We start from the raw sequence: 115,034 nt of genomic DNA, 5'->3' as shown, positions 1-115,034 counted from the left end.
TGCTCGTCGAGGACCTGCTGCTGCTCGCGCGGCTCGACGCGGGACGGCCGTTGCAGTTCGAGCAGACCGACCTCATCCCCCTCGTCGTGGACACCGTCAGCGACGCGCGCGTCGCCGGGCGGAGCCACAGCTGGCGGCTCGACCTGCCGGACATGCCCGCCCTCGTGTCGGCGGACGCGGCGCGGCTGCAGCAGGTGCTCGTCAACCTGCTCGCCAACGCGCGGACCCACACGCCACCCGGGACCACCGTCACCGCCCGTGTGCAGCGGCGTGGGCCGTGGATGTGCGTCGACGTCGAGGACGACGGACAGGGCATCCCGGAGGAGTTGCTGCCGCATGTGTTCGAGCGGTTCGCCCGAGGGGACTCGTCGCGGTCCCGGGCCTCCGGCTCGACCGGACTCGGGCTCGCCATCGTGCAGGCCGTCGCCGACGCGCACGGCGGTGCCGTCACCGTCGACAGCGTGCCCGGCAGGACCGTGTTCACCGTGCATCTGCCGGCCCTCGGCCGGGACGTACCGCCGCTCGACGACGCCGCGAACTGGGAGCTCGACGATGCCCAGTACGACGCGCAGTACGACCCCCGGTACGACCGCGAGCACGAGGGCGCGTACGCCGGCGCGTTCGACGGGAACGGCCTGGTGACCGGCGCGACAGGCCGGCGATCGGACTCACAGCCGCACCACAGTGTGAGCACACGGGCATAACAGAGCGGCTCGCGAATGTGGTTGTCATGCGAACCGACTCTTCTCCCGGCACCCTGCCGGCGCGGGAGCACCTCCCGGCCGGAAACGCCGGTACGCCTGTCCTGGACGTAGTGATCCCCGTCTACAACGAGGAGAAGGACCTCCAGCCGTGCGTGCTCAGACTGCACGAGCACCTTGCGCGCACCTTCCCGTACGCCTTCCGCATCACGATCGCGGACAACGCGTCGACGGACACCACCCCGCAGGTGGCCGTGCGGCTGGCGGCCGAGCTTCCCGAGGTGACGTCCTTCCGGCTGGAGCAGAAGGGGCGGGGGCGGGCCCTCAGGACCGTATGGTCCGCGTCCGACGCGCCGGTCCTCGCCTACATGGACGTGGACCTGTCGACGGACCTCAACGCCCTGCTCCCGCTCGTCGCCCCGCTGATCTCCGGTCACTCGGACCTCGCGATCGGCTCCCGGCTCGCCCGCTCCTCGCGGGTGGTGCGCGGCCCCAAGCGGGAGTTCATCAGCCGCGCGTACAACCTGATCCTGCGCGGCTCGCTGCAGGCCCGGTTCTCCGACGCGCAGTGCGGGTTCAAGGCGATACGCCGGGACGTCGCCCAGGTGCTGCTGCCGCTGGTCGAGGACACCGGGTGGTTCTTCGACACCGAGATGCTGGTGCTCGCGGAGCGGGCCGGGCTCAGGATCCACGAGGTGCCGGTGGACTGGGTCGACGACCCGGACTCGACCGTCCACATCGTGAAGACCGCCACCGACGATCTCAAGGGTGTGTGGCGGGTCGGAAAGGCGTTGGCCACCGGGTCCCTGGCGCTCGATCGGCTCGCACGGCCGTTCGGGGACGACCCCCGGGACCGTGAGATCCAGGACGTCCCGCGCGGCCTCGCCCGCCAGCTCCTCGGGTTCTGCGTCGTGGGCGGCCTCTCCACCCTCTTCTACCTGCTCCTCTACAGCGGCTTCCGGGCCTTCTCCGGGGCGCAGATCGCCAACGCGCTCGCCCTGCTGGTCTCGGCGATCGCCAACACGGCCGCCAACCGGCGCCTGACCTTCGGCGTCCGTGGCCGCAGCGGTGTCGTCAAGCACCAGGCGCAGGGCCTGGTGGTGTTCGGCATCGGACTGGCCCTCACCAGCGGCTCGCTCGCCGCCCTGAACGCGGCGACCTCCGACCCCGGGCACTCCACGGAACTGGCGGTCCTCGTCGCGGCCAACCTCGCGGCGACGGTGCTGCGGTTCCTGCTGTTCAGGGCGTGGGTCTTCCCGGACCGGCGCGACGGCTCCCCCGTCGAGGGCTCCCCCGCCGGGGGCCCGACCGTCGTGGCCGCACACCACCCCACCCCGCAGCACACCTCGTCGCCGGTCCACGCGACCGCCGCGACGGTACGTCCGGGACAGCCGGGGCCGTACGGCCATCAGGACCGGTTCCAGCCGACGTACACCACGAACCCGTTCCGTGCCGGAGACGCCGCGGACCGCACCTGGGGGGAGCCGACCATGCAGATGCGGCCGGTGCGCCCGCACGATCAGGATTCGAGGAACGCACGATGACCACGCAGTACGAGACGACGACCAGCCGGCCGGGGGGTCCCGGCTCAGGCCAGGAGCAGGACACGGCGAGAACAGCCGTGCGGGAACCGGTGGTTCCGGGGGCACCCGCCGAGCCCCCGGCCCTCGGCGCGGGCGAACCAGCACCCGGCACGGGCGAACCGGCCCCCGGCGCGGGCGAGCCACGGCAGCCCTTCGTGAAGCGCCTGTGGCGAGGCCGGCCCGAGGACCACCGCTGGATCCGCCCCTGCTTCCTCCTCACCCTCCTCCTCATCGGCGGCCTCTACACCTGGAACCTCACGGCCTCCGGGTACGCCAACTCCTTCTACTCGGCGGCCGTGCAGGCGGGCAGCCAGTCCTGGAAGGCCTTCTTCTTCGGCTCGCTGGACTCCGCCAACGCCATCACCGTCGACAAGCCCCCGGCCTCCCTCTGGCCGATGGCACTCTCGGTGCGGCTGTTCGGCCTCAACTCCTTCGCGATCCTGTTCCCGCAGGTCCTGATGGCCGTCGCCACCGCGGGGGTGCTGTGGGCGGCCGTACGCCGTCGCTTCAACGCCACGTCCGGCTTCCTCACCATGGCGGTGTTCGCGCTCACGCCCGTCGCCGCGCTGATGTTCCGCTTCAACAACCCGGACGCGGCGCTCGCGCTGCTGATGGCCGCCGCGGTCTACTGCACGCTGCGCGCCATGGAGAAGGCGCAGACGAAATGGCTGGTCTGGGCGGGTGTCGCCATCGGCCTCGCCTTCCTGGTCAAGACGCTGCAGGCGTTCCTGATCCTGCCGGTCCTCGCGCTCGTGTACGTCGTCCTCGCACCGGCCTCGGTGAAGAAGCGGGTCGGGCAGGTGCTGCTCGCCGGGCTGGCGATGGTCGTCTCCGGCGGCTGGTGGGTCGCGATCGTGGAGCTGTGGCCCGCGTCCTCCCGCCCGTACATCGGCGGTTCGCAGAACAACTCCTTCCTCGAACTGACCTTCGGCTACAACGGTCTCGGCCGTCTGAACGGCGAGGAGACCGGCAGCGTCGGCGGTGGTGGCGGAGGCGGCGGTGGCGGCAACTGGGGCGAGACCGGCTGGGACCGGATGTTCAGCTCCTCCATCGGCGGTCAGATCTCCTGGCTGATCCCGGCCGCGCTGATCATGCTGGGCGCCGCGATCTGGGCCACGCGGAAGCTGAAGCGCACGGACACCACCCGCGCGGCCTTCCTCCTCTGGGGCGGCTCGCTGCTGATCACCATGGTGGTCTTCAGCTTCATGCAGGGCATCTTCCACGAGTACTACACCGTGGCCCTCGCCCCCTACATCGCGCCGCTGATCGGTATGGGCGCGGCGCTGCTCCGGGACCAGCGGGACAGGTTCTGGGCGTCGATCACGCTGGCCGCCGCCATGACGGCCACGGCCGTCTGGGGCTACGTCCTCCTCAACCGCTCCTCCGACTACCTGCCCTGGCTGAAGTGGGTCGTGCTCGTCGGCGGTCTGGTGGCCGCGCTCGGCCTGGTCTTCGTGGCCAAGCTGGGGCGGCGACTGGCCCTGGCGGTCGTCGGCCTGAGCTTCGTCACGGCGGTGGCGGGCCCGACGGCGTACACCCTCACCACCCTCAACGAGGGGCACACCGGTTCGATCGTGACGGCCGGCCCGTCGACCCGCGGGGGGATGGGCGGCGGCCCCGGCGGTGGCGGTATGGGCGGCGGCCCCGGTGGCGGCATGCCGGGCCAGAACAACCAGCAGGGGCAGAACAACCAGCAAGGGCAGCCCCCGACCGGCGGCTTCGGTGGCGGTCAGGGCAATCAGCAGCAGGGCCAGGGCCGGCAGAACCAGCAGCCGGGCCAGGGCACCGGCCAGCCCCAGAACGGTGACGGCGGTCGCATGGGTGGCGGCGGCGGTGGCGGCATGGGCGGCCTGATCAACGGCACCTCCGTCAGCGACGAGGCCAAGGCACTGTTGGAGAAGAACGCGGGTGACCACACCTGGGCGGCCGCCGCCATCGGCGCCCAGAACGCGGCGAGCTACCAGCTCTCCACCGGCGAGCCGGTCATGGCGATCGGTGGCTTCAACGGCACCGACCCGTCCCCGACGCTCGCGGAGTTCAAGGAGTACGTGGAGGACGGCAAGATCCACTACTTCATCGCCGGCGGCTCCGGCGGCGGCATGGGCGGCGGCAGCGACGGCACCTCCTCGCAGATCAGCTCCTGGGTCCAGGAGAACTTCGAGTCGGTGACGGTCGACGGCACGACGTTGTACGACCTGACGCAGGCGAAGTAGCGCCGGACGCGTCGTGAGCGGGGCGGTGGCCCAGGGTGCGGACGAAGCCCTGGGTCACCGCCCTTCTCGTACGCCGGTGACATCAGTGTCGTACGGCGGTGACATCAGTGTCGTACGTTGGCGACATCAGTCGCTGTACGCCGTATAGGAACTGTTCTACGGTGTACAGCATGTCGACCCCCGCCGTCCCCGCAGCCCCCTCCACCCAGGGGCATCCGCAGCGTTGGCTGATCCTCGGTGTCATCTGTCTCGCGCAGCTCACGGTGCTGCTGGACAACACCGTGCTGAACGTGGCGATCCCGTCCCTCACCGAGGAGTTGGGGGCGGCCACCTCGGACATCCAGTGGATGATCAACGCGTACTCGCTGGTGCAGTCGGGCCTGCTGCTCAGCGCCGGCAGCGCGGCCGACCGCTACGGCCGCAAGAAGATGCTGATCGCGGGCCTGGTGCTGTTCGGCATCGGCTCGCTGGTGGCCGGACTCGCCCAGTCCACCGGCCAGTTGATCGCCGCGCGGGCCGGGATGGGCGTCGGTGGCGCGCTGCTGCTGACCACGACCCTCGCCGTCGCCATGCAGATCTTCACCCCCGACGAGCAGCCGAAGGCGATCGGTATCTGGGCGGCGGTCAACGCGCTCGGCTTCGCGGCCGGCCCCCTCCTCGGCGGCTTCATGCTCGGTCACTTCTGGTGGGGCGCCATCTTCCTGATCAACCTGCCGGTGGCCGCGCTGGGCGTGGTGGCCGTGATCGCGCTGGTCCCCGAGTCGAAGAATCCGCAGGGCGACCGGCCGGATCTGCTCGGCGCGCTGCTGTCGACCATCGGTATGGCCGCGCTCGTCTACGCGATCATCTCGGGCCCCGAACACGGCTGGACGTCGGGCCGGGTGCTCGTCACGGCCGCCGTCGCCGCGGTCGTCCTCGCGGCCTTCGCGTACTGGGAGAGCCGTATCCCCTACCCCATGCTCGACCTGCACTTCTTCCGTGACCGCCGCTTCACGGGTGCCGTCGCCGGGGCCGTCCTCATCACCTTCGGCATGGGGGGCGCGCTCTTCCTCCTCACCCAGCATCTGCAGTTCGTGCTCGGCTACGACGCGTTGGAGGCGGGGCTGCGGACCGCGCCGCTCGCCCTGGTCGTGGTCGTCCTCAACTTCTCCGGGCTGTCGGCGAAGTGGACGGCGAAGCTCGGGATGCCGGTGTCGATCGCGCTGGGGATGGTGCTGATGTCGGGCGGGCTGGTCGCCATCGCCACGATGGCCTCCGGCGGTTACGCCGGGACACTGCTCGGGCTGGTGCTGATCGGGGTGGGCTGCGCGGTCGCCAACCCCGCGATGGCGCACGCGATCATGAGCGCGATTCCGCCGGCCAAGGCGGGGGTGGGCGCCGGGATCAACGGCACGCTCGCGGAGTTCGGAACGGGGTTGGGGGTGGCCGTGTTGGGGGCCGTGCTCACCTCGCGGTTCGGGGCGCTGGTCCCCGTGGCGGCGGCGTCGTTGCCGGCGGCGTTGGCGGGAGCGGACACGGCTGGGGAGCGGGCCGAGGTGATGTCCGCGTTCTCCTCCGGGGTGGAGACGAGTCTGTTGGTGGGGGCCGTGGCTGTGCTGCTCGGGGGGTTGGTGGCGGCGGGGCTGCTGCGCAGGGCGGAGAAGGGGGAGCGGGGGCGGGAGCTGGTGGGCGCCTCATAGCTCGGGGGTGCTGGCCGTTCGGCGGCTGCGGGTGCGTCGTGGTTGTTCGCGCAGTTCCCCGCGCCTGAACCTCGCGCTGCGCGCGGCACGTTCAGCGGCGTCGGATACGCGTGTCCCTTGCCGCGCATCCAAGCGCCGTCGCAAGTGCGCGCCGTTCGCGGCACTTCCCGGCGGCTTCGCCCGCCTAGCATCGTCACCGGCGGAGGAAAGCGTGTCTCGGAAGGTGGGTCATGGTGAAGGGAGCCGGTCGGTCCGGAGGAGCCGCGCGGGCCAGTGTCTGGCTGGAGGAGAAGGCGCGGGTCGGGCGGGGTGGGCAACCCTCGGGGCTGGACCGGGAGCGGATCACCGTGGCGGCCGTGCGGCTGCTGGACGCCGAGGGGCTGGCCAAGTTCTCGATGCGGCGGCTGGCGGCCGAGCTGAACGTGACGGCGATGTCGGTCTACTGGTACGTGGACACCAAGGACGACCTGCTGGAACTCGCCCTCGACCAGGCGTTCGACGAGATGCGGCTGCCCCCGCCCGACTCCGACGAGGACTGGCGGGACCAACTGCGCACGCTGGCCGGGGAGTACCGGGCGGTCCTGGTCCGCCACCCCTGGGTGTCGCCCCTCGCGGGCACCTTCCTCAACATCGGCCCGCACGCGCTGGACTTCTCGCTCGCCGTGCAGCGCGTGATCCGCCGCACCGGGCTGCCCGCGCGCGGCCAGGCCGGCGCCATCGCGGCGGTCTCCCAGTTCGTGTACGGCTTCGGCACCATCGAGGGGCACTTCGCGCAGCGCTCCGCCGCGGCCGGGATGACCCAGGAGGAGTACTTCCGCAACGCCATGAGCGCGGTGGCCGGCTCCCCCGCACCCCACGAGGTCATCCAGCACTCCGCCGACCTCATGGAGGCCCGCGGCGGCGAGACCGTCGAAGAGATGCGCGAACGCGACTTCGCCTACGCCCTGGACACCCTCGTCGCCGGCATCGAGGTGATGGCGACGAGGGGCTGAACCCCCTGCGGCCCCTCAGCCCCGGCCCCTCAGCCCCGGCGACCTAGCCCTCCTCCACCAGCCGCGCCGGGAAGCCGCCCGTGGCCACCGGTCCCCACTTCACCGGTGTGATCCGGATGATCGACTTGCCCTGCTTGATCATCGCCGCGCGGTACTCGTCCCAGTCCGGGTGCTCGCCCGAGATGTTGCGGAAGTACTCCACCAGGGGCTCGACCGAGTCCGGCGAGTCGATGACCTCGGCCGTGCCGTCGATCTGGACCCAGGGGCCGTCCCAGTCGTCGCTCAGCACGACGACGCTCACGCGCTCGTCCCGCTTGGCGTTGCGGGTCTTGGCCCGCTCGGGGTACGTGGAGACGACGATCCGGCCCGAGTCGTCGACACCGCAGGTCAGCGGGGAGGCCTGGGGGCCGCCGTCGGACCGCCGGGTGAGCAGGAGCGCCCGGTGCCGGGGGCGTACGAAGTCGAGCAGTTCTTCGAGGGAGACCGACGTGTTGGTCGCGATGTTCCGTGCCATGCGCTCAGCGTAGGGCCGGGGGCGCCTCATGGCTCGGGGGGTTCCGCGGTTCGGCGACTGCGGGTGCGTCGTGGTTGTTCGCGCCCACGCGGCGGAGCCGCATATCGGGTACAGCCCCGCGCCCCTTGCGGGAGCGCTACGCGCCCCGCCCCCGCACACCCTGCACAGCCTGCACGTCCAGCTCGACCCTCAGCGTCGTTCCGATCGCCGCGATGCCCGCCTGCACCACCTGGTTGTAGTTCATGGCGAAGTCCTCGCGGCGGAGTTCGGCGGTGGCCCGGAAGGCGGCGCGGGTGCCGCCCCACGGATCCGCGCCGGTGCCCAGATATGCCAGGTCCAGGTCGACCGGCCGTACGACCCCACGCATGCCCAGCTCGCCGTGGACGGTCCAGCGGTCCGGGCCGACGGGCGTGAGGCCGGTCGAGACGTAGGTGATCTCGGGGTGCCGTTCGACGTCGAGGAAGTCCGGGGAGCGCAGGTGCTGGTCCCGGGTCGCGTTGCCCGTGTCGATCGAGGCGGCCCGGATCGCCGCCTCCACCCGGGACTTGGTCCCCTCGTCGGGGGTCGGGGCGATCTCGACGGACGCCGAGAAGTCGGTGAAGCGGCCGTGGACGCTGGAGATCCCCAGGTGCTGGGCCACGGCGGCGACGGAGGAGTGCGCGGGGTCGACGGTCCAGAGCCCGGGCGGGGGCAGTTCCGTACCGCCGAGCCGGGCCAGGGTGACCGTGCCGATCTCCGCCCGCCTGCTCGCCGTCACCAGGGCGCTGGAGGCCACCGGCGTGTAGCCGACCGCTGTGACGATCACCGTGTACGCGCCCGGCGCGAGCGGCGTGGGGTCGTGCACGCCCCCTTCGGCGTCCGCCTCGGCCCGCAGCACCTGCGTACCGGCCATGTCGGTCACCGTGACGACCGCGTGCGACACGGCCCAGCCGTCCCGGGTGCGGACCCGCGCGGTCAGCCCGGCCTGTCCTGCTCGTCCTGCTCGTCCCGTGGGTCCCATGTCCGTCAACTCCTCAGCGTGCGACCGGCCGGTGGAGCGGGGGGAGGCTCCACCGGCCGGTGGTTCAACCAGTCGTCCGCGCGAACTACTCGCCGGGGTGCGCGAGTTCGATGTCGTGGCCGTCGACGCCGGGGCCGCTGACCGTCAGGGCCGTGGCCACGGGCGGGTAGCCGGTCGCGATGACCGTGTACTCGCCGGCGTCCAGGTCGGCGAAGGCGTACGCCCCGTCCGCGCCGGTGGTGGCCGTGCCGACCACGTTGCCCGCCGCGTCGACGAGGGTCACGCGGGCGTCGGCCAGCGCCCCGCCCGGCGCCCGTACGACTCCCTGGAGCCGGGCCCCCGCCTCCAGGTCGATCTCGATCCGGGTGACCCCGGTGCCGCCGACCTCGACGGGCAGGGCGCGCGGACGGAACCCGGCGGCGTTCACCGCGACGGTCACCGCGCCCGGCACCAGCTCCCCGAAGCCGAACTCGCCCTGCTCACCGGTGAGTCCACTGGCCAGTACATCGCCGCGCACATCGGTCACCACGACCATGGCGTCCTGCACGCCCTGCCCGGCCCCGGCGGTCCGCACCACACCGCTCAGCCCGCTCGTCCCGCTGAGCAGGATGTCGTACGCGACCGGCTCGTCGTGCACGACGACCGTGGAGGCCTGCGGCTGGAACCCGTCGGCGGCCGCGATCAGGACGTACGACCCGGCGGCGGGCGCGTCCACCGCGTAGGCCCCGTCGGGGCCCGCGACCGAACGGCCGAGCTGCCGCCCGCCGAGCGAGATCAGGGTGACGGCGGCCCGCGGCACGGGCACGCCCTCGGCGCCGCGCACCTGACCCCGTACGGGAATGCCACCGCCGGGAGCCCGGGCCTCGTCGGGAGCGGCGGCCACCGATGCCGCGACCGGAGCGACCGATGCCGTGACCGGCGCGTGCGACGCGTCCGGCACCGCCGCCTCCATGTCGGTGTCCGTGGCTTGCGACTCCCTCGCTTCGGCCTCCGTGGCCTTGGTCTCCGCGGCCTGGGCGAGCGCCCCGGTGGTCCGCAGCGGGACCTCCTTGATGAAGAAGGAGAAGACGAGCGCGAGGACGGCGAAGGGGGCGGCGTAGAGGAAGACGTCTCCGATGCCGTGGCCGTAGGAGCTCTCGATGACCGTGCGGATCGGTGCGGGCAGCGCGTCCAGGTCCGGGATCTCCCCGTGGCCCATGGAGGAGCCGGAGACCCCGAGCTTGGCGAGGCCCTCCTCGGCGTAGTGGGTGATCCGGTGGCTCAGCACCGCGCCCAGCGCCGAGACGCCGATCGCGCCGCCGAGGGAGCGGAAGAAGGTGACGACCGAGCTGGCGGCGCCGAGGTCGCCGGGGGCGACCTGGTTCTGCGTGCACAGCACCAGGTTCTGCATCATCATGCCGACGCCCAGCCCGAGCAGCGCCATGAAGATCGCCACGTGCCAGTACTCGGTGTCGTAGCGAAGGGTGCCCAGCAGTCCGAGGCCCGAGGTGACCAGCACCCCACCGGCGAGCAGCCAGGCCTTCCAGCGGCCGGTGCGGGTGATGACCTGCCCGGAGACGGTCGACGAGACGAAGAGACCGGCGATCATCGGGATCGTCATGACGCCGGACATGGTCGGCGACTTGTCGCGCGCCAGCTGGAAGTACTGGCTGAAGAAGATGGTGCCCGCGAACATCGCGACACCGACGAAGAGCGAGGCCAGCGAGGCCAGTGCGATCGTCCGGTTGCGGAACAGGCGCAGCGGCATGATCGGCTCGCTCGCCCTGGACTCGACCAGCAGGAACACCGCGAGCAGCGCGACCGTGCCGCCGACCATCGCGTACGTCTGCCACGACACCCAGTCGTACTTGTCACCGGCGAAGGTCACCCAGACCAGCAGCAGGCAGACGGCGGCGGTGATGAGGAACGCGCCGGCCCAGTCGACCTTGACCTTGCGCTTGACGACCGGCAGGTGCAGCGTCCGCTGGAGCACGACCAGGGCGATGACCGCGAAGGGCACGCCGACGTAGAAGCACCAGCGCCAGCCCAGCCAGCTGGTGTCGGTGATGACGCCGCCGACCAGCGGGCCGCCGACCATGGCGGTCGCGAAGGTGGCGCCGAGGTAGCCGTTGTACCGGCCGCGTTCGCGCGGGGAGATCATCGCCGCGAGGCAGATCTGGGCCAGCGCGGAGAGCCCGCCCATGCCGACGCCCTGGACCGCGCGGAACCCGATCAGCATCCCGGCGTTCTGGGAGAGTCCGGCGGCGGCCGACCCGAGCACGAAGATCACGAGGGCGAGCTGGATCAGCAGCTTCTTGGAGAACAGGTCGGCGAGCTTGCCCCACAGCGGGGTGGACGCGGTCATCGCCAGCAGCGACGCGGTCACCACCCAGGTGTACGCGCTCTGCCCGCCGCCCAGGTCCTTGATGATGTCCGGCAGCGCGTTCGACACGATCGTCGACGACAGGATCGCCACGAACATGCCGAGCAGCAGCCCGGTCAGCGCTTCCATGATCTGCCGGTGCGTCATCGGGGCGTGGTCGCCACCGCTGTGGGGGGCACCCTTGGCGGGTCCTCCACCGTGCTTGGCGTGAGCCCGCACACCGGCTGGTGTGGTCGTTGCCATGGGGCTTCCTTTTCCTACGGGTCTTTGCGGGTGTACGGGTTGTGGTGGTGGGCCGTCGGTGGCCCCTGGCGGCCGCTACACGGACGTACGCGTCGGCGGCGTGGGCGTCCGGGGCGGCGCGGGGGTGTCGAAGCTCTCCCGCAATCGGCCCAGGAGCCGGGCCAGTTGTCCGACCTCGTCGTCGGACCAGTCGCTCAGCCGGGCGGCCATCAGCCGGCTGGTGCGCCGGTACAGCTCGGTGACCACGGCCCGGCCCTCGGGGGTCAGGCGCAGGATGCGTGAGCGTTTGTCCGCCGGGTCGGGGAGGCGTTCGATCCAGCCCCGCTCGGCGACGTGCGCGACGTGTCGGCTGGTCACCGACATGTCGACGGAGAGCAGCTCGGCGAGCTTGCTCATCCGCATCTCGCCGTGCCGGCCGAGCAGCGTCAGGACTCCCGCCGATCCGCCGGGGCACTCGTACGGGAGCATCCGCGCGATCTCCCGGTTGACGGCCCCGACGGCACTGAGCTGACGGGCCAGCTCCTCGTAGTGCGCTTGCCCGGCCATGGAGTCCCTCCGTGTTTGTTGCTTAGGGCAACCATAGGTCTGGATGGTTGCTACAGGCAAATGAAATCGGGGGGATACAGCCCAAGTCTTGGCAAAGGAGAACGTTCGGCGTGTCCGGGGCCGACCACCCCGCTTGGGCGCGTCCTGCCGGATTCGCTAAGGTCTCGGGCCATGGCCGACAACCAGAACCCCCAGGGCAACTACGACCCCGCGGGCAGCACGCAGATGTTCCGCGCCTTCGTCGACGAGACGCCGGCGGGGGGCCGACAGGCCGCCCCGACGGGGTCCTCCGGGCCGCGGGTCGGTGTGATCGTCGGTGTGATCGCGGCGGTGGCGGTTGTGGCCGCGGTGGTGTGGCTCGCGCTGGCGTGATCGCGGGGGGTTGCTTCTGAGCGGCGCCTGCTCGACTGCCGGGTCCTGCGGATTGGCGGCTGCGGGTGCGCGGGGCTTCTCGCGCAGTTCCCCGCGCCCCTGAAAAGCAGGGGCTGCGCCCCGTGCTCTTCAGGCCCGCAGGGGCCTGGTCTTTTAGGGGCGCGGGGAACTGCGCGAGAAGCCCCACGCACCCGCACTTCCACCCACGCACCCGCACGCACCCCCACCCGAAACCGCCCACGTACCACCGCCGGGCTGCCCGAACTCGGCAACCCGGCGGTGGTACGTGTCAATGCGAGGCCGATGGCCTCAGTCGGAGATCAGGCCCTCCCGCAGCTGCGCCAGCGTCCGCGTGAGGAGGCGGGAGACGTGCATCTGGGAGATGCCGACCTCTTCGCCGATCTGCGACTGCGTCATGTTCGCGAAGAAGCGGAGCATGATGATCCGGCGCTCGCGCGGCGGCAGCTTCGCCAACAGCGGCTTCAGGGACTCCCGGTACTCCACGCCCTCGAGCGCGGTGTCCTCGTAGCCGAGGCGGTCCGCGAGGGAGCCCTCGCCGCCGTCGTCCTCGGGGGCCGGGGAGTCGAGCGAGGACGCCGTGTACGCGTTGCCGACGGCGAGGCCGTCGACCACGTCCTCCTCCGACACGCCCAGCACCGCGGCGAGTTCGGTGACCGTCGGCGAACGGTCGAGCTTCTGCGACAGCTCGTCACTGGCCTTGGTGAGCGCCAGCCGCAGCTCCTGCAGCCGCCTCGGCACTCGGACCGACCATGACGTGTCGCGGAAGAACCGCTTGATCTCGCCCACGACCGTCGGCATTGCGAACGTCGGGAACTCCACGCCCCGTTCGCAGTCGAAGCGGTCGATCGCCTTGATCAGGCCGATCGTTCCGACCTGGACGATGTCCTCCATCGGCTCGTTGCGCGACCGGAAACGGGCGGCGGCGTAACGCACCAGCGGGAGGTTGAGCTCGATCAGGGTGTCCCGGACGTAGGCGCGCTCGGGGCTGTTCTCGTCCAACGCGGCGAGCCGCAGGAACAGGGAGCGGGACAGGGTGCGGGTGTCGATGTTCGCCGAGGCCGACGAGGCCGGGAACTCAGACGCCGGCGGAGCCTGGGGACCGGGAAGGTCCTCAAGCGCCTGAAGGTCCTGAGGGGCCTGGATAGCGTCGGGCGCGGTCTCGCTCTTGTCGAGCGTGAGCACCTTCGAGCTGCCCTGGTCTGCGGACATGCCACCCCCTTTGGGTCGCGGACGGTCGCGGCGGACGCTCCGTCGTAAGGAACGCAGCCTCCACCTGAATACCGGCGGCGAGGCCACGGCAAACGCGCTGGGGGAAGAATGTCACACGTCGGCAACGCGATGTAGTGACATGTCGACATGGAGAGGGTGAATAGGCCCTGGAATCAGTCGTTCTGATGGGATTTCAGAGGAGATCCATCTAATGGAGCGTCAATGAGGGATTCGCTCTCACCGGTGACATCTCGACAGCGCATTCGGTCACGCCCATGGCCTGCGCACGCGTACCGATGGCCGATTCTGTGCGCCCCGCCTGCCTTCGTGCGCCCCGTGTGCCCCATGGTCCATCCGCGCCTGCGCGGGGGGTTCCCGTTACCGAGGGTCACCCACCTTGCCCCCTCGGGGGCGGTGCTTCGGGCGGAGCGCCTACGCCTCGATCCGGTTGGCCGACCGCAACCGCGCGAAGCTCCGGGCCAGCAGCCGCGACACATGCATCTGGGAGACCCCCAGCTCCGCGCTGATCTGCGACTGCGTGAGATTGCTGTAGTAGCGGAGCAGCAGGATCCGCTGTTCGCGTTCGGGGAGTTGGACGAGGAGGTGCCGTACGAGGTCGCGGTGTTCGACGCCGTCGAGTTCGGGGTCCTCGTAGCCGAGCCGGTCGAGCAGCCCCGGCAGTCCGTCGCCCTCCTGGGCGGCCTCCAGGGAGGTCGCGTGGTACGAGCGGCCCGCCTTGATGCAGGACAGGACCTCCTCCTCGGTGATGCGCAGCCGCTCGGCGATCTCGGCGGTGGAGGGGGTGCGGCCGAAGGCGGTGGTGAGATCCTCGGTCGCGCTGTTCACCTGGACCCACAACTCGTGCAGCCGGCGCGGGACATGGACCGTGCGGACGTTGTCGCGGAAGTACCGCTTGATCTCCCCGACGACGGTCGGCATGGCGAAGGTGGGGAACTGGACGCCACGGTCCGGGTCGAACCGGTCGATGGCGTTGATCAGTCCGATGGTGCCGACCTGGACCACGTCCTCCATGGGCTCGTTGCGGGAGCGGAAGCGGGCGGCCGCGTAGCGCACGAGCGGGAGGTTCGCCTCGATGAGCGCCCCGCGCACGCGGTTGTGCTCCGGAGTGCCCGGCGACAGATGCTTCAGCTCGCCGAACAGCACCTGGGTGAGGGCCCGGGTGTCGGCGCCGCGACGTTTCTCCGGGACGGGGGCGGTGGCCTGGGCGGTGACCTGGGCCGACGAGGGGTCGGGAGCCGGGACGTCTTCCTGGGGAGGCGCAGTACTGGCCGACACGGTCAACGCCACCTCTTCATCCATCAACTCAACCGTCAAAAGCGGTCATAGCATCACAAGACATGTGCACTGTGATCAAGCACCGCATAGCGCCGTGTTGAGCGAGAGTTGACGGCGGGGAGGGCAATCGGGTGCAAAAAGCCCCGCACGGCTCGAGTGCGGGGCGGAGAGGGAGGCGGCGTACGGCTCAGAACTCGTAGTCGGCGATGATCCACGTGGCGAACTCGTGCCACAGCGCCACGCCTGCCTGGTGGTCCGGGTGCTCGACGTACGTCCGCAGCGCCTCGATGTCGTCGAACGCGGAGTTGATCGCGAAGTCGTAGGCGATGGGACGGTCGCTGAGGTTCCACCCCAGCTCCCAGGAGCGGATCTCGCCGATCGTGCCGTCGAGCGCGCGGAACGCGTCCACACCCTTCACGACCTGCGGGTCGTCGCGCTCGACGCCCTCGTTGAGCTTGAAGAGGACCAGGTGGCGGATCATGGGCGCTCCGGGTAGGTCGGACGAGGTGCGGGTCCCTACTCAGCCCCGTCGGCGATCCAGGTGAAGAAGTCGCCGATGGACTGGGCGGCGTTCGAGACGCCCTCGAAGCCTATCTGGACGTAGTCGGCGGCCTTGGCCGGGTCCGTGATGATCACGTAGAGCACGAAGACCACGAGCACGTACAGCGCGATCTTCTTCCCCTGCACCGCCACCGCGGCCTCCCCCGCCTCTGTGCCCTGTGGGCCCCATGGGTCCCTCTTTGTCGGCGGCGAGTGTAACCCGATCATGCGTTCGCAGGAGAGGCACCGGAGCCGGGAGACGCAGGAAGGGCCCCGTCTGACGACGGGGCCCTTCTCCAGCGGTAGCGGAGGGATTTGAACCCTCGGTGACTTGCGCCACACTCGCTTTCGAGGCGAGCTCCTTCGGCCGCTCGGACACGCTACCGAGGGAGACCTTACAGCAAGGTGGGGCGTCGTTTGAAATCGGTATCGGGCGGGGGTGGAGGCCGGTGCCGGCGGGGTGTCAGCGGGTGCGGAAGAAGCCGGTGAGGAGCCGGGCGCAGTCGTCGGCGAGGACGCCCTCGACGACCTCGGGGCGGTGGTTGAGGCGACGGTCGCGTACGACGTCCCAGAGTGAGCCGGCGGCTCCGGCCTTCTCGTCGCGCGCGCCGTAGACGACACGGTCGACCCGGGACTGGACGAGGGCGCCCGCGCACATCGTGCAGGGTTCGAGGGTCACCACCAGCGTGCAGCCGGTCAGCCGCCACTCCCCGAGCGCGGCGGCGGCGCGGCGGACGGCGAGCACCTCCGCGTGGGCGGTGGGGTCGCCGGCCGCCTCGCGTTCGTTGTGTCCGGTGGCCAGTACGGTCGTGCCGTCCGGGGACACGACGACCGCGCCGACCGGAACGTCACCGCCCTCGGCGGCCCGCCCGGCCTCGACCAGGGCGAGCCGCATCGCGGCCCGCCAGCGGTCGCGTACGGGATCGGGTCCGTCCGGTGCGTCTGCGCCGGGGGTGCCGGGGGCACCTGGGGTGCCGGTTGCCTCGGTCACCGGGGGGAGGCCCCCGGCGGCCGAACCAGACCCGACGGAGTCGGTGGATGTGGCGGGGTCAGCGGACCGTCTCCAGGACCTCCGACGCGCCGAGGGCCTCGGCGATCGAGTTGAGGGCGTCGTCGGCGTCGAGAGCGCGCAGCTCCTTCTCGCCCACCCCCAGGTCGTCGAGGATCTCGGTGTCGCCGACCGGGCTGTGCGGCACGGCCTCGGCGCCCGTGTCGTCGTCATCGTCGTCCGGCTCACCGTCCTCCGTGCCGTCCAGGTCGAGGGAGTCCAGGTCGGGGTCGTCGTCGCCGGGCTCCCTTCCGAGCAGTTCGTCGGTGAGCAGGATCTCGCCGTAGCTGCTGCGGGCAGCGGCGGCGGCGTCCGAGACGTAGATACGAGGGTCTTCCTCGCCATCGATGCGGACGACGCCGAACCACGCGTCCTCCTGCTCGATGAGCACCAGCACCGTGTCGTCGTCGGGCGAGGCTTCACGGGCCAGGTCGGCCAGATCCGACAGGGTTTCCACATCGTCGAGCTCTGTGTCGCTCGCTTCCCACCCGTCTTCGGTGCGCGCGAGCAGTGCGGCGAAGTACACCGTGACTCTCCCACTGGTCATAGGTGTGCCGGTCGGGGGTCCCCCCGGCGGAGGTTGCGGGTGGGGAGGCTTGCGGTCCGAGCCCCACCCACTCGGAATCGTGGCAGAAACAGAGCGCACAGGGGACGTCTTCGGCTCCCTGTGTCCGGCTCTTTTGATCGCCGGTGGGTCCGCCGTTCACCTGCGCACCTGTTGCCGCCACCAGCGGATCGTACGCGGAGTTCCTGGCCGCATATGCACGGCCACCCCGTGAACGCCCACACATACCCCACGAACCCGACACATGGGTTCCAGCGGGTGGGTCCGGGTGGGTCAACGGGGTGGCCGGAGACGACGGCGGGGAGCCGACGAGGGAGGGGTGGGGCATGAGGGGGCGGCGTACGAGGGCCGACTGGCCGTATTGGAGCGGCGGCGGCGCCTGCTGGAGGCGGATGTGCTCGCCAGGACCGCGCGGTTGGGGCAGGGCGGCTGGGCGGCGGTGCTGGACGCGATGCGGCCGGGGGTGCGGTGGCTCGGCGAGAACCGGCTCCAGCATCAATCTGCACGAGTACGGAGCCGACGTACGGGGCGTCGTACCGAGGGGGCGACGGCGGGATGGGTCAATTCCTCGCAGCCTCGCAGCCTCGCAGCCTCGCAGCCTCGCAGCCTCGCAGCCTCGCAGCCTCGCAGCTTCGCAGCCTCGCAGCCTCGCAGCCTCGCAGCCTCGCAGCCTCGCAGCTTCGCAGCTTCGCAGCCTCGCAGCCTCGCAGCCCGGCCCCTGGTATGCCCGGCGCCCCCGGCTTACCAGCGAGCCCGGCTCCTTGGCGCTCCGGCCTCCCGGCCCCCAAGGTCCCTGGCGCCCCGGCCGCCCGGTGCCTCGCCGCGCTCTCCAGTGCCCCGCCTTCCCGGCGCCCCGGCCTCCCCACGCTTCCCGGCTTCCCGGCCTCCCCACGCTTCGCGGCTTCCCGGCCTCCCAGCGACCCCGGCTTCCCGGCGTCCCGGCCTCCCCACGCTTCGCGGCTTCCCGGCCTCCCAGCGCCCCGGCTCCCTGGCGCCCCGGCCTCCCAGCGACCCCGGCTCCCCGGCGTCCCGGCTTTCCAGCGACCCCGGCTTCCCGGCGCCCCGGCCCCCCACCCTCAGTTCCCGAAAACCCCGCGGCCCAGGTCCCCCAGGGCCTGGTCCCACCCAAGATTCACCAGCGGAACGTGCGCATGCGCATGGCGTGGCGGAGGCGGGCGGCCTTGGCTCGGCGGGGCTGGACGCGGTCGCGCAGCTCGCGTGCCTCCGTCAGCTCCCGCAGGAACTGCGCCCGCCGTCGCCGACGCGCCGCATCGCTCTCCGATCCGGTCCCGCGCGTTTCCTCGACCGTTCCCGCCACCTCATCAACCTCCTGAGTCGCACGGTTCGCCGCTTGCTCGGGCCGGCCCCTGGTCCTCGCGGTCCCGCCCGCCGTTCGTACTGGCTTGTAGGTCATGTGCCCCCTCTCGGCCGTCGGATGCTGATCGGCGGCGGTTCCGGAGTGGGCGAACGTCAGGCCTCGGCCCGTTCAGGCGCCGCTCTGTTCATCCCACTTTCCCTCCGATGGGGGGTTTGATGCCATCGGGAGGGGCGGACCGTGCGGGGGCGCTCGCGGGTGGCGCCCCGGTTACTGTTGTGGACATGCGTCTCCATGTCGTCGACCACCCCCTGGTCGCTCACAAGCTCACCACGCTGCGCGACCAGCGCACCGACTCCCCGACCTTCCGTCGTCTCGCCGACGAACTGGTCACCCTGCTCGCCTACGAGGCCACGCGGGACGTGCGCACCGAGCTCGTCGACATCACGACGCCGGTCGCCTCGACCACGGGCGTCAAGCTCTCCCACCCGCGCCCGCTCGTCGTGCCGATCCTGCGGGCCGGCCTCGGCATGCTCGACGGCATGGTCCGGCTGCTGCCGACCGCCGAGGTGGGCTTCCTGGGCATGATCCGCAACGAGGAGACACTCGAGGCCTCCACGTACGCCACCCGCATGCCGGAGGACCTCTCCGGGCGTCAGGTGTACGTCCTCGACCCGATGCTCGCGACCGGCGGCACCCTCGTCGCCGCGATCCGTGAGCTGATCGCCCGTGGCGCGGACGACGTGACCGCCGTGGTGCTCCTCGCCGCTCCCGAGGGCGTCGAGGTCATGGAGCGCGAGCTGGCGGGCGCCCCGGTGACGGTCGTGACCGCCGCGGTCGACGAGCGCCTCAACGAGCACGGCTACATCGTGCCGGGCCTGGGGGACGCGGGCGACCGGCTCTACGGCGCCGCAGAGTAGCCGGGGGTCAGGGGCTCCTAAGGGGTCAGCAGGTCTTCGTCGTGGTGGGCGTCGGCTTGGGACTGGTCAGGTCGGCCAGTGCCTTGTCGGCGTCCTTCTGCTTGCTGAGGGCCTTGAAGGCGGTACCGATGATCAGGTCCACCTCAATGGCCTTCGTACGGCCGTCGGTCTTCAGCTGAGCCCCGGTGAGCTGGGTGTTGAGGACCGGCAGCGCCGTGCCCTCGGCGGCCTTCGCGCCGAGCAGTATCGCGGCGCCCTTGACCTTCTTGTCGTACTCCTTGGTCGCGTTGCCCACGTTCCCGATGCGGAAGCCGCGCTTCTTCAGCTCGTCGGCGGTGTCCTTGGCGAGGCCCGCGCGGGGCGTGGCGTTGAGGACGTTGACGGTGATCTTGCCGGGTGCGGGGAAGCCCTTCGCCGGCGTACCGGCCTTGCCGGCCGAGCCGCTCGCCTTCGGGGACGGGCTCACCCGGGTCCCGCAGTCCGCCTTGGGGCCGGCCGCGGCGGCCTGGTCCCCGTCGCCGGTGAAGACGTCGATGAGCTGCAGGGTTCCCCAGCCGATGAGGCCGAGGGCGGTCGCGGACGCGACGACCGCGAGGACGAGCCTGCGACGCCTCTTGGGTCGGCGCAGCCTCGGGTACTTGTCCCCCGTGATCCGGTACTGGCCGCCCATGCCGGGAGGGGTCAGCATGCTCATGGGCGCAGCGTAGTGCCGTTGGACGGCGATGCCTACTAGATGATCATTCACCGCGCTGCGGTCCAACCCGAAAGGGCCAACCGGCGACCGGCCGGGCGCGGGTGGGAACCGCCCGCGGTGAGGGGCTAGTCCAGTTCGAGGACGCGGGCGTGCAGTACCTGGCGCTGTTGGAGGGCGGCGCGGACCGCGCGGTGGAGGCCGTCCTCCAGGTACAGATCGCCCTGCCACTTCACCACGTGCGCGAAGAGGTCGCCGTAGAAGGTGGAGTCCTCGGCGAGGAGGGTCTCCAGGTCCAGCTGGCCCTTGGTCGTCACGAGCTGATCGAGGCGGACCGGGCGCGGCGCGACGTCCGCCCACTGCCGGGTGCTTTCCCGGCCGTGGTCGGGGTACGGCCGGCCGTTTCCGATGCGCTTGAAGATCACACGGAAAGCCTACCGGTCGAGACGTTCCGGGCGCAGCCATGGCGACGGAGTGCGACCCCGGAAAAGGCGCCGTGAAGCGGGGCAAACAGGTCATTCTGTGGGGGTCTGGTGGCGGTCGTGGGTGCTCGGTGGGGCTTTTTCGGGGGCGCGCGGAGGTCGCCGCGAGGTGTCGCCGGGGATTGTCCGGGCTCCGTGGCTCGACCCCTCCTCGGCTTCCACGAGCCTTCGCCGGGATGACGTCCGAACTTCGGCCGAGCTTCCGGCGTGCTTCGCGCCGCACTTTCGAGCGGCTCCTGCGTTCGGCACCCGTTCGGCACCCGCGGGCGGCAGGGGTGAACGCCCTGAAGCTGGTGGGGTCCAGGGCGCTTCACCAGAGGTGAGTCGGTTCGGTCGGGGCGGGTGGATCAGCTGTGGTTCGGGTCTTGACGTGGCTGATCGTCCGCGTCCGGGGTGCGGGAGTGTTCGGAATTGCGTTCGGATTCTGACTTGGGGGCGCTGCGTAGGGCCTCTGCCTGGAGGAGCGCGCGAAGGACCGTGTACGGGTCTGCGGGCATGGGGGTGTCTCCTGTCCTGTGCTGGGGGTGGTCAATGGCTGTGGGTGAGCTGGGGCTCTCTCAGCAGCGCAGGACCACGGAGCGCAGGGCGTGCAGGGCGTACGGGGGCCGGGGCCAGGGTGGGGCCGGGAGGAACCGGTGGCCGTGCGGGGGCGCCGGCGAGGGGCGCGGGGACGCGACCGGCGCGGAGCGCGGTGGGCTGACCGGGCGCGGGGCGAGGCGGGTCGGGGGGCGGGGGGCGTTCTCGAGGAGGTCGTACTCGGTCGCTGGGAATTCGCTCGAGAGCGTGGGCGGGAACGCGGCGGCGGCGTGGGTGGCGGCGTGGGCGGTGGGGACGAGGAGCGCGACGGTCAGTGCGAGCACCCGCAGCCAGGTTCTGCGCCGGGCGTACCGCCTCGCTCGGACACGAGGGGTGTCCGTGGGGCGGGAGCGGGCGATGGGGGGCACGGCGGATGTTTTCCCGATGCGGGGGCGTGCGCATCGGGTGGGGCGCGAGATCCGCCCGGTCGGCGTACGACTCGCCCGGGTGCCTCCCAGGCGTTCGGCGTACGACTTGCCCGGCGCGCGCCCCAGGCGTTCGGCGTTACCTGCCGGCGGCCTTCGCGGCTTTGGCCGCTGCCTTCATCTCCTGTTTGTGGGCGCGGACCTTGGCCAGGGAGTCGGGTCCCTTGATGTCGGCGACGGAGCGGAAGGAGTCGGGGTCGCCGTAGGAGCCGGCCGCCTCGCGCCAGCCGGTGGGGTGGACGCCGAGTTGCTTGCCGAGGAGGGCCAGGAAGATCTGGGCCTTCTGGCGGCCGAAGCCGGGGAGGGATTCGAGGCGGGAGAGGAGTTCCTTGCCGGTCGTCACGTCCTGCCACACCGCGCTCGCGTCACCGTCGTAGTGCTCGACGAGGTACTGGCACAGCTGCTGGATCCGCTTCGCCATGGAGCCCGGGTAGCGGTGGACCGCCGGCTTGGTGGAGAGCAGCGCGGCGAAGGACTCGGGATCGGTCGCCGCGATCTCGTGGGCGTCCAGGTCGGTCGCGCCGAGGCGTTGGGCGATGGTCCAGGGGCCCTTGAACGCCCACTCCATCGGTACTTGCTGGTCCAGCAGCATGCCGACCAGTGCGGCGAGGGGGCTGCGGCCGAGGAGTTCGTCCGCCTCTGGGTCCTGGGCGAGGTGAAGGGTGACGTTCATGCCCCGATGATCACCCTTCGGCCGCCGGGCCGCAGCCCGGCCCCGGGGGTGAAGGGGAGGCGGAGGTGATGGGCGCGGCGCGGGCGTCGTTACGGGCGCCAGTAGCCCAGGGCGTGCATGCGGTGCTTCGGGAGGTTCAGCTCCTTACGGAAGTACGCCGCCAGGGATCGGGTCGTCGCCGTGTCGCAGGCGATCCAGACGTAGGGGTCGGGGGTGTGGGCGAGGAGCGCGGGGGCGTCGGCCTTCACCTGGGTGATCAGGTGGGCGCCGGCGTCCTGGCGGGCGATCGGGCGGAAGTCGTGGTGGGCGGGGTCGAGGCGGAGGGGAAGGCCGCCCGCGCCGGGGACGGGGGTGGGGATGGGGACTGCGGCTCGGTCCCGGACGTCGCCGGACGGGTCTTGCGCACCGGTGGGGACAGGAGACGCGGTGCCGTGTCCGGCGGCCTCCACCGCCGACGTGGCTTCGTCCACCACGACATCGCTCCTCATGGCTACCGGCGTGGCTGCCGGCGGCCCCGCGTCCGACCGTGACGCCACCACGGCCCCCGATGCCTGCAGCTCAGGCGCCGTCCGCGTCGCCCCCGCCGCCTCCGTCGGTGTCTCGAACCAGATCGTCGCCGGGGTCGAGGGGAGGGCCGTGAGGAGGGAGTTGATGGCGGGGAGGGAGGCCGGGTCGCCGATGGCGAGGATGTGGGAGGGGGTCGGGTCGGGGTCGGTGAAGGCGGTGCCCTGGACCGTGGCCTCGATGGTGTCGCCCGGCTGCGCGGTGCGAGCCCAGTCGCTGGCGTGACCGTCGTGCAGGGCGAACTCCAGGCTGAAGGTACCGGCGGCCGGGTCGGGGTCGACCAGTGTGTACGCCCGCTGGTGCGGTTTGCCGGCGGCCTCGAACCAGAGGCGGACCCACATCGTCGGGTGGACGCCCGTCACCGCGAGCATGCCGCCGTCGGTGAGGTGGATCCGGCGGTAGTGCTCGGTGACTTGTTCCGCACCGGTCACCGTGAAGACAAAGTCCTTCCCCCGGAGCAGTTTGAGGACCGCCCCCTCCCAACCGTGCCCCTGGCCCATGGCTTCTGCACCCTTCACGTACGCTTTGATCACAGATTGCTTAGGTGAGGCTAACCTAAACCACAGGCGGGATACAGAGATGCGGGACATCAGCGGTGCGCAGGGACATGCTCGGGGGAACGATTCGAGCCACACGGGCCATGGGATCTTCCGTGACGCCTGGGGCATTCCGCATCTGCGCGCCGCCGACGCCCGCGCCCTCGCCCACGCCCAGGGCCGGGTGACCGCCCTCGACCGGGCCTGGCAGCTGGAGGTCGAACGCCACCGCGTCCAGGGCACCTCGGCGGCCTTCCTCGGCGTGGACTCCCTCGGCTGGGACCGGTTCGCGAGACGGGCTCGTCTGGAGGACACGGCCCGAAGATGCTTTGCCCGGCTGGAGAGCACGGACCCGGAGAGCGCCGACTGGGTCCGCGCGTACGTGGAGGGCGTGAACGACGGGCTCGTCGAGGGCGGTCGGCGCGCCCCCGAATTCGCTCGTGTCGGGCTCGCGCCCGGGCGCTGGGAGGCCTGGCACCCGCTCGGGGTCTGGCTCGCCACGCACATCCTGTTCGCCGGGTTCCCCGCCAAGCTCTGGCGCGAGGAGGCCGTACGGCATCTCGGCGCGGATGCGATCGGGCTCTTCGCCACCGATGGGCCCGCCACGTCCGGCAGCAACGGGTGGCTCGTCGACGGGTCCCGGACGACCACCGGGCAGGCCGTCATCGCCGGTGATCCGCACCGGTTCATCGAGGAGCCCGGGGTCTATCAGCAGATCCACCTCTCCTGCCCCGAGTTCGACGTCGTCGGCCTCGCGGTCCCGGGTGTGCCGGGCATCGCCCACTTCGGCCACACCGGCGAGGTGGCCTGGGCCATCACCAACGCCATGGCCGACTACCAGGACCTGTACCGGGAGCGGCTGCGGTACGCGGACAGGGATGGGGATGGGGATGGTGGCGGTGGTGTCGTCGAGGCGCTCGATCCCGATGGGGTGTGGCGGGCCGTGCACAGGCATGTGGAGGTCATCGAGGTCGCGGGCGGGGAGCCCGTCGAGGTGGAGGTGATCGAGACCGCTCGGGGGCCGGTCGTCATCGGGGGCCTGGACACCGCCGCCCCGGCCGACGCCGCCGACCGGACCGGCGCCGTCGATCCCGTCGGTCCTCTCAGCCTGCGGTATCCGCCCCGGGTCACCGAGGACCTCGGGATCGGGGCGCTGCTGCCGCTCCTCCGGGCCCGTGAAGTCGCCGATGTGGACCGGGCGTTCGACCGGTGGGCCGAGCCGGTGAACGTCGTACAGGCCGCGGACACGCGGGGTGGGGTGCTGCACCGGGTGGCGGGCCGGGTTCCGGTGCGGAGCCGGGACAACCGGACCCGGGTCGTCGCGGCCTGGGAGCCGGGGCACGAGTGGGAGGGGTGGCACGAGACGCCGTACGGCACGTTCGAGGACGGTGTCGCGGTGATGGCCAACCAGCGTGGCCCGGCGACCCTGTTGGGCGTCGAGTTCGCCCCGCCGCACCGGGCGGAACGGATCCGCGCGATGCTGGACGAGAAGCGGGTGTGGTCCCCCGCGGACATGCCCACGATCCACATGGACACCCATCTGGCCTCCGCCGGGCCCCTGTTGGAGATCGTGGCCGCCGTAGCCCTCGCCGACGCCCCCGTGGGTCACTCGGTCGACCGTGAGAGCAGCCACCCGGCCGGCGGCACCGGTGGTGTGGCGGGGGCGGGCCTCACCCCGGCCGCGGTCGCGCTGGGTGAGCGGCTGCTGCGTTGGGATCGGCGGATGGCGGTCGACAGCGTCGTCGCGGCGGAGTACGCGGCGGTGCGAGGGGCCGTCGTACGGCGGCTGGCCGCGGAGCCCGCCTTCGCGGCGCTCGCGGTGCCGCCGGCGTACCCCGAGGTCTTTCGCCCGTGGCTGTCGCTCACCGTACGGATCGGATTCGCGCTCGAACATCTGCTCAGGGCCGAGGAGTTGTACGGGATCGACCGCGTCGCTCTCGTGCGGGAGGCACTGGAGGAGGTCGCCGGTCGTGACATCGGGCGCTGGGGCGACAGCCACAAGCTCGTGCCGTGGCGCGCGCTCCCGGACGACGGCACGGACGAGCGTCCCGACGACGGCACTGACGGCACCGACGGTCGCCCGCGTGTCGTCCCCGAGCCGGGGCTCGCCGGGGACCACGACTGTGTGCTCTGCACCTCCGCGGTCCCCGGCATCACCGACCTCAGCGCTCGTGGGCCCGCCGCCCGGTACGTCTGGGACCTGGCCCGGCGCGAGGACAGCCTCTGGGTGGTGCCGTTCGGGGCGTCCGGCGTCGGCGGCTCGGCCCACCACCGCGATCAACTCCCCCTCTGGCTCAGGGGGGACCTCGTACCGGTCGTCACCGACTGGGACCGGTTCACCGAGGACGAGCACACCGACCACAGCACCGAGGAGATGCGCCATGACCACTGACACTCAGGTGACGCGGGAGCCCGGTGTGCCGTACGCCGACCGTGCGGCCGTACATGAGCAGGTGGTGGACGGGTTCGGGACCATGCGGATCCTGCCGCTGGACGCCGGGGCCGATGCCGCGGTGGTGCACGGCTGGGTGCGGGAACCGAGGGCCGCGTTCTGGGGCATGAACGGGCTCACGGAGGAGCAGGTGCGGGAGGTCTACGCGGGCATGGACGCCTTCGACACGCACCACGCCTACCTCGCGGTGCACGACGGCGAGCCCGTCGGGCTGCTGCAGACGTACGAGCCGGAGGCCGACCGGGTCGGCGAGTGCTACGACGTCGAGCCCGGGGACATCGGCGTCCATGTGCTGCTGGCGCCCGCCGGGGACGGGGGAGCGCGGCCGGGGTGGTCGTCCATGGTGCTGGCGGCCTTCACGGCGTACGTGCTCGTCGGGCTGGACCGGCGGCGGGTCGTCGTCGATCCGGACGAGCGGAACGAGAAGGCGATCGCGCGGTTCACCCGACAGGGGTTCGAGTCCGGGCCGGTCGTCGTCCTGCCGGAGATCGATCTGCCGGAGGTGTATCTGCCCGAGAAGCGGGCCCGGTTGGCGTTCCTGCGGCGGGAGGCCGTATTCGGTCAGTAGTTCGGGTGAGGGGCGTAGCCTCGGGCGGATGACTCCCGAAGACCTCATAGCGCACTACGAGTTGGAGCCCATACCGCGCGAAGGCGGACGTTTCCGTCAGACGTGGGCCGGGCCCGAGCGGGGCGACGGGCGGCCCGAGGGGACCGCGATCGTCGCCCTGCTCACCACCGAACCCGGCGACTACTCCGCCCTGCACCGGCTGCCCGGCGACGAGATCTGGCACTTCCACCTCGGCGATCCGCTCCGGATGCTGCTGCTCGCCCCGGACGGGTCCTCGCGGATCGTCGTCCTCGGGCCGGACGTGCTCGGCGGACAGCACGTGCAGTACGTCGTGCCTGCCGGGACCTGGATGGGGGCGCGAGTTCTGGGCGGTCGTGCGGGCGGTGCGGGCGAGGCCAGCGGTGGTGGTGGCGGAGGCTGGACCTTGTTCGGGTGCACGATGGCGCCGGGGTTCACCTTCGAGGGGTACGAGCACGGGGACGCCGCGGAGCTGGCGCGGCTGTACCCGGACCGGGCTACGGAGATAGGGGAGCTGGGGCGGGCGTAGGGGCGGGGGGCCGGGAGCCCGGCGGGACGGGGCCAGGGGTGGAGGGACAGGGGTGGAGGGACAGGGGCGGATCGCGTTGAACGCGGCGTTCGTGGTGTGCGTACCTGTTCGAGGAGTCCGAGAGCCGGCGACCGTGGATCCGGAGCACTACGTGGACCTAGGCAGGTACAGCGACCCAGTCGACGACAGGACCAGGAGCTGGGACGAAGGCGGAGTTCGAACCCGGGACCGGGTGGAGAGGCGAGACCGGGACAGAGGCGCGCGGACACGCGCCGGAACCGGCGGGCCGGGGCGAGGGGTTCAGCGCCTGGTGCTGCTGGGTGCCGTGCTGGTCCTGTTCCTCCTCGGCGGGGCGGCTACCGCGTCCGCGCACGCCGCTCTCAAGGGAAGCGATCCCGTCGACGGGAGCGTCCTCGACGCCGCTCCCCGGGAAGTCACCCTCCGCTTCACCGAGTCGGTAAGCCTGCTGGAGGACTCCATCCGCGTCGTCGACCCGGAGAACCGGGCGGTCGACACGGGCAAGCCGGGGCGCGCGGGCGACCGGGCCGACACGGCTCGGGTCACCCTCCCCACCGGCCTCGACGACGGCACGTACACGATCGCCTGGCGGGTGATCTCGGCCGACAGCCACCCCATCTCGGGTGCTCTGATCTTCTCCATCGGCGAGCCCTCCGCGACCGCCGCGGTCCTCCCGGACGACCTCGCCGAGGACCCCCTCACCGCCTCCCTCTACGACATCACCCGCTACTTCGCGTACGGCGCCCTCGCCCTGCTCATCGGCGTGACCTTCTTCCTGGCGGTCGTGCTCGGCGGGCCCAGCGAGGTGCTGCGCAAGCTGCTGCTGGCCGGCTGGCTGGCCCTGCTGCTCGCCTCGGCGGCCCTGCTGCTGCTCCGGGGACCGTACGAGCGGGGCAGCGGGATCGGGGCCGCCCTCGACCTCTCCGTCCTGGGCGACACGCTGGTCAGCCGGCCGGGTCTCGCGCTGCTGGCCCGGCTGGGGCTGCTCGCGCTGGCCGCCGTCCTCCTCGTGCGCGTACGCCGCCAGGGGGAGCGGCAGGAGTGGGAGAAGGGCACGCTCGTCTGCGGGGCGCTGCTCTCCGTCGGGCTCGCCGGGACCTGGGCGGCCGCCGAGCACGCCTCCGCCGGTATCCAGGTGCCGGTCGCGATGACCTCGTCCGTGCTGCATCTGCTCGCCATGGCCGTCTGGTTGGGCGGGTTGACTGCGCTGCTGACCGTTCTGTACCGGGCGCCGAGGACCCTGACGGCCTCCGTGGTCGACCGGTTCTCGCGGCTCGCGTTCGCGTCGGTGGTCGTCCTCGTCGTCACCGGCGTCTACCAGTCCTGGCGCGGCCTCGGCTCCTGGTCCGCCTTCACCTCCACGGCGTACGGGGAGGTCCTCGTCGCCAAGCTGGTCGCGGTGCTGATGCTTCTGGTGGCTGCGGCGTTCTCGCGGCGCTGGACGGGACGGCTGGGGGCGGCCGGGCGGGCCGGGGGCGAGGCCGGGGCTGTGGCCGGTGAGCCGACCGCCGAGTCGCGTGGGTCGGTGGGGGCGGCCGTACCGGCGACGGTGACCGTCTCGGCGGCCGTGGCGTCGCCGGTGCGGGTGCCCGAGCGAGTGGGCGCCGCCGAGGCCGACGCATCCTCCGCATCCTCCGCCTCCTCAAGCTCTTCCGGTGCCGCCGATTCCTCCGGCGTCCCAAGCTCCTCCGACGCCCCCGACTCCTCCGGGCCCACCGATGGCTCCGGGCCCACCGACGCCTCCGCCTCACCGGATGACGAGGACGACGCCCCCGGCGACATGCCGCGGCAAGCGCTGCGGCGGTCCGTGCTCGCGGAGTTCACCGTCGCGGTCGTCGTGTTGGTGATCACCACCGTGTTGACGGGGACCCTGCCCGGCCGGGCGGCGGCGGAGATCGCCGAGGAGAGCGCGGGCCAGGCGGCGGGCGGGGTCACGGCCTCCTCGTCGGTGCTCCCGTTCGACGTCGGTACCCCGAACGGTCACGGCAAGGTCCAGATCGACCTCGGCCCGGGCCGGGTGGGCAAGAACTCCGTGCAGGCCGTGGTCTTCGGCCCCGACGACGGCATCGCCACCGTCCCGGAGCTGCGCCTCACGTTCACCCTGAAGGCCCAGAAGATCGGCCCGATCGACGCGAAGCTCACCGACCGCGGCGGCTACTGGGCCACCGACACCCTCCAACTCCCCCTGCCCGGCAAGTGGACGATGAAGCTCACGGTCCGCACGACGGAGATCGACCAGGTCACGGTGGAGAAGTCGGTACGGGTGAGCTAGGCCGTTTCCGGGCGGGGTCACGTCGTGTCGAGTACCCGGCGCATCGTCTCCGCCGCCCTCACGGCCGCGTCGGCGCAGCAGTTGTTGAAGAGGACGTGCAGCTCGTCGACCTGGGCGGCGGCCTTCCGCAACCGGGGAGCCCACGCGGCGAGTTCGGGCTCGGAGTACGCGTACCGGAAGCGGTCCTCCTTGCTGCCGGTGCCCCAGGCGGGGCTGCGGCCGTGGAACCGTACGACGGCGAGCTCGGGGGAGGTGACGGGGGCGAGGGGCGGCAGGGAGGACTCCAGGCCCTGGGCCATGTCGACCCCCACGGCCACGAAGCCGAGCCGGGACAGTAACGCCGCCGTACGGTCGGCCTGTTCGCCCCGCCACCACGCCGGGTGCCGGAACTCGACCGAGACGGGCCAGCCGGCCGTACGCTCCGCGCACTCCTCCAGCGTCCTCTCCGGCGAGTGCCCCTCCGGTCCCTCCGTCCGCCGTCCCGGCGCGAACCACGGTGGGAACTGGAACAGGACCGCTCCCAGCCGACCCGCCGTCCGCAACGGCTCGATGGCGTGGGCGAACCGCTCCCAGACCCGGTCCAGTACGGCGGCGGGGGCCCCGCGGCGCAGGTCGGACCCGAGGGATTCCCGGAGGTCAGGGGGGAGGGACGCCGGGCGGGTCGGGTGGCCGGTGAGGAGGGAGAACGCCTTGACGTCGAAGCGGAATTCGGGGGGCGTCCGCTCGGCCCACAGGAGGCTGTTGCGGCGGCTGGGCAGGGCGTAGTAGCCGGAGTCCACCTCGACGACCGGGAACTGGTCGGCGTAGTAACGGAGTCGGGGCCCGGGGTCGCGCTGGCCGCGCGGGTACCAGCCGCTGGCCAGCAGCGCGCGGTCCGTCCAGGAGCAGGTTCCGACGAGTACATCACCCATGGGGTGCCGGTTACCCGAAATCGAGTCCTGCCCACGCGATGGCCGGGGTCCTGCCCACGCGATGGCCGGGGTCCTGCCCACGCGCCGGCCGGGTCCAGCCGCCGCCCGCGCCCCCGCCGCGGGCTACTCGCTCCGGTCGTGCAGCGGCGCGCCGCAGAGGGACTTGGACGGGGTGCCGTCCACGCCGACCGGTGGGTCACCGGCGACCATGACCCGGTGCATGATGCGCGGGAAGTCCAGGTGGCCGGTGTCGTTGGGGGCGAGGTGGACGGTCGCGCGGTTGTCCCAGAGGGCCACCGACCCCGGCTCCCAACGGAAGCGGACCGTGTACTCGGGGCGCGTGATCTGCTCGACGAACATCTCCAGGAGGAGCCGACTCTCCGCCCTGGTCACGTCGACGATGTTCTCGACGTAGTACGGGTTGACGTACAGGACCCGTTCGCCGGTCTCGGGGTGGACGCGGACGACCGGGTGGACGGACGCGACCTGGTGGTCCTGGAGGTGGCGCAGGTAGGGGTCGGGGCCGGAACGGGCGAGGTACCCGACGCCGAGACGGTGCTCGGCGCGCAGCCCGTCGGCGAACCGGCGCACCGGCTCGGACAGGCCCGCGTAGGCGGTCGCGAGGTTCGCCCAGGTGGTGTCGCCGCCGTACGGGGGCACCCGTTCGGCGCGCAGCAGGGTCAGGGCGGGCGGGTCGATGCGCGCGGTGTGGTCGGCGTGCCAGCCCCGGAGGGTGGAGTGGCGGCGGCGCTCCAGCCACTCGGCCTGGTCCATGCCGTGCTTGCGGCCCAGTTCCTGACGGTCGGCCGTCGTCTCGATCTCCGGGTACCCGGTGGGGGAGACCGAGCCCCGCGACCGTAGCCGGATCGGCTCCCCGAAGCGGCGCGCGAACGCGATCTGCCCGGCGTGGTCCAGCCGCTGCCCCCGGAAGAACACGACTTTCCAGCGGAGCAGCGCCGCCCGGATGCCGGCAACCGTCTCGTCGTCGAGCGGGGCGGCGAGGTCGACGCCGTGGATGTCGGCGCCGATGTACCCGGAGGCCGGGCGTACGTCCAGGCCACCGCCCGCGGGCCCCGTCGAGGACCTGTTCGTGTCGATGCTCACGTGGCCCGGTCTTCCCACGGCACCGCCCGCGCATGCGGCCCGGTCGGGACGTGTCCTGATCTGCCTCTCCGCCATCGGAGTTCGCCCGGTGTCGTGGCCCCCTCCGCCTCTCCCCGAGCTGCGAAACTGCCAACGCACTGTACGCGGCAGGAAGTTGACGTCATGACCGACAAGCTCACCGTGAGTGTCCTGGGTACCGGCATCATGGGGGCCGCGATGGCCCGCAACCTCGTCCGTGCCGGTCACGCCGTACGGGTGTGGAACCGCACCCGCGCGAAGGCCGAGCCGCTCGCCGCCGACGGCGCGCAGGTCGCCGGCAGCCCGGCGGAGGCCGTGCGGGGTGCCGATGTGGTGCTCACCGTGCTCTACGACGGGGCCGCGGCCCGGGACGTGATGCGGGAGGCGGGGCCCGCGCTGAGCCCCGGCACGGCCTGGGTCCAGTCCACCACCGCCGGGCCGGAGGCCGTCGCCGAACTGGCCGCGCTGGCCGACGAGCACGGACTGGTCTTCTACGACGCCCCGGTCCTCGGCACACGGCAGCCCGCGGAGGCGGGGCAGTTGACGGTGCTGGCGGCGGGGCCGGTCGAGGGGCGGGGGACGGTGACACCCGTCTTCGGCGCCGTCGGCGCCCGTACGGTGTGGACCGGTGAGGACGGCGCGGCGGGCACCGCGACCCGGCTCAAGCTGGTGGCCAACAGCTGGGTGCTGGCCGCCACCAATGCGGCCGGGGAGGTCCTGGCCCTGTCCAAGGCCCTCGACGTCGACCCGCGGTCCTTCTTCGAGATCATCGAGGGTGGCCCGCTCGACATGGGCTATCTGCGCGCCAAGTCCGCGCTCATCCTCGACGGCCGGCTCTCCCCGGCCTCCTTCGCCGTCTCCACCGCCGCCAAGGACGCCCGCCTGATCGTCGAGGCCGGGCAGCGGTACGGGGTACGGCTCGACCTGGCCGCCGCCGGCGCCGACCGCCTCACCCGCGCCGCCGCCCAGGGCCACGCAGACGAGGACATGGCGGCCGCGTACTTCGCGAGCTTCGCGGAGGGCGGGAGCGAGGGGGCGGGCGAGGGAGAGCGATAGGGATAAGGAGAGGGGACGGGCGGATTCGCAGGCGGGCGTGGGCGAGGGAGGCGTGGGCGAGGGAGCGGGTACGGGCGGATTCGCAGGTGCGTGTGGGTGACGTGGGCGCTCCCGGCGGCGGTCACCCGGCCGCCCCTCAGGCCCGATCGGCCGCGTTCTCCTCGTCCAGCGCTTCGTGCGCTCGCGCCGCCTGACTGCTCTCAGCCGTCCCGGGCGACGCTCCCGCCGAAGTCACCGACGAAGCGCCTCCCCCACCCGAGCCGGCCGGCGCGGGCCCGCGCAACCGGTGGGTCGTCCACATCGCCACCGGCTCCGTCCACCGGGCGGTCAGCGGGCCGACGATCACCAGGATGAGGACGTACGCCGTGGCCAGCGGGCCGAGGGACGGTTCGATACCGGCGGTGACGGCGAGCCCGGCGATGACGATGGAGAACTCGCCGCGTGCGACGAGCGTGCCGCCCGCCCGCCAGCGCCCCTTGGCGGAGATACCGGCCCGGCGCGCGGCCCAGTACCCGGTGGCGACCTTCGTCAGCGCGGTGACGACGGCGAGGGCGAGCGCGGGCAGCAGCACCGGCGGAATGCTGGCGGGGTCGGTGTGCAGCCCGAAGAAGACGAAGAACACGGCGGCGAACAGGTCCCGGAGCGGCGCCAGCAGACTGTGCGCCCCCTCGGCGACCTCACCCGACAGCGCGATGCCCACCAGGAACGCGCCCACCGCCGCCGACACCTGCAACTGCTGCGCGAGCCCGGCGACGACGAGCGTCACCCCCAGCACGACGAGCAGCAGCTTCTCTGGATCGTCGCTGGAGACGAAGCGCGAGATGTGCCGCCCGTAGCGCACGGCCACCACCAGCACGAGCCCGGCGGTACCGAGCGCGACCGCCAGGGTGACGCTGCCCGCCGCGAGGCCGGCCCCGGCCAGGAGCGCGGTGAGGATCGGCAGGTAGACGGCCATGGAGAGGTCTTCGAGGACCAGGATGCTGAGGATGACGGGGGTTTCGCGGTTGCCGAGCCGGCCGAGGTCGCCGAGGACCTTGGCGATGACGCCGGAGGAGGAGATCCAGGTGACGCCGGCGAGGACGACGGCGGCGACGGGTCCCCAGCCGAGGAGGAGGGCCATGGCGGCGCCGGGCAGGGCGTTGAGGGCGGCGTCGACGAGTCCGGCGGGGTACTGGGTCTTGAGGTTGGAGACGAGGTCGCTGGCCGTGTATTCCAGGCCGAGCATGAGCAGCAGCAGGATCACGCCGATCTCGGCGCCGATCGCGACGAACTCCTCGCTCGTGCCGAGGGGCAGCAACCCGCCCTCCCCGAAGGCGAGTCCGGCCAGCAGGTACAGCGGTATCGGGGACAGTCGGAAGCGCCCGGCGAACCGCCCCAGCAACCCCAGCCCGAGGATGATCGCCCCGAACTCCACCAGGAAGACGGCGGACGAGTGCGTGGCGGCCGACTCGGCGACATACCGGGCGGCGTGCGAGAGGGACGGCTCGGCGAGGTGCCCGACGGAGTGCCCGGCGGCCTCCCCGCCCCCCTGGGCCGCGGCCTGAGCGGAGACGTGCACGATCGCTCACTCCCGCCCGAGTATCGCGGCGGCGGTGTCCACACCCTCCCGGGTCCCGATCACGATGAGCGTGTCACCGCCGGCCAGCCGGAAGTCCGGCGTCGGCGACGGGATCGCCTCGGCGCGCCGCAGCACGGCCACGATCGACGCGCCCGTCTCCGTCCGCATCCGGGTGTCGCCCAGGACCCGCCCGTTCCAGTGCGACGTCGAGGCCAGCTCGATCCGCTCCGCGACGAGCCCCAACTCCGTGGTGGACAGCAGGTTCGGGCTGTGGTGGTCCGGCGCCAGCGCGTCGACGAGGGCGGTCGCCTCACCCGACGTGAGCCGTACCGACAGCGCGCACGCGTCCGGATCGTCCTGCCGGTACGCGCTCAACGTCCGCGCGCCGTCCCGATGAGCGACCACCGAGATCCGCCGCTGCTCCCTGGTCGTGAGGTCGTAGCGGACACCGATCCCCGGCAACGGCGTACTGCTGAGGCGCGGAGCACCCACGGCTGGCCCCCTGTCTGATTCGGCTATGTCATCGGACAACCGTCGGTGCCACCCTAACGAGACCCGGAAAACCGGCCTCCGGACGCCAGGTCGGCCCCCCGATGGAACAATCCCCCTTCAACCCCGGGACCCGGCACACCCACCCGGCACCGAGGGCTGACCGAAAGGAACCACCACCATGACCCCCACGGGTGTCCCCACACCCCGCACAGCGGGCACCCCGACGGCACACGGAATACCTCGGCCTTCCGGGGCGGCGCGCCCTGTCCCGCGAGGCCCCCACACCCATGGAGCGTGCCCGTGATCCAGTGGGTGTCTCTGGGGAGCGGCCCGCGCCCCGTCCCCCAACCCGTGGCCACCCCTTTGGTGTGGGCGACGGCCTTCGGGGGCGCGATGGCGCTGGTGGCCGTCCTGAACGCACTGGTGGGCACGGACCGCCCCGGCCTCGCCCTGGCGGCCCTCTCCCTGCTCTCCGCACTCCTCGGCGTCTACGCCCGCTTCATCGCGGCCCCCGGCACGGCCGCCCTGTGCTGGCTGTTCCTCAACGGCTTCGCCATCCCACCCGCAGGCGTCCTGACCTGGGCCAACCCCCGCGACACCTTCTGGCTGACCTGCCTCCTCACCGCCGCCCTTACCGGCACCGCCCTGGCCCGCCTCCGCCAGGCCCGCGCCGCCTACCGCCGCCTCACCACGGCCCACCCCCCACCCACGCCCGAACCACCGGACTGGCCGCGCCCCCACTGACACCGGCCACGACGGCCCCCACGCCCACCCCTCCTCGTACCCTGACCCCGTGCCCTCGCCGTCGCCGTCGTCCTCCCGTCCGCATCGCGTCGCGGTCCTGGTGCTCGAGGGCGCGAAGCCGCTCGACGTCGGCATCCCGGCCCAGGTGTTCACGACGCGCGCGAGCATGCCGTACGAGGTGCGGGTGTGCGGGGCGACCCCCGGCCTCGTGACCGGCGGCGACGGCCTGTCGTACTACGTCGCCGACGGCCTCGACGCGCTCACGTGGGCCGACATCGTCTTCATCCCCGGCTACCGGTTCCCGGACCGCGACGACCCGCCGCGGGCCGTCGTCGACGCGCTGGTCGAGGCCCACGCCCGGGGCACTCGGCTCGCCGCCATCTCGACGGGCGCCTTCGCGCTCGCCGCGACGGGCCTGCTCGACGGCAGACGCGCCACGACGCACTGGCACTACGCGCGGGCGCTCGCCGCGAAGCATCCGCTCGTCCAGGTCGACGAGAACGTGCTGTTCGTCGACGAGGGCAGCGTGCTGACGTCGGCGGGCGCCGCCTCGGGCATCGACCTGTGCCTGCACATCCTGCGCGGTGACCTCGGCGTGGCCGCGTCGAACCACGCGGCCCGGCGCCTGGTGGCGGCCCCCTACCGCAGCGGCGGCCAGGCCCAGTACGTGCCGCGCAGCGTGCCGGAGCCGCTGGGCGAGCGGTTCGCCGCCACCCGCGAATGGGCGCTGCACCGGCTGGGCGAGCCCCTCACCCTCGAAGTTCTCGCCGGGCACGCGGCGGTCTCGCCGCGCACGTTCTCGCGTCGCTTCGTCGAGGACACGGGGTACACGCCGATGCAGTGGGTCATGCGCGCCCGCATCGACGTGGCCCGTGAGCTGCTGGAGCGTTCGCAGCGGAGCGTCGAGCAGATCGCCGCCGACGTCGGTCTGGGCACCGGCGCGAATCTGCGCACGCACTTCCAGCGCATCCTCGGCACCACGCCGAGCGAGTACCGGCGCACCTTCACGCAGGGCGAGTAGCCCGCCGCGCCGTGGCGCGATCCTTTTGAACCGTGGCGATCACGCCGCTGTCCCGGCTACGTGCCGCACGCGACGCTGGTGGCGAATCGAAGGGACGGGACACCACTCATGACTCGCATCGCGATCAACGGATTCGGCCGCATCGGACGCAACGTGCTCCGCGCACTACTCGAACGCGACAGCGGCAACGGCAGCGGCAGCGGTAGCGGCCGGGACAGTGGCATCGATCTCGACATCGTCGCCGTCAACGACCTCACCGAGCCCGCGACCCTCGCCCGGCTGCTCGCCTACGACAGCACGGCCGGCCGTCTCGGGCGCCCGGTGACCGTCGACGGTGACACCCTCGTCGTCGACGGCCGTCGGATCAAGGTGCTGGCCGAGCGCGATCCCGCGCGGCTGCCGTGGGCCGAACTCGGCGTCGACATCGTCCTGGAAGCCACCGGCCGCTTCACCTCGGCGAAGGCCGCCCGGGCCCACCTCGACGCGGGTGCGAGGAAGGTGCTCGTCAGCGCACCGTCGGACGGCGCCGACGTCACCCTCGCGTTCGGGGTCAACACCGACGCGTACGACCCGGACGTCCACACGATCGTCTCGAACGCCTCGTGCACGACCAACGCGCTCGCGCCGCTGGCCGCGGTGCTCGACGAGCTCGCCGGCATCGAGCACGGCTTCATGACGACGGTGCACGCCTACACGCAGGAGCAGAACCTCCAGGACGGCCCGCACCGCGACGCCCGCCGCGCCCGCGCCGCCGCCGTCAACATCGTGCCGACCACGACGGGCGCCGCCAAGGCGATCGGCCTGGTCCTGCCGAACCTGGACGGCAAGCTGTCCGGCGACTCGATCCGCGTTCCCGTCCCGGTCGGCTCGATCGTCGAACTCAACACGACGGTCGCCCGCGACGTGACGCGCGACGAGGTGCTGGCGGCGTACCGCGCGGCGGCGGAGGGCCCGCTCGCGGGCGTCCTCGAATACTCGGACGACCCGCTCGTCTCCGCCGACATCGTGGGCAACCCGGCCTCGTCGATCTTCGACTCGGCCCTCACCCGCGTCGACGGCCGCCACATCAAGGTGGTCGCCTGGTACGACAACGAGTGGGGCTTCTCGAACCGGGTGATCGACACCCTCACCCTCCTGGCCACCTCCTGACCCACGAACACGAAGGGCCCCACCGCCAACGGTGGGGCCCTTCGTCGTGAGCGGCGACGTCTCAGCGCGGGCACTCACGCGACGTGACCGCACGGTCGCGCTTGTAGAACTTGAACACCGGCTGCCCGTTGCGGAGCACGTCGGAGGTGCCGTCGTAGTAGTAGTTGCGGTCCACGATGTCCCGCTGGGTGCCGTAGATGCCCCACTTGTTGTGGCCCTTCTTCTCGGTCCCGTCGTACCAGTTGTACTCGTCGATCCAGAAGTGCGGGTTGACGCGGACCACGCGCTTGATGGGTGCCGCGGTGAGCCACCCGGTCCGGCCGGGCGGGACGTCGATGCTGACGGAGCGGCTCCAGCCGACGGTCTTGGCGTAGGACCACGAGTACGAGAACTCGGCGCCGAGGCCGACCCCGAACATCTTGCTGATGTTGGGGCTGACGCTGAGGCTGCCGTTCACCGTCTTCGTGGTGGTCGTCGTCGTGCTGTAGGCCTGGTCGACCCGCTCGGTGGCGTTGCCGCCCTTCGAGCAGTTGACCACCTCGTCGGAGTACGCGGTCTGCTTCCCCTCGTACGTCCAGGAGGACGACGCCGGGTAGTAGCAGTGGCCCTTGATCTCACGCCAGCCCGGGTTCATGGCGTAGCGGTTTCCCCCCTTGCCGCCGCCGATGTACCGCCACACCGGCGTCTTCCCCACGCTTCCACGGCTTCTGTCGAGCAGCTGCTTGGTGTCGACGTTGTAGTACCAGAGGCTCTGGCCGCTCCGGTTGGAGCCGTTCTGGCACATGTTCGGGAGCAGCCAGTCGTGTACGCCGTTGACGTCCGTCGACGCGCTCGCGGCGGGGGCGGAGGTGAGGGTCAGGCCGCTGATCGCCATACCGAAGGCGGCGCCTGTCAGAAGGCACTTCTTGATGGTGGGCACGATTTCTACGTCCTTGTGCGTTGAGTGCGGGACCACTCGTGTGCGGCCGGGCGGTCGGTAGCCGTGGAACCGGCTAGGAGCAGTTTTTTGGCGGCGCGAGTTGGTGCCCAACCCCGTACAAGGGAGGAATCAACTCCTCCGGGACCCGGTGGCCCGGCCCGGTTCCCCGGGAATCAACGGCCGCACACCTTGCGGTACGGCGCCTCGGGCACGTACGTGCGCCATTGGGCGGGTGTCAGGTCGGCGTCGCCGGAGCGGGCGCAGATCCGGGTGACGGCCCGAGCGGGGTCGATGGTGTGGCTCTGGAGCGGGACATGGACGCCGGCCGCGAGGACGGTCGTGCTGTCGGGGCTGAAGGCGAGGGACACGACGGCGTCGCCGGGGGTGGTCAGCGGGCCGCCGAGGGGCTGTTGGGTGGCGATGTCCCACAGCTGGAGCGTGCCGGCGTCGCCGCCGACGGCCAGGGTGCGGCCGTCGGGACTGAGGGCGAGGGCGCTGACCGCCTCGGCGGTGTCACCGGGCGCGGTGGGGAAGACGTTGCGCAGGGTGCCCACGCGGTGTCTCAGGTCGCCGTCCCACAGGGTGACCCGTCCGGTCAGGTCGCCCGCCACGAGCCGGGAGCCGTCGGGGGCGAAGGCTAGGGCACCGACCTCGCCGCCCTGGACGAGACTGCGGACGACGGGGGCGGCTCCCCGCGAGGACGTGCCGGGGGACAGGCGCACCGAGCGGTCGCCGGTGACGAGGAGCCGCCCGTCGGGCCGGACGGCCAGCCCGGGGTCGGTCACGTCCGGGTATACGGCGGCCCGCCGGTGCCGTGCGGTGTCCCACACCTCGTCGGCCAGTCCGCCGATGCCGGAGGTGCGCGAGGCGTAGAGGGTGTGGCCGCCGGGGCCCAGGGCGAGTGTGACGACCGCTCCGTCGGACTGCGGCGTCGTCAGATCCAGTGTGGTGCGGACGCGGCCGCGCGCCACGTCCCAGAGGACGAACCGCTGGGACGCGACCGGACGGCCGGACGCGGAGACGCCGTAGGCGAGGGTGCCGCCGTCGGGGCTGAAGGCCATCAGAGCCGTGGTGTCCTGCGGGACGATCGGCTGCTCGGGGTCGCTCGAGACGGGCAGGGACAGCGGCGGCGGCGTCCGCGACACGTGCCCGACGGCGCTCTCCCCGCTCGGGCGAGGCCGGGAGTGGGGGAAAGCGTCGCTCAGCTGGAGACGGAAGCCGGTGTCGCCGGTGCGTTCGGCGGTGGCGAGCGTACGGCCGTCGGGGCTGAGTAGCACCGACGCCAGGGGGCGCTCGCGCCATGCGGAGCTGACGGCGCCCGCGAGGTCCAGCGTGTGAACGGTGCCGCCTTCGAGGTAGCGCAGCAGCGGCCGGTCGGGGTCCCAGGCGAGGCCGCCGTAGAGGCGCTCGTTGTACAGAGGGTGGCGGAAGACCGGGGTGGGGTCCTCCGCGGTGGACGGGGCGGGTTCCTCCGTGGTGGACGACGTGAGGCGCCACGCGCTGATCTCGGTGTCGTCGGCGGTCGCCAGGAACGTCCCGTCCGCGCTGAAGGCGAGAGCGTCCACGCCAGGGGCCGGGAGGTCGGCGATCAGGCGCCCGGAGGCGGCGTCCCAGACGCGGACACCGTCGGCGGAGGCCACGGCGAACCGGTCGGCGGCGTCGCCCGGGCCGCCGAACGCCGGCGTCGAGTAGTCGTCGCAGGGAGCGTCCGAGCTCTCCCAGGCGCCGGGCAGGGTGCGGTGGCGGGCGGTGTCCCACACCTGCGGTGCGCGGCCGGTGGGGCAGAGGGCCATCAGACGGCCGTCGGTGCTCGGCGCGACGTTCGCGAGGCCGGTCACCCGGGTCTCGGACAGCGGTGTGCCGTCGGCGGCCGAGTACAGCCGCACCAGGTCGTCGTCCGGACCGCTCACCGCGTAGCTGCGGCCGTCGGGGCCGAAGTCCACGTCGTCGTCGACAGCGAGGGCCGGCCCGGTCCACCGCCCGGCGGAGCTGTCCCACAGCCGCATGCCGTCGTCCCGGACGATCGCGAGCAGCCGCCCGTCGGGGTCGGCTGCTACGAGCATTCCGTCGGGCAGCCGGCCCGATGTGAGCGGGCGGTGCGTGGTCACGTCCCAGGCGCGCCAGGTGTCGCCGTCCGTGCTGAGCAGCGTGCGGCCGGAGCGGGTGAGGAAGCGGGCGGGATCGCTGCCGGGCGTCGGGTCGGTGAAGACATCCGTCTCGGGCTGGGCGAGGGCGCCGAGCAGGGCGCGGCGGGTCTCCGGCGACTCGGCGACGCGCCAGGCGGCGACGCCGAGCAGCTGGGCGGTGCGCGGGTCGGTGGTGCGCAGGGACTCGGCGACCTCCGCGACACGGCGGGCCGCCGCGTCGGTACGACGCCGCTGGTTGTCGTGGTGCTCCGACCAGGCGGCCAGCCCGGCCACCAGGGCCACGGCCAGGACGGCCGAGAGAGTGGCCAGCAGGGCCCGGGACCGCCGCGCGGCGCGGGCGGCGGCGCGGAACTCCGCCTCACGGCCGTCCAGCCCGGCGGTGAGGAAGGCCCGCTCCGTCGAGGTGAGCATGCCGTCGTCGTCCGCGAACAGCTCCTCCGCGCGCGCCAGCCGGGTGCCCCGGTACAGGGCACCGGAGTCGCGGTCGTGCTCCAGCCAGACGCGGGTGGCCTCGGCGAGGCGGCGGTGGTGGCGCAGCCGTTCGCGGGCCTCCTCGATCCAGCCGTGCAGCCGTGGCCAGCAGGTGATCAGCGCCTCGTGGGCGAGCTGGACGCCGTCCTCGTCGGCGGTCAGCAGCCGGGCCCGGGTCAGCCGGTCCACGACCACCGGCACCTCGGACGCGGCCCACTCCGCCATCTCGGCCCGGGTGAGGGGGCGCCGTGTGTCGGGGGTGCCCTGGCCCGGCTCGACCATCCGCAGCAGCAACTGCCGGGCGGTGCGGGCCTGCTCCGGTGACAGCTGCCCGTACACCTCCTCGGCGGTCGCCGCGATCGCGCCGCGCACCCCGCCCGCCGCCTGGTACCCGGCGAGGGTGAGCATCCGGCTCCGGCGGCGCCGCCATGTCTCCAACAGGACGTGCGAGAGCATCGGCAGGCCGCCGGGCTCGTCGAGCACCTCCTCGACGAGCCGCGCGGTCAGCTCCCGCTCGACGAGGAGGCCGACCGCCTGGGCGGGTTTGACGACCGCCTCGCGCAGCTCCTCCGCCTTCATCGGACCGACCAGCAGGGACGCGCGGCTCAGGGCATCCGCCAGCTCCCGGTGCTCGGCGCAGCGGGCGTAGAAGTCGGCGCGTACGGCGATGACCACCCGCACCCGGCTGCCCGGGTCCCGTGCGGCGAGCAGCAGGTCGATGAACCGGGCGCGCTCCTCCCGGTCCCGGCAGAGGGTGAAGACCTCCTCGAACTGGTCCACCACCACCCAGCTCTCCGGCTCGTCCTCGGCCGGGGCGAGCAGCCGGCCGTACGTGGTGGCGGGCCGTGGGCCGGGGGCGAGGATGCGCAGCACCGCTGGTGCCCCCTGCTCCGCGATCCGCTCCCGCAGCCGGGGTATCAGCCCGGCTCGCAGCAGCGAGGACTTGCCGCTGCCGGACGGCCCGAACACGACCGCGAACCGCCGGCCCCACACCAGCTCCCGCAACTCCTCCACCAGCTGGTCCCGGCCGAAGAACAGGTCCCGGTCGTCCGGCTCGAAACGCGACAGCCCCCGGTACGGCGGCGCCGCGTCCCCGGCATCGTCGAGCGCCTCCCCCGCGGCCTCGGCCTCGGCCTGCTTCCAGCGGACCTCCCACTCGCCGGGGTCGCCCCCGCAGGCGCGCACATACCCCTGGACCGCGGCGAGCGACGGCAGCCGTGTCCCGGACGCCGCCTTGGACAACGCCGCCGCCGAGAACCCCGCCGCCCCGGCCATGGTCCGGTACGACGGGCTGCCGGCGGCCCGGCGCAGCTCCCGCAGCTCATGGGCGAGGCGTGGCACGGGGCCGGCCGCGGGATCCAGCGGTCTCTCGGGACGCGCCACGGTTCCCCTCCCTTCCGTCCGGATACCGCAGAGCGGCGAAAGGCATATGAAGGCATGCGTAAGGCATGCGTAAGGCGGCTAAACATATTTTCCAGGGCGCTCCGGAGTCACCGTTTCCCTCCGAGATGTGGCATTGACGACACCCACGCCGAGCACGAGACCGACCGCCCCACGCGGAGGGAGCGGGAAGCCCCAGCCGTGACCCCGGTTGCGGCTAGCCGGGGTCCTGTCCGTGAACGATCCGGACCTCGCCGCCCAGCCGTTCATCAGAACCCCGAGGCCGCCGAGGCCGGACGCCGTCACCGACGAACGCGCAAGAGCCGAGCCGCGGTGGCGGCTCGGCTCTTCGGTTCGCCTGCGTGGCCGTTCAGACGGCTCGCCCGAACGGCTGCGAACCACGGTGCATGGTCACGCGTGGGCGAAGCCCCGGACAACGACCCGACCGGAGCCCGACCGGAGCCCGACCGGGGCCCGACCGGAGTCCGGTCGGACTCCGTTCAGAACTCCAGCACCTCGCGGTCGAGCGGATACCGCGCACGGTGAAGGCCGTCGTGCGGCGAGGGCGTGATCGGCAGGACGCCGGTCGGCTGCAGGCCCAGGTTGTCGTCCCAGATGCGAGGCTCGACGTGTCCGACGACGCGGAACTGCCGGAAGGTGAACGGCGGGCTGTCGGTCGGGAAGAACTCGGGCGTGGTCATCACCTGGAAGTGCAGGTGCGGCGTGGTCGAGTTGCCGCTGTTGCCGATCAGCCCGAGGACCTGGCCGGCTTCGACCCGGTCGCCCTCCCGGACCTCGAGCGAGCCGGGTGCCAGGTGGGCGTAGAGCAGATAGCGGCCCGGCGCGACTTCCAGGGTGACGTGGTTGCCGACGGTGTCCTCGATCGGCGGTACGGGCGGCGCGACGGGCGGCGTTTGGTCCGGGAGCCCGTCCTGGACCTCCACCACCCTGCCGCCGGCCGAGGCGACGACCGGCTGACGGTAGCTCAGGTAACTGCTGAGCCGTGCGGGGTCGCCCTCCCAGGTCTGCCCCTGCTCGCCGACCCGGTACCAGTCGATCGCGAAGCGCTGCGGCACGTAGAAGCGGCCGTTGATCGGGGCGAGACCGCGCCGGTGGTGGGTGTTGCCGCAGCACGACTCGCTGGAGTACCAGGTGCCGGGACGAACCGGCGCGCCCAGGTTCAACGGCGGCCTGCCGGAGGTCCGGGTGGCCTGCACCGTCTCCTCGAAAGGGGAGGGGCCGGAGGGGGCCAGGACGGCACCCGAGAGATGGTGTTCGAGGACCTTGGGCACCCGCTGACCGCGGTCGAGGATCAGGTCGAGCCAGATGATCCACTGCTGGGAGCCCTGGATGACGGTCGGTGTCGGCCCTGGGGGCGCCGGGGTGTACCCGTCCGCACCCGGCAGGGGGTCACCGACCGGATGGGCGGCGTCGGCCAACGCCTGCCCGCTCAGCGAGCCGACGACCTGGTGCGTGCGGGCGTCGCGGACGTCGACACGGTCGAGCCGCAACGGCGTGCTGCTGGGCAGGGAACTCGTGGTGAGCAGTTCGTACGAGATATGCGTCTTGCCGTCCGTGGCGACGAACGGCGTCGGTTTGGTCAGTACTTCCGCCGTCAACGGCGTGAACTCCGCGCCGGGCGCCGGAGTCGCCGCGCCGGTTCCGTGGCCTTGTCCCGCTGAGAGCACCAGCATGCCGGCCGCGAGCACGGCGGCGGCGAGCCCGCGAAGCAGCGAGCTGCGGCCAGTGCGGTTGCGAGGGTCGCGCTCTGCCATTGCGCCCTTCCGTTCATCGGACCCGACGCCATGAGGCACGCCGGCACGCCCCCCTCAGAGGCGCAGCCCCCATGTAATCCGGCAACACGCCACTCCAAGCGAAGCCCACCGAAGCCACCCCCGAACTGCACCCGTCCAGCCCCACCACCCTCCCGACTCCCCTCACGACACCGCAACCAAGACCAGACCAGTGACCAGAACCGAGACCAGGGTGCTGGTCATACTCGCTTGACGACGATCGATTCCGGAACCAGCTTCTCCACGTCGTCCACGTCGTCCACGTCGTCCACGTCGTCCACGTCGTCCACGTCTGACGTGAAGACGGTGCCCTGTCCTTTCTGCTGGCGACCACCGCGTCGATCGCGTGCTTGTGGCCGTGAAGCCCGGCATCGGACAGGAGCCGACGGGCCTGGTGGGCCCCGTCCTCCTCGACTGCGAAGCGCTGTCCCTCGCAGCGTGCAGCGACCGGAAGATGATCGCCAGGGACTCCCGCTGCCCGTGCTCACTGGCTCGCTCGGTTACGCGGCTCCTCCGGCGTCGTCGTGTCCCCCCGGCGGTCTCGCGACGCCCGTGCTCGGCGTCAAGATCTTGGCCAATCCGTGAGCCCTGCCCCTGGGTGATCGCCGACTCGTACCGCTTCACTCGGCCACCGCGCGCCGTTCACTCTCATCAGCGCATGTCGCGCTCGGGGTCGAGGCAACGAAGGCGAGCGGGCTGGTGAGGGCGGGCTGCTTCCCCTGCCGCGTCACGAAGGAGAAGGGAAGGTACGTAGCTTTTCCCGCCGACGTGTTGGCTGCCATGGGGCTCGATGATCCGATCGTGCGGATCGTCGACCTGCTGGCCGGAGCCGAGTTCGCGAGGCGATGCGACTGAGGTCGGCCGCCCAGGGGCCGAGTGTGACATCGGAGGGCTGGGCCGTGCGATCGGCCCACCCTGCGGGCGCAGATGGACGGTCGGTGACCTGGCCCGGAGTGTGGTCAACCGCGATGCCGACGGCGTGCACTGGCTATACGGCCCGAACATCTACGTCCGTCGTGGGCATTCTGACCAGCCGTGGGCGCGGACTGTCCAGCGGCGTCCGAGCGCCGCTGGACGTAGGTGGATGAGACCAGAACTGAGACCCCGAGGTGACGGGTGGGTGGTCCGCGTCGTGGGGCAGGGGCTGCTCTCCCATCGAATTCCTACTTGTTTGATAATGTCAGTCCCATGAGTGAGATTCCGTACAGCATCGGTGAAGGGCCAGCCACCAGGGTCAGCCTCTCCCTCCCTGAGGGGACGGCGGAGGCGATCCGCCGACGGGTCGGCAAGCGTGAGTTTTCGGCGTTCATCACCGAAGCGGTCGAGCGCGAGCTGCGCGGTCAGATCCTGGACGAGTACCTGGCCGACTACGAACGCCGACAGGGGCCGATCTCCGAGCACGAGCAGGAGCGGGCCCGCCGGGTCTTCGACGAGGTGTTCGCCGAGGAGGGGCAGTGGCCCGCCGCAAGCTGAGCCACGAAGGCACCCTCGTTCTCGACTGCGAGGGTCTGTCGAAGTTCGTCAGTGATCACGAGCCCGTAGTCGCCCTCATCGCCGAAGCCCGCAAGCGGGGTATGGAGGTGGTGATCAGCGCGCTCACCATCATCGAAGCGGTGCATCGCCGGACCGACAAGGCGCGGCTTGCCTGGGTCCTGTCCGGCATGAGGATCGTGCCCATCGGCGACGAGGAGGCCAAGGCCGCTTCAGTCATGCTGATCGACGCTGGGCTGCATGGTCACACATACGCCATCGACGCCGCCGTGGCAGAGGCAGCGCTGCGTCAGCGCCGCCCGGTCGTCATGCTCACCTCTGACATCGACGGCATGACGAAGCTCTGCGGCGACAGGGTGCGTCTCGTCGCCGTGTAGTCGACGCCGAGGACCTGGACGCCGAGGACACCCTCTGTGGACAAAAACCAGGACAACGAGAGCTGAGAACCGTCGAAGGGCCCCACCGCGAACGGTGGGGCCCTTCGACATCGTGCCCGGTGAGGCACTGGCGGAGGATACGAGATTCGAACTCGTGAGGGGTTGCCCCCAACACGCTTTCCAAATGTTCGTCTGGGGGTTCGGGGACGCTCGGGGCCGTTCTGACCTGCGATGGAGCATGTCGATGGGTGCGTAGCGGACCGTGCCGGACGCCGGTGAATGCAACCAGAACTGCAACCAGATGGTCGGCGTCTCGCTGCCCGGGGGGCGCCACAGTGGCGTGGCCATGGCTGCCTCAGATTGTGTATGCGGATTGTCCCCTCGGAGTGTCAGTGGTGCCCGGTAGGTTCTGCTGGGGCACGTCACCACGAACGGGAGACATCTCGATCATGTACGACGCCGAATTAATGGCCGTGGCCACTGGTGCGGCCGGCACGCTCGTTGCGGCCATAGCCACGTCGGGTGCCGAGAAGATGCGCTTGAAGGTCGCGCACTTCTTCCGTCGGGCCACTCCGGATCAACAGAGAGCGGCGGATCAGGCAGTGGATGACACCGCTGCGCAGCTCACCTCGACCTCTCCAGAGGCTCAGGCGCTTGCAGCGACCGCCTGGGCGCAGCTCATCGCCCAATACCTTGCCGAGCACCGCGACGCCATGAGCGAGGTGGACGAACTCACGGTGCCCACCCCGTCGGCCTCGAAGGTCTGGAACCAGCACAACACCGGCACTGGAACGTTCATCGGTGGTGACGTCCACGGTGGCCTGACCTTCAACTACGGCGGGGCGTCAGATGGCCGACGCTGAGCACCGGGAGCAGCACAATCACGGCTCCGGCACGTTCGTTGGCGGCGACGTCCACGGCGGCTTCTGGCAGGTCTTTCTCCCGCCCTATGGGAACAAGACCTCCGGCAATCCGGCGCCGTCGAAGCGACAGCCCGAGCAGGACGACGAGGAGGAGGATGACTACGAGGGAGTCCTGGGGTCTGTGATCGTGACTGCATGGATTTCCGCTTCGGCTGGTCTGGCCGTCGTCTATGCGGTCATGGGCTGGCCTTGGACCGACCGTGAACCGGCTCCTGGCATCGCTGCCCGCATCAGCGGAGGGCTCGTCGCTTTCTACGCCTGCTTGGCTGCGGCGGCCGCCTTCTTCGCGCGTCTCGCTCAGGTCTTCGAGCTCTGGTCGGAACAATGTGCCATCACGGCAGCGCAAAGCCGGGGGAGATTGGTGGCTAGGCCCCCTGCGTCTATGTCCAGGGCTATGGCTGGCTTGACGGCAGCGGCGTCTGTAGCAGCCGAACTGCTTGCGTCTCTGTACGGCTGGTCCTCTTACGGGGGTCAAGTATCGCAACGTGCGCACCTGGCCCGTCTCAACGCAGCCGCCAACGCGAATTCGGCTCGCGCCGCGACGAAGAAGCCCAAGGCATAGCCACGGGCTGGCGGGGGCTCACCTGTAGCTGCTGGCGGATGCCTCCAGCCCGGCCGGAAGCGCGTCGAGGCCCACTGTCTTGACGAATAGCGATACGAGATGAGCTCAGATAGCGGGCCTTGTTCGTGGACCTTTCTCCCTGCCGCCACTCGTAATAACCGGCGAGGGACATCCTCAGGACGGGACCTGCGGTGACGTCGACCGCATTCGTGCAGGTCGAAGACCTCCCATGCGTATGGCGCACGTAAGGCCGGGGTGGAACGCTGCCATCCGGTCAATCCGCCAGCAGCGCGTCACTGAGCACGTCGAAACGAAGGGCTTCCTGCGGAATCGCCTGGCCGGTGACCAGGAGGCCGAATGCCTGATTGCGGACTGCGCCGGGAAGCCATGCGACCAGCTCCCGAGCCTTGGCCTCCGTGGTGGGACGAGTTGGGCGCCGGGGCTGGGTGACGAGCATGGCCCAGAGGCGTGCGGCCGGTCCTGCTGGGATACCGGCACGCTCGGCCGTCGCGCAGGCCGTCGTGGCGATCTGGAGGCCGGCGGCATCCAGATCGCCGAGGTAGTCCAGACGTGTGACCGGGAAGGGCAATGCCGCAAGGGACTCCAGGGGCGCGGTGTTGCGGCCCTGGACCCAGGCGACGGCAGCCCAGGGCGGGACGGCGCGGGTACGCAACACGCGGAGGAGCGTGCGGAAGGTGGCGTGGTTCTCGACGCAGACGACAGCGCCGGATTGGCCGATCTCCGAGGTGACCGGTTCCCAGACGAGAGGAGTCGGCAGCCGCTGGCAGCGCAGCAGCTCGAACGTCAGCCTGTCCGGCGCCCAAAGGGTGCTTCCCCCGCGCGGAGGGTTGGCGTCGAACGCCTTCTCGTCGAGGAGGAGTTCGTAGGCCCGTTCGGCGACGGAGGCGACCGGGACCTTTCCGCCGTCGGTACGCCGGAGCCAGTCATTGACGGCCAGAAGGAGCTGTCGCTGTGTCGCGGAGAGACGAAGCGTGGCTGCCCAGCTGGCCAGTTCACTGCGCAGGGGTACGTCGACAGGCATCAGCTTGTCGGCGGGGCGGGCCGCCCCCAGCAGGGTTACGGCTTTGGGTAGGACCGTTCGTCCCCGGCGTACGGTCGTGGTCCGGCTCGCCGACCACAGTCCTTCCTGCTCCCCGCGCTTGATCGTGTCGTGGACGACTTCGGGCAGCGCGGACGCTTCGATGCCGGGGTTCTGCGCTCCAATAGCGGCGGCAATGTCGTCGGTGTGGCGGCGGCCCCCGCGCCCGCCAGGATCAAGTGCGGCGATCAGCGAGGTCAGATTGACGGAACTCATTCTCCGAGCACCGCCCTGACATCGCGTTGCACGAGGACCAGGTCGGTCAGCTCGCGGGATTGGTCATCGACAACCACGACTTTTTCGCCCGAGGACGGGCGGGAGCGCCGGCCGAGCATGATGGTGCGGTCGAACATCGACAGCGCCCCTTTGTCTTTGGGCGCGGCGGTGAACAGCAGCTGCAGGCCAAGTTGGTCGGCGGCCCGTCGCATCGTCCGGACGAACTGGTCTGCGGATGCCTGCCCGAATGGGTTGTCCAGCCATAGCCAGCCGACCGATGTGGTGTCTGAGAGGGCTCGGACTTTCGTCATCGTGGCGTACAGGAGGACACCCGCGGTAACCCGCTGCCCACCAGAGAAGTTCTTCAGTTCGGCGACGTCGACCCGGTCGAGGGAGAGGTCGATGTGCGGTTTGAGAAGGCGGACCCTGAAGGGCGCGTCGACCAGGGCTCGGGCGGCGGCGAACAGAAGGGACTGAGCGTCCGACCGGCCGGCGCCGGGCGTCAGCAGAGCGTGGACGATGCGGGCCACGCGGTCGATGGCGACGGATTCGTCGGCCGGAGCCTTTTCATGCTCGATGACGACGAAGCGCCGTTCGGACCACTCGCCCAGACCGTCCGGGAGTCGGGACTGGTTCTGGTAGGCGCGAAGTCGGTCGAGTGCACGCGATGCCTGCACGTGCAGCATGACCGCGCAGGTGTGGACGTCGCGGTCATGTCGATCCAGGTCGTCCCGCAGCGAAACAGCTCGCTGTTCGAGCTCTCCCGCGATGCGTTCGGCCTCTGCGGGAAGCTGTTCGTCGCCGCGCAGCCGTGAGATCAGGTCGATGACGCGGGAATCCTCTGCGGCCTCGACCTTGCGCGCCTGCGGGCTGTTGGCGTGTGCGCGGACTGCGCTGGCTTCCCTCTGCCGGGCTTGCTCGCTGTCCGTCAGGTGTTTCCGTGACTCGCGAACGCGCTCGGAGACAGCCGAGATCTGGGTGGTGAGTGCGGCAATGTCGTCCGCGCGGCGGCCGGTCAGTACCGGGTCGGTGAGATAGCGCAGCGCGCCCACGCTTGCCTCGACGAGCTGGGCTGATTGGCGGGCCGCGGTCGCGGCGTTCTCCGCGTTGCGGGCGAGCTGCTCTGCGGAGCGCTGGGTGAGTAGGGACTGGGCCGCGAGTTCGTCGAGTTGGTCGGCGAAGCCATCGGCTTCGTCGGCCTCGGCAACCAGATCGGCCGACGGGAAGCCCTCGATGTCCGGGGAGGAGCGGTCTGCGCGTTCTTCGGCCTGCCTCTGGTGTTCCCGCTTGGCGGTTTCTGCGGCCTGCGATGCTTTCGCGTACTCCTCGCGCGCTTCCGCTTCTCGATGCTCGGCCTGGCGGGTCGCTGTGGCGAGCGCGACAGGATGGCGTGTGTCATCAGTGCCGGCGAACCGTTCGGCCAGATGCCGCAGGTCGATGTCGGCGTCCAATTTCGCGTCCAGGTCTGCGACGAGTTGCCTGGCGTCGGTGGCTCGCTGGCGCAGTTCTGGGTCGACGGTCGCGTCCTCCAGGGCCGATGTGACGCTCTTCAGGCATGCTCGGATGGTGGGCGCGTCATCGGTGGGGATGGTGCCGTCAGTGGTGGCTGACAGCCCTGCGCTGCGTAGTTCGTCGGCCGCGTCGTCCCGGCGGCGTGCGTGGACGCGTACCTGGTCGCGCGCCTGTTCGGCAGTAGCGGTGAGGGCCGGTATCTCCTTGCCGAGCTGGTCGACACGGCGGCGGTGTTCTGCCTCGGCCGTACGCAGACCCGGCAGCTTTTCGCGGACACCGGAGAGGGTGTCCGCAGCACTGGTCACGGGGATAAGGAGTCGTCGCATCTCGGTCGCGCGGTCGATGAGTTCTTGCGCGGCGTCTCGTGCGGCTTGGTGCTCCTGCTTGAGCTGGGTGAGGTCCTGGAGCGCGTCCGCTGCGGTTTGTTCATCGCTTCGAGCTGCTTCTCTCCGTACCTGAGCGGATCGGATCTTCTCCTGGACAGCGGTACGCGGGTCCTCAGGGAGGTCTTTCCAGAACTGAGTCAGGGCCGCGAGGGCGCTACGGGCGTCGGTGGCACGCTGACCTGCTTCATGGAGGCGCAGAGTCGCCGAGGTCAGCGCGTTCTCGGCGGCGGCGATCATGTCACCCGCCGCCTCCCGGTCGTAGATACCAGGGTGCGGGAGCAGGACTCGGGCGAGTGTTCCGTCGGAGTGGTCGCCCGCACTCGGCGATACGGCGGCCTCTGAGTCAAGGACGGCACCGACCCAGACCGCCGTGTCGGTGTCGAGATCGTCGATAGCGTCGAGGGCGCGATGGAAGTGGTCAGGGTGGGAGACCACCACGCCGGACGCGATGTCGGGACGTGCCGATGCGAAGGATTGGGCGGCTTGTGGGGACATCGTGTCCGCCAGCCACCGCCATCCCGGCCAGGCCGGCACATCGGCGTCCTGGCAACGCCGGACGGCTTCTTCGACCAGAGCAGATGCCGGAAGTAGACCGTCGGCACCGACCGCGTCGAGGGTACGCCGGGCCTCACCGACCGCAGTGCGTGCCTCGGCGGCGTCCCTGTCGGCCGTCTCGGCTCGTTGGCTCAATGCGTCTGTGAGTGCCGAGCGGGCGGTCCACAGCTCGATGCCGCTGTCGCCGACGGCGTCCTGTACGCGTGCGTCCTCCTCCAGGGCGCGGACCCTGTCGTTCACCTGTTGGAGCTGACGCTCTCCGTTCTCGACGTCGTGCTGGGCGGCGACGACCGCGTTCTGGGCTTCCGTCATGGTCTTCTGCTGGGCATCAGCCTGTTTGTCGGCGGCTTTGAGCGCTTGGTCAGCAGCCTCGCGGTTCCTCAGTGCCGTAGCTGCTCTCTCAGTCCATCCGGCTTCCACCATTACCGGATCGGCACCTTCGCGAAGCAGACCGGTGGTGACTGCTTCGGAGAGGATCCGTTCGGACTCGGTGATCTGTTCAGCGACGCGCCGAAGCTGCTCTCTAGCTGTCGCGTGGGCCGCCACGGCCTTCCGTTGTTCGCCCTGGGCCGTTGCCAGGGCAGTAACGGCCTGTCCCCGTTGCTCCTTGGCAGCACGGTGGTCGTCGGCGGCACGGTCGCGGTGGTCAGTGAGGAGCCGCGCGAGGGCGTGCAGGTGCCGCTGTTCCTCCTCGCGAAGCTCCGAGGTGTGCTTTTCGGCAGCCTCAAGGCGCGCCTTGAGCCCGGCCAGATGACTTCTGGCCGTGTTGGCGTCGAGTACGTCCTGGACGAGTCGCCAGCCGGCCAGTTCGCGGACCATCCGGTCGCGGTCCGAGCGGCGCTTGTCCGCGAGGGCTGCTGCGACGGTGGCCCTGAGTTCGGCCGCTCTCAGCCGCATACGCAACCGGTGTGCCTGCGCCCTCCGCGCGGTCGCGCCCGCCTCCCGGCGCAGGCGTTCGTGCTCCTCGTGCTTCTCGCTGGCATTGGCCTCCTCGACATCCAGTGCTGTCAGGGTGGCCTCGGAGTCGGCCACAACAGCCGCGGCGTTCACCTCGGCGGTGGCCACCGCCCGTCGGTGAACGGCTACCTGGTCATGGGCGATCGCGAGGCGGAGCAACGGTTCGGTGAGGCTCTCCCACAGGGTGAGTTCGTCGGACCATCGGGGACGGGCGGCGGCGTTCACCCGTAGGACTTCGATGCTCTTGCCGATCTGCTCGACGGTCGTGGTCGGGGTTGTCGCGCCGATGAGCCACCGGACGCAGGCGTCGGAGTCAGGAAAACGCATCACGTGGTCGACGCCGCCTTCGGAGGCGTTCATGTCGGACTGGAACCGCAACTGCTCCACATCGACTCCGGCGGCAGCCAGCCAGTCGCCCCATGCCCGTTGGTGGTCCGACGGGCGATGCGGCGGGAGCGCGCCGCCGTTGGGCAGCATCCCTCGCACTGCCTCCACAAACTGGGCGTGAGTCGCACGTCGACCGACGCTGGTACGGAACGGCAGGTCTTGGATAGTCGGACCTGACCCGTAGGTCACCCATCCGTAGAAGTCGCGCTGCAATCTTCGAGGGTTGTCGACGTCCTGAGTGCCGCCGTCTGCCCAGTCGGCGACCATGCCCATGACGATGCGCTGGAGTTCGCCGTCCACGATTCGGGTGGCCTGCTCGACCACATGACAGACGTCGCCCGAGCGCACCAGCTTCGCCAAAGACCGGTCGGATTCACCGCGGATGAAGTCCCGCGCGTGCGGCAGGTACAACCCGAAACGCAGAGCCGTGATAGTCGTCTTTCCCGTGCCGTTGTCGGCCCACAGCGCGGCATGCCCGGTCGGCTCGAAGGGATCCGACCAGTTGATGCTGAGCCCCTCCAGCCGTGACTCGGGGAAGCCCGCGCCGGTCAGGTAGGTGCGCTCGAGGCGCCAGCCCGTCTGCATCACTCGCCCCTCTCATCGAACGGCTCGCCGTAGTCGGTATGCGGGGACTGACCGCGACTGTCCTTTCGGTGTTCTTCCGGTGCCTGCGAACCGATGATCGTCTGCCACACGAGAGGGCCTCCGGCGGTCGCGACGTGGGCGCGGAAGCGGTCCGTGGAACGCCACACCTTCAGCTCAGCGCGCGGGGGCGGAACCGTCCTATCGACCATGACCAGCCCGAAAGCCGCGAGCATCAGCAACACGTCCTCGCACATCCGCACCGTGCAGTCCCGCTTGAGGCGGCCACTCGCTGTCAGAGCGACCTGTTTGCGGTTGGTGGCGTACTCGCGCCATGCCTCGCCGAGCCCGCCGTCGAGTGTGATCTCTTCCGTTTCGATAGCCGCCGCATGTTCGCGTACGAGGCGGTCGACATCCAACGCGGTGACGCGCCGCGTACCCGGCTCACGCACCGCACGAGCGGTTGGGTAGCACCACGCCGTCGCACCGCCGAGGGCCAGCCCGTACACCAGCCGATCACCCGTTCCCCGGATGCGGAGCCAGTGGCTGGTGTCCGTCACCGCCAGCGGCGACGTGGGTTCGGCGATCAGCACGAGGCCCGCTGAGCGATCGGCTGTCAGCACCCGCAGGCCGAGGCCGTCGGCCGTCTCGTCGAAGGCGGTGCGCAGGTCAGGGTCGGTGTGGAACCGGTCCAGCAGCCGGCTGTAGAGGTCATGGCGGGCTGGGGACATGGCGGGGTCGAGACCGTACCTGAGAAGGAGGCCGACATCCCTAGCGTCGTCACGAGCTGTCATCTTCGTCCTCTTTCCGGCAGACGAGCAGATCGGGAACGTCCAGGTCCGCGAACACCCCTCGTATCCCGTCGTCCAGCGCCCACCACTCGTCCGAAGCGTCGGGCCAGCCGTCGGGCCGCCAGAGCATCATCGCGTCGAGCGCGAGCAGTAGCCGCAGCCTGCGGCGGGCGGTGTCACGTGAACCCCCGACGACGGCGACCAGTCCGTCGACGACGGCGGACGGTCCCTCGGCGGCGAACAGCCGGTCGGCATCGGCCAGCAGGTCGGTCAGACGAGCCTTGGCGCCAGGCATGATCCGATGAGCCCGCAGTACATGGGCCACATCATGGAACTGCTCCGGGAACTGCTCGTACACCCCGTCAGCGTCTTCGAGCGGCTCGTCCACGATGGGCGCAGCATCCGGCTCCGGCACCTGCTTCGGCGGTACGGCAAGTCGGTCCGCGAGCGCCGCGACATCCAACAGCACTCGTGGAGCCGGTGGAGACAACTCAGCACCACGGGGCAACAGTAGGCCGCCCAGCAGCGCCGACAGTACGTCCGCTGTCGGGTCGATCTCGCTCACCGGCACGGCGCTGAAAGCCTGCGCGGCCTGGGCCTCACGCCAGCGCGGAGCGGCCCCGATCACATCGGTCTGCAGCACAGCCAGGGTTTCCACCGCGTCACCAAGCCGCGACGCGGCCACGGACAACTGCCGCACAGCCACAGGTTCCTGCTCCTCGGAGGCGTCGGCCCGTAGGTTCTCCAGGTGCCGCAGCAACGTGCCGTCGACGCTGATGCGCCGCTCCAGATGCGCAGCCGCAGCTACCAGCTCGGGCCGCAGGACCCGCAGGTAGTCGACGCGGGTGACATCCCGCTCGGCCTCGGCGATCATGCGCCGGACATTCGCCGCGTAGGTTCGCGACAGCGTCAGGGCGTCCTCCGCCGAGTCGATCGCCGCATCCAGACGCCCGCTCTCGGCCTGCGCTCGCATGACCGCGATCACCGCCTCGTGCTCGTCCTCCAACGACCGGTTGGTCGCGATGAGCAGCAGAGTCACTGCGGTGTTGTCGGCGTTGACATACAGGGCGCGCCCGTCGGCGGCCAGCGTCTCGTACAGCACGCGTACCTGAAGAGGCACCGGCTGCCAGCTGGAATCCGGATCCGCGTACTCGACATTGAAGTACGGGGTCGGCTCGGCGTGGCGGAGAAGGTGGTCGAGGAGATGCCGGGCAACGTGCGCGTGTTCCTCAGCAGGGCGGTGTGGGGCCATGCTCGCAGAGACACGGGCCATGTCAGCGAGCACCTCGTCACGTGGCGCGCCAAGATTGCCCTCCAGCCCAGAGGACAGAGCGATCATGTCCACGCACGACTGGATCAAGGCGACGAAGTCATACGCCCCCCATTGCACACTCGACGGGTTCCTCGCCCGGTTCAGGTGCACCTCGAAAATTGGCGAGAGGTGCGCAAGTGTTCGACGGCGGCGCGCGGCAGTGCTCGTCAGCGGAGAACCGGTGCTCTTCACGCGCACCTCCTCGGCCGGTTGGACTCAGCCGTCGACTCCCTGATGCAAAAGAGTATGTCCAGCCGCCGAAGCCGCGACCCCTCCGGCGTGCGGGGCTCCCAGCCTGGCAGGTGCAGAGCAAACGAGAAGACCTTTTCCGACTATATGCGGCGCCGTGCGCTTTCCCAGCAAAGACTGGATTTACTCAATTTCCTGGCGAAAGGAAGCATCGTGGTGCCCAATTCGGATCACACAGTCACGGACAGCGCCCGAGTCTGCGAGAAACAGCCTGCTACCGGCGCGCCGCGCTCATCTCCCTCGGTGACAGAGCAAGCACCATCGCCGCTGCGAGCGCACGACGCGTGGGCTCTGCCGGTCGAGGTCCTGGGTGACATCCTGGGTGTGACGTTCTCCGAGAGGGAGCTGATCGACGACCATCAGGCATGGCTCATCGCCCTCCGCGGCCGGATCCTCGTCATCACGGTCCCCGGACTGTCCGAGGAAGCGAAGAAGCACCGAATCCGGCGGCTCTTCGCCGAACATATTGGTCATGGCTGGGCCGCCATCACAGTGGACTCGGAGGAAGAGGTGACCTTCGCCGAGACCTTCCTGGAGGAGGTCGACCCGGAGGACGTTCCAGCAGCCGATCCACCCGAAGTCCGCACGAAGCAGAGCAAGGAAGTGCGCGAGCTCTACGAAGGATCTGCCTACGCGCCACTGCACGGCTGGCGCAGCGACGAGGAGTCGATCGCGGCACTGCGCACGCTGATCACCGACGCACTCGCTGGCACGGCCGAGGACATGCCGGAGGAGGTCTATCCGCTTCCCGACGGCGTGGGGGCTATGGTCGCGATCGGCTACGACGACCAGGGAGTGCTGCACCCCCTGGTCTGGGTCCGCACGGACATCCCCAGCGGGCTGCGAGCGGACCTGTGGGGGTACTGCGCCGCGCTGTCCGCCAGCCTCGACCGCGTGGATGCCGAACCCGACGAGAACGGGATCTTCTACGTGGGAATGGAACGCTCGCCGGTGACCGGTCCGGGGGTCGCGCTGCTCGCGGCGGTCATTGCGCAACGGATGGGCCGGCGCCCAGAGGACTGTGCCTTCCCCCTCCTTGCGCCCCCCGCGCAGGCAGAGGAGGCACCGCCGCTGGCTGCGTGACGGGGGAGAACGCCGCCCGACAGCCAGAGAGATGGTCTGTCTGAGCCCCGGCCGCTTTTCCCACCCGCCCTCATCCAAGGCCCCCTGTAGCCGGTCCCACCACCGGGTACAGGGGGCCGACGGGTTCCTGCTGCTTAGGGGGCCTGCGGCACCTGGATTTGTTGCGCATCAGTTGGGAATGCCGCGTCCAAGGCGCGGCGTCATTCGCTGGCCGCGCCGGGAGCGCTGCTCTTGCGGGACCGAGGTTGACACAGTGATGCGCCGTGGACGCACCCATTTCATCGGGAGCCGATACGCGGCCGCAGCTGGAATGGGACACGGGTCACTCCGTCCTGCTCGCTCCACAGCCGCATACCTGACCGCATGAGCGCCCAGCCGATCTTCTCGTAGGGCATGAGCTCACCGACGCCGAGTTGCCCTATGAGGTGGGTCAGTTCGTCGGCCATTCGCAGATCATGCTCCTGCTGGCGCTCGTCCGCGTTGACGAACCCGTCGGCGCGAGCGGTGAACTCCTCGTAGGTCAATTCCCCGAGGGTGCGCCGATGGGCCAGCAGCGCTTCACGGTCGACGTAGGCATCGGAGTACTCCTTGCCGAATAGTCGTCCATACTCACGAACCCTCACTCGCTCCTGCTCTAGTGATTCGGGACCAATCTTTTTCTGGCGGGCGGAGGCGACTTCATCAGCGCGGGACAGAAGCCAGGACAGAGGCGATGGGCACAAGAAGATCCCGAGTCTTCCGTATCCCTGCCACTCGCAATGGGCGTAACCAACGGCCTGGGTGACCCAGCCGTAGCGGTGTCCGGTGCTGGTGTTCGGGGTGGGATTCTTGAACTCAACACCGAACGCGGGGGCATCATCGTGCCACCCTTTCGGATCTCTGGGCCTGAGTACTGCGTCTATGCGCGTCTCTTCGCCGGTCCAGTAGCGCCCTGGTATCTGCTCCTCGATGTGGAACCACCGGTCGAGCTTGCCTAGGACAACAGCAGAGAGCGCCTTCTCATCAGGGAACGCTCCAGGTTGAGGCATCAATGGCCTTTGCTCGTAGCGCACTTGGGGACTGTACTTTGCCGCCGCGCCGGACGAAAAGTGGCAGCGGTCGTCTCCGGCCGTACGCCGAGTCGCAGCTATCCGAGCGGGTGCCTGGGTGACGAGCCCGACTCCGGCTCGGCCAACACCCCTCTCCTGGGGGTAACTTGCGATGGGGTGCGCCCCACGAAGTTTCAGAGGGGGAGAATGTGTCGAAAGCCGAGCTTGGGGCGGTCATCTTCGCTGCTTGGACAATGTCGGTATGGGCCCTGACCATGACGGCAACGTCGCAGCGCCGAGGTACCAGAACACTCTTGGAACGGATCTGCTGGGCTCACGCGCGGGCACACGCAAGACGCCGCCGCGCTTACCTGGTGCGCCAGGTCCGTGACAGCTCCTTGGCGACCCGTCCAGACCGTCCAACGCTGGACTACTTGCAGCGCGAAGACGTCCTCTATCAGGTGGCCAGGAGGGCACTCGCCATCAAGATGATCGTCCCCGTCGCGACATCCGTCTCCGCGGGCGGCGCTCTTGCAACAACCATCGAGCGCACAACCTGGCACGTCTGGCGCGACGCGCTCGCGATCGGGGCCCTGATGGCGCCCTTGTTGATCACTGCCGTGGTCGCCTCACTGGTCACGAACCAAGGCATGCAACGGTGGACAACCGAGGCTGTGACGGTCACGGCACGGAGGGCCTACGAGGCTCTTCTCCAGCCTCTGGAGATAACGGGGAAGGAGCCTCCGACAGCAACGCCCTTCAACTCCCCGCACGTTGCAGCCGTCCGGGCTTTGGAGGACTTCGCCATCGCACTGGAGAGGTATGCCGTGCAGCGGGCGCTTCCCGACGGCCGTAACCCCATGCCTCAGGTCATCGCCCGGTTCTCAGCAGCTGCTGCCCTTGTACGTGAGCTTCGCGACGGGGTTGAACTTGATCGGATCGACGGTGCGAAGCGTGCTCTGCTCGAAGTGGAGCGAATCCTGAAAGTCCTCTCCAGCGGCCGTCTGCACGATCTCGCACCCGGGGGCGAATCCGGTGACGGACTGTTGCACAGTCACCGAGAGCGCAAAGCATGGCGGCAGCAGGTGCTGCGAGGGGCCGCGTTCACCCTCTGTCTCGCTGGCATTGTGTTTGCCCTGGCTTCATCTGCTGTGGGCGTTGCCCTGGCCACAGCCGTCGCTGCAGGGCTAGTGGTTACTTGGGACAAGATCCTTCGTCTATCCACCAGCGGGGACGCGAGTGGGACAACGAGCAGCTGAGTGGAAAGGACTGGGCAACCGTACGCTCGTCTATATCCGCCAACGCCAGGTCGACGCCGTCGTGGTCACGCTCGCCGAAACCATCGGAACCGGAGTAGACCCGGGGCGGGGGAGGAATGAACGTGGCCTTCAGCGCCGCGAGGGAGCTGCGGCCCTGGCGGCAGGGCCCGATCTTCGCCGAGTGCACTTCGCGGCCGACCCGGCCGTGTTCGTGACGACCACGCGCTTCAGCCGTCCCTCCGAGCCGTTCGCGGTGCAGCACAGCATCCTCGCGGTGCACCGCGATCATCTCGGCCTGTGGAACAACGGGGCCTCCCTGTTGTCGCTGAGTGAGGTGAACGGCCGCGGCCAGGGAGACTCCCGGCCACCGAGAATCGTCTCCCTGGCTGCTCTGGAGTAGATGGCCTGTTGGCGGGTGGTGAAGCCCATTCGATTCCAGTGGAAGAGGATGTGCCGGGCCAGGATGCCGCGCAGGCCGAGCTGAAGCGTGCCCGCGCGTGCCGCGTCTACGAGGGCTTGGCCGGAGCGCTCCACGCCGGTCACCCAGTTCCCGAGCGGCGCGAGTGGGCCGTCGGTGAGTGCGGAGCAGGCGTCGAGCGTCAAGAGTCGCTGTACCGGGGCCACCATGGTGCTGACCTGGTCGGGGTACACGTCTGTGGGCAGTGGGCGTCGTGCTTCGACCTGCCCCCATACGTCTCCCTGTTCGCTCCACTCCAGCCCGGCGGCCCGCAGCATCAGAGTGGTGACGAGGAGGGAGGTCTCTTTGGGGCTGGGGAGCACGCTGGTGCTGTGGGTCAGGTGCTGGTGGTAGTCGAGGACTCCGACGCTGTCGGTGTGGAACAGGGTGTGGGCGAACGTCATGCCGTACGGGCCGCCGAAGGCGATGGTTTCCGGCTCGTACAGGAAGGGCCACCACCGCATGGCGACGCCCCAGGACAGGGCCCTGTCGAGTACTTCAGTGAGGTGCGCGACGGCGTCCTCCACCCGTGTACCCGGGCCCGGCTGGACGCGTAGACGCCAGCAGGGGTACTTGCGCACGAACCACCACGCTCCGATTGGCCCGGTGCGCAAGGCGGGCAGGAGGTAGGCGCCGAAGGTTCGTTCTGCCGTGGGGTAGTCGGTGAACTCGATGTTCACCTGGTGCCAGCCGCTGAGTTGGGGGTCGAGTGCCGACCGGCCGGCGTCCCGGTAGCGCTCGGTGGTCTCGGCGAGATGCTCGGGCGACGTCTGCGCTCGTCCGGCGGCCTCCGTGAGCGGGGTGCCGGTGAGGACGGCCAGGATGGCCTGCTCGAGCATGCTGCAATCGGGCAAGTTCATCCCGATCCCTTTCGGTGGCGGGGTCAGATGAGGAGGAGGCAGGCGTCCCAGTCGCTGGTTGGGAGGGTGCCTTCTTGGATGTTCTGGACTGCGAGGGTCGCGCCGACCGAGCCGTTGAGGAAGCCGGTCTCGGTTGGAGGTTCGGTGGTCAGGAAGCGTTCGGTGAGCTGTGGCAGGTGGTGGGCGAAGGCTCGTGGTTCGTCGGCGTCCTGGGTGACGCGTTGGACGACGCGGAGGAGGCCGCCGAGGCCGTGGCACAGGCCGCGGCTGGTGAGTTGGTTGAGCTGGGTGGGGTCGGCCAGGCAGTAGAGGAGTGCTCTTTCGGCCATGCGTTTGCGGTCGGGGTTGTTCAGGGCGAGGGCGGCGAGTTGTTGGGCGCGGGCCAGGCCGGGGGTGCCGTAGCACCAGGAGGGGGCGGCCAGGTGTGGGGGCACGGTGGTGGTGTTGGTGATCCAGCGTGGCCAGCGGGTGCCGTGGTGGTCGCTTACGCGTATCTGGTCCAGCCAGCGGCAGATCCGCAGCATTGCCTTCTCGTGGCTGGGCACGGTGATGCCGCGGAGTTTGGCGAGTGCGAGGAGTGCGAGCGGGCCGGTGATGCCGTGGGCGAGGCCGGCGTTGGCGTGGCCGTCGGGAGTGGGAGCAGTGAGGTTGACGGGGCTGTGGCTCACCCACCAGCCCAGGCGGGTTCGTCCGTCGGCGGTGTGGAGGGGCTCGGTCAGGCGTACCAGGTACTCCAGTACGCCCTTGAGGTCGTCGCACTTGGGGGCGCGGCGTAGGAGGAGGGCGCCGAGGCCGGTCAGGCCGCGCAGGAGGTCGTACTCGGCGAAGGTGGTCGGCTCGCCGCGGTCGATGCGGGCGTGTGCTGCTGTCAGTCGGCGTCGGATGTGGGCGGCGACGATTCGGTCGAGTGTGTGCAGGGCGCCGGTGTACCGGTCGCTGTCGTCGTCGGCGGTCCAGTGCAGCACATACGTCATCGCGGGCGGGCCGAGGAAGAGGCTTGCCTCATTGCTGTCCAGGAGCGGGCCGATGGCAGCGAGTTGCTGATGGGCGGTCTGCCAGGATCCGGTGCCCTGGCGAGCGCGTTCGACGTGGAGCAGGGCGACGCCGAGGGAGCCTCGGGCGAGAGACTGCCGGAGGGTGGCGTCCGTGTCCAGGGCGGGCGGAGCGGTGGTCACCGCAGGGCTCCTTCTTTTCTTGCGGTCCAGGACAGGGCGGCGGAGCGGGCCAGGCGGCGGCAGGTGGCTTCGCTGTCGGGGTCGATGCCGACGGCCCGGTTGTGGTGCATGTGCAGGAGGGACGGCAGAACTGCGGCGGGGTCGGAACCATCGGCTTCGAGAGCCTGGCGGTAGGCGGTCAGGGCGGTGCGGCGCCGGGCCCACGTTGTGACGAGGTGCTCGCCGTTGGGCAAGGCTCGCAGGGCCGCGTGGTCGGGGCCCGGGGCGGAGAGGTGGACGGCTGCGGAGAGTACGTCGCGGGTGGTGGCTTCACCGTCGTTCTTCAGGAGGTTCGTCGTAAGCCACGCTCGTCCGTCCGCCGGGGAGCCGAGGAAGGGGTCGGCGATGTCGACGAAACTGGCGGCGATGACGGCGGGCCGGAGATCGTCGGGGATGGGGAGGGCCATCTGTGCGCGGGCGGCGGCGGAGTCTGCAGCGAAGACCTGTTCGGCTGCAGTAAGGGCGGGGCCGGTGCCGTAGCGGCCGGTCTCCGGCTCGTCGGTGTCCCACTGGATACGTTGGAGCAGGCCCTCCGCGCGCAGCTCACCTGCCCAGGCGGCGACTTGCTGCGCCACCTCACCGAAGGCATTCGGGTTCGAGAGACGGAGCCGTAGCCGGATGTGGCTGCCGGGGTCGTTGTAGCGGGTGAACCACCACGTCGGTGCGTCGGCGTCCCAGTTGTGGAGGAGGCGCGGGAGGTGTGCGGTCAGCAGTTCGGGTGCCCGGTCGGCGTTGCCGTACAGCTTCAGGTAGGCCCACTCGCCGACGCCGGGCAGGCGGCCGGAGTCGCGGCTGACGACGGTTGTCGTGCGGCTGATGGGGGCGGGGAAAGGAGGTTGGTCGGAAGCGAAGGACGCGGTGATTTCGTGGGCGCGGCCAACCCAGCCGAACGCCGCCTCGTCGGGCGCTTCGTGCACGGTCACCGTTTTGTGGCGGTCCAGTTCGGCGCGCAGGAGTTGCCGGTGGGCACTGATGTCGAGGTCGAGGCGGAGCCGTTGGTCGTTGCCCCCGACGTACACGGTGCGAGGTACGCCGTAGCGGATGCGCCAGTCGGTGAAACGGAACATCCAGTCGCGACTGTCGTCGGAGAGGTCGCGCGCGTTCAGCCGCCAGCAGGCGGCGGACAGGATGGTGCGGCCGACGCGGACTTCGGGCAGGAACGGCAGCCGGGCCGCCGCACCCCAGGCGAAGGGGGTGAGGATGGCGGTGTGGGAGCGGTGCAATTCAGTGACGAAGCGGACGAGGGGGTGGGTGGCGCTGCTGAGTTCCACGGCGTTCATGACCGAGGGCTCGATGAGCTGTCCGGTGGAGAGGGAGAGCAGGTAGAGGCGCCGGGCGTCGGCGACGACGCCGAGGTCGTCCAGGTCGAGGGTGGCGTCCGGGCTGTGCTCGCTGACCGAGAGGACATGGGGTACGACGGCTGGGGCGCGGCCGACGTTGCGGGTCGGGATGCGCAGGGGTGGGCTGGAGACCTGTGCGCGTACGGCTCCGGCGGCCAGAGTTGGCAGGGCGGCGTACTCGGCGGTCATCCGATCGCGGTCCGGCTGGTCCAGCATCGTCAGGAAACGGCCCGTCGTGGTACCGGCCGCGAGGGACAGACCGGCGGTGACCAGGTCGAACCGGCCATGCTCCAGGTCCTCCAGTGAGGGGGACAGCACGGTGAAGCACAGTTCGACGTGCGCGGGCACCTGAGTGGGTTCCCCGAGCGACATGGCTTCGATGTCCTCCTCGGCGAGGACGACTTCGCGCCGATCGTTGAGGGCGGCGGTCTGGGCGAGGGCGAGGAGGTGTTCGTCGCGGCGGGTCGTGGCCAGCACCGGCCGCTTCAGGACCGTGCCGCGGTAGCCGACGGGGAAGCCGAGGCCGGTGTCCGGGTCGGTGAGGTCGCGCAGGGGAACGATCGCGCCCATGCTGTAGCGCTCCAGGAACCGCGCACGGTAGTCCTGCCACGCCGGAGAACCGTTCGGGTACGGCGAGATGCGGGACATGACCTCCAAGGCATGCTCCGCCTCGCGCGTGACCGCCGTCGACAGGACGATGTCGCAGTCGGGGCGGACGTTCACGACCAGGGTGCGGGCGGTGCGTCCGGTGAGGGTGTTCATCCGCGCAGCCGCCTGGACGCGCAGAGCCTGCTGCTCACCCTGGGCAGCGATGTCATGCAGCGTGAGGAGCTGGTGGATCTCTCGCAGCTCCTCGGCCGTATCGGCTCCACCTGATGGGGCGGCGGCACCCGTGGCGTCCAGTTGCGCGACGAGATGTCCGAGTGCGTCGTCGCACGTCATGGGGGCGTGGAGGCTCGTCAGCAGAACGCGGTGGGCGACGAGGCTGGACACCATATCCTCGATCACCGCGGTCGGCGCATCCGGGTAGTCGCTCTGCAGTTTGGCCACGATGTCGCCGACGGTGATCGGGGTACGGGCCAGGGTGAGCACCGCTTCTACGGCTGGGGTTCGTCGCAGTGTGGTGTCGGTGGGGCCATTCGTGCCGGACTGGTGCGGTACTGCGACCCGAGTGCCTCGTACCGTGCAGGTCGGATCTGCCACCACGGGCAGGCGCCGCAGCACCTCCCGGTTGCCTTCCAGGGCGGTGATGGCGGCATTCAACCACTCGGCATCGGCCCGGGCGAAAGCACGGTGCTTCTTCCCCCATTGCACCCGAGCAGTGCCGCCGATCCTCACGGGGGCAGGGCCGGCGAACAGCCCGAACGGTGTGGCTCGGTGCTGCATGCGCAGCAGGTAGCGGGCGAGCGAGGCCGCGGTGCGCCGGACGGAGCGCGTCCGTTGCCGCTCTCCGTCGAGCAAGTTGCGGATGGCGGCGGTGAGCAGCGGCGCGGCGAACTCGATAGCGGCAGCCCGGGTGTCGTCCGCCCAGACGTGAGCGATCCAGTCGCGCCAGCGATCGACGTCGGCCGGGGCGTCGCCGTCCAGGTCGGGCCAAGGAGGAAGCGTCGCCGCCAGCGGGAAGACTGATGCGCGGATCATGCTCGCATCGGTTGCGTGGTACATCGCTGTCCTCCTTCTTCATCACGGCGGTGCGCGGGGCCGGGCGTGTCGGATTTCGCCCGGCCCCGGTGGGTCAGCCGCCGATGCAGGTGCTGTTGGTGCAGGCGGACTGGCAGGTGGAGGTGCAGTTGTCGCTGGTGTCGTTGAGCAGCGAGCCGATGACCGGGGCGGAGGCGAGGGTCTCGATGTTGAGGTCGAAGTCCGACCCGGTGTTGGTGCTGTAGTCGGTCGCGGCCTTCAGCGTTGTGTTGGGGTTTTGCGGTGCCATCACGTTCTCCTCATGGGAAGAGTTGGGTGGGATGTGCTGTGCCGGCCTGGCCGTGGCGCCGCCGACGGCGTCACGGCCAGGTGATCGTGACCCGGGTGTGGGGCCGGTCGATGAGCCGGCCCGCGGGGAGCCGGTCGTCCGGCGTACCTGCCGGGTGGACCTCGATGTGCGCTCGCTGGGTCCGGCGGTCGCTGTGCCAGACCTGGATCTCCTCCACCAGGCGGTCCGCCACTTTGCGTGCCTGCGGCCCGTGGCCGATCGCCCCGAGTTCGTACCGGTCGGTGTCGTCGGTGGGGCGCGCGGTGCGGTAGGCGAAGCTGTCGTCGTCCACCAGCGTGGGGACGCCGATCGGCGACGCGGAGGCGACCACACCACGCTGTCGTGCGCCGATCTTGGCGGCCATCAGGGGCAGGTTGTCGAGGGCGGTGGTCAGCCACAGGTCCAGGTGCTCGGTGGACTCGTCACCGGCCACCGTGACGCCCGACCACACCTCGACGCGAGGCATGCCCAGCGCGGCGCGCATAGCCTCGGCGTCGGGCTCGGGATGTTCGTCCAGACGGAGAGCGACTTCCTCCCCTTCCACGTCGTGGAGGGGGAGCAGGCGCACGCGGTTCTCCCCGACGCCCTGCATCGGTACGAACCCGCACAGCTCGAACCCGTTGCTGACGAGCCGCTCTTTGTCGCGGACGAACGCCACCGTGCGGGTCATGCCACGCATCCGGAGTGGGACGACGAGCCGGCCGCCCTCCTTCAGCTGGTGGACCCAGGCGGGCGGGATGTCGGCGGCCTGCACGGTGACGACGATGCGGTCGTACGGCGCATGGCTGGCAGCACCGTGCTCGCCGTCGGCGGTGATCACAGTGACGTTCCGGTTGTATCCGGTCGTCTTGAGGAAGTCCTCCGCCCGCCGGGTGACGTCGTGGTCGATGTCCAGCGTGACGACGCGACCTCGCTCGCCCACCATCTCGGCCAGGTAGGCCGCGTTCACCCCGCCGGAGCCGATCTCCAGGACACTCATCCCCGGCTGGATGTCCGCCTGCTCGATCTGCATAGCCTGGATCCGCGGGGCGGACACCGAGCTGATGTTCACGCCTGTTGGGTCCGTCTTGGTGACTGCGGCGAACTCGGCCTCGTACGTCCTGGCCATCTCGACTTCGGGGGTGGCCAGGTGCCGGGGGACCGAACGGAACGCGGCCACGACGCGGGAACTGCGCGCGGCACCCAGCTCGATCAGCTGCTCCACCATGGCGTCACGCAGCTGCTGCTCGGATGCGGGGGTGTTGATGTTCCCGGACGTCGTGTCGGGGGCGTCGTTCACGAGCATTCTCCTTCTTGGCGCTAGGCCGTCTTCCTGAACTGGCCCAGCTTGTCTGTGGTGTTCTCGGCCAGGTCAGCGGCGAGTTCGCGCACGTCAAGGGGAAGGCGCTCGTCCTTACTGGCGTTGATCCCGGCGCCGACGGCGCCGATCAGGTCGAACAACGTGTCGTCGTCTGGTTCCTCGGTTGCCAAGGCGGCTCTCTTCTCGTGGCGGTGCGGCCCGCTCCCGCTGTGACCTGTCCTTATGAGGCCGGGGACCTCCAGCTCGAACAGCGGGAGCGGGGTTGAAGGCCCGCCCAAGACGCGGCCGTTCTCCTACGCGACGTGGGCGGACGGTCTGTTGAGTGGCACCTTGGTGGGCCACTGGCCGAGAGGGATGGGCTGTGTGGGAACCGGGGCATTCCGCTGGCGGGCGGCGCGCTCGCTCATCGTCCAGTGGAGCTGTTCGAGCCTGAAGACACACCACTGGCAGGCGCAGAGCGGAAACGCCGTGCCCGCCACCGCGATCTCACCGACCTCGGCCACGGGGACGTTCGTCTGCTCGCACCTGAAGCAGCTGCCGTTCGCCCAGTCGAAACGGCTCCACAACTCTCCGGGCCTCACCCCCATGGCGGGCCTCCTCCTGGGAGGTGGGGCATCGGGTTGCCGCCGACGAGGGGCAGAAAGGCGACGGGGCGCGCAGCCCACACGAAGGAGTACGGTCCCGCTGCGAGCGGCAGCGTGAAATCCACACCCTGTTGAAGAGCTGAGACGGCGTCCCGCCAGCTCTGGGCCCGTCGGTCCACGAGAAGGTCGATGAACGCCAGCTCAGCCGCCGAGGCGATGGCGCGGACCTGAATGCGTGCCCACCGGACAGACGAAGCGGCAGTCGGCTGCGCAGCACAGCTGATGCGGCGCCCGTCCGCGTGACGCCACTCGCACCAGAACCCGGACTCGGGCTCGCAGACGGCGCGTGCCGGCGTGGGAGAGACGTGAAGGAGCACGGGGTGATCAGGGCGCATGGCCGCCTGCCTCCGGGCAGACCCACAGCAGCCGGCGGGTAAGACTGGCCACATCGCGCATGAAGAAGAAGGCGCTGAAGGCCGGCGTCTCCTTGGTAGGACGCTCTGACAGATCCAGCAGCTTGTTCGCCCGTCTGACCAGATGCCTGATGTCGGGGTCCTTGTCCGCGCCCAGGTCCATGCCGAGAAGCCGGTTCAGCTGCTCGATGACGGCCGTGGTCCTGATGTCGATGCTTTCGCGGGTGGAGGTGCCCAGCTTCATCCTCAGGGCGGCGTCGGTGCTGTCCGCGATCAGCTCCGTGTCGATGGGCTGGTTGTCGACGGCTGGAGCCTTGCGTCTGTCCGTCACGGTGGTCACCACGCATCTCCCCTCGGTACCGCAACGTGCGGCGGCTGCCTCGGTTGCTCGGGTTCGGAGACGAACGTAGAGCTGCAGTCACCCAAGTCCCAAGGAGATTGCGCGAGTTTGCAGCAAGCCGATTGACGGCCTACAACAGCCCATCGACCATCGTCATGTCGCGCAATCCCAAGCAAGGCAGCAGACAGGAGAACCACCATGAAGCTACGGTTCCTTGGTAAGAACTCCACGGTCGGCGACTGCCCGACCCTGTACGCCACAGACCGGGACACCTACCTCGTCCAGGGCTGGAAGATCTTTGCGAACGACCTGCTGATGCAGCTTGAGATCCCGGAGGGGGAGACAGCGGTGGAGGTGCCCACAGAGCTGTTCGAGCACCTCACAAAGGACGGCCTGGCGGCCGGGGAGATCAGGCGTGTCGAGGATCCGATCACGATCCTGACGCCGAGCGGTACGTTCGTCGTCCAGGGCCGCGAGGTGACCGACCCCGAAGCGCTGGCCCAGATGGAGATTCCGGACTACGAGACCGTGGTCGAGGTCCCCAAGGCCGCGATCACCGCCCTACTGGAGGAACCGCGTGGAGCTGATCTCCAGCACCGAGCGCAACCAGCTCTTTGAGAGCTTCGCGCAGGACGCATTCCATCTGGAGCTGAGGGACGACTACTCCGTCCCCGACGAGGACAGCCCGTTCACGAGCTGGCTCCGCGGCGAGACCGTCGACTACTCCTACATGGAACCCTGGACGCGGCTCATCAGGCGTGTCACGGGTGAAGGGAAAACTGTCCGACGCGTCCGAGTTGTCACCGAGCCACACTCCCCCTACATCCAGTGGGAGCACGCCACCACCACCCTGAACGAGGAGGCCGGCGAGGAGATCCGCTGGCTGCCCCGACACCGCCTGCTGGAGGGCATCACCTTCCCTGTGGGAGGCAACGACTGGTGGCTGTACGACGATCGCCTGCTTGCCGTGGGCCACTTTGCCCCCGACGGCCGTGTGCTCGGGTCGGAACTGATTGAGGACCCGGACACCGCAGCCGAGTGCGTACGCCTACGGGACCTGCTGTGGTCCGCCGCCATCCCGCACTCCGAGTACAAGCCCTGACCGACCCGTGAGCACCCAAGTACAAGAGGCACTGCAAGCGCTCGGTGCCCGGCTGCGCGGCTTCCGAAAGGACGCCGGATTCGCCAGCGGCCGGGCATTCGCGCGTGCCACCTCGTGGCAGGAGTCGAAGGTCTCCCGCATCGAGAACGGCAAGCAGCGTCCCAGCGAGGACGACATCCGCGTCTGGTGCGAGACGACCGGCCAGGGCGACCAACTCGGCGACCTGGTCGCGATCGTCCGCCATGTCGACGAGCTGTGGCTCGAATGGCGCCGACAACTCCAGACCGGCGTCGAGAAACGACAGCGCCAAGCCATCCCGGTGTACGCCAAGACAAAGGTCTTCCGCATCTGGCACCCCACACTCATCTGGGGAACCCTCCAAACCGCGGACTACGCCGCCGAGGTCTTCCAACAGGGCGTCAGCTACTACGAAATACCCAACGACACCGAAGCGGCCGTGGCGAAGCGACTCGAACGCCAGCAGTACCTGTATCAGGGCGAGCGCATCTTCAACGTTCTCCTCGGCGAACAGGCCCTCTACACCAACTTCGGCGGCCCAGAAGTGATGAAGGGGCAGCTCGACCGCCTCCTGGCCGTGATGCGCCTTCCCCGCCTCAGCCTGGGCATCGTCCCCAAGTCCGCCCCGACCCTCATCTGGCCGGGCAACGCGTTCTCGATGTTCGACGCCCGACTCGTCCTCGTCGAGACCTACTCGGCGGAGTTCTCCGTCTCCCAGCCCCGAGAAATCGAGCTGTACACCAAGGCGTTCGCCCTCCTGAAGCAGTCAGCGGTCTACGGCACCGCCGTCCGAGACCTCATCTCCACGGCGATCCAGCACTACGACCAGATCCCGAACGACTAGGAGAGCGCACCGTGCAGCCGATGACCCCGAACTGGCGAACCAGCTCTTACACAGAAACGCAGAACTGCGTCGAAGTCGCTGACAACGACCCGACCACGGTGATGGTCCGGGACACCAAGACACGCGGCCGGGGAATGATCGAAGTCCAACGAGCAACATGGACGGCCTTCGTGGAGTACACCAGGCAGAGACTCGGTACCTGTTCCGCGGAATGCCGCGAACTACCAGCGGTGACGTGCGCTGTACTTAATCCCGTGTAACTTGGGTGTGCCACAAGCTGTAGGCCAACTTGTAGTTCAACTTGAATCTGTGATCCGAGCGGCGCATCTCGCGAGGGCAGCTCCCGGACACGGTCCGGCCTGGTCGTACCCAGACCGGACCAGTGCCCGCGGAGCGGCGGTCGAGTCCGGCCGTTTAGGCTACGGCCGGACTCACCGCCTTATTTGCTCCACGAGAGCAACGACCGCCACGAGAAGGCTGAGCGCTGACAGGGTTACCTGCCAGCGGTCCGCGCCAGGCCAGCGCTTCCCGGCCTTCCTGAACGATCTGTCTCTCATTACTGCCCCTCTCTTCCCAGGGCACCCCATGTTGGGGAGCTCCGACCTACCGACCCGGCCGTCGGCCGGGAATTCGCGGAGGAAGATGAGCAGCGCCACGAGCCTAGCGCCCGAACTGGCTGCTGTGTGCCGCGACTTGGGTGCTTCTGACCCGTCGCGCATTATCGGCAGTACTTATGCGCGTACTTATTTAGGAACCTCTCGAGGTGCAGGGGACGTTTTTTGTCCTTCGGTCACCAGAGAGGCAGTGAGGGGGGCACACAGCATTTGAGCGCGAGCAGACAATGCAGCAAGAGCAGGCATGTGACGCTGCCGAGGTAGCGATGTGATGTCGGTCACGTAGCGCGTGATGGATGTCGCCGCCTCCGATGACGGGCGGAGGCTCGTGGGGTGCAGCAAGACATGTGCGTGCCTGATCGGTCGATGTTGGTGTAGGTGCGTGACGGGCCCGACCGGGAGATCCGGTCGGGCCCGTCGTGCAACGCGCAGTCGGTGATATCAGCGGCGATCGCCTACAGACCTTCGCCAGGATCAGCGGCGGGGTGCGCGCGACGCCGAAGGCACTGTGAGGGGTGGTGCCATGGCCTGGCGGTCGGTGAGACGGCTGGCCTGGGTGGTGGCCGAGGCGTAGGCGGGCAGATCGGCCATGCGGAGCAGGCGCCAGACCAGAACGTCGCTGATGGAGTCGGCGGTGTCGAGTTCCCTGCGGGTGGCGGCCTCGGTGAGGAGCGCCTGCGGGTTGTGGCCGGCCTGTGTGGCGTCGGCGAGGGTTGCGGCCAGGGCGTCCCAGCCTGGCTCGGCCAGGATAGTTTCGGCGAGGTCGGGCAGGGCGGCGCGCACGGTGGTGGCGTGGTGGCGGCGCAGGGACGGGGCGATACGGCGGCCCCGTTCGCGCAGCACGGTGAGATGTCCGGCGGCCGCCTGCTGGTAGGCGGCCCGTAGGTGCTCGCTGGCCCGGCGGGCAGCCTCGGCCTGCTGGGCGTGCTGACGCTGGGCGTGCCAGTGGGCAGCGGCGATGACGAGGAAGAACACCATGTCGATCGCCATCGCCGTGGTTGCTCCGTCCTCGCCCCGGCCGAACGCAGGTCCGCCGTGAATCAGGTCACGGGCTGCCCGACGCAGGTCCTGCGCGTGGCGGAACTCGGCTCGGGTGTGGGAGCGGGAGGCCCGCTCGAACTCCCGGGCCGCCCGGCGCAGCTCGTCGCGGGTGTGCAGTGCCGAGGTCTTGGCAAGAGCGTCGAGGACCTCGCCGGTGGCGGAAATCTGGGCGACAGCCGCGCCATCGTCGCCGCTGTGGTCGAGGACGAGCAGTGTTGCCCAGGCCGCGTCGGCAGTGGTGCGCCGTGCCGCTGCGGGTGCCGAGGACGCGGTAGAGCGTTCCGCCCGCTCGCTGTCGGCGGTCCCCGGTGAGGCGGAGGCGGTGGTGAAGCGTGCCTGGATGCGGGGCAGGGACAGGTCGGGGGCGAGCGTGGAACCGGCGTAGAAGATCGGCTCCTTCTCCCCGTTGCGGTCACCGGGCAAGGCGACCGTGTAGCCCTTCAGGTCGCCGGAGGGCAGGACCCTGGTGCGTACGAGAAGCCCGGCGTCCTTGAGTCGTTCGAGGAACTCGTCGGTGGAGGCGGCACCGGCCACTGCGCGGCGCACGGTCTCGCGCAGTTCCTCGCGCGCGGCGCGGTCCCAGCCCAGGCGTTCGGCCTTGTGCCGCTCGGCGCTGGTGGTGCGCTTGGCGGCGGTGCCGTCGCCGGGGGCAACACGATGGAGGTCGTAGTCGGCTTCGATGAGGCGGGCTTCGGCCTGGGCGCGTTTGCCTGAGCGGTGGTGGTCGGGGCGGCGGCCGTCTTCGCGGACGAGGGTGGCGATGACGTGGATGTGGTCGTCCGCGTGGCGGACGGCGGCCCAGCGGCAGCCCGCTCCGTCGCCGGGGTCGATGCCGGTGGCGGCGACGATGCGGCGGGCGATGTCGGCCCACTGCTCGTCGGTCAGGATCGGGTCGTCGGGGGCGGCGCGCACCGAGCAGTGCCACACGTGCTGCTCGGGCCGCTGGTCTGCGTCGAGCAGGTGGAGGGGCTGGTCGAGGAGGTGAGCGAGGTCCTTCTTCGTGGCCGAGGGGTCGCGGCCGGGGTCGGGAGCCAGATGGTCGAAGGAGGTGACCAGGTGCGGGTCGACGTGCTCCTCGTGCGTGCCCTTGCCGTAGAGGTAGTGGAGCAGACCGAGGGTGCTGCTGCCCTGCCGATGGATGCTGGGGATCAAGCCGCCTCACCCTCCCGCTCCTGGCGGTTGGCGACCCGGTCGACGGCCTGCTTCGCAGCATTGGCCGCGCGGTGGACGTCGGCGAGCACCTCCTTGAGATAGGGCACTTCGCCGCCGGAGTTGAGCGCCTTGGTCACCTGGTTGAGGTTGCTGCCGGCCCAGCCGAACTGCCGGCGCATGGCGAACAGCTCCGTGAGGACATCGCGTTCGGTGGCGATGGTGACGGCGGTACGGGACTGGTCGCGGGCGGCGGCCAGCGCGGAGTGCGCGAGGAAGCCGGCCACACTCATACCGACGGCATCGGCGCCGGCCTGGATGATGGCGTGCTCGTGATCGCTGAGGCGGACGCTCTGAGCCGGACGCTGCTTCTTCTCGCGCAGACGCGCCTTCCCCTTGATCTTGGTCCGGCGCGTACGGCCAGCCTTTCCTGGCTGCGATCCGCCCTCGGTCGCAGCCTCTCCGTCCGGTGCCCCCTGGCGCCGGACGGGCCCCGCCATCCCCGGGGCGGGGTCGGGTTCGGGCGCTCCCCCCGCGGGGGAGTGTCCGAACCTCCAACTTGCTGTGCTGTCCGGGGCTGGAGTGGTTGTTATTGCCTGCTGGGAGTCGGAGGTTTCGTGGTGTGGGTCGTGCATGGATCGGTTCTCCGTTGGGGTGCTGGTGCCGGGTGCTTCGCTGTGCGCGGTCCCCGTGCCTGTGTTGTTCTGCGCGGGGCACGGGGGATCCGGAGGGGTGATGGCGATCGGTGCGTTTGCAGGGGGTCAGGCGGTGCCGACGGGGGCTGTGTCGAGCTCCTTCTGCCGCTGCGAGGTGGCTTCGTCGAGTCCGTCGAGAGGCTCGGCCTGGCCAGTGCGCTCGGCCTGCAGTTGGTCGCGCAGGGCGCGGGCGCGCTTCTGCCCGATCCGTAGTGCGCTGCGCAGACGCTCGGCGCTCAGCCGGTCGTCGCTCCAGTCGGCGGTCAGGAGTCGGGCCTCGTCGAGGACTTCGGCGTCGGTGCGGGTGCGGTCGGCGGTCGATTTGGCGATGGTGGGGACGCGACCGGTCGCCCGACGCGGGGCGGCTCCGGTCGACTCCACCGCAACGGCCGACCGGGGCCGTCGGGGAGCGGTGGCCGACTCGTCGGCCTCGGTCGGCCTCGTCACGGGCGCCTCGGCGACCTTCATGGAGGTCGACTCGGTCAACTGCTCGGGGGCCGATGCGGCCTGGTCAGACCTCGACCGTGCCGCCTGCTCGTCAGCTTGCTGACTCCACGACTTGGCACAGGCTGCTTCGGCAGAGTCGGCCGACTCGGGGTTGTGGTGCAGCACTTTCGCCACGAGGTCCGACCCGAAGTAGATCGACCCGACCGGGAGCGAGGTCGCCAGCAGTACGAGGGCCCAGTTCGCAGGGGCCCAGTCGGCCAGTCGGCCCCACTGGATCGACGCGGTGTGCAGGGCCGGAATGAGGCCGTGCACGTAGTTCAGCAGGAGGCTGGCGATCGTGTAGGTGGCCAGGACCCGCAGCGCGAACGTCCGGTCGGTTCCGGTCAGCACGAGCGTGGCGACCAGCGCGAGGGCCATCAGCCCGTCGACGACGATCGGGTAGAGCAGGGCGGCGGTGGAGTCGGCGCCGATGGCGCGGGCCACGTCGGACAGCGCGTTCCACGAGACCCGGAAGGCCATGAGGACGACGGCCAACAGGCCGACGACGAGGGTGATGCGTCCCAGGCGGTTCACGCGACGACCTCCAGCGGGTGTGAGTGCACGGTGGCCGGGGCGGGTGGGAGCAGGGCGATGCCGGAGCGGCTGCTGCGGCTGCCGCGTATGGCAGCCGGGGCGCTCGGGGCAGGGGAGTGCAAGGGCGGGCTCCAGGGCGGGGAAGTGAGGCTTGTGGTGCTGGGGTGAGGGCGTTCACGGAGGGGGCGTTCACGCGGGCCCCCTTCTAAAGGGGGCCCCGCGCGTGATCGCTTGGGCGCGTGTACGGCGTGGACGCTCGCGTGATCGTTTGACCTGCGGTTTTGCGGTGAGCGTGGACGCTGTGAGCGGTTCACGGTGGGGGGTTCGCGTGAGGGCCGCGTGTACGGTCGCGTGATCGCTTCGCGCCGACCGACAGGGGGTTCAGCCGACGGCGGTGAGGTGGCGGGAGGAGGCGTAATAGCGGGTCTGCTGCCCGCCTCCGGCTCCTCCGGCGGTGCCGTCGGCCCTGGTGGCCAGGCCGCTGTCGACGAGGCGGGCGAGGTGGCGCCGCGCCTTCTCGACGTCAGCGCGTTCGGGGTCGCCGCCGCCGATCAGGATGGCCGCCAGGTCGCGGGCGGTCAGGCCGCCCGGGGCGTTGCGCAGCAGGGCGGCGGGATCCTTGGTCGGGTCGACCGTGGTGGTGCCGCGCTTGTGGTCGTGGGTGACGTCCAGCGGGCCAACCTCACCGGTGGGGGTCTTGAGGTGGTACAGGGTGACGGCGGGGTCACCTGCCCTGCCGGTGACGAACAGGACGCTGCCCGCGCCGGCGGTGATCCAGGTGGAGCCGTAGACCTGGTCCAGGCTGGGGCGCTGGCCGCGCGGGGCGTCGGCGGTGGCCTTTCGCTGGTGGTGCAGCTCCAGGATCTCCACGCCGCCTCGCAGGGCGCGCATGCGGGCGTTGTGGAAGGCGACAGCGAGGCTGTCGTCGACCATCGTGCTGACGGCGTCCTTGAGACTGTCGATCACGATGGTGTCCGCCTGGTGTGCGGCGGCGAGGTCGGCGAGGAGGTCGGGTTCCTTGTCGAGGGTGGCGGGCAGTGGCCCTTCCCAGACGACGAGTCGGTCGCGAAGGATCGCCTCGTCGGTGTCGAAGACCCGGCGGGCCATGGCCTTGGCGATCTGCTTGGGACGGTCCATGGCCAGGTAGAGCACCCGCCTGCTGGGCGCGACCGGCATCTCCAGGACCGTCTCCGACAAGCCGAGGCGGGCGAAGATCACCTGGTGGGCCAGGGTGGTCTTGCCGACGCCCGGAGCACCGACGATCATCAGGCTTTCGCCGGGGGCCCAGACGGTCTTGTCACGTGTTCCCCACAGGGGCTCGGCGTCCGCGCCGGATTCCTTGACGAAGGACCATCCGTCCCTGGCGAAGCGGTTAAGGCGCCCCTGGCCTGAGGCCAGCGCCCGCTCACGCTCGGCCCGCATCTCCGCCTCGACCTCGATGCGTATCGCCTCGGGATCGGCGCCCGGCTCCTGGGCACGCTGGACAGTGCGTATCGCGGAGGCGAGCAGCCGGCGCAGGTTGGCCTTCTCGCGGATGATCTCCGCGTGATGCTCTGCGCCGCCGGTGCCGTAGTGCAGGTCGGCGAGCTGGAACACGTAGGTGTTGCCACCGACTCGCAGCAGATCACCCTGCCTTTCGAGCAGCTCGGTGAGGGCGATCGGGTCGGTCGGTTTGTCCTCGCGGTGCTGGCTGAGCAGTGCACGCCAGATGGTCTCGTGCGCGGGTCGGTAAAAGGCGGCGTCGCCGAGTACGGGCCGGACAGTGTCGATCACGTCGGCGCTGTGCATGCAGGCGCCTAGGACCGCACGCTCGGCGTCGATGTTGAACGGGGCGTGGAGCATGTCCGTCGGCGGCTCGGCGTCAGCGGAGACGGCGGGGGATGGCGGCGGCGGGGTCAGGGGCGTACCCTGGGGCATGAAGCTCCTCTCCTGCGGGCCATATGGGACGGCAATCCCGGCCAGGCAGGTTGATCGCTAGGGATGGCGGTTTTAGAGGTTTGCGCTTTGAACCCCTCGGTGTCGCGCCGAGGGGTTTTCTGTGTGTCGGGTCTCCGGTCGGTGTCTGGGCAGGACTACCAGGATGCCACACGATCTGCGAAACGCAATACATCTCTGCCTAGCGCAGAGAGTGTCGATGATCACTTCCTGTGCGTATCGCATTGATCCCCTGCCAAGCGCAGAGCGTGTGGTACAGTTTTGATTCCCTGCATATCGCAGGGGCGCCCTGCGACAGGAAGGAGGGGTGGATGGCAGACGACGAGACCCCTGAGGGGATCTTGCTCAGCGGCGAGGAAAACGCCGCTGTACGGATCAAGCTCGAACGCGAGCGGCGCGGCTGGAGCACGACGGCTCTGTCCGACCGCCTGAACGAGGCCGGCTTCGAAATGAACCCGTCCGCGGTCTGGCGAATCGAGAACCGCAAGCGACGCATCAATCTCGATGAGGCGATCGGGTTCGCCGAGATCTTCGGGGTCGACCTCCGAAACCTTGTCGGCCCTCCGCAGCTCGCTGCGAAGGGCCGCGCCATGGAACTCATCGACAAGGTCGTCGCCGCCCACCAGGAGACACAGCGCGCCCAGCACGTGTTCACCCGCGCTCGTGACGACTTCGACGCCTACATCGCTGAACACCCCGACATCCGCGAAGAGGCGGAAGCGATGATCTCCAACGCCATCGCCGAAAGCCTCATGAAGATGAACGCGGAGATCTACGGGCCCCCGCCCGGCACGCAATCCGACCCTGAGCACGCGGACTCCGCTCCCGACGCGTAGCGCCTCGGCCGCCCGACCTGGGCCCCGCAAACCCCCAGGCACGGAACCCACCGCACACATCCCGAGATCAACCGGTCAGGCCGGGGTTGCCGCCCCATCGCCTGCCAGGAAACGGACTTCTCCTTGCCCGAAAACGCCCTGCCCATCACCCAGATCGCCCAGCTCCTCGGCGTCTCCGAGACTGAGCTGCGCGCTCTGATGAACCAGCGTGACGCCTCCCACGGCGATGCCACCCTCGTCGGCCTGACCGTCGCCGAAGCCGCACGGCGGATCGGCATCGGCCGCACCAAGCTGTACGAGTACGTCTCCTCCGGCGAGATCTCCTCCGTGAAGATCGGCCGGCTGCGCCGCATACCCGCCGAGGCGCTGAACGACTTCCTAGCCAGGCGCCCCGACTCGGCGGACTACACGACCGCGGCCTGAAGGGGGCGGAATGACCAAGTCCCCGAAGTCCCGTCAGCCCAATGGTGCCTCCACCATCTTCCTCGGCAAGGACGGCCGCTGGCACGGCTACGTCAGTGTCGGCGTCAAGGACGACGGCAGTCCGGATCGCCGCCACGTCAGCCGCAAGACCCGCCCCGAGATCACCAAGGCCGTGCGCGACTTGGAGAAGCAGCGCGACTCCACGGGCGTCCGCAAGGTCGGCCAGACCTGGACGGTCGAGACCTGGCTGACCCACTGGGTGGAGAATATCGCCGCGCCCAACGTCGGTGAGAACACCATCGACGGCTACCGCGTGGCGGTCTACCACCACCTCATACCCGGCCTGGGCGCACATCGCCTGGAGAAGCTGGAGCCCGAGCACCTGGAGCGCTTTTACCAGAAGATGCAGGCGAACGGCAGCGCCGCCGGCACCGCCCACCAGGCGCACCGCACCGCCAACACGGCGCTCAACGAGGCCGTGCGTCGTCGCCACCTCACCACCAACCCGGCCTCCGTCGCCAAGGCCCCCAAGGTCGAAGAGGAGGAGGTCGAGCCGTACACCCTTGAGGAGATCCAGTGCCTCCTCCTCGAAGCGGGCAAGTACCGCAACCACGCTCGCTGGGTCATCGCGCTCGCGCTCGGCCTGCGCCAGGGCGAGGCCCTCGGTCTGAAATGGGAGGACGTGCACTTCGAGGAAGGCGTGCTCGTCGTACGCCGAGGCCGCCTGCGGCCTCGCTACAAGCACGGCTGTGGCAACAAGTGCGGCCGCAAGCCCGGTTACTGCCCCCAGAAGATCAACACCCGGCGCGAGACGAAGGACACCAAGACCCGCGCCGGCAAGCGCTCGATCGGCGTACCCGAGCAACTGCTGACCCTGCTGCGACGGCACAAGGAGGAGCAGGACCGCGAGCGGACCCTAGCCCGTGACCTGTGGGTGGAGAAGGGGTACGTGTTCACGTCGCCGACCGGCGAGCCGCTCAACCCCAACACCGACCACCACAGGTGGAAGGACCTGTTGAAGGCCGCCGGCGTCCGCGAGGGCCGACTCCACGACGCCCGCCACACCGCCGCGACCGTGCTGCTGATCCTCGGTGTCCCCGAGGCGGTCGTCGACCGCATCATGGGCTGGGAGCCCGGCAAGTCCGCCCGCATGCGCCGCCGCTACCAGCACCTCACCGGCACTGTGCTCCAGCAGACCGCCGCAAAGGTCGGCGCCCTGCTGTGGGGGCCGACGCCCTCTACGCCCGCATCGACCTCCGGAAGTCCCGTGTCCGGCCCGAGCCAGGACCCCGTCCAGGCGGACCCGACGGTGTACGTCGCCCGACTCGGCGAACGCCTCATCCCGTTCCTGCACCGTGAGCACGCGGACGTGGTGGCCGTGCAGTGGGGCGCTGACCATCCCAACCACGAGGCAAAGGTGGAGGAATGGGACCGGGAGAAGTGGGAGGACAAGGGCCCCGGCGGCGCGCGGGCCATCCGCGACAAGATGCCCGACCGCCGGATCGTCCACCACGCCCACGCGGTGTACCTGGCCGGCGGCGACCGGCTCAACATCGGCCGCGATGCCCAATGGTCCGTGGTGGCCTGGGAGTTCGAGACCGACCTCTACACGGACCTTCCGGTCCGCTGGCACACCAACCGCCGTCCCGGTCAGGAGGTCGAGGCCCAGGTGCGAGGCACGGACGCGGACGCCGTCTCTACGGCCTACGTCGAGGCTTGTGCACAGGCTGTGGATCGCGCGAAGAACCCCGGCAAGTACGGCGATACACAGGGCTGATGTCCACCGAGTCCTGAGGGGGACGGCAGAGCGGGGCCTCGACCGATCCGGTCGAGGCCCCTCCACGCATGAGTCGACTGCCTGGAGCAGGCGGTGTGCCGCCGATCGCCGAGGCTGATGTCCTAGCCAGGAATGCCAAGGTCCTTCAGGTAGGTGAGACGGGCGTTTATCGCCGCTGAGAAGTGCCGCCAGTCGAGGCTTTCCACCAGTTCGATGGGCTTGGGGTTCTCGGCCGAGGACGTGACGTAGCACGCGGCGTCGTAGAGCTGTTCGGCCATGAGGCGCTCGCAGAAGATCCCGAACCGATCCTGGTATGAGGTGCCGTGCCAGATCTCGTCGGAGGGCAGGGCGCCCTTCGCGGTCTTGACCGGCCTCCGGGAGCCTTCGCCGTCCTGCATTATGAAGAAGTAGCCGAGCCAGGGCTTCTCCTTCGGGAACAGCTCGGCGAGCGCTGCGCGGCGGAGGTCCACCGCGCTGCCGAGGGCTTCCTCTACCCGGTTGTTGTAGTTGTTGCCGAACGACGGCCCTCCGAGCGCCTTCATCTCGAAGGCCGCGACGAGTACGCCCTGGTGAACGACTACGAGGTCCCACTGTTTCTGCGGCCGGTAGTAGCCGGGCAGCTCCAGGCCCTGGGACTTGCTGACGCGGATGCTCTCGGGCGGGAAGCCTGCATCCAGGAAAAACTTCGCCAAGAGGGTCGCGATCACATCGAAGTGCTTGCCACCGCGTACCGATCCGGCTGTGCCAGCGCCAACCGCGGCTTTGATCGCGGACTGCTCGTTCTGGAGCTGTTTCGCACCCCAGTAGGCCGCAATGGCGTCTTCGAAGTCTTGGCGGGTGACCGTCAAGATCCGTCCCTCCCTAGTCAGGCAGCTCGGCGAGTCCGTAGACGCGAAGCGCGGCCTCCGTGGCGGCCTTCACGTCGCGCTTGTCGAAAGCCTCTGTAAGGGCAACCCGGTCGCTCTCGCTGATCGCTGCGGGGTCGGGCACGCGGATCTTGCGGAGGTACTGCGCCTGGAATCGGAGAGTCCCCCCTCGCATCTTGACCGCGTACGCCTCCACGAACGCTTCCGCGACCTTGGAGAGCAGCAGACCACCGAGTACGCGCATGTCCCAGACGTCCGAGACGATGAAGTACAGGTTGTGGTGAGGGTACAGGCCGCCTTCATCGAGGACCGGATGGATCGTCAGCTTCATGTCCGGAAACAGCAGCTTGGGGCGCTCGGTCAGACGGTGGTCGACCTTGTCGATCGTCTTGTACCAGCGTTGGGGCTGCTTGACCGCGATGTAGCGCTTACGCAGGGCGGCACCGTGCTCTTCGAAGTACTTGAAGAGCCGGGGGTGTGCGGTGAGGTCTACGAGGTCGCCTTCGGCAGTCCACGGGTTGACCAAGTAGGTGCCGTGCCAGTTCAGAGTGCCGCTGGTGGTGTCACGGACCATGGCCATCGGCAACAGCCGGTCACGTTCGACGAGGGTGTCGTCGTCCGTGAGGAAGACCTTGTCGGCGCCGGTGGCGATGCCGATGCCGACGCGTGTGCCGGTCTTGTCGTCCTCCAGCAGCCGGAAACGTTCGGTCAGCTCCTCCAGGACTGCCAGCCTGGCTGGTGACGCGGCCGGCCACGAGTCCTCGTCCGGGAACCAGTGCGGCATACGCGCGGCCTGGAAGGCCGGGGTAGTGATCGACTCCGACGTGCCCTTCGTGTACCAGTCGGCGAAGTCGTGGGCCTGGGTGCTTCCGAACGCGCGGGTGGTGTCCGCTGCAACCGCCTCGCCTTGGGAACGGTTCGAGATGATCGTGATCGCCGGATAGGCCGAAACTTGATCATCGAAGGCGTCCACGTCGTGCATGACGAGTGCCAGATCCATGCTGAAGCGACGCTTCACCAGTTGCCGGAGCCGACTACCGTACTGGTTCCGCATCCAGCGGTCCGCGCAGATGAAGCCCAGCCGGCCTCCGGGCTTGAGGCTTTGCAGCGCGATCTCATAGAAGCCGACGTAAATGTCTGCTCGGCCGCCCATCGTGGGACAGGCGCTGCGATAGGCGGCCATCCGATGGTCGGGGACGTCTTCAAGGCGAATGTACGGAGGGTTGCCCACCACGTAGTCGGCACGGTGATCGGCGTCGGACTGCAGTAGGTAGTCGCCTTCTTCGACCCATGCTGCTGCCACCCGCTGAGCTTCCTCGGCCTGCCATCCCTCGTCCACCAGCTGCTTCTCGATGACCGCACGACTTTGTTTCACGTTGCGCTCCAGCAGGTCCAGAGCACGAACCGCCGCGAGCGCGTCTGCGATCGGTCGATTGTGTGCACGGCAGGAGGCACTGATTCGCGAAGCCACAGCCACCAGGAATGCACCCGAGCCGCAGGCCGGCTCGACGAGCTTTACGTCGCAGAGATCCTTGTCGGCCGTGTAGCCGAGGAGGTCGAGGATCAGGTCGACCACCCAGCGCCGCGTGAAGACCTCGCCGTGCTCCACGGCTTCCGCGGGAAGAGCAGGGAGACCGTGCAGATCAGTGTCAGGGAACAGAGGAGTGGCCACGTCTTGACACTACTAGGGAGGATCTCGGCCACGGGAGTTATCCACAGGTCGGCCCGCATGCGTCGCCACTACCAGCACCTGACCGACCGCCTCTTCGAGGACACGGCGGCCAAGGTCAGCAGGTTGCTTTGGACCCGGCTGGCGAGCCAACCACAGCCTGATCCCACTGTTGCAGGTGGGCCATGCGGACTCCGCCAACGGTCGGAGTCCGCACTTTTAGAAGCGTGCCCGCAACCCTCCAAACTTTGAGGTCCGGCGCCCTTGGGCTTGAGCCTCTTACGCCTCCACGGTGAATGCCGCTTCGTATCCGTCGCCGATCTTGATGTCCTCATAAACGACGGTCTGACACAACCGGTTCCATCGGTTGCCCAATAAAACAGCAAGTCCCATCGGGCAGGCGAGGAAGAGGTGCATGCGCTGAACTCGGCGAGTAGAGCGGCGGAGGTGATCGCGGATGCCCACTGCCAAGGCGTTGGCGGCGGTGCTGCCGGGGACGGAGCCATCGTTCGCCTTGCCACTTGGCGGGGCGAGGACGATGAGCTTACTGACCGGGAGGTCCTGTTCGCGTAGGTACTCCAGGACGTCCTCGGTGATCTCCGTCGCGACCGCGATGGCGACAGCGATCTCGTCGCCTCGACCAATCTCGTACTCAGCGACTTCCGGGAGCAAGGCCGTCTCAAATGCGTCATTGGTAGACCAGAGCTGGCTGCCAGCCCTACCCCGCTGTAGCACTGCGAGGTCGGTCCCGGTGACCATGCGGAAGGTGGTACCAACCAAGAAGGATGGCGCTAGACGGATGCTGCCCGTGACGGAGACAGCGGCCGTACCGGCGGGGAGGTGTCCTGGCGCGGCCTCAATGTCCGCCTGCAATTGGGCCCAGGTATTCGGCGACAGAGGCCGACGCTTGGTGTACTCGGAGTCGCTTTCGAAGCGGTCGACCCAGTCAATGGCGTGGTCGGCGTCCGGAGCCATCGGGTCTGGCTTAAGAGTGGCGATCGACAGCACGGCCCGAGCGCGGCCAGCCTTGAGGTCCAACTCTGCGACGGCGGTCTCGACCATTGCCAGTGTGAGCTCACGCTGGCCGTTGCGGACCATCTTGGCGACCCATCCCACTCCCGCCTCCAACGCCTGCTGGTCATGGCGCAGTCCCGTGACGGCCATCAACAGCTGAAGGTGTTCCTGGTACTTGACCATGTTCACCGATAGGTCGAAGTGCAGAACCGACAGCAGGTCGAGGAGCTCGACCTCGGTCAGATCCGCTTCCTTGGCCCACCGGGCACGTGCCTTGCCGCGATTTGACCTGCCTCCGCCGATGGCTGCTTTGGGCATCAGGAGCCCGGTGCGGGCATCGCAGACCTTCACCAGATCATCGGCAGGGTCGGCCGCCCGGTTGGTGACCAGGTGCAGTTCGACGCTGTGGCCGTCTGCGGTCAGCTGCTTCCACGTCCTGGCGATCTTCTTGAGAATCGACGGGCCGCCGCTGTCGGTGGGCTTGGTCAGGTATTCCGCATTGACCGGTGTGGCGCTGTCGACCGCGTACTTGACCTGCTTGTAGGTGTTCGGGGGGACATCGCGCAGCAGGACTACATCGTCGAGATTGCCGACGCCGTCAAGTTCGACGCCGACGGCGCGCACAGGGTTGTGCGAACGGGCGGTGTTCTCACGGAGGAGGGTCAGGCATGCCTCCCACGCGACGAGCCATTGGTAGTAGTCGCCGGTGGTGCGGACGCTGGTGGGGCCGGGGGCGGGTAGGTGGGCCATCAGCGCTCCTCGGTGAAGACGGGGGTGGGCTCCAGATTCTCGGCAATGGCGAGGAGGTCCTCGTCCATGACGGGTCGGTCAGGGAAGGCGCGGAAGACGGCTGCCGGGACCAGACGCTGGGTGAGGTCGGAGAAGGTGTAGCCGGGACGGTCTTCGGTAGGGCCGGTGAGCTCGACGACCTTGTGGATGGTCTCCGGCCGGATGCCGAGTCCGTCGAGCGCTTGGGTGAGGACCGCGTGGCGCTGCTCGTCGCCGGGGCGGGTGAAGGTGAATGTGGCCGCGGCGCGGCGCATGACGGCCGGGTCGAGAGCGCCGACCCGATTGGTGCACAGCACGATGACGACTGGGAGCGCGGCGCCGGCCAAGCTGTCGATGCCGGCCAAGAACGCGTCGACGCCGGCCCGATCCTCGTGGTGCATCTGCTGGGCCTCGCGGGACTGCACCAGGGCGTCGGCCTCATCGATGACGAGAATCTGCACTGCGCGTGCTCCCCCAGAGCCCGACGCGCGCTTGCCCATCGCGTGCATGTGGGTAAAGGCGTCTCCGATGAGGGAGGTCATCTCGCCGACCAGGCCGCTACCGCGTGTGGCGAGCTTGAGCCGGTACAGGTACACCGGCAGATCGAGCCAGTCGGCGAGGTCGCAGCCGAAAGATTCGGCTAGGGCGGACTTGCCGGAGCCGACATCGCCGGCGAAGACGAACAGCGGCGCCCTATCTGCGAACAGGGCGAGAGCGGCGACGTTGCCGCCGTGGTACTGCGCGGCCCAGGACCGAAGTCGGCGCGGGTCCGCGAGGAGCGCGGCTTCTTTACGTAGGCGCAGCTTCGTCTCGTCCAGGCCGACCAGACGGTCGTAGCGGGCGCGTCGAGTGGGCTCGGGCAACTCAATGACGGGGTGGAACAGGTCGTCCTGGCTGGTCACGTGCTCGTTCCTCCTGCGGATGGCGCTGGACTAGTAGGCGACGTAGACGTCGCGTGAGACGCCAGTGCCGTTGCGGGCGTAGCCGTGCCCCGTGGTGTTGGTGCCCGCGAGGGCGCTCGGGGCGGTGCCGGTCGTCCGGGAGATCGGCAAATCCTCCTTGACCTTGGACTGCTGGCTGCTGGTCAAAAGCGCGAAGGAAGAGCTGTAGGTCAGGAAGCTGTGAAAGGTGTAGCCGGTGAGGTCGACCGGGTCCGGGAAGCTGCCCGGTCGGGAGTCGATGAGCTGGCCGCCGGCCGTGGCCTTGTAGCGCAGACGGAACTTCCAGGCGTTGGTGGCGGTGTCGCGGAAGCCGTAGTCGACGGTGTCGAGATAGCCGTCGCGCAGGAGCAGGGCGACCTCCTCGGCGAACTTCTCGATTCTCTCGTGGGAGGGCTCGCCGTAGAGGTTGTACAGCAGGCGCAGGTCGGCGGCGACTCTGCCTCCGACGTAGCGGGCATCGGTGATCGTGAACGAACCGGAAGCGGATCTGGAGTACGAGCCGGTCATGGTCACTCTCCCGGGAAGGTGGGGCCGAACAGCTCGCGCCAGAGGTCGAGCGCCTCACTCTTCGTGGCCGCGTAGGCGGCCGTCGTGAGGGTGTCGAGGGTGGTCTTGGCGTGATTGACCAACCGCTGGCGGTCGAACTCGGTGTAGCCGCGAGCGACGTTGTTTTCCGGGTTGACCGGGTCCCAGACCTGGATAGGGTCCGGTGTCGCGCTCACCTCGTCGGCCGTGTAGTCGTCGGTGAAGACGATCGGTGTCTTCAGGCCGGTGCGGACGATGTAGGAGAGGACCTGCTCGATCGCCTGCGGATAGTCGTCGACCTGCAGCGGCTTTCCGTTCCAGCCGACGTCCCAGAGGTGCGCGACCAAGAGTTCGATCAGGAAGGACTTGCAGCGCAGCTGCGGATCGCCCTCCTTGCTCTCGCGGATCCACGCTTTCAGCAGGCGGATCAGCTCCCGGTAGCCGTCGCCGGCCTTCCCCTTGCGCTTTTCGATGAAGCGCAGGTGCAGCGTGACCGAGGTGAGTACCTTGATGCCGCTGCTGGTGACCAGGTAGCCCCGGTCGTCCGGCTCGCCGGTGTAGAGCACGGGCACCACGTCGATCTTCAAGCCGGAGCCCCGCATAGTGATGCCGACCGCGTGGTCGGAGGGCTTGAAGTCCTCTGCAACCTTCGTCTTGCCGTAGACCTCTTTGCAGCGCTCCTCCAGCCAGGCCAGTACCGTCGAGACGTCGATGTCGGGGTCACCGACGCGCAGGTACGCGGCGACATCCGCGTCAGACCCTGTGCCGCGCCTGCGACGGATCGCTGTGTGCTTGGCCGTGCTGCCGGACGCGCGGAGCTTCACCAGGTCGAAGTCCGGGTGGTCGGCGATGTAGTCCTCCAGCCGCTCCCGCAGGTAGTTCACCTGGCGGCGGCGCTCCTTTGCCTCCTCCTTCGGCACGTTCACCTTGTTCTTCGCGAATGCCTTGAGGACCTCGTGGTCGACGTAGCTCTCCCCCGCCATGGCTGTTCACCCTTCACCTGAGGAGCCGATCGGTAGGAGAACAGGCTTACCACCCACCACTGACAAACCAGGTCGAAGTTGCGAGGGATGCCCAGGCGCCGATAGCGGGCCGTCTGCCGGGTCCTCCGGCTACGCCCGCGACAGGAACTGCAACCAAAACTGCAACCACGCACGACGAAGGGCCCCACCGCGAACGGTGGGGCCCTTCGACATCGTGCCCGGTGAGGCACTGGCGGAGGATACGAGATTCGAACTCGTGAGGGGTTGCCCCCAACACGCTTTCCAAGCGTGCGCCCTAGGCCTCTAGGCGAATCCTCCGCCGGGAACATTACATGACGGCGGAGGGTGCTTGCGAACTCGTTCGGCGGTGGGTGATCAAGATGGGGGCGAGGTCGGAGCGAGGGGCGGGGAGGCGGGTCGGCGGCCCCCGGGGATCGGGTAGGCTGGGGTCAGCCCCTCACGCGGCGCTATCTGACTGAACTCCCCCAGGGCCGGAAGGCAGCAAGGGTAGGTTGGCTCTGGCGGGTGCGTGAGGGGTCTTCGTCGTCTCGGGCGCCGGGTTGTCAGTGGGCGCCTATAACCTCGTATGCGTGTCGTCTCTCGCGCTGTACCGCCGTTATCGCCCGGAGTCGTTCGCCGAGGTCATCGGGCAGGAGCATGTCACCGACCCGTTGCAGCAGGCGTTGCGGAACAACCGGGTCAATCACGCGTACCTGTTCAGCGGGCCGCGCGGGTGCGGCAAGACGACCAGCGCGCGCATCCTGGCCCGGTGTCTGAACTGCGAGCAGGGGCCCACACCCACGCCGTGCGGGGAGTGCCAGTCCTGTCAGGACCTCGCGCGCAACGGACCGGGGTCTATCGACGTCATCGAGATCGACGCCGCCTCGCACGGTGGTGTGGACGACGCCCGTGAGCTGCGGGAAAAGGCATTCTTCGGACCCGCGAGCAGCCGGTACAAGATCTACATCATCGACGAGGCCCACATGGTCACGTCGGCCGGTTTCAACGCGCTGCTGAAGGTCGTCGAGGAGCCACCGGAGCACCTCAAGTTCATCTTCGCGACCACCGAGCCCGAGAAGGTCATCGGGACCATCCGGTCGCGTACACATCACTATCCGTTCCGGCTCGTCCCGCCCGGCACGCTCCGCGAGTACCTCGGCGAGGTCTGCGGCAAGGAGAAGATCCCGGTCGAGGAGGGTGTCCTCCCGCTGGTCGTGCGCGCCGGCGCCGGCTCCGTGCGTGACTCGATGTCCGTCATGGACCAGCTGCTGGCGGGCGCGACGGACGAGGGCGTGACGTACGCCATGGCCACGTCACTGCTCGGCTACACAGACGGCTCGTTGCTCGACTCGGTCGTCGAGGCCTTCGCCTCCGGGGACGGAGCCGCGGCCTTCGAGGTCGTCGACCACGTCATGGAGGGGGGCAACGACCCGCGGCGGTTCGTCGCCGACCTGCTGGAGCGCCTGCGGGACCTGGTGATCCTGGCCGCCGTGCCGGATGCCATCGACAAGGGCCTCATCGACGCCCCCGCCGAGGTCCTGGAGCGGATGCGGGCCCAGGCCGGCGTCTTCGGCGCCGCCGAGCTCAGCCGTGCCGCGGACCTCGTCAACGAGGGCCTCACCGAGATGCGCGGCGCCAACTCGCCCCGCCTCCAGCTCGAACTGATCTGCGCTCGCGTACTCCTCCCCGCCACCTACGGCGACGAACGGTCCGTCATGGCCCGCCTGGACCGCCTGGAGCGAGGGGTCAACTTCTCCGGCGGCGGCGCCGCCCCGGCCATGGGATACGTGCCCGGGCCCGACGCACACGGGGGATCGGCCCCGCCCATGGCCATGCCTCCGCAAGCCCCCCACGCGCCCCAAGCCCCCCACGCTCCGCATACCGCCCAGGCTCCGGCCGCCGCCGCACAGGTTCCGCCGGGCGGCGGGCCCGCGGCGGCTCGGGCCGCGGTTCGGGGGGCCGAGGCCGGGTCTGGTTCCAGGGGCGGAGCGCCGGGTCCGGGTTCGGACACGTACGGCTCCGGTGGCGCCGTCGGCGGACCGGCGGCCGGTCAGGGCGGGAGCGGCAACGCAGGAGTGGCTCCGGCCGCCCCCCACGAGGGTGCGCCGAACGCCCCGGCCGCCGCCGCGAGCGGTGCGCCGACAGCACCCCCCACCCCTCCCGCGCACGCCCAGCCGGGCGCGGGTGCCACGCCCTCCCCTCAACCCAACGCGCAGGGCACCCCCGGCGGCGCCGCTCCCGGCTCCTGGCCGACCCCGGCTGCCGCGGGCAGTGGCCGTCGACCCGGCGGATGGCCGACGGCCGCGCCCACCGGCGGCTCCGCCCCCGGGGCCCAGTCCGCGCCCACCCCCGGCCCGGCCGCACCCGCGCCCTCGGCCGCGCCCCCGGCGTACGCCCAGCCCGGTCCTCCCGCAGCGGCCCCGGCCCCCACCGCTGCCTACAACCCCGCCCCCGGCGGCCCCGACCCCCGCGTGCTCTGGCCCAACATCCTGGAGACGGTGAAGAACCGCCGCCGCTTCACCTGGATCCTGCTCAGCCAGAACGCGCACGTGGCCGGTTTCGACGGCACGACCCTGCAGATCGGCTTCGTCAACGCCGGCGCCCGCGACAACTTCGCGAGCAGCGGCAGTGAGGACGTCCTGCGGGCGGCCCTGGCCGAGCAGTTCAACGTGCACTGGAAGATCGAGGCCGTCATCGACACCTCGGGCGGCTCGGCCCCGCCGGCCACCCCAGGCGGCTACGGATCTCCCGCCCCGTCCGCAGGCGGTTACGGAGGCGGCGGTTACGGCACTGGCGGTGGCGGCACCGGTGGCTACGGCGGTGGAGGCACCGGCGGTGGCTACGGCGGCTCCCCGGCCCCGTCCTCCCGTCCCGGCCAGCCCCAGGCACCGGCCCCGGCCTCCCGCCCGGCGGCCCCGGGGGCGGCAGCGCCCCACCAGTCGACCCCGGCCGCTCAGCCCGCCGCCCCCGTGCCGCCCCCGGCCCCCGAGCCCCCGCCCGTCTCCCCCGAGGACGACATCCCGGAGGACGACGACCCCGACCTCGACGAGTCCGCCCTCTCCGGCCACGACCTGATCGTGCGCGAACTGGGCGCGACGGTGGTCGAGGAGATCACGAACGAATAGAGGAGACCGCGAACGAATAGGGAGACGAGGGCGCGCGGGGCGGGCGTACAGCGAGGGGCAGGGCGCGCGGGCGGGCGTACAGCGAGGGGCAGTGCCCGCGGGGCGGACCCCGAGGAGCAGGGCGCCCGAGGCGAGCCCCAACCCCCCTGGCCTCCCGCCCCGTTCGTACGATCCGACAAACCTCCGTCGTCCCACCCTTCGGAAGCCCCCACAAAGCCCCCCACCCCCTCCGGCTAGGCTGGCCCCGTGAAGGTCCTCGTCATTGGTACCGGTGCTCGTGAGCACGCGCTGTGCCGTTCGCTGTCCCTCGACCCCAATGTCACCGCACTCCACTGCGCCCCCGGCAACGCGGGCACCGCGGAGGTGGCCGAGTCGCACTCGGTCGACGCACTGGACGGCGCCGCCGTGGCCGCGCTGGCCACGCGACTGGAGGCCGACCTGGTCGTCGTGGGGCCGGAGGCCCCGCTGGTCGCGGGCGTCGCCGACGCCGTGCGCGAGGCGGGCATCCCGGTGTTCGGCCCGTCCGGCGAGGCCGCGCAGCTGGAGGGCTCCAAGGCCTTCGCCAAGGAAGTCATGGCCGGTGCGGGCGTACCCACCGCGCGGTCGTACGTCTGCACCACGGCCGAGGAGATCGACGAAGCCCTGGACGCGTTCGGCGCTCCGTACGTCGTGAAGGACGACGGGCTCGCGGCCGGCAAGGGCGTCGTCGTGACGGCGGACCTCGCACAGGCCCGCGAGCACGCGCTCGCCTGCGGTCGGGTCGTCATCGAGGAGTTCCTGGACGGCCCCGAGGTCAGCCTCTTCGCGATCACCGACGGGGTGACCGTCGTCCCCCTCCAGCCCGCGCAGGACTTCAAGCGCGCGCTCGACGGCGACGAGGGCCCCAACACCGGCGGCATGGGCGCGTACTCGCCGCTCCCGTGGGCCGATCCGAAGCTGGTCGACGAGGTCCTGGAGACCGTGCTCCAGCCGACCGTCGACGAGATGCGGCGCCGCGGCACCCCGTTCTCCGGCCTGCTCTACGCGGGGCTGGCGATCACCAGCCGAGGCGTACGGGTGATCGAGTTCAACGCCCGGTTCGGCGACCCGGAGACCCAGGTCGTCCTCGCCCGTCTCAAGACCCCGCTGGCCGGTGTCCTGCTCGCCGCAGCCAACGGCACCCTCGGCGACCTCGAACCCCTCCGCTGGAGCGCCGACGCGGCCGTCACCGTGGTCGTGGCCTCGCACAACTACCCCGGCACGCCGCGCACCGGCGACCCCATCACCGGCCTCGACGAGGTCGCGGCCGTGGACGCCCCGCACGCGTACGTCCTGCACGCCGGCACCAAGCGCGCCGGTGACGACATCGTCAGCTCCGGTGGCCGCGTCCTCTCCGTCACCGCCACCGGCAAGGACCTCACCCAGGCCCGCGACCGCGCGTACACCGCCGTGGCCCGCATCGGCCTGGACGGCTCCCAACACCGTTCGGACATCGCGGCGAAGGCAGCGGCCGAGGCCTGACCTGCTGAGGCAGTCACCGGCCGAGGTCCGACCGACTGAGGCCTGCACCCGCCGAGGCCTGGTCTGCCGAGGCCTGGTCTGCCGAGGGTCGTGCGGCGCGGCGATCCGCACTCCCATCCCCACGCAACCGAACACAACCGCCCCGTTCGCGACATCCGCATACGAAGCCTCATCAACGGGTACGAACCCCAGGCCTCGGAATCCCTCGGAGACCCCCAGGAACCCCTGGAAGATCCTTCGGAATCCGGGGCCCGATCCTTGCCCAGCGTCATCTACCTCTCCCCAAAGCCATTCCATCGGGTGAGCGATGGTCCATCCGGCTGACGACGGCCGGGCCCCCAACTAGGGTGCGGCGCAAGCGTTCCGGCACTTGGCCCACCGGCATTGCGATGTCAGTGGTCGGTGCCACAGTGGGGGAGTGAGCAACGTCAGGGCATTCGGCGGCGACCACTTCGACGAGCAGTCGTCGCAGTCGTCGCGGTGTGCGCCACACGGGACAGCAGGGGGTGACGTCGGGTCGTGACCGGTATGGCAGGTGGTGAGGAGGCGGGCGCGCAGGCCGCGCGCTCCCGGGCCCTCGCCGTGCTGCGGGTCCGCAGCAGGGCGCTGGCCGTGGCATTGCTGCCCGCGGCGGCCGCCGTCGTCCTGCTGGCCGGCGGGGCGACCGGTCGGCTGACCGGCCCGGGCTGGTCCATGGCGAGCTGGATCGTGTCCGGCATCGCCGCCGTCGTGCTCCTCGCCGCCGCCGCTATCGCGCTCGTCGTCGCCCGCGCCCGGCCCGCCGTGAGCCCCACGGTCTCGATCACCGAGCAGGCGGCCCCCGATCTCTACCGCCTGGTCAGGGATCTGGCGGACCGTCTCGACGTCCCGCCTCCCTCCGCGATAGCGCTCACCCCGGACTGCGACAGCTGGCTGGAGGACCGCACCCACCCGTCCCACAGCTCGCCCGCGCCCCGATCGGAGACCGCGGGTTCCGGGGCGGCCGACAGGGGCACCGGTGTCACGGTCACCGACCGGCCCGACGAGATGACGGACACCCGCGGATCATCACCCGGCCCGCACTCAGACCTGCACTCAGACCTGCACTCGGATCCGCACTCGGATCCGCACTCGGATCCGCACTCAAGTCCGCGGTCGGGCCTACGGTCCGGTCTCCCATCACGTCCGCGATCAGATCCACGATCAGGTGTGGAGTCCGGACTCTCCTCACCCCGTCGGCACCGCCCGCCCACCGCCCCGGTGCTCGTCATCGGCTCACCCTTCCTGTGGTGGATGCGGGTCGGGGAGCTACGAGCGGTGCTGGCCCCGGTCGTTGCCGGTACGGGACCGTCGGCGCACCCGGACATAGCCGCGGCCCGGCGTTTCGTACGGGGGCTGGACGCGGCCGTGGCCGTCACCTCGTCGCCGACGCACGGCCCGCTCGTCCGCTCGGTGCTGGGCGGGGTCGGCTGGGTCACCCGGCTGCTCCTGCGCGGCTGCCGCGTGCACGCGGCCGAGATGGAGCGCGGGGTCGCCGCCGCGGCGGCCGAGCGTGCACAGGCTGTGGACTACGGTCTGCGGATCGTCGCCCAGGAGCAGGTCGGACTGGCCTATGCGGGCTGGGACCGCCTCCTCACCCGGGTCGCACTGCCCGCCTGGCGGATGGGCCGCTGGCCGTCCCGCCTGGACGCGGGTGTGGTCGCCGCGCTCACGGAGCTGTCCCGCCGCGACCGCCTGGCCGAGGGCTTCGCCTCCCGGCTCGGCGAGCGCCCCGCCTGCGACCTGCTCGAAGAGCCCGGGACGGTCGACGAGGCCGCGTCCCTCCTCGCCGCCCGCCTCTTCCACGGCGGCCCCGCCGAGTCCGGCGGCGGCTGGGCCCCGGTCGACTGGCACGAATATCCGGACGAGGTCGTCGACCGCAAATGGCGGACGGACGCGGCCCGACTCCACCGCGTCCTCGACACGTTGGGCGTCCGCCACACCACGAGCGACCCGACCCCGGACCCCACCGGCCCCGCCCCCGGCGGCCCCACCCTCTCCCGGGTCCTCAACCACCTGACGACCCTCACGAGTCCCCCGACCCCGACCCCGACCGCGGACCGGGCCGCCGAAGGACTTCATGCCGGCCGCCGGCACGAGCACAACCCCGCCCAAGAACCGGACCGGCACCACATATCCCAACTCGGCGACGGCGACGGCGACGGCGACGACAGCGAGGGCCACGGCGACGGCGAGAGCCACGGCGACAGCGCCCGTACCGGTGCCGACGGCGACGGCGAGAGCCACGGCTATGCCGACGGCAACGGTGATGGCGACAGCGCTGGTGGCAGTGCTGACGGCGGGTTCGACATCAGCGTCAGTGGCAGCGTCAGCGACGACCTCGGGGACAGCTTCGACGCGGGTCCCGTCGGCGGTGCCGGACTCGGCGAGGACGACGACGAACCCGGTCTCGCCAACGTCCGGTCCGCGGGCCTGGCCGCCGCGTTGACCGCCGAGCTGGCGCGGGAGGAGGCCGCGGCCCCGCCCGCCGCGTCCACCGCGGGCGGCGGAGCCGAGACGCAGGGGCCGGATCGGGCGCTGTGGGACGAGGGGCTGTTGCCGCTGTTCCCGATGCAGCCGCCCCGCACGGGCCGTGAGCTGTTGGCCGAGCACGTCACCGCGATGGTCTGCTGCGCGGCGATGGACACGGCGGGCGCGACCCCGGGTCTGGACTGGCTCGACGGCCCCTCCCTCCTCGTCGACGGCGAACGAGCGGCCGACCTCGCCCCCAGGGTCCTGACCCTCGTGGAGGACGGCGACCCCGCCCCCCTCCGCGACTGGCTCCGCCGCCTGGGCGTCCGCCCGGAGAAACCGGTCCGCCTGGTCTGAAGCAGGGCCCCACGCCGCTCGTAGGCCCAACCACGCGCCCACCCGACCACCCACGGCGGCTCGAACCACCCACGCCCCGTCAGGCCACCCGCAGCCCCGCCCCACCCCACCACAGCCCCGCCCGACCACCCACCGCTCCACTACCCCACCCCTGCCCCCAGGCCCCCGAACTGACGATCCCCGTCTCCCACCTTCGGGAGCCCGCCCCCACCCCCCGGCCCGAAGTCCACACCCTCCACCGTCGAAGTCCACGGCCCCCCGCCCGCAGGCCCACACCGCCCCCACCTGCGCGAGGACCCGCCGACCACTCAGGCCACGTACGCCCCCACCCAACTCCCCACCCGGAGGCACCTGTTCCACTCTCGCCAATTCGCAACGAACGGTGACGGAGCGCGTGCGTAATGTGATGTGCTGGGACCGATCGCGTACATAGCAAGGGCTTGCGAAAGCTCACGGGGGACGAGGGAGGGGACCATTCATGGACTCGGAGCACCACATCCGCCGGTGGGAGTCGGGCGCACTCGCCCACGCCGTGACGGACCCCTTCGGCCAGGGCCCCGTCCCCTGGCTCCGGGGCAACGTGACGTACTTCGACGACACGGGCCACGTCGTCCCCTGGTACGTGGAGCCGGGCCCGCCGGAGCCCGACACCCCGGCCAAAGGAGGCCGCACCGGCACACGAGCCCGCGTCCCCGCCCCCCGTACCGCACCGGGCGGCCCGCGCTCCGCCGACGACGTGCGCCGCCAGATCAAGGGCTTCGCCGCGGCCGGCGCCGCCGCCCCCGGCGAATCCATCGACTTCCACATCACCGTCGACCCGCCCCAGGAGTTCGGCGTCGACATCTACCGCATCGGCCACTACAGCGGCGACGGCGCGGCGAAGATCATCACCAGCCCCCGCCTCTCCGGCATCGTCCAGCCCCCGCCCCTCACCGCCGACCGCACAGTCTCCTGCCACCACTGGTGGCTCTCGTGGCGCCTGCAGATCCCGACGTACTGGAACGTCGGCGCGTACGTGGCGGTCCTGACCACCGCCGACGGGTACCGCTCCCACGTGCCGTTCACCATCCGCGACGACCGTCAGGCCGACCTGCTGCTCCTGCTCCCGGACATCACGTGGCAGGCGTACAACCTCTATCCGGAGGACGGCCGCACGGGCGCCAGCCTCTACCACGCCTGGGACGAGAACGGCCGGCTGCTCGGCGAGTCCGACGCGGCGACGACCGTCTCCTTCGACCGCCCGTACGCCGGCGCCGGCCTCCCCCTCCACGTCGGCCACGCCTACGACTTCATCCGCTGGGCCGAGCGCTACGGCTACGACCTCGCCTACGCCGACGCCCGCGACCTGCACTCCGGCCGCGTCGACCCGGCCCGCTACCGGGGCCTGGTCTTCCCGGGCCACGACGAGTACTGGTCACCGCAGATGCGCCGCACCGCCGAGCTCGCCCGGGACGGCGGCACCTCACTCGTCTTCCTCTCCTCCAACACCATGTACTGGCAGGTGGAGCTGGGCCCGTCCCCGTCCGGAGCCCCCGACCGCCTCCTCACCTGCCGAAAACGCCGGGGCCCCGGCAAACCCGCACTGTGGCGCGAAATCGACCGCCCCGAGCAGCAGTTGATGGGCATCCAGTACGAAGGCCGGGTCCCCGAACCCCACCCCCTGGTCGTGCGCAACGCCGACCACTGGCTCTGGGACGCGACCGGCGCCCACGAGAACGACGAGCTGGACGGCATGGTCGCCGGCGAGGCCGACCGCTACTTCCCCCGCACACCGCTCCCCGAGCACCAGGGCCGCATCCTCCTCGCCCACTCCCCGTACCGGGACGCCGACGACGTCGTCCGCCACCAGGAGACGTCCCTGTACCGGGCCCCATCCGGCGCCTGGGTCTTCGCATCCGGAACGTTCGCGTGGTCCCCGGCCCTGGACCGACCGGGCCACGTCGACACCCGCGTCCAGCGAGCCACCGCAAACCTCCTGGACCGCATCTGCAAACGTGACTGAGTGCCGCATCGAGTCCCGTACCGCGTCCGGTGCCGAGTCCCGCGCCGGCTCTCGCCGAAGCACCCCTGGGCACGACCGGTCGTCCCCGTACGGGAGAATCGAGCCACTTGGACATCACCACGGGGAGGAACCGTGTCCGGATTCGTAGAAAAGCCCGAGCCGATCCAGGTTCCGGGCCTGGTGCACCTGCACACCGGCAAGGTGCGCGAGCTGTACCAGAACGAGGCGGGCGACCTCGTGATGGTCGCCAGCGATCGAACGTCCGCGTTCGACTGGGTGCTGCCGACGGAGATCCCCGACAAGGGACGCGTCCTCACGCAGTTGTCCCTCTGGTGGTTCGACCAGCTCGCCGACCTGGTTCCGAACCACGTCCTGAGCACCGAACTCCCGCCGGGCGCCCCCGCCGACTGGGCGGGCCGCACCCTCGTCTGCAAGTCGTTGAGCATGATCCCGGTCGAGGCCGTCGCCCGCGGCTATCTCACCGGCTCGGGCCTGCTGGAGTACAACGACTCCCGTACGGTCTGCGGTCTCGCCCTTCCCGAGGGTCTGGTCGACGGCTCCGAGCTGCCGGCGCCGATCTTCACCCCCGCCACCAAGGCCGCCGTCGGCGAGCACGACGAGAACGTGTCGTACGAGGAGATCGCCCGCCAGGTCGGCGCGGAGACCGCCGCCCAGCTGCGCCAGACGACCCTCGCCGTCTACAGCCGGGCCCGGGACATCGCCCGTGAACGGGGGATCATCCTGGCCGACACCAAGTTCGAGTTCGGCTACGAGGGCGACACCCTCGTCCTCGCCGACGAGGTCCTCACCCCGGACTCCTCCCGCTTCTGGCCGGCCGACCTCTGGGAGCCGGGCCACGCCCAGCCGTCCTTCGACAAGCAGTTCGTCCGCGACTGGCTGACCTCGGAGGCCTCGGGCTGGGACCGCAAGAGCGAGCAGCCCCCGCCGCCGCTGCCCGAGGAGATCATCACCGCGACCCGGGCCAAGTACGTGGAGGCGTACGAGCGACTGACGGGTACGAGCTGGAGCTAGGCCCCGGCGCACGAAGAAGACCCCGGTCCAGTGGACCGGGGCCTTCTTTCGACCTATCTCACGAGCGGACGACCAGGTTCGAACTGGCGACCTCAACCTTGGCAAGGTTGCGCTCTACCAACTGAGCTACGTCCGCGCTGCGCCGTGGCGCGAGGCCTACTATACCCAACCTCGCTCCCGGGCGAGCCGCACCGCCGCGTGCCGGTTCTCCACGCCGAGCTTGGAGACAGCCGACGACAGATAGTTCCGGACAGTCCCCTGGGACAGCGCGGCCCGCTCGGCGATCTCCGCGACAGGGGCACCGTCGGCAGCGAATTCGAGCACCTCGGCCTCCCGCGTGGTCAGCGGCGAGTCCCCGGAGGAGATCGCGTCGGCCGCCAACTCCGGGTCCACATAACGGTTACCCGCGTGTACGGTCCTGATGATCTCCGCGAGCCGCTGCGCGCTGACGGTCTTGGGGACGAACCCGCGCACACCCGCTTCAAGCGCCCGCTTCAGGTGTCCCGGCCGCCCGTGACCGGTCACGATCAGCACGCGGCAGCCCGGTAGTTCGGCCCGCAGCGATGTGGCGACCCTCACACCGTCCGCCCCCGGCATCTGCAGATCCAGCACCGCGACATCCGGTTCGTGCGCCCGCGCCATCGCCAGCGCCTCCGGCCCGCTCGCCGCCTCCGCGATCACCACCAGGTCGTCCTCCAACCCCAGCAACGCGGCCAGCGCCCCCCGGATCAGATGCTCGTCGTCCGCGAGCAACAGCCGCACCGGCCGCCGCGCCTCCGGTACGTCGGTCATGAAGCGCTCTCCCGTACGACAGCCGACCCGACGGCGGCCCCAGCGCCTCGCGACGCCGCCCCCGCCTCCTTCACCTTCGCCCTCGCCTTCGCCTTCACCGAGCTGTCCGACCCAGCCGTGCCCGCCGAGTCCTTCGAGTACGCCGCCCCCGTAGCCCCCAGCGGCACCCGCGCCACCACCCGGAACGCCTCGCCGCCCACCGGTCCCGCCTCCAACGTCCCGTCCACGACCGCCAGCCGCTCCCGCAGCCCGGCGAGCCCCGAACCAGCCCCGGAACCGGAGCCCACCTCCTGCTCGCCGCCCGTCCGAATCCCGTCGTTCTCCACGGTCAGCACCACCTGCCCCTCCCTCACCCGCAGCATCACAGCGCACTGATCGCCGTTCCCGTGCCGCAGTACGTTCGTCGTCGCTTCCCGCACCACCCAGGCGAGCGCGGACTGCACCTCGCCGGGCAGCCCGGCGGTGTCCGCCCCGTCGACCGAGCAGTCGATGCCGGCCGCCGCCAACACGCCCTGCGCACCGGAGAGTTCGACGCCGAGGTCGGCCTCCCGATACCCCCGGACGACCTCCCGCACCTCGCGCTGCGACTCATGGGCGATCCGCTGGACCTCGATCATCTGCTCGACCGCCTCGGGCCGTTCCCGGCGGGCCAGCTGGACGGCCAGCTCGCTCTTCAGGGCGATGACCGCGAGGTTGCGGCCTATCACGTCATGCAGGTCGCGCCCGAAGCGGAGCCGCTCCTCGGCGACCGCGAGACGGGCACGGGTGTCGCGGGCGTCGTCGAGTTCGTAGACGGCCTTGAGCAGCCAGACGGAGAAGACGGCGGTGAAGGCGAAGAACGACGTGCTGACCAGCACGAGGACCGACGCGGCCAGCGCGTCGGCCGCGTCCGAGCCCAGCGCCAGGGCGAGGGCTCCGGTGGCTCCCGTAGAGCCCGCGATCAGGTGGAGCACGCGCCGCCGCCCCTGGATGCCGAGCGTGATGAGGCCGAGGCCGAACATCACCACCCCGCTGAACATCGTGCCCAACACGGTGGACGCGGCGTCGTCCTTCTCACCGTCGGCGAGGGCGAACGCGATGCCGCCGAGCAGCATGCTGGCCACGCCGAGCACCCACATCAGCCGCAGGGGCTGCTCGCGGGTGCCCCGCACCCAGTCGAGCGCCCGTGCCGCGGTCATCGAGCCGAGCGCCGCGTGCGTGCACACCAGCACGAACAGCCAGACCGAGGACGGCAGCGGTACCTGGATGAGGAGCGGCAGCCCGAACGCGATGACCTCGATCACCGCGAACGAGTGGAAGGACCACCGCGTGTACGTCTCCACCTTGGCCGGTGTGCTCTTCGCCCGCCACCACGCCCCCGGCCCCCGCATGGCTCAACTCCCCTCATCGGCGCGGCTCCCAGCGGAACCACCGCCGTACAGCAAACACCGCGAGCACGGTCCAGGCCAGCGCGGTGGCGACGGCGCCCAGGGCGTCGTACGCGGACAGGTCGCCGGTCCAGCCACCGCGCACCAGGGTGATGACGGGGCTGAGCGGCAGCAGTTCGCAGAGGGACGCCACCCGGTCGGGCAGCACTTCGAGCGGCACGGTGATGCCCGATCCCAGCAGGGAGACGAACATCAGCGGCAGGCTGGTGACCTGCGCGCTCTCGGAGGTACGGCTGAAGCTCGCGGTGACCGCCGCCAGCGCCACGCACAGCACGACACCGAGCAGCACACCCAGGACGGCCAGGTGGGGCGCGGGCGGCGCTCCGACGTCGAGCAGGATCGAGCAGCCGACCGCCATGAGCAGGCACTGCGCCAGCCCGATGCCGACGGCGGGCAGCGAGGCACCGATGAGGATCTCGGGGTCGCGCAGCTCACCGGTCCGCAGCCGCTTCAGGACGAGTTCCTCACGGCGTACGACGTAGATGTTGGTCAGGGCGGTGTAGATCGCGAAGAGCAGCGAGAAGCCGATGCCGGCGGGCAGGATGACCGTCCCGACGCTCAGTCCCGCCTCCTTCAGGTCCATCTGGTCGGTCGCCGACTTCACGCTGAGCGGCAGCAGCAGCGGGACGAACAACGCCGTGATCAGCGTGGCCCGGCTGCGCCCCAGCAGCGTCAGCTCGGCGCGGGCGAGCGCGGTCATCCGGCCCTTGAGGGTCGTGGTCCCGGCGGTGGGGACGGTCGCCGCGCCTGCCTCCGCCGCCGTACCGGTGGCCCCTGTGGTCGTGCTCATGCCGCTACCCCGTTCTTGCGCGTTTCCGTGTCCGTGCGCGATTCCGTCCCCATGTCCGCGCCCGCGCGCGCCGCCTCCGCCGTCTCCCGCGCGATCCGCAGGAACGCCTCCTCCAGCGAGGCGGACCGCACCTCGAGCCGGCGCAGTTCGACGCGGGCCTGCTCGGCCCAGAGCAGCAGTCCGGTGGCCGCCCGCTGCAGTTCGTCGGTGCGCAGGACCACCACGCGGTCGTGCTCCTCGTGTCCCGTGACGCCGAGTTCGCCGAGGGGTGGCAGGTCGCCGAGGAAGTACCCGGCGGGCAGTTCGAAGGAGATGCGGGACGGCTGGGAGGCGGTCACCTCCGCCGGTGTCCCGGTCGCGGCGACCGTGCCCTCGTGGAGGATGGCGAGCCGGTCGGCCAGGTCCTCCGCCTCCTCCAGGTAGTGCGTGGTGAGCAGCACGGTCGTCCCCGCGTCGCGCAGCTCCCGCACCAGCTCCCAGGTGTCCTGGCGGCCCTCCGCGTCGAGCCCGGTGGTGGGCTCGTCCAGGAACAGCACCTCGGGGCGCCCGAGGAGCGCGAGCGCCAGGTCGAGGCGCCGCTTCTCACCGCCGGACAACTGCTTGACCCGTACGCCGGCCCGGCGCCCGAGCCCGACGATGTCCAGGGCCTCGCCGACGGGACGCGCCCCGCTGGTGCAGCCGGCCCACATCCGTACCGTCTCCGCGACGGTCAGCTCGGAGGGGAAGCCGCCCTCCTGGAGCATCACGCCGATCCGGGGGCGTACGACGGCGCGCTCCCCGTAGGGGTCGTGCCCGAGGACCCGCACGCGGCCGCCGGACGACGGTGCGAGCCCTTCCAGCAGTTCGACCGTCGAGGTCTTCCCCGCGCCGTTGGTGCCGAGAAGTGCGAAGAGTTCGCCCCGGCCGACGGAGAAGGTGATCCCCCGTACGGCCTCGAAACCGCCCCCGTACACGCGCCGCAGGTCGGTGACCTCGATCACGTTCTCGTGATCGTGAGTGTTCACGTCCTCGTGCCCGTTCGTTTTCATGTCTCCAGCGTCCCGGCGGTACGGGGCGTGGGGCAGTGCGCGCTGTCATCACCCGACATGACAAATGTCAGACGGGGTGCGGGAACATGAAGAAGACCCCGGTCCAGTGGACCGGGGTCTTGCTTTCCAGAGCGGACGACGAGGCTCGAACTCGCGACCTCAACCTTGGCAAGGTTGCGCTCTACCAACTGAGCTACGTCCGCATTGCCTCCGACCGGCTCCCACCGATCGGCGCGAAGACCACATTACCTGATCCACAGGAGTGGCTGGTAAGTGATCAGAGCGGGTGACAGGAATTGCACACTGCGCCTTCCCCCTGGAAGGGGGATGTTCTACTACTGAACTACACCCGCGTGACTCCGGTGAGCCGGGCCTTTCGGCCTTGCCCCTCGGCGTGCTCCAGACTCTAGCTGATCCGCCGGGGGGCAACGCAAGTCGGTTGTCCCCGGCATCCAAGTCGACCGCCCCCGGGGCCCGCTGACGGACTCTGAGGACGGCCGACGGAGGCGTGCCTACTGCGCCTCGGTGAACGCCTCGTAGACCCTCTTGGGGATCCGGCCGCGCGCGGGGACCTCCAGCTTGTTGGCCTGGGCCCAGGCGCGTACGGCCGCCGGGTCCGGGGCCACCTGGGTCTGCTTGTACGCCTTGCCCGACCTCGACCGCTTGCGGCCGGCCTCGACGTAGGGCGCGAGCGCCTTACGCAGTTTCTTGGCGTTGGCTTCGTTCAGGTCGATCTCGTACGACTTGCCGTCGAGTCCGAAGGCGATCGTCTCCGCCGCTTCCGAGCCGTCGATGTCGTCGGAGAGAGTGACCACGACACGCTGCGCCACGAATATCGGTCCCTTCGTGCGGCATCTCTCCGTTTGACGTGCCCTGACGTCAGGAAGATGTCGACTGTCCGGCTGTTATTTGGGCAAAGTATCGGCTATTGCCAATTCATTTGTACAGTGCCCGGCATTGCATTGTGAAGACAGACTTAATCTGCCCGCGTGTCCCTCGCGCAATAGGGATCCGAGATCTTTCCCGGAAGTTTTCGTGAGGGTGATCGTCCGATACCTGATCGTGACCGCCGTCACCTGGAATCCCTGTAGTTTCCTACTAATCTACCCGCGTAGAAATTTTGTGCGGGTAGTCTGAAGGAACCTGCTCAGCACCACACACCGGGAGTGCCAGTGGCACGCGTCGTAGTCGACGTCATGCTCAAGCCGGAGATCCTCGACCCCCAGGGCCAGGCGGTGCAGCGCGCGCTGCCGCGCCTCGGTTTCGAGGGCGTCTCCGACGTACGTCAGGGAAAGCGATTCGAACTGGAAGTTGACGGACCGGTGGACGACGCCGCGCTCGCCCGCATCCATGAACTGGCGGAATCCTTCCTCGCCAACACCGTGATCGAGGACTTCACCGTCAAGGTGGAGGAAGTCGCGGAGGTCGGAAAGTGACCGCACGTATTGGCGTCGTCACTTTTCCCGGCAGCCTCGACGACCGGGACACGCAGCGCGCGATCCGGCTCGCCGGTGCCGAGCCCGTCGCTCTCTGGCACAAGGACAAGGACCTCCACCAGGTCGACGCCGTGGTGCTGTGCGGCGGGTTTTCCTACGGCGACTATCTGCGCGCCGGCGCCATCGCGCGCTTCTCGCCGGTGATGGAGACGCTCATCGAGCAGGCGAAGGCCGGACTGCCGGTCCTCGGCATCTGCAACGGCTTCCAGATCCTCACCGAGGCCCACCTCCTCCCGGGCACGATGCTGCGCAACGACCACCTGCACTTCATCTGCCGTGACCAGAAGCTGCGGGTGGAGAACGCCGAGACCTCCTGGACGACCGACTACACGGCCGGCCAGGAGATCCACATCCCGCTGAAGAACAACGACGGGCAGTACGTCGCCGACGCGTACACGCTCGACAAGCTGGAGGCCGAGGGCCGTGTCGCCTTCCGGTACCTCGACTTCAACCCCAACGGCTCCCAGCGCGACATCGCCGGCGTCACCAACGAGACCGGCAACGTGGTGGGCCTCATGCCGCACCCGGAGCACGCCGTGGAGCCGCTGATCGGCACCGGCCGCACCGACGGCCTCCCCTTCTTCACCTCGATCCTCAAGAAGCTGGTCAACGCATGAGCCGGACGCCTCTGGACACGGTCGAGCACGCGGCCGCGACCCCCGACGTCGAGCTGCCCTGGGCCGAACTGGGCCTGAAGAAGGACGAGTACGAGCGGGTCGTCGAGATCCTCGGCCGTCGGCCCACCGGTGCCGAGCTGGCCATGTACTCCGTCATGTGGTCCGAGCACTGCTCGTACAAGTCCTCGAAGGTGCACCTGCGCCAGTTCGGTGAGAAGGCGCCCCAGTCGGACGCCCTGCTCGTCGGCATCGGCGAGAACGCGGGCGTGGTCGACGTCGGCCAGGGCTACGCGGTCACCTTCAAGGTCGAGTCGCACAACCACCCCTCGTACGTCGAGCCCTACCAGGGCGCGGCCACGGGCGTCGGCGGCATCGTGCGCGACATCATCGCGATGGGTGCCCGCCCGGTCGCCGTCGTGGACCCCCTGCGCTTCGGCGCGGCCGACCACCCCGACACCAAGCGCGTCCTGCCGGGCGTCGTCGCCGGCATCGGCGGCTACGGCAACTGCCTGGGCCTGCCGAACATCGGCGGCGAGGTCGTCTTCGACGCCTGCTACCAGGGCAACCCGCTGGTCAACGCCGGTGCCATCGGCGTCATGCGGCACGAGGACATCCACCTCGCGAAGGCCTCCGGCGCCGGCAACAAGGTCATCCTCTACGGTGCCCGCACGGGCGGCGACGGCATCGGCGGCGCCTCGATCCTGGCCTCCGAGACCTTCGACGACGCCAAGCCCTCCAAGCGGCCCGCCGTCCAGGTCGGCGACCCCTTCCAGGAGAAGCTCCTCATCGAGTGCACCCTGGAGGCGTTCAAGGAGAAGCTGGTCGTCGGCATCCAGGACCTCGGCGCTGCCGGCCTGTCCTGCGCCACGTCCGAGCTGGCCTCGAACGGCTCCGGCGGCATGCGCGTGACGCTCGACGACGTCCCGCTCCGCGACTCCACGCTCTCGCCCGAGGAGATCCTCATGAGCGAGTCGCAGGAACGCATGTGCGCGGTCGTGGAGCCGGAGAAGGTCGACCGGTTCCTGGAGATCTGCGACAAGTGGGACGTCATCGCCACGGTGATCGGCGAGGTCACCGACGGCGACCGCCTGGAGATCTACTGGCACGGCGGCAAGATCGTCGACGTCGACCCGCGCACGGTCGCGCACGACGGCCCGGTCTACGAGCGCCCGTACGCCCGCCCGTCCTGGCAGGACGAGCTCCAGGCGGACGACGCGAACAAGCTGCCGCGCCCGGCGACGTCCGAGGAGCTGAGGGACCAGGTCCTGAAGCTGGTGGCGTCCCCCAACCAGGCCTCGAAGTCCTGGATCACCTCGCAGTACGACCACTTCGTGCAGGGCAACACGGTCCTCGCCCAGCCCGAGGACTCCGGCATGATCCGCGTCGACGAGGAGAGCGGCCTGGGTGTCGCCATCGCGACCGACGGCAACGGCCGCTACGCCAAGCTGGACCCGTACCACGGCGCCCAGCTGGCCCTGGCGGAGGCGTACCGCAACGTCGCCACCACCGGCGCCAAGCCGCTCGCCGTCTCCGACTGCCTGAACTTCGGCTCGCCCGAGGACCCGGCGGTCATGTGGCAGTTCGCCGAGGCCGTGCGCGGTCTGGCGGACGCCTGCCAGCAGCTGGGCACCCCGGTGACCGGCGGCAACGTCTCGCTCTACAACCAGACGGGCGAGGTGGCCATCCACCCCACGCCGGTCGTCGCGGTCCTGGGCGTCATCGACGATGTCGCGCGCCGCACACCGGTCGCCTTCCAGGAGGAGGGCCAGCTGCTCTACCTGCTCGGCGACACCCGTGAGGAGTTCGGCGGCTCGGCCTGGTCCCAGGTCGTCCACGACCACCTCGGCGGACTGCCCCCGCAGGTCGACCTGGAGCGCGAGCGCCTGCTCGCCGAGATCCTGATCTCCGCCTCCCGCGACGGCATGATCGACTCCGCGCACGACCTCTCCGACGGCGGTCTGATCCAGGCGGTCGTGGAATCGGCGCTGCTCGGCGGCAAAGGCGCGCGCCTGATCGTCCCCGACGGTCTGGACGCGTTCACCTTCCTCCTCTCGGAGTCGGCCGGCCGCGCCGTCGTGGCCGTCCCCCGCTCCGAGGAGGTCCGCTTCAACGACATGTGCGGCGCCCGGGGGCTCCCGGTCACGCGCATCGGTGTCGTGGACGGTGACGCGGTCGAGATCCAGGGCGAGTTCACCCTCACCCTGGAGGAGCTGCGGGTCGCCCACGAGGGGACGATTCCGGCGCTGCTGGCGTAGTCGGTACGACGGTGAAGGAGCCGCTCGGATGGCCTTCCGGGCGGGTCCTTCTTCTCGGCTGTTTCGCTCAGCGGACGTAGTTCTTGAGGATCTCTGTGTCCAGTTCGATGTCCATCGGGTCGGGGAGGCAGACCTTCTCGCCGAACTTCGCGGTGTGGATGTCGCGGTAGCCGCCGACCCGGGGGTCGGGGCTGCTGTGCACGGTGACCGTGCATGAGTCCCGGTCGATCAGCAGGTACAGCGGGATCCCGGACTCCCCGTAAGCGGCTGGCTTCTCATGCCGGTCCCGCCGGTCGGTGTCCGAGTCGTACGACGTGACCTCGACGACCATGAGGGCCCCGTGGGGGTCGGCCCACTCACCGTGCCCCGCGAAGTGCGCCTCGGGGGTGACCACCGCGTCCGGCTTCGCTCTGCCCTGCCGGTACGTGTCGACCCGGAGCCCCTGGGCCTGGTACACGTCCAGGTCGGGCCTTAACTGCATACACCGCCGGGTCAGCCAGGACACGATCGTGCTGTGGTCCCCGTCCGTCACCTGCTTGACTCCGATCCGTCCGTTGATGAACTCCAACGTGACGGTCTCGGGAGCGGCGGACGCGATCGTTTCGAACTCTTCCACCGACATCTGAGACGTGCGCTCGGCCATAACCGTCATGTTGCCCCCCTTTCTGGGCGAAGGCCAGTGTCGCAAGTGGGCGTCGGAGCGGGGCGCGCTTCGCCGTCGACCACACTTTCGAGTGACCGGGAGTCCGCGCAGGCGCGGCCGCATACGCTCACCCCATGCCCCCCGCCAGGAAACGCCCCCGCGCCTACGACCCCGCCAAGACCCGCAAGGCGGTGCTGGCCCAGTTCGGGAACGTACGGGAGGCCGTGGAGGGACTCGGCGCGGAGCAGCTCGCCTCGCCGACGCGGCTCGGGGAGTGGACCGTGCGGGACCTGGCCGCGCACCTCACCATGGCCGTGGAGAGCGTCAGCCGGGCCCTGGAGCGGCCGGAGCCCGCGAAGGCCGAGCTGCATCCGCTCGACTATGCCGCCGCGACCGCCGTCCACGCGTCCGCCATCGCCGAGGGGAGCCGCAACCTGGCCGAGGCCCACCCCGACCTCGCCGCCCTCTACGCGGACGTGGAGCGGCGGATCACCGACGCGCTCGAGGCAGCCCCGCAGGGTCGGATCATCGACACCCGGGCCGGCGGCATGCTGCTCGACGACTACCTGGTCACCCGCACGATCGAGCTGGTCGTCCACACCGACGACCTGAACGCCGCGGTCCCCGGCCTCGACGTCCCCTTCGACCGGACCGCCCTCGCCACCTGCGTCCGGCTGCTCGCCGACACCCTCGCCGCCCGGGCGCCCGGCGGCTCCACGGAGGTGCGGATCCCGCCGTACGCCGTCGTGCAGTGCGTGGAGGGGCCCCGGCACACTCGGGGCACCCCGCCGAACGTCGTCGAGACGGATCCGCTGACCTGGATCCGGCTCGCGACCGGCCGGGTGGAGTGGGCCGCCGCCCTGGACGGGGCCGAGGTCAGCGCGAGCGGCGAGCGGGCGGACCTGAGCGGGCTGCTGCCCCTGATGCGCTGATCCGGGCCACGAAACCCGGTGGAACCACCCATGCACCCCACCCGTCCCACCGCCATGGACAAGCGACTGACCCTCACCGCCCTGGCACTGCTCCCGCTCCCGCTGCTCGCGGCCTGCGGCACCGAGTCGGCCGGCGACTCCGGCAGCGGCAACGTCGGCTCGGCCGCCACGAAGTCCTCGGTCACCGGCGTCCGCTGGAAGGTCGACAGCCTGACCGTGGGCGGGAAGACCGAGAAGGCCCCCGACAGCGCCTATCTGAAGATCGCCGACAACGGCGACGTCGACGGCAACTACGGCTGCAACACCTTCGGTTCCACCGCCGCCTTCGAGGACGACGGCATCGACTTCGAGACCGCCCGGTCCACCGAGATGGCCTGCGGCGACGCCCTGATGACGTTCGAGAAGAGCTTCGCCCGCACCCTCGACACCGAGAAGTTCACGGCCGAGACCACCGGCGACGGCAAGCTCACCCTCACCACCGGAGACGGCGACACCGTCGAGCTGACCGAGGAGAAGCCCGCGGAGCTCTACGGCACCAAGTGGCGGATCGACTCCCTCATGGACCACGACGTCGCCACCTCGCTCCCCGAGGCCGCCCGGGGCAAGGCCTGGTTCACCCTCGACAAGAAGGCGGGCACCCTCAGCGGAAGCGTCGGCTGCAACGACATCTCCGCGAAGGCCACGGTGAGCGAGGACGAGATCACCCTCGGCAACCCGAGGACCACCCGCAAGATGTGCTCCGATTCACTCATGGCCGCCGAGCGCAGCCTTCTGGACCTCTTCAAGGGCACGGTGAAGTATCGGATCGATCACCGCGGTATCACGCTGACCAGCGAAAACAACGCGGGTGTCGGAGCCGTCGCCGACAAGTGACGTGCGGCGGGCCGCAGTCGGGGACCGGGGCGGGCGAGATCACCGGATTCGGACCGGTGCGCGATCTCGCCTACACTCGGTGGCGTGCCACGTGGTGACGGACGACTCAACCACGACCTTCTCCCCGGCGAGAAAGGCCCCCAGGACGCGTGTGGCGTCTTCGGTGTCTGGGCGCCGGGCGAAGAGGTCGCGAAGCTCACTTACTTCGGGCTCTACGCCCTCCAGCATCGGGGCCAGGAATCCGCGGGTATCGCGGTCAGCAACGGCTCCCAGATCCTCGTCTTCAAGGACATGGGCCTCGTTTCCCAGGTCTTCGACGAGACCTCGCTCGGTTCCCTCCAGGGTCACATCGCGGTCGGTCACGCCCGCTACTCGACCACCGGCGCCTCCGTCTGGGAGAACGCCCAGCCCACGTTCCGTGCGACCGCGCACGGCTCCATCGCCCTCGGCCACAACGGCAACCTGGTCAACACCGCCCAGCTCGCCGAGATGGTCGCCGACCTGCCCAAGCAGGAGGGCCGTACGCCGCGCGTCGCGGCCACCAACGACACCGACCTGCTCACCGCGCTCCTCGCGGCCCAGGTCGACCCCGAGGGCAAGCCGCTGACCATCGAGGAGGCCGCCCTCACGGTCCTCCCGCAGGTGCGCGGCGCCTTCTCCCTCGTCTTCATGGACGAGCACACCCTCTACGCCGCCCGTGACCCGCAGGGCATCCGCCCGCTGGTCCTCGGCCGGCTGGAGCGCGGCTGGGTCGTCGCCTCCGAGTCCGCCGCCCTCGACATCTGCGGTGCCGCCTACGTCCGCGAGATCGAGCCGGGCGAGTTCATCGCCATCGACGAGAACGGTCTGCGCAGCTCCCGATTCGCGGAAGCGAAGCCCAAGGGCTGTGTCTTCGAGTACGTCTACCTGGCCCGCCCGGACACCGACATCGCCGGCCGGAACGTGTACCTCTCCCGCGTGGAGATGGGCCGCAAGCTGGCCAAGGAAGCCCCTGTCGAGGCCGACCTGGTCATAGCGACCCCGGAGTCCGGCACCCCGGCCGCCATCGGCTACGCGGAGGCCTCGGGCATCCCGTTCGGTGCGGGTCTGGTGAAGAACGCGTACGTCGGACGTACGTTCATCCAGCCCTCCCAGACGATCCGCCAGCTCGGTATCCGGCTGAAGCTGAACCCGCTGAAGGAAGTCATCAAGGGCAAGCGCCTGGTGGTCGTCGACGACTCGATCGTCCGCGGCAACACCCAGCGCGCACTGGTCCGGATGCTCCGCGAGGCGGGCGCCGCCGAGGTCCACATCCGGATCTCGTCCCCGCCCGTGAAGTGGCCCTGCTTCTTCGGCATCGACTTCGCCACCCGCGCCGAGCTCATCGCCAACGGCATGACGATCGACGAGATCGGCACCTCCCTGGGCGCCGACTCCCTGGCCTACATCTCCATCGACGGCATGATCGAGGCGACCACCATCGCCAAGCCGAACCTCTGCCGCGCCTGCTTCGACGGCGAGTACCCGATGGAGCTGCCGGACCCCGAGCTGCTCGGTAAGCAGCTCCTGGAGACCGAGCTGGCGGCCGGACCCGCCGCCACGGCCGCGGCCGACGCGATCCGTCGCCCGTAAGACTGCCCGTAGAGAGCCGGTAACACCTGCTTACCTGCCGCAGTACGACACGAAAGTTCTCACCGTCATGTCTGAGACAACTGGTGCCAGCTACGCAGCCGCGGGCGTCGACATCGAGGCGGGCGACCGCGCCGTAGAGCTGATGAAGGAGTGGGTGAAGAAGACCCAGCGCCCCGAGGTCCTGGGCGGCCTCGGCGGCTTCGCCGGCCTCTTCGACGCCTCCGCCCTCAAGCGCTACGAGCGTCCGCTGCTCGCCTCCGCCACGGACGGCGTCGGCACGAAGGTCGACATCGCGCGTCAGCTGGGCGTGTACGACACCATCGGCCACGACCTGGTCGCCATGGTGATGGACGACATCGTGGTCTGCGGCGCCGAACCGCTGTTCATGACCGACTACATCTGTGTCGGCAAGGTCCACCCCGAGCGGGTCGCCGCCATCGTCAAGGGCATCGCCGAGGGCTGTGTGCTCGCCGGCTGCGCCCTCGTCGGCGGCGAGACCGCCGAGCACCCCGGTCTGCTCGGCCCGGACGACTTCGACGTCGCCGGCGCCGGCACGGGCGTGGTCGAGGCCGAGCGCCTCCTCGGCCCGGATCGTATCCGTACGGGTGACGCGGTCATCGCCATGGCGGCCTCCGGCCTTCACTCGAACGGGTACTCGCTCGTCCGGCACGTCCTGCTCAACCAGGCGGGCCTCTCCCTGGACGCCGAGATCGCCGAACTCGGCCGCACCCTCGGCGCGGAACTCCTGGAGCCGACCAAGATCTACTCGCTGGACTGTCTGGCCCTCACCCGCACCACCGAGGTCCACGCCTTCAGCCACGTCACCGGCGGCGGCCTGGCCGCCAACCTGGCCCGTGTGATCCCCGACACCCTGCACGCCACGGTGGACCGCTCCACCTGGACCCCGGCCCCGATCTTCGACCTGGTCGGCACCACCGGTCAGGTCGAACGCCTGGAGCTGGAGAAGACCCTGAACATGGGCGTGGGCATGATCGCCATCGTCCCCCAGGAGTCGGCGGACGTGGCCCTGACCACCTTGGCAGACCGCGGCGTCGAGGCCTGGGTGGCGGGCGAGATCACCGACCGCGCCGACCACACCACCGGCGCCGAACTGGTCGGCGACTACGCACGAGCCTGAACGGCGACGCATGCCGGGCACGCCAAAAGCGCCCCCGATGGGTCGAAGACCCAAAAGGGGCGCGGGGAACTGCGCGATCAGCCACGAGGAACCCGCGGCCGCGAACGCACAGTGACCCCCGAGCTATGAGGCGCCCGGCTACTCCCAGCGGAGCGAACACGCACAAAACCCGGTCCGGCGGAGCAACCCGCCCGGACCGGGTGGAGCGCGGCTAGATCGTCAAGCGCCGCGACGATGAGAGGCGGGACCGGACTGATCGTCCTCGTCGTCCTCATCGTCGTTGTAAAGATCCGCGTACTGGGAGTACAGGTTGTCTTCGTCCTCGTCGTCGTCCTCGAACGGCTCGCCGTTCGGTGGTTGGCTCGAAGTCGAAGCGCCCAGCTCGCTGGCCAGACGCGACAGGTCAGTCCCGCCGCTGTTGTACTTCAGCTGGCGGGCGACCTTCGTCTGCTTGGCCTTGGCCCGGCCGCGCCCCATGGCTCGACCCCCTCGGTGACGGGGCTCGACGGCCCCAGAGTCTTGACACGCGTTCATGATCTGGAACGGGCTCTCCGTGGAGAGACCGGTCCGTAGGGCTTCCACGGTACCTGAGCCCACGCCCATACGGTACGTCGCCCGCAGGACGTGCCCGTGCCCAGAACCTGCGAGGAGCCCTTTCCCCGCTGGTCAACGGTGATTTTAACCGTTTCTGAGCGGGCGACCCGCCGACGGAAGTGAGAGTTCTCTCTAAAGCCGCCGCCGGGTACCGCGGGCGCCGCGCGGAAGCCGCACGGCGCCCCTCCCCAAGGCTCAGCGACCGCGCCCCGCGGCCGCCTCGTGCATCCGCTGCTCGGCGATCCGGTCGGCTGCGGCGGCTGGCGGAATGCCATCCATCTTCGCACGTGCGAAGATCGCCAGTGTGGTGTCGAAGATCTTCGCCGCTTTCCCCTTGCACCGGTCGAAGTCGAACCCGTGGAGCTCGTCGGCGACCTGGATGACTCCGCCGGCGTTCACCACGTAGTCCGGCGCGTAGAGGATCCCGCGGTCGGCGAGGTCCTTCTCGACGCCCGGGTGCGCGAGCTGGTTGTTGGCCGCGCCGCACACCACCTTGGCGGTCAGCACGGGCACGGAGTCGTCGTTCAGGGCCCCGCCGAGCGCGCAGGGGGCGTAGATGTCGAGTCCCTCGGTCCGGATCAGCGCGTCGGTGTGCGCGACGGCGGTGACGCCTGCCGGATGCCGGTCGAGGATGCGCCGTACGGCGTCCGCGCGCACGTCCGTGATTACGACCTCGGCGCCCTCGGCCCGCAGGTGCTCCACGAGGTGGTGGCCGACCTTGCCGACGCCCGCGATCCCGACCTTGCGGTCGCGCAGCGACGGATCGCCCCACAGGTGCTGGGCGGAGGCCCGCATGCCCTGGTAGACGCCGAAGGCGGTGAGGACGGAGGAGTCTCCGGCGCCGCCGTTCTCGGGGGAGCGGCCGGTGGTCCAGCGGCACTCGCGCGCCACGACGTCCATGTCGGCGACATAGGTGCCGACGTCGCATGCGGTGACGTACCGGCCACCGAGGGAGGCCACGAACCGTCCGTAGGCGAGCAGCAGCTCCTCGCTCTTGATCCGGTCGGGGTCGCCGATGATCACGGCCTTGCCGCCGCCGTGGTCGAGACCGGCCATGGCGTTCTTGTACGACATGCCGCGCGCGAGGTTCAGGGCGTCGGCGACGGCCTCCGCCTCGGTCGCGTACGGATAGAAGCGCGTGCCGCCGAGTGCGGGGCCGAGCGCGGTGGAGTGGAGGGCGATGACGGCCTTGAGGCCGCTGGCCCGGTCCTGGCAGAGCACGACTTGCTCGTGACCGCCCTGGTCCGAGTGGAACAGGGTGTGCAGGACGCCGTCAGATACTTCGGTCACTGTGGTGACTCCTGGGTAAGAAGCGGCGGTGGGTGACAGGCTCCCGTACGGGTGGCGGGGTCTGTGAGCATGAGGGTAGAGCCTGCGTCCGCCGTACAGCGGCGCAGCCTCAGGATCACCCCCCGGCCGGAGTACGCACGTGGTGCGATCCGCACAGTTTTCGGGCCCGCCCGTGTGCGGGTTCGGCAGGTTTCCCCGGTGGCAGCCGGGGGAGGGAGCAGGCGTGCCCAAGGTGTCCTCGGTGATCGTCCCGTACGCGTCCTACCTCCGCGTGTACGAGCCGCTGGCGGCCTTCCCCGAGCCCGAGCGCGGCCACTGGGCCCGCTACGCCCGGCGCCCCGACCGCCCCTCGTACCAGGACGAGCTGCGCCGCTCGCTGGCCGACCTGCTGCCGACCCCGCCGGTGCCGGTGCCGGTGCACGAGAGCGACGACGCCTTCGTGCTGGAGGTCGACGGGGTGGTCTGTGTCTGCCCCTGGCGGACCCGGCTGCGCGGCTGGCAGGCGCTCGGCGACCTGGCCGAGGAGCTGCCCGCCCCGGTGCTGGACGCGGTGCTGCCGCCGCTGGTCCGCCACCAGGCGAGCCAGGACTACGAGCGCTGGATGGCCGGCAACCCGGACGCCCGGCCGTGGATCCGCACCGCGACCTGGCAGGTGCCGCTGAACTGGTTCGTCCTCGTCTCGGACGAGGAGCGCACGTACGAGAAGGGGTCGGGCGAGAAGGGATCCGGCGAGATCTCGCCGGTGCTTCGCTATCGCACTCCCATGGTGCAGGCCCGGCGGCGCGTGGCGCGGGGGCTGCGGGCCCTGCGGGACGCCATCGACGAGGGGCCGCTCATCGACGGTCTGATCGACGTGGGCCGCTGGCTGGAGGAGTTCCACCCGCGCTCGCTCGTCGAGCTGGACTACGGCGGCCTGGTGCACGTCCTGCCCGCGGAGGAACTGGACGGCGACCACTCCGCGGCCGATGTCGCCGAGGGCATCGAGGCCCTGCGCGGCGGGGACGGTCTCGCCGCCGGGGAGGCCTACGGGCGCCTGGTCGAGCGCTGGCGGGCGGTACGGGACCGGCGCTCGGCGAACTGAACTGGTCCGAACCGGTTGAACCGGCTCAACCTCGCGTCCGTACTTGTGACTTGTGAGGCCGGTGGGAAAAGGCTTTCCATGAAAGCCGAACCGTGGTGAACTGTCCACCCTTGACCCAAGCTTGACGCAACGCAGTGACCTGCGGGTGTCATCGGGGGACGTAGGTCACCGATCCGGGCTTTTGTGTCAAGAAGCCGCCAAGCGTGACGGATTGCACTTACGCGGGCCTTGCCTCTTACGCACCTCCTCGTGTCAAAATAGGACAAGGAGCCCGGGGGAGGCTCCTTCTGCCCACGTAAGGGTGGAATCTCAGCATTGCACGCTATTGGGGGGTCTCGTGACTCCTGCACGCCACTGTGACTGATCGTCACAGTGGCGTGACTGTCCGCTATGGCATGGTCCATCGGCATCCGTCGCTGATGAACACCTGGGAGGGCAATTCCATCGGTTTGGCCGACGCGGCTGGACAGATGGTGTAGTTGTAGTGCCGAGGACAAGCCGTTCGTCCTATAACCGACTCGACTCGCGTCCGCCATTTCGGGCAACGCGGGTCAAGGTGCAGAATTTAGAGGAAAGAACCGAGAAGGTTCGGTTCTCCCGAGGAGGCCGCTCATGACCGCTCGCACCCCTGATGCCGAGCCGCTGCTGACCCCGGCTGAGGTCGCCACCATGTTCCGCGTCGACCCCAAGACGGTCACGCGGTGGGCGAAGGCCGGCAAGCTCACGTCCATCCGCACGCTCGGCGGACACCGCCGTTACCGCGAGGCTGAGGTCCGCGCACTGCTCGCGGGCATTCCGCAGCAGCGCAGCGAGGCCTGAACAACCGCATGACAGGGCATTTCGGCTGGTCCCCCAATCGGCCGGAAGCCTGAGAAGCACCGCTCAACAGCTTCGAACGACGCGGGTTCTGCCCCAACAGATCCCACGCCCGAGCCACACAGAGCTTTCCGGGAGGCCCAGGCTTCCCGGTCGTCGTCAGGCAAGCACCAAGGGTGCGTCGTAGATCGCGCTGGACTCCGCCGGGTCCAGCGCGATCTTTTTTGTGCCCCAGATCAGGGGAATCGTCGGTTCCGGGTCCGGAACCGACGGGTTGTGCGCGGGCTTGTCGGACTCTGGGGAGGGGTGTCGGATCTCCTGTGCAGGACCCTGGGGACTGGTGCAATTGCACATATTAAATTGACCAGTTGCAGGGGACCGGTAAGAACCGGCGTTCCGAAAACTCGTTCAGTGACACCCGTCACACGCCGGGCTCCTTGTTGCCCGAGCGGCATCTGCGGTAGAGGGGGCGGGAGTTGAGCGTGACACGCCCTAGCCGCATGTGTTCCCTACGGGGCGCGTCTCACGCCTTGGCGGGCGTCTCGTCCTCCGTGGGGTCCTCGGCGCCGTCGTCGCCACTGGGGTGCTCCGTCGCCAGCCGCAGCAGTCGGTGGCAGATCGGGCAGTGGCGGGTGAGATGGCGGTACGAGGAGGCGGCCGACAGGTGGGCACGGAGTAACGCGCGCGTCTCGTGCCGAGCGGTCGCCGCCATACGCCACCTCCGGGGTCTGTGGGCCCTGAATCTGGGGTACCGGCGGAATGTGACGCCGTCAACCCCCACAGCGCCGACGGAGCCGCCGCGGGCGGCCGTCGGGGGCGCGGGGAACTGCGCGATCAACCCCATGCGACCGCACGCACAACAGCCCCGGCCTCCCGAGCTCTTGGGCGTAGCCCCATCGCTGTCGAAGGGGCGGCAGCCCCTGTTGACGGGACGGGACGGGTGGGGGCGGTGGGGGCGAGGAAGACTCGCCCGCACATGCAGGAGGCCCGCATCCTCATCGGATGCGGGCCTCTCACGATCGTGCGGTCCTGACGGGATTTGAACCCGCGGCCTCCACCTTGACAGGGTGGCGAGCACTCCAAACTGCTCCACAGGACCAGGTTTCGCAGTCCGCGCCTTGTTGCCGCTGGCCTGCGAGAAGAGACTCTACAGGAGCGGTGGCCCCGGGTCGAACTCACCCGGTGTGCAGGGCCGATCACGGAACCGCCGCGTCGATCGCCTTCACGATCCGCTTGTCGGAGACGGGGTAGGCCGTGCCCAAGGCGTGCGCGAAGTAGCTGACGCGCAGCTCCTCGAGCATCCAGCGGATCTCCTTGACCGAGGAGGGCACCGGCCGCCCCTGGGGCAGCTGTTCCAGCAGCCAGGCGTACTCGTCGCGCATCTCGTGGACCTTCTCCATCCGGGACGTGTCCCGCTGGACACCGGTCGGCATCTGCTGCAGCCGGCGGTCGGCCGCCACCAGATAGCGCATCAGGTCCGGCAGCCGGCGCAGCCCCGCCTCCGTGACGAACCCCGGCTTCACGAGGGCGTCCAGCTGCCCCCGTACGTCCGCGAGGTTGGCGAGGAGGGCCGTGCTGCGGGTCGACTTCAGACGGCGTTCGCAGGCCTGCCAGGCGGCCAGTACCTGCTGCACCTGGCCGACCGTGCGGACCGTGGTGTCGACGATCTCCGCGCGCACCTTGTCGTACAGCTTGCGGTACGACGACTCGTCCCACGCCGGTCCGCCGAAGTCGGCGATCAGCTTGTCGGCGGCGGCCATCGCGCAGTCGTCGAACAGGGCCTGGATCGAACCGTGCGGATTGGCCGACAGTGCCAGCTTCTGCGCGTTGGTGAGCTTTTCGCTCGCGAACTTCGCAGGGTTGACCGGAATGTTTCGGAGGATGAGCCTACGGGTGCCGTTCCACATCGCCTCCATCTGCTCCGCCTCCGTGTCGAAGAGGCGTACGGAGACGGTGTTCGCCGCCGGACCGTCGTCGACGAGGGCCGGATACG

The 115,034-nt window shown here is 70.1% G+C and carries 98 protein-coding genes, 6 tRNA genes and 1 other RNA gene (2 of these 105 cut by a window edge); 43 read left to right on the top strand and 62 right to left on the bottom strand.

Going from position 1 to position 115,034, the window contains the following annotated elements; translation table 11 throughout:
* The 5 genes from PUR53_RS28920 to PUR53_RS28900 all read left to right on the top strand — a co-directional run.
* Window positions 1–704: the 3' end of a sensor histidine kinase gene (locus PUR53_RS28920; RefSeq protein WP_329910147.1), read on the top strand. It extends 1,027 nt beyond the left edge of the window; the window shows 704 of its 1,731 coding nt (coding positions 1,028–1,731); the start codon falls outside the window, past its left edge; its stop codon occupies window positions 702–704.
* A gap of 26 nt (window positions 705–730) precedes the next feature.
* Window positions 731–2,245 (top strand): bifunctional glycosyltransferase family 2/GtrA family protein, encoded by a 1,515-nt coding sequence (locus tag PUR53_RS28915; RefSeq protein ID WP_329901923.1) that lies wholly within the window; start codon window positions 731–733, stop codon window positions 2,243–2,245.
* Entirely contained in the window at window positions 2,242–4,497 is a 2,256-nt protein-coding gene (locus tag PUR53_RS28910; RefSeq protein ID WP_329910146.1) for an ArnT family glycosyltransferase, read from the top strand. The genes PUR53_RS28915 and PUR53_RS28910 overlap by 4 nt, the downstream gene beginning before the upstream one ends.
* Window positions 4,498–4,667: 170 nt before the next feature.
* Window positions 4,668–6,176: an MFS transporter gene (locus PUR53_RS28905; RefSeq protein ID WP_329910145.1), complete on the top strand. Its 1,509-nt coding sequence runs from the start codon at window positions 4,668–4,670 to the stop codon at window positions 6,174–6,176.
* Between the two features lie 230 nt (window positions 6,177–6,406).
* Window positions 6,407–7,168, top strand: coding sequence for a TetR/AcrR family transcriptional regulator (locus tag PUR53_RS28900; RefSeq protein WP_329910144.1), 762 nt, complete (start codon window positions 6,407–6,409; stop codon window positions 7,166–7,168).
* Window positions 7,169–7,211: 43 nt separating this feature from the next.
* Here the strand turns inward: PUR53_RS28900 and PUR53_RS28895 are convergent, their stop codons facing one another.
* The 4 genes from PUR53_RS28895 to PUR53_RS28880 form a co-directional block, all read right to left on the bottom strand.
* The gene (locus PUR53_RS28895; RefSeq protein ID WP_239755726.1) at window positions 7,212–7,682 is read right to left on the bottom strand and encodes a PPOX class F420-dependent oxidoreductase; all 471 of its coding nucleotides are present in this window, start codon (window positions 7,680–7,682) and stop codon (window positions 7,212–7,214) included.
* Between the two features lie 136 nt (window positions 7,683–7,818).
* Window positions 7,819–8,682 (bottom strand): YceI family protein, encoded by an 864-nt coding sequence (locus tag PUR53_RS28890; protein WP_329910143.1) that lies wholly within the window; start codon window positions 8,680–8,682, stop codon window positions 7,819–7,821.
* Between the two features lie 85 nt (window positions 8,683–8,767).
* Window positions 8,768–11,287 carry an MFS transporter gene (locus PUR53_RS28885; RefSeq protein ID WP_329910142.1) on the bottom strand — a complete coding sequence of 840 codons (2,520 nt, stop codon included), beginning with the start codon at window positions 11,285–11,287 and terminating at the stop codon, window positions 8,768–8,770.
* A gap of 75 nt (window positions 11,288–11,362) precedes the next feature.
* Window positions 11,363–11,833: a MarR family winged helix-turn-helix transcriptional regulator gene (locus PUR53_RS28880; RefSeq protein WP_329901930.1), complete on the bottom strand. Its 471-nt coding sequence runs from the start codon at window positions 11,831–11,833 to the stop codon at window positions 11,363–11,365.
* A 171-nt stretch (window positions 11,834–12,004) separates the two neighbouring features.
* Here PUR53_RS28880 and PUR53_RS28875 point away from each other — a divergent pair, with 171 nt between their 5' ends.
* Window positions 12,005–12,205, top strand: coding sequence for a hypothetical protein (locus PUR53_RS28875; RefSeq protein ID WP_329901931.1), 201 nt, complete (start codon window positions 12,005–12,007; stop codon window positions 12,203–12,205).
* A 309-nt stretch (window positions 12,206–12,514) separates the two neighbouring features.
* On the opposite strand, the gene PUR53_RS28870 is transcribed toward PUR53_RS28875, so the two are convergent.
* The 8 genes from PUR53_RS28870 to PUR53_RS28830 form a co-directional block, all read right to left on the bottom strand.
* A complete protein-coding gene (locus PUR53_RS28870; RefSeq protein WP_329901932.1) occupies window positions 12,515–13,435 on the bottom strand; it encodes an RNA polymerase sigma factor SigF in 921 nt (306 codons plus the stop codon).
* A 432-nt stretch (window positions 13,436–13,867) separates the two neighbouring features.
* Complete coding sequence (locus PUR53_RS28865) at window positions 13,868–14,755, bottom strand: RNA polymerase sigma factor SigF (RefSeq protein ID WP_329910141.1); 888 nt, start codon at window positions 14,753–14,755, stop codon at window positions 13,868–13,870.
* A 163-nt stretch (window positions 14,756–14,918) separates the two neighbouring features.
* Window positions 14,919–15,212, bottom strand: a complete 294-nt coding sequence (locus PUR53_RS28860) for a Dabb family protein (protein WP_329910140.1) — start codon at window positions 15,210–15,212, stop codon at window positions 14,919–14,921.
* A gap of 35 nt (window positions 15,213–15,247) precedes the next feature.
* Complete coding sequence (locus PUR53_RS28855) at window positions 15,248–15,424, bottom strand: hypothetical protein (protein ID WP_033526709.1); 177 nt, start codon at window positions 15,422–15,424, stop codon at window positions 15,248–15,250.
* Between the two features lie 147 nt (window positions 15,425–15,571).
* A tRNA-Ser gene (locus PUR53_RS28850) sits at window positions 15,572–15,656 on the bottom strand.
* A 78-nt stretch (window positions 15,657–15,734) separates the two neighbouring features.
* A complete protein-coding gene (gene tadA, locus PUR53_RS28845) occupies window positions 15,735–16,166 on the bottom strand; it encodes a tRNA adenosine(34) deaminase TadA (protein ID WP_329910280.1) in 432 nt (143 codons plus the stop codon).
* A 154-nt stretch (window positions 16,167–16,320) separates the two neighbouring features.
* Complete coding sequence (locus PUR53_RS28840; protein ID WP_239760420.1) at window positions 16,321–16,845, bottom strand: tRNA adenosine deaminase-associated protein; 525 nt, start codon at window positions 16,843–16,845, stop codon at window positions 16,321–16,323.
* Between the two features lie 1,171 nt (window positions 16,846–18,016).
* Window positions 18,017–18,202 carry a hypothetical protein gene (locus PUR53_RS28830; RefSeq protein ID WP_329901935.1) on the bottom strand — a complete coding sequence of 62 codons (186 nt, stop codon included), beginning with the start codon at window positions 18,200–18,202 and terminating at the stop codon, window positions 18,017–18,019.
* A 281-nt stretch (window positions 18,203–18,483) separates the two neighbouring features.
* On the opposite strand from PUR53_RS28830, the gene upp reads away from it, so the two are divergent.
* Window positions 18,484–19,119 carry a uracil phosphoribosyltransferase gene (upp, locus tag PUR53_RS28825; RefSeq protein WP_239755715.1) on the top strand — a complete coding sequence of 212 codons (636 nt, stop codon included), beginning with the start codon at window positions 18,484–18,486 and terminating at the stop codon, window positions 19,117–19,119.
* Between the two features lie 25 nt (window positions 19,120–19,144).
* Here the strand turns inward: upp and PUR53_RS28820 are convergent, their stop codons facing one another.
* The 5 genes from PUR53_RS28820 to PUR53_RS48310 all read right to left on the bottom strand — a co-directional run bounded on the left by PUR53_RS28820 (window position 19,145) and on the right by PUR53_RS48310 (window position 23,048).
* Window positions 19,145–19,789, bottom strand: coding sequence for a LytR C-terminal domain-containing protein (locus tag PUR53_RS28820; RefSeq protein ID WP_329910279.1), 645 nt, complete (start codon window positions 19,787–19,789; stop codon window positions 19,145–19,147).
* 149 nt (window positions 19,790–19,938) lie between these two features.
* Window positions 19,939–20,235: a type II toxin-antitoxin system VapB family antitoxin gene (locus PUR53_RS28815; protein WP_003999914.1), complete on the bottom strand. Its 297-nt coding sequence runs from the start codon at window positions 20,233–20,235 to the stop codon at window positions 19,939–19,941.
* Between the two features lie 614 nt (window positions 20,236–20,849).
* The gene (locus PUR53_RS28810; RefSeq protein WP_329910139.1) at window positions 20,850–21,236 is read right to left on the bottom strand and encodes a hypothetical protein; all 387 of its coding nucleotides are present in this window, start codon (window positions 21,234–21,236) and stop codon (window positions 20,850–20,852) included.
* Window positions 21,237–21,372: 136 nt separating this feature from the next.
* A complete protein-coding gene (locus PUR53_RS28805; protein ID WP_329901937.1) occupies window positions 21,373–21,966 on the bottom strand; it encodes an HhH-GPD-type base excision DNA repair protein in 594 nt (197 codons plus the stop codon).
* Between the two features lie 89 nt (window positions 21,967–22,055).
* A complete protein-coding gene (locus PUR53_RS48310; RefSeq protein WP_443080371.1) occupies window positions 22,056–23,048 on the bottom strand; it encodes a siderophore-interacting protein in 993 nt (330 codons plus the stop codon).
* 61 nt (window positions 23,049–23,109) lie between these two features.
* Here PUR53_RS48310 and PUR53_RS28790 point away from each other — a divergent pair, with 61 nt between their 5' ends.
* The 4 genes from PUR53_RS28790 to PUR53_RS28775 all read left to right on the top strand — a co-directional run bounded on the left by PUR53_RS28790 (window position 23,110) and on the right by PUR53_RS28775 (window position 28,923).
* A complete protein-coding gene (locus PUR53_RS28790) occupies window positions 23,110–25,458 on the top strand; it encodes a penicillin acylase family protein (RefSeq protein WP_329910138.1) in 2,349 nt (782 codons plus the stop codon).
* Window positions 25,448–26,086, top strand: coding sequence for a GNAT family N-acetyltransferase (locus PUR53_RS28785; protein WP_329910137.1), 639 nt, complete (start codon window positions 25,448–25,450; stop codon window positions 26,084–26,086). The genes PUR53_RS28790 and PUR53_RS28785 overlap by 11 nt, the downstream gene beginning before the upstream one ends.
* A gap of 28 nt (window positions 26,087–26,114) precedes the next feature.
* Window positions 26,115–26,633: a cupin domain-containing protein gene (locus PUR53_RS28780; RefSeq protein WP_329910136.1), complete on the top strand. Its 519-nt coding sequence runs from the start codon at window positions 26,115–26,117 to the stop codon at window positions 26,631–26,633.
* A 310-nt stretch (window positions 26,634–26,943) separates the two neighbouring features.
* Window positions 26,944–28,923, top strand: coding sequence for a copper resistance CopC/CopD family protein (locus PUR53_RS28775; RefSeq protein WP_329901941.1), 1,980 nt, complete (start codon window positions 26,944–26,946; stop codon window positions 28,921–28,923).
* 17 nt (window positions 28,924–28,940) lie between these two features.
* Here the strand turns inward: PUR53_RS28775 and PUR53_RS28770 are convergent, their stop codons facing one another.
* Window positions 28,941–29,834 carry a DUF72 domain-containing protein gene (locus PUR53_RS28770; RefSeq protein WP_329901942.1) on the bottom strand — a complete coding sequence of 298 codons (894 nt, stop codon included), beginning with the start codon at window positions 29,832–29,834 and terminating at the stop codon, window positions 28,941–28,943.
* A 123-nt stretch (window positions 29,835–29,957) separates the two neighbouring features.
* Window positions 29,958–30,938 carry a TauD/TfdA dioxygenase family protein gene (locus tag PUR53_RS28765; RefSeq protein ID WP_329901943.1) on the bottom strand — a complete coding sequence of 327 codons (981 nt, stop codon included), beginning with the start codon at window positions 30,936–30,938 and terminating at the stop codon, window positions 29,958–29,960.
* A gap of 162 nt (window positions 30,939–31,100) precedes the next feature.
* On the opposite strand from PUR53_RS28765, the gene PUR53_RS28760 reads away from it, so the two are divergent.
* Window positions 31,101–32,012, top strand: coding sequence for an NAD(P)-dependent oxidoreductase (locus PUR53_RS28760; RefSeq protein ID WP_329910135.1), 912 nt, complete (start codon window positions 31,101–31,103; stop codon window positions 32,010–32,012).
* A 136-nt stretch (window positions 32,013–32,148) separates the two neighbouring features.
* Here the strand turns inward: PUR53_RS28760 and PUR53_RS28755 are convergent, their stop codons facing one another.
* Window positions 32,149–33,429, bottom strand: a complete 1,281-nt coding sequence (locus tag PUR53_RS28755) for a cation:proton antiporter (protein WP_329910277.1) — start codon at window positions 33,427–33,429, stop codon at window positions 32,149–32,151.
* A gap of 147 nt (window positions 33,430–33,576) precedes the next feature.
* Window positions 33,577–34,062: a cation:proton antiporter regulatory subunit gene (locus PUR53_RS28750; protein WP_239755705.1), complete on the bottom strand. Its 486-nt coding sequence runs from the start codon at window positions 34,060–34,062 to the stop codon at window positions 33,577–33,579.
* 300 nt (window positions 34,063–34,362) lie between these two features.
* On the opposite strand from PUR53_RS28750, the gene PUR53_RS28745 reads away from it, so the two are divergent.
* The 3 genes from PUR53_RS28745 to gap all read left to right on the top strand — a co-directional run bounded on the left by PUR53_RS28745 (window position 34,363) and on the right by gap (window position 36,976).
* Window positions 34,363–34,806: a hypothetical protein gene (locus tag PUR53_RS28745; protein ID WP_329910134.1), complete on the top strand. Its 444-nt coding sequence runs from the start codon at window positions 34,363–34,365 to the stop codon at window positions 34,804–34,806.
* 49 nt (window positions 34,807–34,855) lie between these two features.
* The gene (locus PUR53_RS28740; RefSeq protein ID WP_329901947.1) at window positions 34,856–35,827 is read left to right on the top strand and encodes a GlxA family transcriptional regulator; all 972 of its coding nucleotides are present in this window, start codon (window positions 34,856–34,858) and stop codon (window positions 35,825–35,827) included.
* 108 nt (window positions 35,828–35,935) lie between these two features.
* Entirely contained in the window at window positions 35,936–36,976 is a 1,041-nt protein-coding gene (gene gap, locus PUR53_RS28735) for a type I glyceraldehyde-3-phosphate dehydrogenase (RefSeq protein WP_329910133.1), read from the top strand.
* Window positions 36,977–37,037: 61 nt separating this feature from the next.
* Here the strand turns inward: gap and PUR53_RS28730 are convergent, their stop codons facing one another.
* From PUR53_RS28730 to PUR53_RS28720, 3 genes are all read right to left on the bottom strand, one after another.
* Window positions 37,038–37,895 carry a hypothetical protein gene (locus PUR53_RS28730; protein ID WP_329901949.1) on the bottom strand — a complete coding sequence of 286 codons (858 nt, stop codon included), beginning with the start codon at window positions 37,893–37,895 and terminating at the stop codon, window positions 37,038–37,040.
* Between the two features lie 173 nt (window positions 37,896–38,068).
* Window positions 38,069–41,896, bottom strand: a complete 3,828-nt coding sequence (locus PUR53_RS28725) for an nSTAND1 domain-containing NTPase (RefSeq protein ID WP_329910132.1) — start codon at window positions 41,894–41,896, stop codon at window positions 38,069–38,071.
* 497 nt (window positions 41,897–42,393) lie between these two features.
* On the bottom strand, window positions 42,394–43,668 hold the full coding sequence (locus PUR53_RS28720; protein ID WP_329901951.1) for a M23 family metallopeptidase: 1,275 nt from the start codon (window positions 43,666–43,668) through the stop codon (window positions 42,394–42,396).
* A gap of 1,206 nt (window positions 43,669–44,874) precedes the next feature.
* Here PUR53_RS28720 and PUR53_RS28715 point away from each other — a divergent pair.
* From PUR53_RS28715 to PUR53_RS28700, 4 genes are all read left to right on the top strand, one after another.
* On the top strand, window positions 44,875–45,159 hold the full coding sequence (locus PUR53_RS28715) for a hypothetical protein (protein WP_329910131.1): 285 nt from the start codon (window positions 44,875–44,877) through the stop codon (window positions 45,157–45,159).
* Entirely contained in the window at window positions 45,141–45,554 is a 414-nt protein-coding gene (locus PUR53_RS28710; protein WP_329910130.1) for a DNA-binding protein, read from the top strand. The genes PUR53_RS28715 and PUR53_RS28710 overlap by 19 nt, the downstream gene beginning before the upstream one ends.
* A gap of 449 nt (window positions 45,555–46,003) precedes the next feature.
* Window positions 46,004–46,417, top strand: a complete 414-nt coding sequence (locus PUR53_RS28705) for a hypothetical protein (RefSeq protein ID WP_257542845.1) — start codon at window positions 46,004–46,006, stop codon at window positions 46,415–46,417.
* On the top strand, window positions 46,404–47,039 hold the full coding sequence (locus tag PUR53_RS28700; RefSeq protein ID WP_329910129.1) for a hypothetical protein: 636 nt from the start codon (window positions 46,404–46,406) through the stop codon (window positions 47,037–47,039). The genes PUR53_RS28705 and PUR53_RS28700 overlap by 14 nt, the downstream gene beginning before the upstream one ends.
* Window positions 47,040–47,313: 274 nt before the next feature.
* Here the strand turns inward: PUR53_RS28700 and PUR53_RS28695 are convergent, their stop codons facing one another.
* From PUR53_RS28695 to PUR53_RS28680, 4 genes are read right to left on the bottom strand one after another with little or no spacing between them, the layout of a single operon-like run.
* The gene (locus tag PUR53_RS28695) at window positions 47,314–48,354 is read right to left on the bottom strand and encodes a hypothetical protein (protein ID WP_329910128.1); all 1,041 of its coding nucleotides are present in this window, start codon (window positions 48,352–48,354) and stop codon (window positions 47,314–47,316) included.
* Complete coding sequence (locus tag PUR53_RS28690) at window positions 48,351–52,739, bottom strand: hypothetical protein (protein ID WP_329910127.1); 4,389 nt, start codon at window positions 52,737–52,739, stop codon at window positions 48,351–48,353. The genes PUR53_RS28695 and PUR53_RS28690 overlap by 4 nt, the downstream gene beginning before the upstream one ends.
* Window positions 52,736–53,464, bottom strand: a complete 729-nt coding sequence (locus PUR53_RS28685; protein WP_329910126.1) for a hypothetical protein — start codon at window positions 53,462–53,464, stop codon at window positions 52,736–52,738. Before PUR53_RS28685 ends, PUR53_RS28690 begins: the two co-directional genes overlap by 4 nt.
* A 49-nt stretch (window positions 53,465–53,513) precedes the next feature.
* On the bottom strand, window positions 53,514–55,028 hold the full coding sequence (locus PUR53_RS28680; protein WP_329910125.1) for a hypothetical protein: 1,515 nt from the start codon (window positions 55,026–55,028) through the stop codon (window positions 53,514–53,516).
* Window positions 55,029–55,238: 210 nt separating this feature from the next.
* Between PUR53_RS28680 and PUR53_RS28675 the strand changes: the two genes are divergently transcribed.
* Window positions 55,239–56,168 (top strand): hypothetical protein, encoded by a 930-nt coding sequence (locus tag PUR53_RS28675; protein ID WP_329910124.1) that lies wholly within the window; start codon window positions 55,239–55,241, stop codon window positions 56,166–56,168.
* A 278-nt stretch (window positions 56,169–56,446) separates the two neighbouring features.
* Here the strand turns inward: PUR53_RS28675 and PUR53_RS28670 are convergent, their stop codons facing one another.
* A complete protein-coding gene (locus tag PUR53_RS28670) occupies window positions 56,447–57,220 on the bottom strand; it encodes a hypothetical protein (protein ID WP_329910123.1) in 774 nt (257 codons plus the stop codon).
* Window positions 57,221–57,630: 410 nt separating this feature from the next.
* Between PUR53_RS28670 and PUR53_RS28665 the strand changes: the two genes are divergently transcribed.
* Window positions 57,631–58,455 (top strand): hypothetical protein, encoded by an 825-nt coding sequence (locus PUR53_RS28665; RefSeq protein WP_329910122.1) that lies wholly within the window; start codon window positions 57,631–57,633, stop codon window positions 58,453–58,455.
* A gap of 285 nt (window positions 58,456–58,740) precedes the next feature.
* On the opposite strand, the gene PUR53_RS28660 is transcribed toward PUR53_RS28665, so the two are convergent.
* From PUR53_RS28660 to PUR53_RS28625, 8 genes are all read right to left on the bottom strand, one after another.
* Window positions 58,741–59,751, bottom strand: coding sequence for a thiopeptide-type bacteriocin biosynthesis protein (locus PUR53_RS28660; protein WP_329910121.1), 1,011 nt, complete (start codon window positions 59,749–59,751; stop codon window positions 58,741–58,743).
* A gap of 44 nt (window positions 59,752–59,795) precedes the next feature.
* Entirely contained in the window at window positions 59,796–60,947 is a 1,152-nt protein-coding gene (locus tag PUR53_RS28655; RefSeq protein WP_329910120.1) for a lanthionine synthetase LanC family protein, read from the bottom strand.
* Window positions 60,944–63,991, bottom strand: a complete 3,048-nt coding sequence (locus tag PUR53_RS28650) for a lantibiotic dehydratase (RefSeq protein ID WP_329910119.1) — start codon at window positions 63,989–63,991, stop codon at window positions 60,944–60,946. Before PUR53_RS28650 ends, PUR53_RS28655 begins: the two co-directional genes overlap by 4 nt.
* Before the next feature lie 70 nt (window positions 63,992–64,061).
* Window positions 64,062–64,256 carry an FxLD family lanthipeptide gene (locus tag PUR53_RS28645; RefSeq protein ID WP_329910118.1) on the bottom strand — a complete coding sequence of 65 codons (195 nt, stop codon included), beginning with the start codon at window positions 64,254–64,256 and terminating at the stop codon, window positions 64,062–64,064.
* 70 nt (window positions 64,257–64,326) lie between these two features.
* The gene (gene fxlM / locus PUR53_RS28640) at window positions 64,327–65,574 is read right to left on the bottom strand and encodes a methyltransferase, FxLD system (RefSeq protein ID WP_443080370.1); all 1,248 of its coding nucleotides are present in this window, start codon (window positions 65,572–65,574) and stop codon (window positions 64,327–64,329) included.
* Window positions 65,575–65,594: 20 nt separating this feature from the next.
* Window positions 65,595–65,765 (bottom strand): hypothetical protein, encoded by a 171-nt coding sequence (locus PUR53_RS28635; protein WP_329910116.1) that lies wholly within the window; start codon window positions 65,763–65,765, stop codon window positions 65,595–65,597.
* Between the two features lie 123 nt (window positions 65,766–65,888).
* Complete coding sequence (locus tag PUR53_RS28630; RefSeq protein ID WP_329910115.1) at window positions 65,889–66,182, bottom strand: hypothetical protein; 294 nt, start codon at window positions 66,180–66,182, stop codon at window positions 65,889–65,891.
* Window positions 66,183–66,563: 381 nt separating this feature from the next.
* Window positions 66,564–66,932, bottom strand: coding sequence for a hypothetical protein (locus PUR53_RS28625; RefSeq protein WP_329910114.1), 369 nt, complete (start codon window positions 66,930–66,932; stop codon window positions 66,564–66,566).
* Window positions 66,933–67,130: 198 nt separating this feature from the next.
* On the opposite strand from PUR53_RS28625, the gene PUR53_RS28620 reads away from it, so the two are divergent.
* Genes PUR53_RS28620 through PUR53_RS28605 form a run of 4 tightly spaced genes read left to right on the top strand, consistent with a single transcriptional unit; the run spans window position 67,131 to window position 69,156 of the window.
* Complete coding sequence (locus tag PUR53_RS28620) at window positions 67,131–67,550, top strand: hypothetical protein (protein ID WP_329910113.1); 420 nt, start codon at window positions 67,131–67,133, stop codon at window positions 67,548–67,550.
* Window positions 67,510–68,034, top strand: a complete 525-nt coding sequence (locus tag PUR53_RS28615) for a DUF6879 family protein (RefSeq protein ID WP_329910112.1) — start codon at window positions 67,510–67,512, stop codon at window positions 68,032–68,034. Before PUR53_RS28620 ends, PUR53_RS28615 begins: the two co-directional genes overlap by 41 nt.
* Before the next feature lie 7 nt (window positions 68,035–68,041).
* Window positions 68,042–68,896: a helix-turn-helix domain-containing protein gene (locus PUR53_RS28610; RefSeq protein ID WP_329910111.1), complete on the top strand. Its 855-nt coding sequence runs from the start codon at window positions 68,042–68,044 to the stop codon at window positions 68,894–68,896.
* A gap of 20 nt (window positions 68,897–68,916) precedes the next feature.
* Complete coding sequence (locus tag PUR53_RS28605) at window positions 68,917–69,156, top strand: DUF397 domain-containing protein (protein ID WP_329910276.1); 240 nt, start codon at window positions 68,917–68,919, stop codon at window positions 69,154–69,156.
* Between the two features lie 828 nt (window positions 69,157–69,984).
* On the opposite strand, the gene PUR53_RS28600 is transcribed toward PUR53_RS28605, so the two are convergent.
* The 4 genes from PUR53_RS28600 to PUR53_RS28585 form a co-directional block, all read right to left on the bottom strand.
* Window positions 69,985–71,703 carry a relaxase/mobilization nuclease domain-containing protein gene (locus PUR53_RS28600; protein WP_329910110.1) on the bottom strand — a complete coding sequence of 573 codons (1,719 nt, stop codon included), beginning with the start codon at window positions 71,701–71,703 and terminating at the stop codon, window positions 69,985–69,987.
* On the bottom strand, window positions 71,700–72,200 hold the full coding sequence (locus PUR53_RS28595; RefSeq protein ID WP_329910109.1) for a plasmid mobilization protein: 501 nt from the start codon (window positions 72,198–72,200) through the stop codon (window positions 71,700–71,702). Before PUR53_RS28595 ends, PUR53_RS28600 begins: the two co-directional genes overlap by 4 nt.
* A gap of 261 nt (window positions 72,201–72,461) precedes the next feature.
* Complete coding sequence (locus PUR53_RS28590) at window positions 72,462–73,415, bottom strand: DUF2637 domain-containing protein (RefSeq protein WP_329910108.1); 954 nt, start codon at window positions 73,413–73,415, stop codon at window positions 72,462–72,464.
* A 381-nt stretch (window positions 73,416–73,796) separates the two neighbouring features.
* The gene (locus PUR53_RS28585; RefSeq protein WP_329910107.1) at window positions 73,797–75,332 is read right to left on the bottom strand and encodes a DnaB-like helicase N-terminal domain-containing protein; all 1,536 of its coding nucleotides are present in this window, start codon (window positions 75,330–75,332) and stop codon (window positions 73,797–73,799) included.
* 329 nt (window positions 75,333–75,661) lie between these two features.
* Between PUR53_RS28585 and PUR53_RS28580 the strand changes: the two genes are divergently transcribed.
* The 3 genes from PUR53_RS28580 to PUR53_RS28570 all read left to right on the top strand — a co-directional run bounded on the left by PUR53_RS28580 (window position 75,662) and on the right by PUR53_RS28570 (window position 78,386).
* On the top strand, window positions 75,662–76,186 hold the full coding sequence (locus PUR53_RS28580; RefSeq protein ID WP_329910106.1) for a helix-turn-helix domain-containing protein: 525 nt from the start codon (window positions 75,662–75,664) through the stop codon (window positions 76,184–76,186).
* Between the two features lie 123 nt (window positions 76,187–76,309).
* Entirely contained in the window at window positions 76,310–76,609 is a 300-nt protein-coding gene (locus PUR53_RS28575) for a helix-turn-helix domain-containing protein (protein ID WP_329910105.1), read from the top strand.
* Window positions 76,610–76,619: 10 nt separating this feature from the next.
* The gene (locus PUR53_RS28570) at window positions 76,620–78,386 is read left to right on the top strand and encodes a tyrosine-type recombinase/integrase (RefSeq protein ID WP_329910104.1); all 1,767 of its coding nucleotides are present in this window, start codon (window positions 76,620–76,622) and stop codon (window positions 78,384–78,386) included.
* A gap of 122 nt (window positions 78,387–78,508) precedes the next feature.
* On the opposite strand, the gene PUR53_RS28565 is transcribed toward PUR53_RS28570, so the two are convergent.
* The 7 genes from PUR53_RS28565 to PUR53_RS28535 all read right to left on the bottom strand — a co-directional run bounded on the left by PUR53_RS28565 (window position 78,509) and on the right by PUR53_RS28535 (window position 85,470).
* The gene (locus tag PUR53_RS28565) at window positions 78,509–79,234 is read right to left on the bottom strand and encodes a PaeR7I family type II restriction endonuclease (RefSeq protein WP_329910103.1); all 726 of its coding nucleotides are present in this window, start codon (window positions 79,232–79,234) and stop codon (window positions 78,509–78,511) included.
* A 13-nt stretch (window positions 79,235–79,247) separates the two neighbouring features.
* Complete coding sequence (locus PUR53_RS28560) at window positions 79,248–80,924, bottom strand: Eco57I restriction-modification methylase domain-containing protein (protein WP_329910102.1); 1,677 nt, start codon at window positions 80,922–80,924, stop codon at window positions 79,248–79,250.
* A gap of 276 nt (window positions 80,925–81,200) precedes the next feature.
* Entirely contained in the window at window positions 81,201–82,685 is a 1,485-nt protein-coding gene (locus PUR53_RS28555; protein WP_329910101.1) for an SAVED domain-containing protein, read from the bottom strand.
* Complete coding sequence (locus tag PUR53_RS28550) at window positions 82,685–83,605, bottom strand: AAA family ATPase (RefSeq protein ID WP_329910100.1); 921 nt, start codon at window positions 83,603–83,605, stop codon at window positions 82,685–82,687. Before PUR53_RS28550 ends, PUR53_RS28555 begins: the two co-directional genes overlap by 1 nt.
* 30 nt (window positions 83,606–83,635) lie before the next feature.
* Window positions 83,636–84,151 (bottom strand): HORMA-1 domain-containing protein, encoded by a 516-nt coding sequence (locus tag PUR53_RS28545; protein WP_329910099.1) that lies wholly within the window; start codon window positions 84,149–84,151, stop codon window positions 83,636–83,638.
* Window positions 84,152–84,153: 2 nt separating this feature from the next.
* Complete coding sequence (locus PUR53_RS28540; protein WP_329910098.1) at window positions 84,154–85,152, bottom strand: CBASS oligonucleotide cyclase; 999 nt, start codon at window positions 85,150–85,152, stop codon at window positions 84,154–84,156.
* Window positions 85,153–85,382: 230 nt separating this feature from the next.
* Window positions 85,383–85,470 (bottom strand) — tRNA-Ser (locus PUR53_RS28535).
* A gap of 130 nt (window positions 85,471–85,600) precedes the next feature.
* Between PUR53_RS28535 and ffs the strand changes: the two genes are divergently transcribed.
* The 6 genes from ffs (at window position 85,601) to PUR53_RS28505 (ending at window position 95,658) form a co-directional block, all read left to right on the top strand.
* An RNA gene (gene ffs / locus PUR53_RS28530) (signal recognition particle sRNA small type) lies at window positions 85,601–85,697 on the top strand.
* A gap of 45 nt (window positions 85,698–85,742) precedes the next feature.
* Window positions 85,743–88,277: a DNA polymerase III subunit gamma and tau gene (locus tag PUR53_RS28525; protein ID WP_329910097.1), complete on the top strand. Its 2,535-nt coding sequence runs from the start codon at window positions 85,743–85,745 to the stop codon at window positions 88,275–88,277.
* Between the two features lie 246 nt (window positions 88,278–88,523).
* A complete protein-coding gene (gene purD, locus PUR53_RS28520; protein ID WP_329901961.1) occupies window positions 88,524–89,777 on the top strand; it encodes a phosphoribosylamine--glycine ligase in 1,254 nt (417 codons plus the stop codon).
* A gap of 528 nt (window positions 89,778–90,305) precedes the next feature.
* Window positions 90,306–92,624: a hypothetical protein gene (locus PUR53_RS28515; protein WP_329910275.1), complete on the top strand. Its 2,319-nt coding sequence runs from the start codon at window positions 90,306–90,308 to the stop codon at window positions 92,622–92,624.
* A 478-nt stretch (window positions 92,625–93,102) separates the two neighbouring features.
* Window positions 93,103–94,626, top strand: coding sequence for a N,N-dimethylformamidase beta subunit family domain-containing protein (locus PUR53_RS28510; protein ID WP_329910096.1), 1,524 nt, complete (start codon window positions 93,103–93,105; stop codon window positions 94,624–94,626).
* A 132-nt stretch (window positions 94,627–94,758) separates the two neighbouring features.
* Complete coding sequence (locus tag PUR53_RS28505; protein ID WP_329910095.1) at window positions 94,759–95,658, top strand: phosphoribosylaminoimidazolesuccinocarboxamide synthase; 900 nt, start codon at window positions 94,759–94,761, stop codon at window positions 95,656–95,658.
* Between the two features lie 63 nt (window positions 95,659–95,721).
* Here PUR53_RS28505 and PUR53_RS28500 read toward each other — a convergent pair.
* The 8 genes from PUR53_RS28500 to PUR53_RS28465 form a co-directional block, all read right to left on the bottom strand.
* Window positions 95,722–95,794 (bottom strand) — tRNA-Gly (locus PUR53_RS28500).
* Window positions 95,795–95,817: 23 nt separating this feature from the next.
* A complete protein-coding gene (locus PUR53_RS28495; protein ID WP_329901964.1) occupies window positions 95,818–96,450 on the bottom strand; it encodes a response regulator transcription factor in 633 nt (210 codons plus the stop codon).
* Window positions 96,447–97,820, bottom strand: a complete 1,374-nt coding sequence (locus PUR53_RS28490; RefSeq protein WP_329901965.1) for a sensor histidine kinase — start codon at window positions 97,818–97,820, stop codon at window positions 96,447–96,449. The genes PUR53_RS28495 and PUR53_RS28490 overlap by 4 nt, the downstream gene beginning before the upstream one ends.
* 13 nt (window positions 97,821–97,833) lie before the next feature.
* Window positions 97,834–98,667 (bottom strand): ABC transporter permease, encoded by an 834-nt coding sequence (locus tag PUR53_RS28485; protein ID WP_443078332.1) that lies wholly within the window; start codon window positions 98,665–98,667, stop codon window positions 97,834–97,836.
* The gene (locus tag PUR53_RS28480; RefSeq protein WP_329910094.1) at window positions 98,664–99,695 is read right to left on the bottom strand and encodes an ABC transporter ATP-binding protein; all 1,032 of its coding nucleotides are present in this window, start codon (window positions 99,693–99,695) and stop codon (window positions 98,664–98,666) included. Before PUR53_RS28480 ends, PUR53_RS28485 begins: the two co-directional genes overlap by 4 nt.
* Before the next feature lie 130 nt (window positions 99,696–99,825).
* Window positions 99,826–99,898, bottom strand: a tRNA-Gly gene (locus PUR53_RS28475).
* A gap of 78 nt (window positions 99,899–99,976) precedes the next feature.
* Window positions 99,977–100,048 (bottom strand) — tRNA-Gly (locus PUR53_RS28470).
* A 159-nt stretch (window positions 100,049–100,207) separates the two neighbouring features.
* Window positions 100,208–100,525, bottom strand: coding sequence for a histone-like nucleoid-structuring protein Lsr2 (locus PUR53_RS28465; RefSeq protein WP_239755692.1), 318 nt, complete (start codon window positions 100,523–100,525; stop codon window positions 100,208–100,210).
* Window positions 100,526–100,867: 342 nt separating this feature from the next.
* Here PUR53_RS28465 and purS point away from each other — a divergent pair, with 342 nt between their 5' ends.
* The 3 genes from purS to purL are packed head-to-tail and all read left to right on the top strand — an operon-like array spanning window position 100,868 to window position 104,063.
* Window positions 100,868–101,131: a phosphoribosylformylglycinamidine synthase subunit PurS gene (purS, locus tag PUR53_RS28460; RefSeq protein ID WP_033526749.1), complete on the top strand. Its 264-nt coding sequence runs from the start codon at window positions 100,868–100,870 to the stop codon at window positions 101,129–101,131.
* Window positions 101,128–101,808, top strand: a complete 681-nt coding sequence (purQ, locus tag PUR53_RS28455; RefSeq protein WP_329901967.1) for a phosphoribosylformylglycinamidine synthase subunit PurQ — start codon at window positions 101,128–101,130, stop codon at window positions 101,806–101,808. Before purS ends, purQ begins: the two co-directional genes overlap by 4 nt.
* A complete protein-coding gene (gene purL, locus PUR53_RS28450; protein WP_329910093.1) occupies window positions 101,805–104,063 on the top strand; it encodes a phosphoribosylformylglycinamidine synthase subunit PurL in 2,259 nt (752 codons plus the stop codon). Before purQ ends, purL begins: the two co-directional genes overlap by 4 nt.
* Window positions 104,064–104,130: 67 nt before the next feature.
* Here the strand turns inward: purL and PUR53_RS28445 are convergent, their stop codons facing one another.
* Entirely contained in the window at window positions 104,131–104,715 is a 585-nt protein-coding gene (locus PUR53_RS28445; protein ID WP_329901969.1) for a Uma2 family endonuclease, read from the bottom strand.
* Window positions 104,716–104,840: 125 nt separating this feature from the next.
* Here PUR53_RS28445 and PUR53_RS28440 point away from each other — a divergent pair, with 125 nt between their 5' ends.
* From PUR53_RS28440 to purM, 4 genes are all read left to right on the top strand, one after another.
* Window positions 104,841–105,638, top strand: a complete 798-nt coding sequence (locus tag PUR53_RS28440) for a maleylpyruvate isomerase family mycothiol-dependent enzyme (protein ID WP_329910092.1) — start codon at window positions 104,841–104,843, stop codon at window positions 105,636–105,638.
* Between the two features lie 54 nt (window positions 105,639–105,692).
* The gene (locus PUR53_RS28435) at window positions 105,693–106,511 is read left to right on the top strand and encodes an META domain-containing protein (protein WP_329910273.1); all 819 of its coding nucleotides are present in this window, start codon (window positions 105,693–105,695) and stop codon (window positions 106,509–106,511) included.
* 84 nt (window positions 106,512–106,595) lie between these two features.
* Complete coding sequence (purF, locus tag PUR53_RS28430; protein ID WP_329901971.1) at window positions 106,596–108,122, top strand: amidophosphoribosyltransferase; 1,527 nt, start codon at window positions 106,596–106,598, stop codon at window positions 108,120–108,122.
* Between the two features lie 67 nt (window positions 108,123–108,189).
* Window positions 108,190–109,260 (top strand): phosphoribosylformylglycinamidine cyclo-ligase, encoded by a 1,071-nt coding sequence (purM, locus tag PUR53_RS28425; RefSeq protein WP_329901972.1) that lies wholly within the window; start codon window positions 108,190–108,192, stop codon window positions 109,258–109,260.
* Window positions 109,261–109,479: 219 nt separating this feature from the next.
* Here purM and PUR53_RS28420 read toward each other — a convergent pair whose 3' ends face one another.
* Both PUR53_RS28420 and PUR53_RS28415 read right to left on the bottom strand, forming a co-directional pair.
* Window positions 109,480–109,737, bottom strand: a complete 258-nt coding sequence (locus tag PUR53_RS28420) for a DUF3073 domain-containing protein (protein WP_329901973.1) — start codon at window positions 109,735–109,737, stop codon at window positions 109,480–109,482.
* A gap of 312 nt (window positions 109,738–110,049) precedes the next feature.
* A complete protein-coding gene (locus PUR53_RS28415; protein ID WP_329901974.1) occupies window positions 110,050–111,144 on the bottom strand; it encodes a Leu/Phe/Val dehydrogenase in 1,095 nt (364 codons plus the stop codon).
* A 223-nt stretch (window positions 111,145–111,367) separates the two neighbouring features.
* Between PUR53_RS28415 and PUR53_RS28410 the strand changes: the two genes are divergently transcribed.
* Together PUR53_RS28410 and bldC are read left to right on the top strand one after the other, a co-directional pair.
* Window positions 111,368–112,225: a hypothetical protein gene (locus PUR53_RS28410; RefSeq protein ID WP_239755684.1), complete on the top strand. Its 858-nt coding sequence runs from the start codon at window positions 111,368–111,370 to the stop codon at window positions 112,223–112,225.
* Window positions 112,226–112,837: 612 nt separating this feature from the next.
* Window positions 112,838–113,044 (top strand): developmental transcriptional regulator BldC, encoded by a 207-nt coding sequence (gene bldC, locus PUR53_RS28405; RefSeq protein WP_003949541.1) that lies wholly within the window; start codon window positions 112,838–112,840, stop codon window positions 113,042–113,044.
* Window positions 113,045–113,564: 520 nt separating this feature from the next.
* Here bldC and PUR53_RS28400 read toward each other — a convergent pair.
* From PUR53_RS28400 to hrpA, 3 genes are all read right to left on the bottom strand, one after another.
* A complete protein-coding gene (locus PUR53_RS28400; protein ID WP_329901976.1) occupies window positions 113,565–113,753 on the bottom strand; it encodes a DUF6274 family protein in 189 nt (62 codons plus the stop codon).
* A 312-nt stretch (window positions 113,754–114,065) separates the two neighbouring features.
* A tRNA-Asp gene (locus tag PUR53_RS28395) sits at window positions 114,066–114,140 on the bottom strand.
* A gap of 97 nt (window positions 114,141–114,237) precedes the next feature.
* Window positions 114,238–115,034, bottom strand: partial view of an ATP-dependent RNA helicase HrpA gene (gene hrpA, locus PUR53_RS28390; protein ID WP_329910091.1) — the final stretch only. 3,181 nt of this gene lie beyond the right edge of the window; only the last 797 of its 3,978 coding nucleotides appear in the window; the start codon falls outside the window, past its right edge; it ends in the stop codon at window positions 114,238–114,240.

Source organism: Streptomyces sp. SP18BB07 (assembly GCF_036322545.1).
In the GTDB taxonomy this organism is placed as follows: domain Bacteria; phylum Actinomycetota; class Actinomycetes; order Streptomycetales; family Streptomycetaceae; genus Streptomyces; species Streptomyces deccanensis.
The sequence above is the reverse complement of the archived record's forward strand: the minus strand, read 5'-3'. Positions and strand labels throughout refer to the sequence as shown.

Excerpts from the sequence above, each read along its gene's own strand:
- PUR53_RS28915 (WP_329901923.1), top strand. The coding sequence starts at position 731 with ATGCGAACCGACTCTTCTCCCGGCACCCTGCCGGCGCGGGAGCACCTC.
- PUR53_RS28910 (WP_329910146.1), top strand. The coding sequence starts at position 2,242 with ATGACCACGCAGTACGAGACGACGACCAGCCGGCCGGGGGGTCCCGGC.
- PUR53_RS28905 (WP_329910145.1), top strand. The coding sequence starts at position 4,668 with ATGTCGACCCCCGCCGTCCCCGCAGCCCCCTCCACCCAGGGGCATCCG.
- PUR53_RS28900 (WP_329910144.1), top strand. The coding sequence starts at position 6,407 with ATGGTGAAGGGAGCCGGTCGGTCCGGAGGAGCCGCGCGGGCCAGTGTC.
- PUR53_RS28895 (WP_239755726.1), bottom strand. The coding sequence starts at position 7,682 with ATGGCACGGAACATCGCGACCAACACGTCGGTCTCCCTCGAAGAACTG.
- PUR53_RS28890 (WP_329910143.1), bottom strand. The coding sequence starts at position 8,682 with ATGGGACCCACGGGACGAGCAGGACGAGCAGGACAGGCCGGGCTGACC.
- PUR53_RS28885 (WP_329910142.1), bottom strand. The coding sequence starts at position 11,287 with ATGGCAACGACCACACCAGCCGGTGTGCGGGCTCACGCCAAGCACGGT.
- PUR53_RS28880 (WP_329901930.1), bottom strand. The coding sequence starts at position 11,833 with ATGGCCGGGCAAGCGCACTACGAGGAGCTGGCCCGTCAGCTCAGTGCC.
- PUR53_RS28875 (WP_329901931.1), top strand. The coding sequence starts at position 12,005 with ATGGCCGACAACCAGAACCCCCAGGGCAACTACGACCCCGCGGGCAGC.
- PUR53_RS28870 (WP_329901932.1), bottom strand. The coding sequence starts at position 13,435 with ATGTCCGCAGACCAGGGCAGCTCGAAGGTGCTCACGCTCGACAAGAGC.
- PUR53_RS28865 (WP_329910141.1), bottom strand. The coding sequence starts at position 14,755 with ATGGATGAAGAGGTGGCGTTGACCGTGTCGGCCAGTACTGCGCCTCCC.
- PUR53_RS28860 (WP_329910140.1), bottom strand. The coding sequence starts at position 15,212 with ATGATCCGCCACCTGGTCCTCTTCAAGCTCAACGAGGGCGTCGAGCGC.
- tadA (WP_329910280.1), bottom strand. The coding sequence starts at position 16,166 with ATGCGGCTCGCCCTGGTCGAGGCCGGGCGGGCCGCCGAGGGCGGTGAC.
- upp (WP_239755715.1), top strand. The coding sequence starts at position 18,484 with ATGCGTCTCCATGTCGTCGACCACCCCCTGGTCGCTCACAAGCTCACC.
- PUR53_RS28820 (WP_329910279.1), bottom strand. The coding sequence starts at position 19,789 with ATGGGCGGCCAGTACCGGATCACGGGGGACAAGTACCCGAGGCTGCGC.
- PUR53_RS28805 (WP_329901937.1), bottom strand. The coding sequence starts at position 21,966 with ATGAACGTCACCCTTCACCTCGCCCAGGACCCAGAGGCGGACGAACTC.
- PUR53_RS28790 (WP_329910138.1), top strand. The coding sequence starts at position 23,110 with ATGCGGGACATCAGCGGTGCGCAGGGACATGCTCGGGGGAACGATTCG.
- PUR53_RS28785 (WP_329910137.1), top strand. The coding sequence starts at position 25,448 with ATGACCACTGACACTCAGGTGACGCGGGAGCCCGGTGTGCCGTACGCC.
- PUR53_RS28780 (WP_329910136.1), top strand. The coding sequence starts at position 26,115 with ATGACTCCCGAAGACCTCATAGCGCACTACGAGTTGGAGCCCATACCG.
- PUR53_RS28770 (WP_329901942.1), bottom strand. The coding sequence starts at position 29,834 with ATGGGTGATGTACTCGTCGGAACCTGCTCCTGGACGGACCGCGCGCTG.
- PUR53_RS28760 (WP_329910135.1), top strand. The coding sequence starts at position 31,101 with ATGACCGACAAGCTCACCGTGAGTGTCCTGGGTACCGGCATCATGGGG.
- gap (WP_329910133.1), top strand. The coding sequence starts at position 35,936 with ATGACTCGCATCGCGATCAACGGATTCGGCCGCATCGGACGCAACGTG.
- PUR53_RS28720 (WP_329901951.1), bottom strand. The coding sequence starts at position 43,668 with ATGGCAGAGCGCGACCCTCGCAACCGCACTGGCCGCAGCTCGCTGCTT.
- PUR53_RS28715 (WP_329910131.1), top strand. The coding sequence starts at position 44,875 with ATGAGTGAGATTCCGTACAGCATCGGTGAAGGGCCAGCCACCAGGGTC.
- PUR53_RS28705 (WP_257542845.1), top strand. The coding sequence starts at position 46,004 with ATGTACGACGCCGAATTAATGGCCGTGGCCACTGGTGCGGCCGGCACG.
- PUR53_RS28700 (WP_329910129.1), top strand. The coding sequence starts at position 46,404 with ATGGCCGACGCTGAGCACCGGGAGCAGCACAATCACGGCTCCGGCACG.
- PUR53_RS28695 (WP_329910128.1), bottom strand. The coding sequence starts at position 48,354 with ATGAGTTCCGTCAATCTGACCTCGCTGATCGCCGCACTTGATCCTGGC.
- PUR53_RS28685 (WP_329910126.1), bottom strand. The coding sequence starts at position 53,464 with ATGTCCCCAGCCCGCCATGACCTCTACAGCCGGCTGCTGGACCGGTTC.
- PUR53_RS28660 (WP_329910121.1), bottom strand. The coding sequence starts at position 59,751 with ATGCTCGAGCAGGCCATCCTGGCCGTCCTCACCGGCACCCCGCTCACG.
- PUR53_RS28650 (WP_329910119.1), bottom strand. The coding sequence starts at position 63,991 with ATGTACCACGCAACCGATGCGAGCATGATCCGCGCATCAGTCTTCCCG.
- PUR53_RS28645 (WP_329910118.1), bottom strand. The coding sequence starts at position 64,256 with ATGGCACCGCAAAACCCCAACACAACGCTGAAGGCCGCGACCGACTAC.
- PUR53_RS28630 (WP_329910115.1), bottom strand. The coding sequence starts at position 66,182 with ATGGGGGTGAGGCCCGGAGAGTTGTGGAGCCGTTTCGACTGGGCGAAC.
- PUR53_RS28620 (WP_329910113.1), top strand. The coding sequence starts at position 67,131 with ATGAAGCTACGGTTCCTTGGTAAGAACTCCACGGTCGGCGACTGCCCG.
- PUR53_RS28605 (WP_329910276.1), top strand. The coding sequence starts at position 68,917 with ATGACCCCGAACTGGCGAACCAGCTCTTACACAGAAACGCAGAACTGC.
- PUR53_RS28595 (WP_329910109.1), bottom strand. The coding sequence starts at position 72,200 with ATGGCGGGGCCCGTCCGGCGCCAGGGGGCACCGGACGGAGAGGCTGCG.
- PUR53_RS28585 (WP_329910107.1), bottom strand. The coding sequence starts at position 75,332 with ATGCCCCAGGGTACGCCCCTGACCCCGCCGCCGCCATCCCCCGCCGTC.
- PUR53_RS28580 (WP_329910106.1), top strand. The coding sequence starts at position 75,662 with ATGGCAGACGACGAGACCCCTGAGGGGATCTTGCTCAGCGGCGAGGAA.
- PUR53_RS28570 (WP_329910104.1), top strand. The coding sequence starts at position 76,620 with ATGACCAAGTCCCCGAAGTCCCGTCAGCCCAATGGTGCCTCCACCATC.
- PUR53_RS28555 (WP_329910101.1), bottom strand. The coding sequence starts at position 82,685 with ATGGCCCACCTACCCGCCCCCGGCCCCACCAGCGTCCGCACCACCGGC.
- PUR53_RS28545 (WP_329910099.1), bottom strand. The coding sequence starts at position 84,151 with ATGACCGGCTCGTACTCCAGATCCGCTTCCGGTTCGTTCACGATCACC.
- PUR53_RS28540 (WP_329910098.1), bottom strand. The coding sequence starts at position 85,152 with ATGGCGGGGGAGAGCTACGTCGACCACGAGGTCCTCAAGGCATTCGCG.
- PUR53_RS28515 (WP_329910275.1), top strand. The coding sequence starts at position 90,306 with ATGGCAGGTGGTGAGGAGGCGGGCGCGCAGGCCGCGCGCTCCCGGGCC.
- PUR53_RS28510 (WP_329910096.1), top strand. The coding sequence starts at position 93,103 with ATGGACTCGGAGCACCACATCCGCCGGTGGGAGTCGGGCGCACTCGCC.
- PUR53_RS28495 (WP_329901964.1), bottom strand. The coding sequence starts at position 96,450 with ATGACCGACGTACCGGAGGCGCGGCGGCCGGTGCGGCTGTTGCTCGCG.
- PUR53_RS28490 (WP_329901965.1), bottom strand. The coding sequence starts at position 97,820 with ATGCGGGGGCCGGGGGCGTGGTGGCGGGCGAAGAGCACACCGGCCAAG.
- PUR53_RS28485 (WP_443078332.1), bottom strand. The coding sequence starts at position 98,667 with ATGAGCACGACCACAGGGGCCACCGGTACGGCGGCGGAGGCAGGCGCG.
- PUR53_RS28480 (WP_329910094.1), bottom strand. The coding sequence starts at position 99,695 with ATGAAAACGAACGGGCACGAGGACGTGAACACTCACGATCACGAGAAC.
- purL (WP_329910093.1), top strand. The coding sequence starts at position 101,805 with ATGAGCCGGACGCCTCTGGACACGGTCGAGCACGCGGCCGCGACCCCC.
- PUR53_RS28445 (WP_329901969.1), bottom strand. The coding sequence starts at position 104,715 with ATGACGGTTATGGCCGAGCGCACGTCTCAGATGTCGGTGGAAGAGTTC.
- PUR53_RS28440 (WP_329910092.1), top strand. The coding sequence starts at position 104,841 with ATGCCCCCCGCCAGGAAACGCCCCCGCGCCTACGACCCCGCCAAGACC.
- PUR53_RS28435 (WP_329910273.1), top strand. The coding sequence starts at position 105,693 with ATGGACAAGCGACTGACCCTCACCGCCCTGGCACTGCTCCCGCTCCCG.
- purM (WP_329901972.1), top strand. The coding sequence starts at position 108,190 with ATGTCTGAGACAACTGGTGCCAGCTACGCAGCCGCGGGCGTCGACATC.
- PUR53_RS28420 (WP_329901973.1), bottom strand. The coding sequence starts at position 109,737 with ATGGGGCGCGGCCGGGCCAAGGCCAAGCAGACGAAGGTCGCCCGCCAG.
- bldC (WP_003949541.1), top strand. The coding sequence starts at position 112,838 with ATGACCGCTCGCACCCCTGATGCCGAGCCGCTGCTGACCCCGGCTGAG.
- PUR53_RS28400 (WP_329901976.1), bottom strand. The coding sequence starts at position 113,753 with ATGGCGGCGACCGCTCGGCACGAGACGCGCGCGTTACTCCGTGCCCAC.